A 112,263-nucleotide genomic window follows, 5' to 3' on the forward strand; every position below is an offset into this window, starting at 1 on the left:
GCGCGGCATGCCACGCGCATGACCTTCCTGCCCCAGGCGGCGATGGACCGTGGCCTGGCCGAGGAGTTGAACCTGCGCAGCCTGATCGGCGTGGCCCACGGCTGCCGCCGGGTGCGCAAGCCCGACATGGTCCACAACACTTTGCAGCCGCTGATCGAGGTCGATGCGCAGACCTACCAGGTGCGTGCCGACGGTGAACTGCTGGTCTGCGAACCGGCCCGCGAACTGCCGCTGGCCCAGCGTTACTTCCTGTTCTGAAGGAGCACCGATGATTGTCTTGACCCGCCGTATCACCGAGCCCGGCCAGCTGGGCGAAACCGGCACCGTTACCCTGGACGTGGACAGCCGCATAAAGAGCCGCCTGCGGGTGACCCTGGATGATGGTCGCGAGGCCGGGCTGATGCTCGAACGCGGCCACCTGCTGCGCGGAGGCGAACTGCTGGCCGATGCCGAGGGCACCCAGCTGATCCGTGTGCTGGCGGCGCCCGAGGCGGTGTCCACGGTGCGCTGCGCCGACCCGCACCTGCTGGCCCGCGCGGCCTATCACCTGGGCAACCGCCATGTACCGCTGCAGATCGAACCCGGCCTGCTGCGCTTCCAGCACGACCACGTGCTGGACGACATGTTGCGTGGCCTGGGCCTGACGGTAGAGGCCGAACAGGCGCCGTTCGAGCCTGAAGCGGGCGCCTACCAGAGCGCACCGCACAGCCACAGCCATAGCCATGCCCACGGCCACGATCACCCGTTCGTGCGCCTGCCTGCCCATTCCTGAACTGCCTGGAGCAACCAATGAAAAAGACTTTCGCCCTGTTTCTGCTGATGCTGGCTCTGCCTGCCTTCGCCCACCCCGGGCACGACGCCAACCCGCTGCAGGACGGCCTGCTGCACCCGCTGACCGGTCTTGACCACCTGCTGATGCTGCTGGGCACCGGTGTGCTCGCCGCGCTGACCCGGCGCAGCCTGACGCTACCCCTGGCAACCCTGGCGGCGATGTTCGGCGGCGCGGTATGCGGCCACCTGTTCGGCGATGTGCTGGGCATGGAAACCCTGATCGCCCTGTCGCTGCTGGTGGCTGCCGGTGCCGTGCTGCTGCCCAGCCGCCAGCTGCTGCTGGCAATGGCCATGCCGGTGTTCGCCCTGTTCCATGGCTGGGCCCATGGCGTGGAAGCCACGCCAAGCGCGTTCTGGCAGTTCAGCGCCGGCTTCGTCACGGTCAGCGGCCTGTTGCTGGCGGCCGGCTTTGCGGTCGGTTGCCTGTTGCGCAGGCATAGCGGCCTGCAGAAGGCCTTTGGCGGCGGCCTGCTGGCCGGCGCCGCGCTGGTACTGGCTGGTTGATGGGCAGCGACCTGGCGCTGTTGCGCCTGCTGCAGCTGGCCAGCCCTGGCTTGCCGGTGGGTGGCTTCACCTACTCGCAAGGCCTGGAGTGGGCGGTCGAGGCGGGCTGGGTACGGGACGTGGACGGTTTCGCTGCCTGGCAGCGCGAGCAGATCGACGACACCCTGGCCTGCCTCGACTGGCCGGTGCTGGCGCGCTTGTACCACGCCTGCCAGGCCGAGGACGCCGAAGCCTTCGGCCACTGGAGCCGCTTTCTGCTGGCCAACCGTGAAACCGCCGAGCTGCGTCTGGAAGAACAGCAGCGCGGCGCGGCGCTGGCACGGCTGCTGGACGGCTGGCAACTGGGCCAGGCGCCAGCCTGGCGGGCCAGCCTAGAACTCACCCAGCTGGGCGGTATGGCCTGGCTGGCTGCGCACTGGGCGATCCCACTGCGCCAGTTGGCCCTGGGCCATGGTTTTGCCTGGCTGGAGGGCGCGGTAATGGCCGGGGTCAAGCTGGTGCCGTTCGGCCAGCAGGCCGCCCAGACCTTGCTGCGCGACCTGGGGGCAGGGCTGCCCGCGGCCCTCGACCAGGCACTGGGCCTGGGCGATGACCAGCTTGGCGGCGGCCTGCCGTTGCTGGCCATTGCCTCATCGCGACACGAAACCCAATACACCCGTTTGTTCCGTTCCTGAGGACTGCCTGCATGCAAAGCTATCAACAACCACTGCGCGTCGGTGTCGGCGGCCCGGTCGGCTCCGGCAAGACGGCGCTGCTCGAAGCCCTGTGCAAGGCCATGCGCGACCATTACCAGATCGCAGTGGTCACCAACGACATTTACACCAAGGAGGACCAGCGTATCCTCACCGAAGCCGGGGCCCTCGAGCCGGAGCGCATCGTCGGTGTGGAAACCGGCGGCTGCCCGCACACGGCGATACGTGAAGATGCCTCGATGAACCTGGCGGCGGTCGAAGCCCTGGCGCGCAAGTTTGGCAACCTCGAGGTGATCTTCGTCGAAAGCGGCGGTGACAACCTGAGTGCCACTTTCAGTCCGGAGCTGGCCGACCTGACCATCTACGTGATCGACGTGGCCGAAGGCGAGAAGATCCCGCGCAAGGGTGGGCCGGGGATTACCAAGTCGGATTTCCTGGTGATCAACAAGACCGACCTGGCGCCCTATGTGGGGGCTTCGCTGGAAGTGATGGAGCGCGATACCCAGCGCATGCGCCCGCAGCGGCCATGGACCTTCAGCAACCTGAAGAAGGGCGAGGGGCTGCAGGCGGTGATCGACTTCATCGTCGAGCGCGGGATGTTGGGTGTGCGCGGCTGAAGACTATGTGCTGCACTTGAGGATGCTTGGCCGCTGCGCGGCCCCTTGTAGGAGCAGCCTTGTGCTGCGAAGAGGCCCGTACTGGCTATGCAGATCTGTTGCCTGTACCGGCCTCTTCGCAGCACAAGGCTGCTCCTACAAAGGACGTGCCAAGCGAGTGATAAGCGATATGTATTGCCTCTCGTTATTTGTGGCAGCAGTTGGGCTTGTCCGGCTGCCCTTCATAACGGTCGTGGTGCCGCACCCAGTCCATGGTCCCGGCCTCGTTGCGCCCCAGTGGCGCGATGTCGAGGAAGTTGTAGGTGTTGACCAGGATGTCCAGCCCGCGGGCATAGGTCGAGTAGGTGTGGTACACGCTGCCGTCCGGCTCGCGGTAGAACGCACTCAGCCCGGGAAGCTCGCTTTCATCGCCCTCATATGGCTCATAGTTGTACTGCCGCTGGCCCTCGCTGCCGACGCTGACGCCAAAGTCCTCGTTGAAGCCGCTGCCATGTGACGAATACCAGGGAAACTGCCAGCCCATGCGCCGGCGGAATGCCTGGAACTCGGCATACGGCGCACGCGACACCGCCACCAGCGACACGTCGTGATGGGCCAGGTGCAGGTTGGCGCCGTCAAAGTGGTCGGCCAGGAATGAGCAGCCGTGGCAACCTTCGCTCCAGCCTTCGGCGAACATGAAGTGGTAAACCAGCAGTTGGCTGCGGCCTGCGAACAGGTCGGCCAGGCTCAGTTCGCCGTCCGGCCCCTGGAAGCGATACTCGTGCTCCACCTTGACCCAGGGCAGGGCGCGACGGGCTGCGGACAGCGCGTCGCGGTGGCGGGTGAAGGCCTTTTCGTGCAGCCACAGCTGCCGGCGGGCCGCCAGCCACTGGCTGCGGGAAACCACCGGGTGCCTGCTTTCGCTCGTGCTCATGGTGTTATCTCCACATTGGGTGATTCACACACTAGTCGAGCACGGGCGGGTTAAATCGACAGGTCGCGGCGGCCCAGCGATGAGTGGTACCGTTCAGCCCGAATGGGCGATATGCCCTTCGGTCAGCTCATCCGCTGCTTCATCTTCCCCTGGCAGCGCGGTTATCACACTGAAGTCGCTGATTTCCACCTGACCACCACCATAGCCCAGCAAATGGAAGGAAAACGCTTTGCGCGCGGTCGGGTTGTCGAAGCTGAACTCCATTTCCAGCGGCTCTTCGGCGGTCACTTTCACTTCGTAAGGCAAGCCCAGCGGTACGTCCTGCTCCAGCTGTTTGGCCTTGAGCTGGATATAGGCTGCGCGCTTGGGGTCCAGCGAACGTACCTTGACCCGTACGCGGGTATGCGAACCCTCGGGCATTTCCAGGTACTGGGCGCCGATCAGGTTGTCGGCCCAGTCATCTTTGATGCGCTTGCGCAGCTGGATCGGCGATGGGCCGCCGAACTGGTAACGCAGGTTGAGCGGTGTCTGCAGCAGGGACTGGTCGAGCACCCCGGCGAGGGCACCGATCTGCTGGCCCAGCAGGCTGTCGCCCAGGCCAAGGTAACGTGCCTGGTCGGCGATGAAGCCCTCGCTGGCGTAACGCCGGCAGCGCTGCTGGAAGTCGCATTCGGTGAACACACCCCGGCCGTCGTGATAGCGCAGCATGCCGTTGGTGTAGGAGATCATTTCACGACCGCTGTCGTAATCGCGGTACAGCGAGCGACCGCCGAGCGCCATGGGGATGGGCAGCGCAAAGTAGTCGAGCAGCGAGGTGGCCAGGTCGATATGGCCGTAGGTGCCCCGCTTGATCCGTGGCAACTGCGCCTGCTCCGGCGCCAGGGTGAGGTTGAAGCCCCAGGACGAGGCCAGGCGCACACCGTCGATGCCGTGGGACTCGTCGGAAGTCACCACCACCAGGGTGTCCTTGAGTACGCCCTGGCGTTCGAGGTTGTCGAGGAATGCACCGAGCGCATCGTCCAGGTAGGCGACTGCCGCCTGTTTCGGCGTGTCGTAGCGCTCCATGTACTCGAACGGCGCCGAGTAGGGCTGGTGGGTGCCCACGGTGAGCAGGGTCAACATCCATGGCTTGTCCTGCTTTTGCAGCTGGCCGACGTAGTTCAGCGCCCCCTCGAAGAAGGAGCGATCATCCTTGCCCCAGGGGAAGTCTAGGTAGTTCTTGTTGCGGAACCACTCCTGGCCGTGCACCGAGTCAAAGCCGATGTGCGGCATGATGCGGTCCTTGGCCATGAAGCGCAGGTCGGCACCCTGCAGGTAGTGGGTAGTGAAACCGGCCTGGCGCAACTGCGCTGGCAGGCAGGCCTGGTTGCGATCGTTCTGGGTCAGCAGCTCCATGCCCTTGGGCGTGCCGTTGGCCAGCTTGTCATAGTCACCGCAGAGCATCGCGTACAGGCCACGGATGGTCTGGTGGGTATGCAGCACGTAGTCCGGGGTGTTCATGCCGCGCTCGGCCCACTGGCTGAGCTTTGGCATCAGCTCTTCGTCGAAGCGGCTGTGCAGGACCTGGCGGTTGGGCCGCAGGTAGGCCCCGGGGATGCCTTCCACGGTGATGATCAGCAGGTTGCGGGCGTTGCCTGGCCCGGCGAGCAGCCGCTGGCCATGCAGGTCGGACTGGGTCAGGCCGGTACTGGCCAGAGGGGTGAAGGTATGTGTGCGGCCCATCCAGCCTTCGACCTGGCGCTGCAGGTTGCCGGCCCCGGCCGACAGCAACTGGTGGGTGAGGTTGTATTGCCGCCATTGGTCGGCGTCGGAAGGTACCAGTTGCTGGCTGCCCCAATGGGCGCCAAACAGCAGCAGCGGAATGGCCCAGGCCTTGCGTGGCACCGGCTGGCTGCGTTGGCTACGGCTGCGCCAGGCGATGGCCAGCCAGCCCAGCAGGCCGGTGCCCATGATCAAGGGCAGCCAGGCATGGGCCAGGCCACCACCGGTCGAGTTTTCCATGAACTGCGGGTCGAGCAGGTATGTCAGGTCAGCGCTGGTGGGCAAACGGCCAACCGCGCTGACCAGTTCGGCCGAAGCCACCCAGAGGGCCGCCCAGGCCAGCAATACGGGGAGCGCCAACCACCACGGCCGACGGTGCAGCAGCAAGACCAGCAGGCTGCCGAGTGCGAGGTCGGACAGGTAACCGAGCGGGTTGGACCAACCCAGCATGGCGCGCGTACCCAGTGGGATCACCAGTACCAGGGTCGCCAGGGCGACAAGCCGGGTACGTGGGTGGTCTGACAGGTTCTTCACGAAAACATCCCTTTTGCCATTAAATCGTCATGCAACTGTGCTTGATGATAACAGGCCGTGGCATGGAAGGCGGTCCGGGACAAAGCTGGTAACCAAAACCGGGCCCTTTAGCGCGGGCCCGGCCGATGGCAAGTATCAGAAGTAGTAGGGGAATTTCAGGCTGAAGGAAAAGTCCGGTGCGTCATCGGTCAGACCAATGGACAGGTTGGGCACGATGGTCAGGTTGTCGGTGGCGGCGAAGGTCATGCCGATGTTGAAGTTGGCTGCGTTGTAGTCGCTGTTGGAGATCGACTGCCAGTCACCACCATCCGGCTTTATCTTGCTCTTGCGGGCGAACTGGTCGGACACCGAGAACGACATGCTCATCTTCTCGTTCAGGGCAAAGGCGATACCGCCGCCGATCTGCCAGGAGTCGCCCAGCTTCACGTCGCCGGGTACCTTGCTGTTGACCTGTGGGCTGATGTCGCTGAACGAGTCTTCCATGTTGTAGGTATAGGACAGGCTGCCGAAGAGCACGGCCGGGTCGAACGTCTTGACCAGCGAGATGCCCGGCGTGATCGACCAGACGCCGTTGCCGGTCGGCAGGCTTTCCGGTACCGACAGGTTGTCGTTGCCCTCGACCTGGCGCAATTTGATGCCATAGGGGTCTTTGCCGGTCGGTGCCTTTATGCGCAAGGTAGCGACGGCGTCAGGCCAGGTCTCGTCTTCGTCGAGGAACTTGTAGGCGACGCCGACGTTGACGTCGCCAATTTCCGGGTCGCGGGTTACGGTTTCGTCCGAGGTGCTCGCCCCGGCTCCCCCCGCACCGCCGGAAGAGTAGGTGGATTCGCGGTACACCACCGGGACGTTGATGTCGAACTGCCAACGCTGGGCGAGGTTGTAGCGGGCAGTCATGTCCAGGGTCCAGTTATCTGCCTTCACCCGGTCAAGGTTGATACTGCCGAGGAAGATCGAGTCCAGTGCCAGGAAGCCGTTGAGCACCAGCGCCCGAGTATCGTAGTGGGTATAGGTGACACCGGTCTCGAAGCTGAACTTGCCGCCGCCGAAGAAGCCGCTGGCCTCGTTATACAGGTTGGACACGCTCTGTGCCGGTTCGGCGTCGGCGGTCAGCGCCTGACCATAGGAGCTGCCGGTGGTGCCCGGTGCACCCGATGCCACCGTCTGTGCGCCCTTGACCCCTTCGGCCGGGGACCTGACCAGGCGTTTGGGCGGTGGTGCTGCCGGGGTTTCCTCGACCTGGCGTACGCGCTGCTCCAGCACCATCAGCGCTTGCTGCTGGGCTTCGTAGCGACGTTTCAGCTCCATCAGTTCCTGCTTGAGAGCCTCAACCTGCGGGTCGGAGGCGGCGTAGAGCAATGTGGCCGGGGCCAAGGTGGTCAAACACACAAAAACTTTGAGCGATAAAGATCGGTGCATGGAATTGCCGTCCCTGCCGACTTCTTTTGATGAGACTGAGCGTAGATCAGTATCCGAATGTGCGAAGTCCTTTGAGCTGATCGAGGCTACCGTTCAGCGAAGCGGCTGTTGGCACGCTTTCACGCATCACCACATTGAGCGTGGTGACGTTGTTCACCCTGTTGCCATTGCCCAGCAGCGTCGAGTTCTGCATCAGGCCACCCTGCGCCAGACGCTGCACGCTGCTGCCCTGGTTGTTACTGGCATTGATATTGAACTGCACCCCTACGCCGCTGGCAGACACACTCAGCGCACCCGCGCCGTTTTCGCCCGTCAGCGTCTGGCCGTTGGCCAGTGCTTGGCCCTGCGGCTGCATGGCGGGCGCCTGGTTGGCCTTGGAGACATTGATGGCGACATCGTTGTAGGCGGTGTTGTTGTCGCCAGCGGCGCGTACCACCTGGGTAACACCCTCTGTGGTGTTGAGGCCGGCACCGCCCGTGACGGTACCGGTACCTGGTGCGGTGGATCCAGCTGACGTTGTGCCGGTGCCGCTTTCGTCGATCAACGACACATAGAATTGCGGTTTGATGGTTGACTGCTGAATCTGCATCGTGCTCGTGGCACCGATCACGTCCCCTTTGGCATTCTGCCAGGTGCTGGACATGACAATACCGAAACTCACGATCCGCCCCGGCATCACGTAGCGGCCACGCAGGGTCGCCAACTCATGGTCCTTCAGCTCGATGGGCTTGAACGTTTCGGCATGGGTGGGAAGGCTGACGGCCAGGCATGCGATCGCGAGCCAGAATGGGTTCTTCATTGGGGTGCTCCCCGGAGCCTCGTGCTCCTTGTCGTTGCAAGAGTCGTTAGAAGAAGTCGCTTTTGATGAAACCGAAGTCCAGCAGCTCTGCATCCTGCACCGGGGTGAAGTTGTTCACCCGGCCCTTGGCGGTCAGCGGCAGGGGCGGGTCGAGCAGGATGTTGTGCTTGTCGTAGCCTTGGCCGATGACGGCGAAGATGATGCCGTTCCAGCCCTTGAGAAAATCATCGACCTTGTAACGCTTGTGGCCCAGTACCGGGTCACCGATATACACCCAACCCTTGTCGACCTTCTGCATGACCACGAAGTGCTTGTAGCCGCGCACGTCCATCAGCACCACGACCGGGATGCGCACGCTGTGCAGGGTCTCGGGTGCCACCCGGTAGCCGCGGGCACGCATCCCCAGGCTTTCCACGTAGCGTTTCATGTCGAGCATCGAGAAGCCTTGCGTGCGCACCAGGTCCTGGTCGGCGTGGGCCAGCATACCTTCGATGATCTGTTGCTCGTCCACATCCAGCCAGTAGGCCTGGCGCAGGATGGTGGCCAGCGCGGCGGCGCCGCAGCTGAAGTCGGTTTTCTGTTGCACCAGGTCAGCGAACTTGCGCTCGCGTACGCTCTGGATGGGCTTGAACACCACGGCGCCGCCCGGCAGGACGGACAGCGGCATTTGTGCAGCTTCGCTCATGCTGGCCAGGCACAGCAAAAACGCCAGGGCAATGATGCGCATGATCGGATGCCTTCCGGTTCTGTTGAAGAAAGGCCCCCCGAAAGGGGCCTCAAGCACAGCGATCAGAACGAGGTGTTGGAGATGGCCAGCGAGTTGCTCTGCTGGTTGCCCACACCGGCTGCCACGTTCACGCCCAGGTTGCCACTGCCGCCATTCACCGAACCACTAAGGGTTGCAGTGTTGGTAACAGGGTTTGCCCATCCGGTCGGGGTCAGCACTTGGAAGGACACGGTATTGCTCAAGTCGTAGGCACTGCTTTCGCTGTAGCTCTTCGACACGTCGTTCGACGATTGAGACGATTTCTCGCCAGACTTTTCAAACGCCGATTCCGATGCATTGGCATAGGACGACTCGTGAGCCTTCTCATACGAGGAGTCGCGAGACTTCTCGTAGCTCGATTGGCGAGCCTTGTCATACGACGAGTCGAATGCCTTCTCGAACGACTTGTCGTAAGAGCTTTCCCGCGAGTGGTCGACATCCACATTGAGCGATGCATTGAGCGAGGCATCGAAGCTGTCGGTGCGAGTGCGCTCGTGACGGCCGTAATCGGTGCTCGTGGTGCGGGTCGCATCGGCTGCCGCAGCCAGGGAGGCGCTCAGGCTGGCACTGCTGGACGAACTGGCGTTGCCGGACATCGAACCACTGGCATTCCAGCTGTTGGAGCCGCTGGCAGTGGAACTGTGCGAACCACTGGCGTTCATGCTGCTCGAACCGCTGGAGTTCCAGCCACTGGAGCCACTGGAGCTGGCACTTCGCGAGCCGGCCACGCTGAAGCTCGATGACGAGCTGCGGTCGTCGGTCGAATTGAACGTGCCCTCACGCGAGCTGGAACCGCTCTTGGTGGTGGTGATGGTCAGCGTATCCACCCGGTAGGTGCGGTCGGCGCCGTTGTTCACCGTCAGGCCTGGGCCGTTCTGGTCGGCAGAGGCGGTGGCAGTGGCATTGCCCAGCGGGGCACCGGTGTTGGCGATGGCCATGGTGTTCTTCTGCTGGTTCAGGTCGCCGCCAGCGATGTTGATGCCGACGTTACCCTCGGCACCATCGGCCGAGCCGGTCATGACTGCCGAGTTCTGGGTGGACCAGTTGTCGACACGGTTGTTGTTGCTGAACTGGCGAACGTCAGCGGTGGCTTCGGCGGTGCCGAACACGAAGCTGTTGTCCAGGCTGGACTCGGACGATGCATTGGCAATAGCCGCAGCATTGTCCTGCTGGTTGCCGTTACCGGCTGCCACGTTGACACCCACGTTGCCGCTTGCACCCGTGGCCGAGCTGCTCATTTCGGCTTCGTTGATGGTGCCTTGGTTGGTGATGGTATTACCCGTGCTGCGTTGGCTGTCCATGGCGTTGGCTGTGGCATACACAGGGATCCGGGTGGGAGGAGGGGTGTGATGCCCGTTATTGTGGTGACCATTGTGGTGCCCGCCACGCCGGTCGTTCTGATCAGCTTGTACAGCAACAGCCATGACCGCAGCAATTGCGAAAACCAGAGGCTTGATTGCCATCGAGGGTTTCATGGTGATTCTCCGTACTTTTAGGTTAAGTGTTGTTCTTAACTGGATGGGTCAATCCGCGACCCGGATGCTCAAGGTGTTGGCCATTCGGTTTCCCACCCCGGCACTCTGGTTCAACTGAATCACTCCACGGCTACCGGTGAATGCCTGGTCACTGGTGGTGACCTGGCGATGGCCAGTTGAAGTGTCAATCGGACCGGAGTTGTTGAGCAGCGCCACGTTCTGTTGCATGAGGACGCTGTCGTCGATGCTTTGCGGCTGGGCACCGAGGCTGATGCTCAGTGCGTTCGCTTGCTGGGTGTTGGCGCCGGCGCTCTGGTTGACCCCCAGGGCGCCGCTACCGTTGCTGAAGGCGTCGCCCTGTATGGTCGCGCGCGCGTCCATCGCGGAAGTTGCGGGGGCGTTCAGCCGTTGGCGGATTTGCGTGGTGGCGCCAGCCTCGGGCCCTGAGGCGAAGGCGCGCGCGTTGGCCTGTTGCTGTTGGTCGCCGGCTGCCTGGTTGACCGACAGGTTGCCCTGGTAACGGCTGCCCGAGCTGTCGATGTCGGCATTGTTGATCACGGGGACCGGGGATTGCGCGAAGGCCGATGTACTGCACAGCGTGACCAGGATCAGCAGCGTGTGCTTCATCTCACTTGCCTCCGGTCAGGATCTGCAGCGGCGCCAGGCCGCGCTGCACACTCGAGTTGACCATGTTCGAGATGCCATTTCCCGAGCCTGTACCGCGGCCACCGGCCAGGTTGGGCAGTTGGGATTGGTTATTGAGGTTGCCGCCCAGGTTGTTGGTCTGCTGGGTAATCAGGGTGCTGATGCCCGCACCGCTGCTGATGTTGGCGAAGTCGCCATCACTCAGTTCGTTGGTTTGCTTGAGGATGTGAGCGGAAGGATTGGCATTGACGGTGGTGGGGTTGGGGTCGGGTCTTAACGGCGGGACCACAGCGTTGCGTGTCTGCACATCACGGGTTATCACGATGATGCCGTTGTCGGCCTGGGCCGTCAGGCTCAACGAACCCAGCACATAGCCCATCAGCAGCAGGTGATAAAGGCGTTTGTCAGTTTTCCTCACGACGGCAACTCCTTCAATGAGCGCTGGCCCTGTTCAGCGATGTGAACGAGGGAGCAGAAGGTGTGCCGCTTTCGAGAAGCGGTTTCAGATCAAAAGGTTAAGGTAGGCACCATGACAAGCTGCGGCATATTCTGTCTCAGGGCTGAAACAGGCAGCCGCGAGTGGTGCAGGCAGAGCCAGTGTTGGCCTTGATTGGAAGGGTTTTTGCAGGAGTGTTTCAGCGCCTTGACATTACTTTCGATGCCCCGCAAGACCTCATGTTTTCAGGGGCTTCGCCCTACAAGGGTGTGTCAGTGGGTTAACACTCGGTGGGGTAGGATGGCGTATTGCTATCAATGAGCTTAGCTACTGTTTGCAGTGCCAGCAACTGGCGTTGTGGCCAATTGCCCTCAATTATTTTGTACGCCTGCTCATGCCGTTGCAGCCAGTGCAGGCTGTCGTCGAAAAAGCGCTGGCGGTCGCGCAGTTCGGGCTGGCTGCGCTGGCCATCGGCAACCCAATCCACACCTTGCGGGCTCAGCAGCAGGTGCAGGTGGTAATGCCGCGCCAGCAACGCCTGTTCCAGCCAGGCCGGGCAGTCGCCGAACAGGGCGTGGCTCCAGAGCATGTTGCTGAGCAGGTGAGTGTCGAGAATCAGTAGCGACGGTGCCTGCTCACGGGCCTGGTCTTCCCAGGCCAGCTGACCACGAGCGATGGCAGGGATATCGGCATAGCAGGTGTCGCGGCGTTCCTGATCGATGAAGTGGCGCACGTATTCGGCCACCACCACGCCGCCGAAATGCGCCTGGATCACACCGCTGAGCCAGCTCTTGCCACTGGATTCCGGGCCGCACAGCACCAGTACTTTCATGGATTGTGCCGCGCTCATGGCTGCACCAACGCCGGGTCACGGCGCCATTCCAGCCAGCCGCGCACGGCAATCAGGGTGAGCACGGCGAAGAAACCGGCGGTGAAGTACAACTGCTGGTGCAGGTACTGGCCCACGTAGACGATATCTACCACTACCCACAGCGGCCAGCACTGCAGGCGCTTCTGCGCCATCCACAGTTGTGCCACCAGGCTGAAGCCGGTCAGGGTAGCGTCCAGCCAGGGCAGGACGGCGTCGGTCCAGGTGGCCATCGCCGCGCCCAAGGTGGCGCTCAACAGCACCCCGCCGGCCAAACCGACGAGCAATGCCGGGCGCTGCAGGCGGGTGACCTGGCGGGCGTCTTCAGCATGGCCCGGGCGCTTCCATTGCCACCAGCCGTAGACCTGCAGGATGGCATAGGCCAGTTGCAGCAACATGCCGGAGTACAGCTTCACCTCGTAGAACAGCCAGCCATAGATCAGCACCATGACCAGACCGATGGGCCAGCACCAGGCATTCTGCTTGACCGTGAGCCAGACAGCGGTGACGCCGAGGACGGCGGCGATGAGTTCAAGGCCGGACATCGGCGATCCTTGGAGACTGCGGGGGAAGGGCGCGATTGTAGCGGGTCGGCCGGGGAAGGTGTAGGGCGTTGGGGTCTTTGGGGCTGCTTTGCAGCCCATCGCGACACAAGGCCGCTCCTACAGGGGGACGCGATCGTCTGTAGGAGCGGCCTTGTGTCGCGAAAGGGCGCAAAGCGCCCCCGGCATTCTCAACCTTATACCCGGAACTGCCGCAACAACTGCTCCAGCTCTTCGCTCAGCTGCCCCAGCGCCATCCCGGCATCGCTGGATTGGCGCGCTGCATCGGCGGTCTGCTGAGACAACCCGGCAGTATCCAGCACGTTGCGGTTGATTTCTTCTACCACGTGCGACTGCTGCAAGGTGGCGCTGGCGATGGAGGCATTCAACGCCGTGAGGTTGTTCAGTGATTGGTTGATGGCATCCAGGCTGGCACCGGCCTCGCGGGCCTGCTCGACCGTCTGGCGCGAGGCCTCGCTGCTAGTGTCGATGGCTTTGACCGCAGCGTCCGACTGGCTTTGCAGGTGCTCGATCATGGTATGGATCTCGGCCGTCGACTGCGCCGTGCGCTGGGCCAGCAGGCGCACCTCGTCGGCGACCACGGCAAAGCCACGGCCCTGCTCGCCGGCCCGCGCCGCCTCGATGGCCGCGTTCAGCGCCAGCAGGTTGGTCTGTTCGGCGATGGAGCGGATCACATCCAGTACACCACCGATGCGCGTGCTGTGCCCGGCCAGTTCACGGATCACCTGCACGGCCTGGTCGATGGTCAGCGACAGCCGGTCGATCTGCGCCAGGCTGCCGTGAATGGCCTCCTGGCCGTGTGCCACCTGCTGTTGCGCGGTGCGCATTTCACCAGCGGCCTGCTCGGCGGTCTTGGCCACGTCTTGCACGGCGTAAGTCACTTCGTTGACCGCAGTGGCCACCTGGTCCATCTGCAGCGACTGTTGGGCGCTGTGCTGCTGCGCGGCACCGGCGTTGTCGCCGACATGCCCGGCGGACCGGGCCAGGGCATGGGCCGCGCCTTGTAGCTGGCCGACCACGCCTTGCAGCTTGCCATTGAAGCGGTTGAAGTGCTCGCCCAGGTGGGTGATTTCGTCACGGCCGTGAGTGTCCAGGCGTCGAGTCAGGTCGCTTTCGCCGCTGGCGATGTTGCCCATGGCCTGCACTGCTTCCTGCAACGGGCGGGCGATGCTGCGCGCAATCAGCATGACCACCAGCGCCATCAGCAGGGCGATGGCCACGCCCACCAGCGAGGCGTCGCGCAACTGGCGGGTGAATTCGGCCTGCACGTCATCGACGTACACGCCTGAGCCAATGATCCAGCCCCAGGGCTTGAACAGCTGGATGTAGGACGTCTTGGCCACCGGCTCGCTGGCGCCAGGCTTGGGCCAGCGGTAGTTGACCGGCCCGGCGTCCTGCTGCCGAGCCAGGGCGACCATCTCGTTGAACACGGCAAAGCCGTCGGGGTCGCGGATGGCCGACAGGTCCTGGCCGTCGAGCTTGGGGTTGGCCGGATGCATGATCATCTTCGGCCCCAGGTCGTTGATCCAGAAGTAGTCATCGTGGTCGTAGCGCAGCGCCCGCACCACTTGCAGCGCCTGTTGCTGGGCCGCTTCACGGCTGAGCGTGCCGGCTGCCTCCAGCTCTTGGTAATAGGCCAGCACACCGGCTGCGGTCTGCACCACGTGGCGGGTTTTCTCCGCTTTGGCCTGGTACAGGTCACCGTGGATCTGGCGCAGCATCAGCAGGCCCAATACCACCAGCATGGCCACCGCCACCAAAAGGATCAGCCACAGACGGCGGCTGATAGACATCGATCTCAGGGTTTTCATACCACAGCTCCCGCATTGTTCTTTTTATTCAGGCACATCCAAGCATGCTTTGCGCGAGGCCCCCACACGACTAATGGCTAAGTGCTATCCATTCAATAGTCTGCAGCAGTTTGTACAAGGTGATTGCGAAGGCGCTCTGCTAGGATTTCGGCCGCGCAAGATGAAACCTTTAGGCGGCGTGAACTTTTCTACTGGCATTACGCCCAACAGTCGCTGTAAAACAGCCGGGCCGCGCGCGGCAATTTCAAGCAAATCAAGAACAAGGGGCCTGCAACGAGCAGTGCTCCATCGGGGGAACGATGGATTTTTGGACTGCCTTCCAGGCAATCATCTTAGGCGTGGTCGAAGGGCTGACGGAGTTTCTGCCGATCTCCAGTACCGGCCACCAGATCATCGTCGCCGACCTGATCGGGTTTGGTGGCGAACGGGCCATGGCTTTCAACATCATCATTCAGCTGGCGGCGATTCTGGCGGTGGTGTGGGAGTTTCGCGGCAAGATCTTCGACGTGGTCTTCGGCCTGACCAGCCAGCCCACGGCGCGGCGTTTCACCGGTAACCTTTTGCTGGCTTTCCTGCCGGCAGTGGTGCTGGGCGTGCTGTTCGCCGACCTGATCCACGAATATCTGTTCAACCCGATCACCGTGGCGGCTGCGCTGGTGGTGGGCGGGGTGATCATGCTCTGGGCCGAGCGCCGCGAGCACCGTGTGGAGGTAGACCACGTGGACGACATGCGCTGGAGCCACGCGCTGAAGATCGGCTTCATCCAGTGCCTGGCGATGATCCCGGGCACTTCGCGCTCCGGCTCGACCATCATCGGTGGCCTGCTGTTCGGCCTGTCGCGCAAGGCAGCGACCGAGTTCTCGTTCTTCCTGGCGATGCCGACCATGGTCGGTGCGGCAGTGTATTCGGGCTACAAGTACCGCGACCTGTTCCAGCCTGGTGACCTGCCGGTATTTGCCATTGGCTTCGTGACTTCGTTCATCTTTGCCATGATCGCCGTGCGTGGCCTGCTCAAGTTCATTGCCAACCACAGCTACGCGGCGTTCGCCTGGTATCGCATTGCCTTTGGCCTGCTGATTCTGGCGACCTGGCAGTTCGGCTGGGTTGACTGGGCGACGGCCCATGGCTGAGGCGTCACGGGGACAAAGGGTGGAGGGCGTACGTAATGTGCGCCTGAAGCTGCTGCTGTTGGGCCTGCTGTGCCTGCTGCCCGCCCTGGGCGCGGCGCGCATGGCCTGGGTCGACCAGGCCTGGTGGCCGCTGGCGTTGTACCCGGCAATGAGCCTGATCAGCCTGCTGCTGTATTGGCAGGATAAACAGCAGGCGCGTACCCAGGCCTGGCGTACGCCCGAGAAGGTGCTGCATGCCAGTGAGCTGCTGGGCGGCTGGCCGGGGGCACTGCTGGCGCAGCAGCTGTATCGACACAAGACTCGCAAGGTTTCGTACCAGCTGGTGTTCTGGGGGATTGTGCTGGTGCACCAGGTGTTCTGGGCGGACTGGCTGTTTCTTGGCGGGCGGTATCTGCCCTTCAGTTGATATGTGATTGTGCCGGGCTCTTCGCGGGCTTGCCCGCTCCCACAGGATTTTCACTGCCCTCAAGGCCTGTGGAGTACCTGTAGGAGCGGGCAAGCCCGCGAAGAGGCCGGCACAGGCTAGCTAGATTACCAACCCCACCTGCAACCGCTTCGGCAACCGCCGCACCACCAGCTGGTGCGAGCGCTGCAACAGATCACACAGCTCCTCACGCCCCATGGGGTAGGGCGATGCCATGCTGATCCACCGCGCCCGTGCCAGATACGGCGCAGGCCGCACCCCCGGGCGATCGCAATAGCCGAGAAACAGTTCGTCGGCCACTTTGAACGACAACCCCGCACCCGCCAGGTCGAGCACCGCGAACATCTTGTTGCCTGCTACGGAGAACACCCGGATGCCGCCCCATTTGTAGTCTTCCCGCGCACCCGGCAGGCTCAGGCAGAACGCTGCCACCTGGGCTTCGCTCATGTTCCGCTCAGACATACTTTTCTCCACAGGCCTCGAACGACGCCGCCAGGTGGTCGATCCATACCCGTACCGCAGGCAGCAAGCCGCGCCGGTGCGGGTACACCGCCTGCAGGTAGCCACCCGGCAGCGACCAGTCCGGCAGCAGGCGCACCAGTTCGCCACGCTCCAGTTCTTCTTCACAGAACATGCTGGGCAGCGCGGTAAACCCGAGGCCTGCCCGTACAGCAGCATTACGTACTACGAAATCATCGATGGCAAGGCGCGGTTCCAGGGCGATTTCCTGCTGTTTGCCGTGGGGGCCGAACAGCCGGAAGTGTACCAGCCGGTCCGCCTCGGCAGCGCCCAGCACCGGCAATGATGCCAGTTGGCCCGGTTCGCGGATGTGGTCGGCGAAACCGGGCGCTGCAACCAGTTGCATCTGCGCCTGGCGCAGGCGGCGGGTGACCAGGGCCGGGTCTTCATCGCCCAGGTCGCGTACGCGCAGGGCCACGTCGATACCTTCGGAAATGAGGTCTACCCGGCGGTTGAGCAGCACCATGTCCAGTTGCACCAGCGGGTACTGCGCAAGAAAGCGGCTGATCACATCCGGCAGAAAGGCGTGGGCCAATGCCACCGGGCACGACACCCGCAAGCGCCCGCGCGGTTCGCTGCTCATGCTGGCCACGGCTTCGTCGGCGGCTTCGGCTTCCAGCAGCATGGCCTGGCAGTGGTGCAGGTAGCGCTCGCCCACCGCGGTGAGCTTCAGTTGCCGTGTAGTGCGTTGCAGCAGGCGCGTGCCCAGGCGTTCTTCCAGCTCGGCGATACGCCGCGAAAGGCGCGATTTGGGGATGCCCAGCTGGCGGCCCGCTGCGGCGAAACCGCCGGCTTCGACCACGCGGGCGAAGTAGAAAAGGTCGTTGAGGTCTTGCATGGGAATGTCTCACTGTTCCACCAGTAGGACAAACTAACGCATTTTTGCTGCCTTATCAGCCATTGTTGATGTCGGTAGGATTCTCCCCATCGTGATCGCCCAATGTCGCGGTCTTCATTCACAGGAGAATCCCATGAAACTGTTGCACATCGATTCCAGCATCCTGGGCGACAATTCCGCCTCCCGCCAACTGAGCCGTGAAGTGGTCGAAGCCTGGAAAGCCGCCGACCCGAGCGTGGAAGTGGTGTACCGCGACCTGGCCGCTGACGCCATCGCCCACTTCTCCGCGGCAACCCTGGTAGCGGCTGGCACCCCGGAAGACATGCGTGACGCAGCCCAGGCCTTCGAAGCCAAGCTGAGCGCGGAAACCCTGGAAGAGTTCCTGGCTGCCGATGCCGTGGTGATTGGTGCGCCGATGTACAACTTCACCGTGCCGACCCAGCTCAAGGCCTGGATCGACCGCGTTGCCGTCGCCGGTAAGACTTTCCGTTACACCGAAGCCGGTCCGGAAGGCCTGTGCGGCAACAAGAAGGTAGTGCTGGTGTCCACCGCCGGTGGCCTGCACGCTGGCCAGCCGACTGGCGCCGGGCATGAGGACTTCCTCAAGGTATTCCTGGGTTTCATCGGCATCACCGACCTGGAAATCGTCCGCGCCCATGGCCTGGCCTATGGCCCTGAGCACCGCAGCCAGGCGATCGATGCTGCCCAGGCGCAGATTGCCAACGAGCTGTTTGCTGCTGCCTGATCGAAGGTACGCGATCGAATGTAGGAGCGGCCTTGTGTCGCGATGGGCCGCGAAGCGGCCCCAGGGTTTCAGCGTTGACGCCGAGAATTCTGGGGCCGCTTTGCGGCCCATCGCGACACAAGGCCGCTCCTACAGTGATCGCGTCGGCCTGGTGTCAGGCCACTGGAATAGCCGGGTCAGCCGCTGCCAGCGCCGCAGCACGTTCGGCCGCCGGTGGATAGATCCACACGGTATTGATCTGCGCCTTCAAAACCTTGGCTTCGGCCTTGTCCTCCGGTGGCGACACCGTGCGTTCCCACCCTTCGGTATACACCGCCCCCCAGGCCCCAAGGTCCAGGCAGGTCACGTACTTGGGCTGGCTGTAGGTCTTCGGTGCCACGCCAATCAGCTCGGCCGCCGCATTGTTGCCCGCATGACGCCCCAGCGGAATCGCATGCTGGCAGGACATCACCGCATGATTGCCAGCCTCGTCGCAGGCGGCGTAGGCCACATCACCCGCCGCGTACACGGCATCATTGCCTTTCACCTTGAGATTGCCATCGACATGCAAGCGGCCCTGGCGGTCGCGCTCGCCACTGATCTGTTCGGTGAGCGGGTTGGCCTTGAAGCCCACGGTCCAGATCACCGTGCTGGCGTCGATGCGCTGGCCGTTGTCCAGCACCACGCCGGCAGGGTCGACCGAGGCTACCGTGGCGCCACAGATCCACTCCACGCCCAGGGCCTCGGAGGCCTGCTCGATGGCGGGGCGGATGCCGTCACCCAGGGCCGCGCCAATCCTCGCCCCACGGTCGACCACCACCACGCGCAACGCTGCGTCCTCGCCGAGGATTTCGCGCAGGCGGGCCGGCAGTTCGGTGCCGGTCTCGATGCCGGTAAAACCTCCACCGGCCACCACCACGGTATTGCGCGCCGGTGTGTCGGGCAGGTTGGCCAGTGACTTCAGGTGGGTTTCCAGGCGCGCGGCGCTGTCGAGCTTGTCGACATCGAACACATGCTCGATGCCGACCATGTCGGGCCGGTTGAGCACGCTGCCGCAGGCCATGATCAGGCGGTCGTAGGGCAGGGTGCATTGGGTTCCGCTGCGGGTGCGATAGCCCACACGGCGGGCCGCTTCATCTATATGAAAGGCCGTGCCCTGCACGAAGCGGACGTTGGCGGCATCGAACAGCTCCTGCAACGGCGCGGCCATGGTATGTACGTCGGGTTCGTAGAAGCGCGGGCGCACATGCAGCTCGGCCTGGGGTGCAAGCAAGGTGACCTCGACATCCTTGCGGCCATGGAGGTCAAGCTGGCGGGCGGCGCTGAGCGCGCTCCACAGGCCGGCAAAGCCCGCGCCTATGATCAGGATCTGCTTCATGGTTGTGCTCCTCTAAAGTTCGGTTAACAAGGTAGACCCTGTTGCTGGATATTGGGGAGCGAGCATGCTTCAGAATGTTGGCGGCGTGATCACCCAGATCACCACGGCATCGACTTCACCGGGGTTGCCGTAGCGGTGCGGTTCCTGGCTCGAGAAGCTGAAACTGTCTCCTTCACCCAGCTGGAAATGCCGCTCGCCCACCCACAGCTCGAAGCTGCCGCTAAGGATGTAGCCGGCCTCTTCACCGTCGTGGCTGTAGCTCTGTTGGCTGTAGCTGCCCGGAGGGAAGCGCGAATGCAGGATTTCCAGCTGACGGTTGGGCTGGGGCGTGAGCAGTTGATCGACGATACCGTCTTCGTAATGCACGCTCAGGCGGCTGTTGCGTCGTACCACATAGCCCTGGTCTTCGGGCGCAGTGATGGCTTCGCTGGCGAAGAACCACTGGATGGTCACCCCCAGGCTGCGGGCGATGTTGAACAGCGCCGGAATCGATGGATAGGAGAGGTTGCGCTCCAGCTGGCTGATGTAGCCGGCGGTCAGCTCACTGTGCGCGGCCAGCTCCGCCAGGGTCATGCCACGGCGCTTGCGCAGGCCGCGAATGCGGCTGCCGAGAAACTGCGGCGCGGCGCCCCCGGCTTCGCTGGCGGGGGGCTGGGGGAGTTGGCTCATGCACGTCGGTCCATCGTAAAAGCCGCAGTATGTACAGCCTCAGAGCGCCCAGGCAACCGTCAGGCCATCGTGAATCGCTTCTTCGGCGGTACGCGGCGCCAGGCAGTCGCCAATGCGGCGCACCTCGACCAAGCCAGCCAGCTCCGTTGCCAGGCGGTCTTCCGGTTGATGGCCCTGGCACAGTACCAGGGTGTCGATGCCTTCGAAGATCATCGGTTCGCCGCTGGCGGTGTGCTGCAGGTACACCGTGTTGTCGTCGCAGCCATACAGGCGGGCATACGGTGTGATGGGAATACCCAGGCGATGCAGCTCGCCGGCCAGTTGGTCGCGCACGTACAGCGGCAGGCTTTCGCCGCAATGGGTGCCATTGACCGCCAGCTGCACCTGGTGGCCGTCGCGTACCAGGCGTTCGGCGATGCCGGGGCCGATCCAGTCGCAGCGCCAGTCGATCACCAGTACCGAGCGGCCCGGTTTTGCTTCACTGCGCAGTATTTGCCAGGCATCCACCACCTGTAGATCACCGGTGCGCTCGAAGGCCGGCCAGTAGGGGGTGGCACCGGTGGCGGCGATCACCAGGTCGGGGCGTTCCCGTTCGACCAGTGCGCGGTCGACCCGGGTGTTGCGCACCACTTCCACGCCCGCCAGGGCCATTTCCCGTTGCAAGTTGGTGCTGGCGCCACCGAACTCGCTGCGCCGTGGCAGCAACTGGGCCAGCAGCACCTGGCCACCGAGCTGCGGGCCAGCCTCGTACAGCGTGACCTGATGCCCGCGCGCAGCGGCCACGGCGGCGGCTTTCATGCCGGCGGGCCCGCCACCGGCCACGAGGATGCGCTTGGGGCGGGTGGTGGGTGGCAGTTGCTCGTACTGCAACTCGCGGCCAGTCTCTGGTCGCTGGATGCAGGAAATGGGCAGGCCGCGGTGGAAATGGCCGATGCAGGCCTGGTTGCAGGCGATACAGGCACGTACGTCCTCGACCTGGCCATGCTCGGTCTTGTTGGGCATCTGCGGGTCGCATATAAGCGCGCGGGTCATGCCGCAGACGTCGGCCTGGCCACGGGCCAGGATCAGTTCGGCTTCCTGGGGCTGGTTGATACGCCCGGTGACGAACAGCGGGATGCTCAGGTGTTGTTTGAAGGTGCCGGCCTCACGGGCCAGGTAGGCCGGTTGAATAGCCATCGGCGGCACGATATGCACGGCGCCGCCGAGGGACGCCGACGTCCCGGCAACGATGTGCAGGTAGTCGAGCTGGCCTTGCAAGGCAACCGCTGCGGCCAGCGATTCATCCTCGCTCAGCCCTTGGCTGTCGCGCTCGTCGGCACTGATGCGCAGGCCGATGATGAACTGTTCGTCGGTAGCCGCGCGTACGGCGGCCAGCACTTCGCGCAGGAACCGCAGGCGCTGCTCCAGCTCACCGTTGTAGCCATCCGAGCGCTGGTTTACCCGCGGGTTGAGGAACTGCGCAGGCAGGTAGCCATGGCTGGCCACCACTTCAACGCCATCCAGCCCGGCCTGGTGCAGGCGGCGGGCAGCGCTGGCATAGCCCTGGACGATCTCGTCGATCATCGCTTGGTCCAGTGCGCGCGGCATCACCCGGAAGCGTTCATTGGGTACCGCGGACGCCGAGTAGGCCACCGCCAGCAAACCGTCCGCCGACTCCATGATCTCCCGCCCGGGGTGGAACAGTTGTGACAGCACCACGGTGCCATGCTCATGGCAGGCCTCGGCAAGCTGGCGGTAGCCGTCGATGCAGGCATCGTCGGTGGCCATCAGCACATGCGAGGTGTAGCGAGCGCTGTCATGCACCCCGGCCACCTGCAGCACGATCAGGCCCACGCCACCGGCGGCGCGGGCGCGCTGGTAGGCGATGAGCTTGTCGTTGACCAGGTTGTCGGTAGGCAGGCAGGTGTCGTGGCCGGTGGACATGATGCGGTTCTTCAAGCGTTTGCCGCGGATCTGCAAGGCTTCGAACAGATGAGGGAAGGCGGTCTGCATACAGGCGGCTCCGGTGCGATGTTGTTCTTGTTTTTTTATAAAAGTGTAGCACCAGTAAAAAATCAACTTGTTTTTTTACTAGTCGGCGACTAGGTTTTTCTCACCCTCGTGGCGAGGGCGTGACCTCACAACAACAAGAAAACGGGCCCCTCGGGCACCGGCAGGAGGCAACTACGATGCAGGTATTCCCACGTGTAAGCAGCCTTTGCGCAGCGTTGCTGGCCATGGGCCTGGGCAGTGCGCAAGCGGCACCGCAGATGGTCGTGGTCGGCTATGGTGGTGCCGGCCAGAAAGCTCAGGACGAGGCGATCTTCAAACCGTTCAGTGCCCAGGATGGCAGCAAGCTGATCCAGAGTGAGTACAACGGCGAGATGGCACGGATCCAGGTAATGGCCGAGACCGGCAATGTCGACTGGGACGTGGTGCAGATAGAAGGGCCTGACCTGATGCGCGGCTGCGACGAGGGCGTCTACGAGCAGTTGGACTGGCAGCGCATGGGCCATGCGGATGAACTGATTGCCGACGCCGCACAGGCCTGCGGCTCGGCCGCGCTGGTATGGAGCGTGGCCATTGCCTATGACCGCAACAAGCTGGCACAGGCGCCTGCGTCGTGGGCCGACTTCTGGGACGTGAGCAAGTACCCGGGCAAGCGCGGCCTGCGCAAGCGTGCGGTGTACAACCTGGAGTTCGCCCTGATGGCAGATGGGGTGAAGGTCGAGGATGTGTACCAGGTCCTGGCCACCCCGGCAGGGGTCGAGCGTGCCTTTGCCAAGCTCAGCGAGCTCAAGCCGTATATCCAGTGGTGGGACGCCGGCGCCCAACCTGCCCAGTGGCTGGCGGCGGGAGACGTGGTGATGACCTCGACCTATAGCGGGCGCATCGCCGTGGCGGCCCAGCAGGGCAGCCCGCTGGCGGTGGTCTGGCCTGGCAGCCTGTATGGCATGGATTACTGGGCGATCATCAAAGGCTCGCGGCATGTCGACCAGGCCAAGCGGCTGATTGCCTACGCCAACCAGCCGGACACCCAGGTGCGTTATGTGCAGCAGATTCCCTATGGGCCGACCAACACCCAGGCGGCGGCGAAGCTAGACCCGTCCCTGGCCAGCTGGGTGCCTACTTCGCCGCAGAACCTGCAGGGGGCGTTGGCGATGAATGTGGAATTCTGGGTCGACCATGGCGAAGAGCTGGAACAGCGCTTCAATGCGTGGGCCAGCAAATAGCGTACTGCAAAGGTATAACGATGATGACCACAACGGAACAAAGCCTGCGCCAGGAGCTGGCCGCCTGCTATCGGCTGATCGCCCATTTCCGCATGAGCGACCTGATCTTCACCCATATTTCCCTGCGCCTGCCGGGGCCGGAGCACCACTTCCTGATCAATCCGTACGGCTTGCTGTTCGATGAGATCACGGCCTCCAGCCTGGTGAAGATCGACCTGCAGGGCCGGCCGGTTGAAGCGACGCCGCACCCGGTCAACCCGGCCGGTTTCGTCATCCACAGCGCCATCCATGCTGCCCGCGAGGATGCCCGCTGTGTGTTGCACACCCACACCCGGGCAGGTTGTGCGGTGGCGGCGCTGGAATGTGGGCTGCTACCGCTCAACCAGATGTCCATGGAGTTTTATGGCAAGGTGGCATACCACGCCTATGAAGGGATTGCGCTGGACATGGATGAGCAGCGAAGGCTGGTAGCCGACCTAGGCGACAAGCCGGTGATGATCCTGCGCAACCATGGCCTGCTGACCACTGGGCGCAGCGTGGCCGAAGCATTCCTGCGCATGTACTACCTGGAGAAGGCGTGCGAGATCCAGTTGGCGGCACAGAGTGCCGGGCAGGTGATTTTGCCGCCGGCCGAAGTGTGCGCGCATACCGAGCGGCAGTTCAATGAGCCTGGACGAGGGTTGAAACAGGGCGAACTGGCGGATCCGGATGCGTTGCAGCTGGCATGGGCGGCACTGTTGCGGATGCTGGAAAAGGTCGCACCTGGATACCGGAGCTGACGCTCCGCCACCTCGGCAACCCTTGCACGATAACAGTCACTGTTGCGCACCTCTGGGCCGCAACTGTGCTGGTCCCTGTCAAAGGAATAGCCTTATGCTGTAACGAAATATGTCTAGAAAGCTTGAAGAAGGATGTCGCAATGCCACTCAAGGATCTGCTCATCGCCCTGGTGGTGATTGTCGCCTGGGGAGTCAACTTCGTGGTCATCAAGGTTGGCCTCGATGGGTTGCCGCCGATGTTGCTGGGGGCATTGCGCTTCTTGCTGGTGGCATTCCCGGCGATCTTGCTGGTCAAGCGGCCGAAGTTGCCCTGGCGCTGGCTGATCGCCTACGGCGCGACCATTTCGCTGGGCCAGTTCGCTTTCCTGTTCCAGGCCATGTACAGCGGCATGCCGCCAGGGCTGGCCTCGCTGATCCTGCAATCGCAGGCGTTCTTCACCCTCGGCTTCGCCGCGTTGTTCCTCGGCGAGCGGCTGCGCCTGGCCAGCGTGCTGGGGCTGCTGGTGGCCGCCAGCGGCCTGGCGCTTATCGGCAGCGAAGACGGCGGCCATGTACCGATGTTGGCGCTGGTGCTGACCCTGTGTGCCGGCGCCATGTGGGGCATGGGCAACATCATCACCCGGCGCTTTGGCTCGGTTGACCTGGTGGCGCTGGTTATCTGGGGCGGGCTGATCCCGCCACTGCCGTTCCTTGCGTTGTCCTGGTGGCTGGAGGGGCCGGAGCGCATCGGCCACGCCATTGCCAATATCAGCTGGAGTTCGGTATTGGCCCTGGCTTACCTGGCGTTTGTCGCCACCATGCTCGGCTACAGCCTGTGGAGCAAGCTGCTGTCGCGCCACCCGGCCGGCAAGGTGGCGCCGTTCTCGCTGCTGGTGCCTGTGATTGGCCTGAGTTCCTCGGCGTTGTTGCTGGGCGAGCGTCTGACTGCGACCCAGGGCTGGGGCGCATTGCTGGTGATGGCAGGGTTGCTGGTGAACGTGTTTGGCGCAAGGCTTGGGCGCCGGTTAAGGGCTGTCAGCGCGTAGCTGACTCTGTGGGAGCGGACTTGCGTCGCGAAAGGGCCGCTCCCACAAATGCGCGTTGCAAACAGGGCGCTCTGTTAGAATCGGCCTCTTTTGCCAGGCCAATGGAGCGCACCCATGATCATTTCAACCACCAGCCAGCTCGAAGGCCGCCCGATTGCTGAATACCTGGGTGTGGTCAGCTCCGAATCGGTGCAGGGCATCAATTTCGTGCGCGATTTCTTTGCACGTTTTCGCGACTTCTTCGGCGGGCGTTCGCAAACCCTGGAAAGCGCACTGCGCCAAGCCCGGGAGCAGGCCACCGAAGAACTGAAGGCGCGGGCACGCCAGTTGCAGGCCGATGCGGTAGTGGGTGTGGATTTCGAGATCAGCATGCCGTCGGTACAGGGCGGCATGGTCGTGGTATTTGCTACCGGTACAGCGGTGCGCCTGAAGTAGAGCGTCTGCCGCTGGTCGGGTCCAAGGCTTCGGTCTGGGCGGTCCGCAAATGACCAGCTAGTCTCACTTTCACAGGTCGCGTTTGGTAGAGCAACTGTTCTGGTTGCCGACGCGTCCGCCACTGGAGGGAGACAGGGCATGAGCGAATCCTTTTTCGAAGACCTGAACGACGCGTTCCCGATCAACAGCCAGGTGCGTTGCGGCCAAGCGGCATTTCGCCTGGGCTTCGCCCACATGACGCTGGATGATTCCGAACAGCTCCAGCCTGCACATCTGCAGCGCAGCAAAAAAGGCCGCTTCATGCCGCGGGTTCCGCTCAAGAAGTGATCCCGCTCCAGCACAACCCCGCCGAATGGCGGGGTTTTTATTGCCATTTCTTGATCCGCCTCATGGCATTGCCGGGTAGCACTCGCAGGATGGCCAAGGCTGTGGTTTTCTTGCGCGGCATTCCAGCAACGGAGGATTGAATGCTCATGCGAGTCAGGGAAGAGACCTATTGGCAATGGGCCGACGCACAGCTGCACAGCCGCTGCCACGACGAAGCACTCAGTGACGGCACCACGCTGGACGTGCAGGTGCGCCTGTCGCGCCTGGGGGCGACCCAACTGTTTTTGGGGTTGTACGCCGGTGATGGGCGAGCGTTGCTGGAGGAGTATTACCCCGCACGCCCAGGCGAGACCATGACTCGCGCCCTGGTGTGGGGTGTAGACCGCGCCCGGGCGATGGCAACCGGCGCCTTGCCGCTGCCGGAGCCCCGCAGCCAGCGGCGCCAGGCATGAAAAAGCCCGGCCTGTGCGGGCCGGGCTCAGATAAAGGTGGGAACCCTCAGTTGAGCGGTTCGATCACCTTGACTGCCTGCTGCTCACGGGCAGCGGGCCATTCTTGTTGCAGGGTCTGCAGGACGCGGCCGACGAACTCGGTATCGGCGGCGGCCTTCTTGCCGACGTAGCCTTGGCCACGGCGGTAGACCTTGAAGCGGGCACGCATGCTGGGCAGGTGCTCTTCGAATTCATCTTCGACGGTGTTCGGTGGCAGGCGGTCGAGGCGCACTTCACCGGTCTGGCTTACCCACAGCAGATGGTCGTCAAGGCTGTCCTTGCGTACGGCGAACAGCTGGGCCAATTGGTCGATAGTCGGATTGTTGTTCAAGTTCATCATAAAGCCCCCATTACCCATTCGTAGGTGATTTTTCACAGTTGGCGCTACCACGGTGTAGCGCACTACCAAGGCTGCTACAGCAGCATCGCAACAGGGGCTTTCTCACGCTGCCTTTTGGACAGTTTCCCTCTCCACGGACGGCCTGCGTTACCGCGCAGGCCGTCTGGAACACCCTTGCCACCGCTCCCGATCAGGGAGACGGCTTCATCATGCCCAAGGGCGATGAACGGCGTCAACCATTTTGTAGTGAATATTTTTGCTCACTACATTGTGTCGTTTTGTTCGACAATCGCTGCCCGCACTACAGCCCGGAGAGAATGTCGAAGGCTGCGCGCACCCGGGCTTCGTTCGGGTAGTTTCGGTTGGCCAGCAACACCACGGCCAGTTGTTCGGCGGGCACGAACGCGGCGTAGGCGCCGAAGCCATTGGTCGAGCCGGTCTTGTTGTACCAGGCTGCCGGCAGCGGCGGCAGGGCTGGTTGCAAGCGTGTGGTTGCCTGCGGTTCACGGATTAGCTGCGGGCCGTTGCCATCGATCAGTGTGGCCAGCGTGACCGGGTAGGGGTAACGCTCCCAGCCCAGGCTCTGGGTCATGGCGCCGACCTGGAAGTAGCCCCGCTGGGTGATGGCCGTGGCTTGTGCCAGCGCCGGTGGCAGCCGCTCCGGCTGCATGTGCAGGCGCACATAGCGCAGCAGGTCGCTGGCGCTGGTCTTGATGCCGTAGGCTTCGTCGGCGTAAGGGCCGGGGCCGACACGCACCGGCTTGTCGGCACTGTCGTAGCCCTGGGCATACAACCCCTGGGCGCTGGCCGGGACCTGCAGATAGGTGTTTTCCAGGCCCATCTGTTTCAGCAGGCCCTCGCTCATCAGCGTGGAAAATGGCTGATGCTGCGCTCGGGCGGCCAGGTCACCGAACAAGCCCAGGCTGGGGTTCGAGTAGCAGCGCTGGGTGCCGGGTTTGGCGCGGGGTTGCCAGTGACGGAAGAAATCGACCACCTGCTGCGCCGTCTGCACCGCATCCGGGAACTGCAACGGCAGGCAGTCGGCACTATAGGCGCCCAGCTCCAGCACGCTTGCGTCGCCGATGGGGGCGCCGGCAAGGGCCGGGTGATAGCGCTTGGCCGGGGCATCGAGGTCCAGCTTGCCTTCGGCACTGGCCAGTGCGGCCAGGGTGGCGGTGTAGGTCTTGCTCAGCGAACCGATCTCGAACAGCGTGTCGCGGCTGACCGGCACATTGTCGGCCTTGCTGGCCACGCCATAGCTGAAGTAGTACGCGTGGTTGCGAGCATAGACAGCCACGGCCATGCCGGTGATGCCTTGCTCTTGCATCAGCGGGCGGATGATCTGGTCGACCTTGGCCTGCAACTGGTCGTCGGCCTGGGCGGCACTGTAGCCCAGGGTGAGAGTGATGGCGGCTGCAAGTGCAGCCAGGCGGGAGAGGGGCATGAGCGAGTCCTGTGCTGGAGCGTGTCCGTTGAGCGACACCGGTGGGGGTTCCGGCGTTAGCGGCGAAAAGCCGAAGACCTTATCGTCTGCCCTTGCACAATGACAAGACGGAAACTGTGATGAAGTATTTGCGCATGTTATTCGACAATTTCACCCTGGCCTTGCTCGGGGTGGTGCTGATTGCCACCGTGCTGCCTTGCTCGGGCGACGGCGCAGTGTATTTTGGTTGGCTGACCAACCTGGCCATCGGCCTGCTGTTCTTTCTGCACGGCGCCAAGCTGTCGCGCGAGGCGATCATTGCCGGAGCGGGGCACTGGCGCCTGCACTTGCTGGTGTTCTCCTGCACCTTCGTGCTGTTCCCGCTGCTGGGCCTGGCGTTCAAGCCACTGTTCGTGCCGCTGGTGGGCAACGAACTTTACCTGGGCGTGCTCTACCTGTGTGCCTTGCCGGCTACCGTGCAGTCGGCCATCGCCTTCACTTCGCTGGCGCGTGGTAACGTGCCGGCGGCCATTTGCAGTGCGGCGGCATCCAGCCTGCTGGGTATCTTCCTCACGCCGTTGCTGGTAATGATGTTGCTGGGGGCCAGCGGTGATACCGGTTCTGGTCTGGATGCGGTGCTGAAGATCACCCTGCAGCTGCTGGTGCCGTTCGTGGCCGGGCAGGTCGCCCGGCGCTGGATCGGTGCCTGGGTCAAGCGCAATGCGCGCTGGCTCAAGGTGGTGGACCAGGGTTCGATCCTGCTGGTGGTCTACACCGCGTTCAGCGAGGCGGTGGTCACCGGGCTGTGGCACACGGTATCGCCGCAGCACCTGGCCGGGTTGTTTGCCGTGTGCGGAATCTTGTTGGCGGTGGTGTTGTACGGTACCCGGCTGCTCGGCAAGCTGCTGGGCTTTGACCTGGAGGACCGCATTACCATCCTGTTCGCCGGTTCGAAGAAGAGCCTGGCTACCGGGGTGCCAATGGCGCAGGTGCTGTTCGTCGGCAGTGGCATTGGCGCGATGATCCTGCCGCTGATGCTGTTCCACCAGATTCAGCTGATGGTCTGTGCAGTGCTGGCGCAGCGTTATGCCAGCCGTGAGCAGGTGGCTGAAGAAGCTTCGGCGGCGTCCTGACACCTGGTTTGGCCACTGATGCGGTCGCCATGTAGGAGCGGCTCTGTGTCGCGAAAGGGCCGCAAAGCGGCCCCGGCAATATCTGCTCCAAGCTGAAATCGAGGGGCTGCTGCGCAGCCCTTTCGCGACACAAGGCCGCTCCTACACGGCGACCGCGAAATGACCAGAAATTATCTGGCCTGCCCTGAACCACGCTCGCGCAGCGCCTTGCCTACCTCGGCCTCGATCTTGTAGGCCGGCGCTTCCAGGTCGTCGTAGTTGCGCGTGTAGCGCCGGGCGAACTCTTCTACACCCAGCTGCTGATACTGCTGCACATGCTTGAGCTCATGTGCCCACAACGCCACGTTGTCCTCGGCGTCGGCGGGGCGGCGGAAGATGATCGTGTCGATCAGCGTCACGGCGTTCACATCGGGGTTCTGCAGCAGCGCATTGGCCGCGCTCATCTGCTGTTCGTCACCCACCCGGAAGCGCGCCGCGTCGAGCACGGCAAAGTCGTACCAAGGTTCGAGTTGCGCACGGATATGCAACGGGATCGGCTCGACGCCGCTGGCGGTGGCTTCGTCGCGGGCCTGCTGCAAGGCGTAGGTCAGGCTGGACGAAGCCAGTACTTCCACGTCCTTGAAAATCTGCCCGGCCTGGCCGGGGTCGATGGGCGCACAGAAACATCCCATCAGGCACACCTGGTATTGCCCTGGCGGGCAGGCCTGTTCGGCGAGTGCAGGCAAGCTCATCAGTAGCCCCAGCAGTAGACTAATCCGCTTCATGCAGGGCCTTCTCGACAAAGTGGCGGCTGGCGTCCAGTACCTGCGACTGCACGCTTTCCGTGGCCAGCATGCGCCCGACCAGCAAGGCACCGACGCACTGGCTGATCAGCACCCAGGCCAATTCGCTGTCTTCCAGGGTCGCGCTCCAGGCCTGGTGCAGCTCCACCAGCCAATGCTCGGCCACGGCGCGCACGGGTGCTTCGGCCCGGGCAATCTCCACCCCCAATGGCGGCAGCGGGCAGCCACCTTCGGCATTGTGCAGGTGGGCCAGGCTCAGGTACTGCTGCAGGCAACGGCCCAGGCGTTCGCGACTGGCGCCCTGGTTTGCCAGGCGCGCCAGCGGGCTGTTGCACAATTCCTGCCGCACTACCTCGGTGAACAGGTCGTCCTTGGACGGGAAGTGGTTGTAGAAGGCTCCGCCGGTCAGGCCGATCGCCTTCATCAGCCCGGCTACGCCGGTGCTGGAAAAGCCCCCGCGTTTGGCCAGCGCGCCGCTGCTGGCCAGCAGCCGCTCGCGGGTTTGCTGCTTGTGTTCGTTGGTGTAGCGCATTCAGTTGCCTCTGCAGGCGGGCTTGACGGTGGCGGCGATCATAACATAGCGTTCGTTTACTAAACGATCATTCACCAATGGAGGCAGGCATGACAGAACAACAAAAAGTGGTGCTCGTGATTGGCGCGGGGGATGCTACCGGCGGCGAGATCGCCAAGCGCTTTGCCCGCGAGGGCTACATTGCCTGTGTTACCCGGCGCCAGGCTGACAAGTTGCAGCCGCTGCTGGACGAAATCCGCGCTGCCGGCGGCCAGGCCCACGGGTTTGGCTCCGATGCGCGCAAGGAGGAGGAGGTGGCGGCGCTGGTCGAAACCATCGAGCGTGATATCGGCCCGATCGAAGCGTTTGTGTTCAATATCGGTGCCAATGTGCCCTGTAGCATTCTTGAGGAAACCCCGCGCAAATACTTCAAGATCTGGGAGATGGCCTGTTTTGCCGGTTTCCTTACCGCCCAGGCGGTGGCCCGGCGCATGGTCCAGCGCGAGCGTGGCACCATTCTGTTCACCGGCGCCACCGCTGGCACTCGTGGCGCGGCGGGCTTTGCGGCATTCGCCGGGGCCAAGCATGCCTTGCGCGCCCTGGCCCAGAGCATGGCGCGCGAGCTGGGGCCGCGGAACATCCATGTCGCCCACGTGGTGGTTGACGGGGCCATCGACACCGCCTTCATCCGTGACACATTCCCCGAGCGCTACGCCCTCAAGGGCCAGGATGGCATCCTCGACCCGGCCCACATCGCCGACAGCTACTGGTTCCTGCATGCCCAGCCCCGCGACGCCTGGACATTCGAGCTGGACCTGCGCCCCTGGATGGAACGTTGGTAACCCCCTTTCACCGAGCAAGGACCGTAACCATGCACAAGACTGTCGATTTCTTTTTTGACCTGGGCAGCCCGGCCAGCTATCTGGCCTGGACTCAACTGCCTGGGCTGTGTGCCCGCCAGGGTGCCACGCTGCGTTACCGGCCGATGCTGCTGGGCGGGGTTTTCCAGGCTACCGGTAATGCTTCGCCGGTGATGATCCCGGCCAAGGGCCGTTACATGTTCACCGACCTGGCGCGCTTCGCCGAGCGCTACGGGGTACCGTTCGGGTTGCCGCCGGGGTTCCCGGTCAATACCTTGACCCTGATGCGCGGGGCAATGGGCACCCAGCTGCGTTCGCCGGAGCGGTTCGAGGCGTTGCTGGCGGTGCTGTTCAATGGGCTGTTTGCGCAGCGCCGCAACCTGGGCGATAACGCCGTCCTCGACGACACGCTGAGCCAAGGCGGCTTCGACCCGCAGGCATTTCGCGCGCTGGCGGGTGATGACGAGGTGAAGGCCGCGCTCAGGCATGCGACCGAAGCTGCAGTGGAGCGCGGGGTGTTCGGCGCGCCGACCTGTTTTGTCGGTGACGAGATGTTCTTCGGGCAGGACCGCCTGGACTTTGTCGAAGAGGCCCTGCGTCAGGGGGGCGACAGCCTTACCTGAAGGCGCCTCTCCCACAGGGTTGGCGCGTTTCCTGTGGGAGCGGCTTCAGCCGCGAACACCGGCAAAGCCGGTGCCATCTCCATGCATAAAGCAGTCAGAAGTTCGCCGGGGTGTTGGCGCTGATGATTTCGGCCTCGTCCGGGCCGATGTTCTTGAAACTGTGCGGCAGGGTAGTGGGGATGTAGTAACCGTCGCCCGAGTTGAGCACGCTCACCTGGCCATCGACCCACAACTCGACGGTGCCGCGTGTGACCAGGCCACACTCCTCACCCTCGGCATGCACGATCGGCTCGCCCGAATCGGCACCCGGTGCATACAGTTCACGCAGCATGCGCATCTGCCGGCCTTCGACACTGGCGCCAACCAGCAGCATGCGCAGGCCGTTGCGGCCCAGATCTGGCTGCTCGCCGCCACGGAACACGTAGCGCTCTTCGCGCACCGGCTCGTCGAAACTGAAGAACTCCGCCAGGCTCATCGGAATGCCTTCGAGCAGTTTTTTCAGGGAGCTGACCGAAGGACTGACGCGATTCTGCTCGATCTGCGAGATCGTCGAATTGGTCAGCCCGCTGCGGCGGGCCAGTTCCCGTTGGGAGAGGTTGTTGCGTTCACGCACCAGTTTGAGTCGCGTCCCCGTGTCCATAGCCGCCTTGTAATCAGAGGTGTCAATAATAATGAGCGATGCGCATTAAAACACACTCTGCGCGCTTGCGCGCTGTGCTTGTCAGGCCCGCTGATCGCGGGGCATTGGCCATGACCCCACCAGCAGCAACAGCGCCGCCACCGCCAGGAATGGCAAGCGTGGATCGACGGCATAAACCAAGGTGCCGGCCAGCGGCCCGATCACTGCACCCATGCCCTGCGCAGCACCGATGGACCCGGCCGTCGCGCCTTGCTCGGAGGCGTGCATGGCATTGGCCGCCAGCGCCGAAAAGGCCGGGAAGACAAAGCCCATGCCAGCCGCCGCGACAAAGTAGCAAGCCCACAGCCATGGAGCCGTGGTGGCCAGCGAGCCGCAGGCAAAGCCCAGGGCCGAAACCGTGGCGCCGACCCGGATCATCTTCAACGGCGGCCATTCCAGCTGGCGCAGCAGCACCTGCGCCAGGATCAGTGCAACGCCTACCGTGGTCAGGGCGATGCCGGCAGCCTGGGCAGCCTCGGCAGGGCCCAGGTGCAGGCGGTCGAGGGCAAAGAAGCCGACGATGATCTGCGATACCGTGACGCTGAGCATGGCGCTGAACGCCACCAGCAAAGGCCGGCGCAGGCGTGGGTCGTTCAGGCGCACCGGGCTGGGAGCATGGCTGTGCGGCAGCGCCTGCGGCTTCAGGGTGAACAGCAGGACCAGAAAGGCACTGGCCGGCAGCAGCGACATGATATGGAACGGCAGGCTCAGGCTATGCCGCGCCAGCAGCGCTGCCAGCGCCGGCCCCACCACCAGGCCGACGGCGTTGGCCGCCCCCAGCGAGGCCATGGCCCGGGCCCGGCGTTGCGGTTCGACATGGTCGGCGATCAGCGCATTGCAGCCCACCGGGATGGCAGCATAGAAGGCGCCGATACAGCCGCGCGCGACCATCAGGCCGATGAAGGCCAGGGTCGCTCCCGGTAGCCAGCGCAGCGCACCTTCTACGAACAGGCACAGCAGCCAGTAGGCCAGGGTGAAGCCGGCGCTGCCCAGCAGCAGGATGCGCCGACGGCCCAGACGGTCTGCGGCGCGCCCCCAAGGCCGGGCCAGCAGCACCCAGACCACGCCCGCCACGGTCACGGCGGCACCGGCTTGCCAGGTGGCCATGCCGAGCTGGCGGGCGATCGGGCCGATCAGGGCGACGAAGGCCATCATCGACATGGTGCAGGCCATGTTGGCCAGCAGCAGGGGGCGCAAGTCCAGGGTACTGGCGGGTGCGAGTGTGGCAGGATCCTTTGCGACATTCATAGGGCAGTCCAGGGCGGTACGGCAAATAGAAAGCCGATCTTGTTGGGAATCGTTATCGGTGTCGAGCCCCCGGCCTGCCGAGCGTCATTGGCTGCGGCGCAGCGGGCCAGGCCACATGCTACGCAACACGCCATCGCGGCGCACCCACGCGTGCATCAAGGCCGCACCCACATGCACCAGCACCGTGGCGAACAGCAAGTAGCCAGCCCAGCCATGGGCCTGGCGCAGCACTGCATACAGTTGCAGGTCATGGGGGGCAATGGCCGGCAAGCCCAAGGGGCGGGGGTAGCCACCGGCCGACAGCATGGCCCAGCCCAGCAGCGGCATGGCAAGCATCAGTCCGTAGAGCACCAGGTGCGAAGCCCCGGCGGCCCAGCGTTGCAGTGCAGGCAGGTCGCGCGGCAGGGCTGGGTGGGGCAGGGCCAGGCGAACGGCGATGCGCAGCAGCACCAGCACCAGCAGGGCCAGGCCGGTTGCCTTGTGCAACCCGATCAGCACGGGGTGGCGCGGCGACAGGTCGGCGACCATGCTCACACCGATGAACAACATGGCCAGGATCAGCACGGCCATCAGCCAGTGCAACAGGCGGGCGAGGGGGTGGAAGGCGTCGGTTTTCATGGGTGGGCTCCGGTGTCGAGCGACTCGCGGCTGCGGCGGTTGAAGGATTCCGAGTAGGCGGCCGAACGGGCGGCGAGGATCGGGTCGGCAGAGGCCTGGATGCCCCGGGGTAGAATCAGCGGGTCGAAGTTGATGTCGCGGCAGGCCCCTTGCTCGGGGCCGTCGACCTGTTCCAGTACCAGCGTGCCGGCGTCCACGCTGCGCCGGTCGGCAGGCCACGGGCTGGCAGGGTCGTCCACTGCATCGCCGGGTTCCGCCAGTACCAGGCGCAGCGTCCAGCGCAGCGGGCCCTGGGCCAGCCGTTGCTGCAGGTCGTGCTGCAGGAACTGTTTGTCATCGACTTGGGCAGGCAGGGCGGCAAACGCTGTCTGCGGCTCCAGTTGCCAACGCACGGGGTGGGACGCGCCGCTTGCGTCGATCAGGCGGAAGGCGTTGATGCTGTGGTACTGCGTGCTGGCGAAGCTGTTGCTGGGCTTGTACCCCGCCGCCCATTGGCGAAACGCCGCGCTTTCCGGGTGGGCGGCGAAAAACGCCTGCAGTTTGCCCGGGTCCGGTTTGCCGGTGGCCGGGTCGGGTGCCCCCGCCAGTACCTGTTCATAGAAGGCTTGTGGCGTGCTTACCGCCAGCACCGGCGGGTTGTTCATGCCGGTACGCCAGACTTGCCCGTCGTCGGTGCTCAACTCGATGGCCAGGCTGCGCACCGGTATGCCGGTATCCGGCGCGAACGGGTTGGCGCCGCCGATGGCGAAGCGGCCGATCACTGGCACCCGCGGCTGGCTGAACGCCCGCGCCGTGGACAGGCTGACGGCCTGCCCGCTGGGCTGGAAGTAGCCGCTGACGCACAGGCCCTTGGCGTGGTTCTTACGGTAACCCGGGTAATGCCCGGCCTGGGCTTCGAAGGTGTCGATGATGCGTTGTGGGGTCAGGCGGGTATCGCCAACCCAGCCGGCGGCATAGGCAAAGGCGGCGCCCGCGCCCAGCATCACGACGCCGATGGCGGCCAGGCGCAGGGCCTTGGCCGGGCCGTGCAGGGGTGAGTTCATGGTCATTGTCCGGTTCAGTGAAGGTGCCGGTACGACGGCGCAGAGAAAAACTTATTCCCTTGCCGGGAATAGATTTTCCTCACAGGCGTCTGCCTCTTACACTGACAACCCCAGAGGCCGGGACCTTGCCATGCATGATCTGGACGACCACCAGTGGCGCGAGCTGCTGGCCCGCCTGCGCCGCTTTGCCGTGTGGCTGACCCGCGAGCCGGGCAGCGCCGACGACCTGGTACAGGCAACGGTCGAGCGGGCCTTGAGCCGGCGCGACCAGCAACGTGATGCCGATGCCCTGCGGGCCTGGCTGTTCACCATCCTTTATCGGCTGTTCCTCGATGGAAAGCGCCGCGAGCGCCTGCACGCGCGATGGCTGTCCTGGTTCGGCCGCGGCGAGCGCGATGACGAGCCGGTTGGTGGCAACCTCGAGGCCATTGTCCTGGCCCAGGCCGACCTGCAGGCTTTCGCCCGGCTCACGGCAGAACAGCGTGCGTTGTTGCTGCTGGTCAGCATTGAAGGTTTGAGCTACAAGGAGGCCGCCCAGGCCCTGGGCATCCCTATCGGCACTGTGATGTCGCGCCTGTCGCGCGCCCGCAATGCCTTGCGCGAACTGACCGAGGGCAGCCCCCAGCCCCCGGCCTTGCGGAGACTGAAATGACGCGCCTGATCCCCAGCGAAGACGAACTGCACGCTTATGTCGACGAGCGCCTGGAGCCTGCGCGCCGGGCCGAGGTGCAGGCCTGGCTGGCGGCCAACCCGCAGGCCGCGGCCAAGGTCGAGGGTTGGCGTGCCGACGCCCGCCGCCTGCGTACGGCACTGGCCGGGTTTGGCGAAGTGCCCGGGGCGGCGCAGCTGGACCTGGGGCAGTTGCGCCGGCAATTGCGCCAACGCCGCCAGCGCCGCTGGGCCACGGCGGCGGTGTTGCTGCTGGCATTGGGCGTGGGTGGCCTGGGCGGTTGGCAGGTGCGCGACGCGACCTTGGCGCGTGCCGACCTGCCGATGGCCGATGCTGTCCAGGCACACCGCTTGTTTGCCGGTAGCCAGGCGCTGGATATCCAGGCCAGCGACCCAGGCCAGTTGCGCGACTGGCTGGGGCGCCACTTCAGCCGCGTTGGCCACCTGCCGGACCTGGCGGGCTACGGCTTCAAACCGGTGGGCGCGCGCCTGCTAAGCAATGAGCAGGGGCCGGCGGCGTTGCTGGTGTTCGAGGATGGCAAGGGCCAGCGCATCAGCCTGTTCCTGCGCTCACCAGGTGATCATTATCGGCGCATGCCGGACGGGCAGCGCGTGGACGGGCAGCTGGAGGCGCGGTACTGGTCGCATGGGGCCTACAACTTTGCTCTGGTCAGCGCGGTGGACGATTTGCGTGGGGCGGGGGTGGGGGAGGCGTTGCGCTTGGGTTTGTGAGCCCGCTCTCGCCGGGATCGCACGTGGATGCTTTGGTGATCCTGTGGGAGATTGCCCAGCCCTTTGGGCTGCGCTGTCGCGCAGAGAACCAATATCGCTCGTCTGACGCGTCCTTTGTAGGAGCAGCCTTGTGCTGCGAAGAGGCCGGTACAGCCAATAGACAGGCTTTGTCAGCCCCGGCCTCTTCGCAGCACAAGGCTGCTCCTACAGGACCTCGCCGAACCAATGAGTCATGTGTTGTTCTATGAGAGCGGGCGCGCCCGCGAAGAGGCCTCGCCAGGCCACACATTCCTGCCACTTTTCCCTGTTCACTCGCCCAACCGCTGCTCACGCGACGGCGGGTAGCCAAAGTAAGCCGCATAGCATTTGCTGAAGTGCGACACCGAAACAAACCCGCAGGCCACTGCCACCTCCATCACCGACAGGTCGGAATACTGCAGTAGGCGGCGGCTTTTGGTGACGCGCAACTCCATGTAGTAACGCCGCGGCGAAGTGCCCAACTGGGCCTGGAACAGGCGGTCGATCTGTCGGCGCGAGCGCCCGCTGTAGGCGGCCAACTGGTCGAGGCTGAGGGTTTCCTCGAGGTTGTTCTCCATCAGCTCGACGATGGTGCGCAGGTGCAAACTCATGGACTTCTTCGCGCCCGGGCCGACCTGACGATAGCGGGCACCGGAGAACGACAGGATCTCCTCGACGCCTTCGGCCAGGCCGTCGCCATACAGCCGGCGCACCAGGCCGAGCATCAGCTCCATGGCACCATTGGGGCTGGCAGCGCTGAGGCGGTCGCGGTCGAGAGTGAAGCTGGCCGGGGTGATCCGCGTCTGCGGGCTGCGCTCGGACAGGCTGGCGCGCTGCTCAGGGTGGATACTGCAGCCATAGTCGTCCAGCACCCCGGCGCGGCCGAGGAACCACGCGCCGTTCCACAACCCGCCCAAGGCCATGCCGTGGGCCGCACAATCGCCCAGCAGGCGGTCAAGCTCGGGGTACTTCAATGGCGTGCGCAGGCCGCCACAGATCACCAGCAGGTCCAACTCCTTCAGGGCCTCGGCGGATAACTCGGTAGCCACCAACTCCAACCCCAGGTCGCTGAGCACGCGGTCGCCTGCAAGCGACAGTGGGGTGAATCGAAAGCTGTCGGCGCGCAGCAGGTTGGCCGTGACCAGCACGTCCATGGCCACGGTGAAGCTGGCCATGGAGAAGTGTTCGAGCAATACGAAATCGACCCGATAGGGGGCTTGGGCATTGGCGCTGGTGGACTTCAGCCGCAGCATGTTGCTGGTACTGGTCTTCTTGCTGAACTGGCGTGGCGTGGGCACTCTGGACTCCGCTTCCTGGCTGGCCTTGAGAGTGTGGCGGGTGGCCGGGGGAAAGACAATCTCCCGGGTGGCCGTGTCGTATTCCAGGTCGTGTTCAGGCAACCTGTCTGGCTTGGCCCGTTGCCGCTATGCTGATGCTCCTGTCACTGAGGATACCTTGATGAAGTACGCCGCTGCCCTGTTGCTTTGCCTGATGCCATTGCTGGCCAATGCCCTGGAGCAGGGCGACAAGCTCGCCCCGTGGACGCTGCTCGACCAGTACGACCAGGCCTATAGTCTCGCCGCCGGCACGCACATCCTGCTGGTGGCGCGCGACATGGATGGTGCAAAGCTGGTGAAGGCGGCGTTGGCCGAACAGCCCAAGGGTTACCTGGAGGCGCGCGATGCGGTGTTCGTTGCCGACATCCAGCGCATGCCGGCGCTGATCAGCAAGCTGTTCGCCATCCCCGCCATGCGCGATTACAACTACCGCGTGCTGCTCGACCGCGACGGGCGCGTGGCCAGCCGTTATCCAGGGCAGGATGGCCAGGTGCAGTGGTTGCAACTGGAGCAGGGCAAGCTGGTGAGCCAGCGGGCATTTGCCGATGCGCCGGCGTTGAAGGCGGCGTTGGAGACTGCACCACGGCATTGAGGGCCGTCACTACTCCCTGTAGGAGCGGCCTTGTGTCGCGATGGGCTGCGCAGCAGCCCCAGGATTTTTGCCCTACGAAAGACCGCAGGGGGCTGCTTTGCAGCCCATCGCGACACAAGGCCGCTCCTACAAAGGGCCGTGGTGCCATGCCGCCAGCCAAATCAATCTGAACCCTCGGCAGCCTCTGCAACCCAACCCATTACATGCCAAATGGGAGAGCGCTCATGGAAATCGGAACGATCTGGATCATCGTCGCGGCCTTTGTGATCCTGCTGGAAATCTGGGCCATCTGGCACATCATCGGCAGTGACCGGCGCGCCGAGCGCAAGATGCTGTGGATCGTCTTCGTGGTCTACGCACCGTTCCCCGGTTTGCTGTTCTGGGCCTGGCGCGGGCCTCGGGCAGTGAAGGGCAGGGCGGTACTGCAGGAAAAATGATGGCGAACGGCCTCAGGCGCGGGGACGCCTGAGGCCGTCGATGTTCACTTGGGCAGGATATCGAAGCGAATGGCTGACCCCAGCCCGTCCACCATCAGGCAACCATAGAACTTCACGGTCGACAGCACACACAGATGCTTGAGCGCTTCATGGATATAATCGTGAAGCAGCTTTTCGGCATCGCGCCTGCGGTCTGCGAGCGTGGTGCTGCTGAGAGTGATCACCCCGAGCAAGGTGGTTTCAATGTGTTCGACGGTGTCCAGGCCAATTTTTTCGCGCAGGTGCAGGCGCGCCTTTGCCGCATCGTCTTCATCTCGTGCGGTTTTGGGCTTGATGGTATAAGCCAGCTGAAAATCATATTTGCTCATCGCTTTATCCTTGGTACGTGCAGGCCTCCATGCCGGGCCTCGCAATCTAGCGCCTGGCAGCCACCGCGCATACAAACGCGTGGTTCACGCAAGCCAGTGCGCTGTGCGAAACGTCCTACGCAGACAAGCCCGTTTTACGATGCATGCTTGACCTCGAGTTAACTCAAGGTTCGATACTCCGTCCCTCTTCCAACTGATCGAGGGTTTACCGTGAGCCATTCAACCGCGTTCCAGCTGAGCAACCCCGAAGGCCTGTACGACCCCAGCGGCAATGCCTACTCTCATGTCGCCGAGGTTCATGCCGACAGCCGCCTGTTGTTCATCGCCGGCCAGGGCGGGGAGGACCGCAACGGGCAGCTGTCGCCGCTGTTCGCCGAGCAGGCGCGCCAGGCACTGGCCAACCTTGAGATTGCCCTGGCGTCGAAAGGCGCCAGCCTGGCCCAGGTGTTCAAGCTGACCCTGCTGATCGTCGAGCATTCCGAAACGCGACTGCATGAATGGGTAGCCGAGGCTGACAGGGCCTGGGGCCGTAGCATGAAACCGACCTGCACGCTGATACCGGTACCCCGGTTGGCGCTGGACGGCATGCTGGTGGAGATCGAGGCAGTGGCGGCTGTATAGGTCCGGGCGATTCGGTGGTGGCGGCAGATAAACACTATGTTGTATATCGGTGCTGGCCCAACAAGCATGGCCGCTATAACAACAATTGACCTCAAAGGTGACCACACCATGAGCACCGGCACCACCACGCTTACCGACCCCAAGGCCCGGGCCTGGGTCTGGCCGGCACTTTTCAGCCTGGTGGCCTTCGCTGCCAACTCGGTGTTCTGCCGGCTCGCGCTGAAGGATGGGGCCATCGACCCGGCATCCTTCACCGTGGTGCGCCTGGCCAGTGGTGCACTGTTCCTGCTGCTGTTGATCCGCCTGCGCAAACCCGCGCTTGCCATGGGGGGGAGCTGGCGCGGCGGCTTGGCCCTGTTCCTCTACGCATTCCTGTTTTCTGCGGCATATCTGCAACTGGGCGCAGGCGCGGGTGCGTTGCTGCTGTTTGGCGCGGTGCAGATCACCATGTTCGGCTTCGCCTGGTACAAAGGCGAACAAATCACTGCGCGAATGCTGCTGGGCATGCTGATCGCCTTCGTCGGCCTGCTGGTGCTGCTGCTGCCCGGTATTGCGGCGCCACCTTTTGCCAGTGCCTTGCTGATGGCCCTGTCTGGCGTGGCCTGGGGCGTTTACACGCTGCTGGGCAAAGGTTCACCCAGGCCGCTGGCCGACACTGCCGGCAATTTCACCCGGAGCCTGCCGTGCCTGGTGCTGCTGGCGCCGATGCTGTTGCTGGGCGCCGACTTGCACCTGAGCCCGCTCGGCGTGCTGTATGCGCTGGGTTCTGGTGTGCTGGCGTCCGGTGCTGGCTATGCCGTGTGGTACGGCGTGGTCAGGCAAGTCAGCGCGCAGCAGGCGGCGACCATGCAGCTCAGCGTCCCGGTGATCGCGGCGTTGGGCGGGGTTGGCCTGATTGGCGAGCCATTGTCGTTGCGCTTGCTGGTGGCCTGCGTGGTGGTGCTGGGCGGTATCGCCCTGGCGCTGGCGCCGCGCCGTTAAAAGAAACGGCGTTGCGCCTTGAGCGTGACCATGCTGTCGCAATAGGTGTTGATGCCCGAATACGCATCACACCCGCCACCACTGAGGTTTGAGTTGCTGTAGACCAGGTTCAGGTCGATGCCGAGCCAAGGCCGGGATAGTTCCAGCGACCAATCGGAAAAGGCATTCACCTCGCTGCCATCACCAATGGTGAATGGCGTACCCAGGCGGTGATGGGCGAGCTTGACGCTCAGGTCGACATCAAACAGCGGCAGTTGGCCGAAGTCGGCGAATAGCGTGGCGGTGCGGTTGTCGGGATTGTCGCGCAGCGCTCCACCGAAACGGCTGCCCAGCACCGAAACACCGCCGTACAGGGCATAGCTGTCGGGGCCCGCAATGTTTGGCTGACTATAATGGATCAACCCCACCTCGTAGCCCAGGCTAGTGTCGAACCGGTGCTTGTAGCCCAGGTAACTGTCCAGCCGCAGGGTGGAGTCGGGCGTCACGCCCATGCTCGGGGCGTACTGGCCAAGGTACCAGCCGCTGGGGTGGCTGAAGTCGAGGCCACCGTGGAACGCACCGATGGCGCTGGGCGATATCAGCCCCTGGGCCATACTGCGTGAGGGGGTGGTGCCGAGTGTAAAGTCGAAGTCGCCCAGTTCGCGTTTGATCTGTTGGGCCAGCAGCATGGGGCTGAACAGCAGTGCAGCACTCAGCAACAGAAGGGGCCTGGTCATGGTCTCCGTCCTGGAAGGCTTGCGGTTGAGCGGTAAAGCATACCTGTGCAGGTAACGTGAGGGAACCGCCGGCTAGCCCATTCAGCCTTTGGTCGAACGGTCGGCGTCTGCAGCTTCGGTCACTACGGGCAGGTTGCCGGCACGCTGGATTACCCGCCGTTGCTGCTCGTAGTCGTCCAGCGACAGGCCACGGCGTTGCAAGGCTTCCAGTTGCAGTTGACGGGTTTCTTCGGCGGTGTAGGGACGCAGTTCGGGGTGGCTGGCACAGCCGCTGGTGATGGCGATGGCAATGACGGCAAGGGTGGCGGACAGCAGGCGGGCCAAGGTGTTCATCAGGTAGCTCCAGGGGCCGGGGTGGTGGGCGGCGAGTCGATGGAGCTAGGTTATTCGGCCATGTCGTTCGGCAGAAATTGCCATTCTCGATAGTGACTATCGATGGTTCCTGGGAGGGTGCGATGGGGCAAGACGAGCAACCGCGAAAATGGGGCGTGCTGGAACCGATCGACCGGATCACCGGAGTCATCTTCGGCCTGTTGATGGCGATGACCTTCATCGGCTCGCTGAGCGTGGCCACGGCAGGGCGCGAAGACGCGCGGCTGATGCTGATTGCCGCGCTCGGCTGCAACCTGGCCTGGGGCCTGGCCGATGCCGTCATCTACCTGCTGCGTACCTGGACCGAACGCACCCGCAGCCGGACCTTGCTGGCCCGCCTGCAAGCCGGTGATATCAACCAGGGGCGCAGGCTGATTGCCGATACGTTGCCAGAGCGCATCGGCCTGGCACTGGATGAAGACGGGCTGGAGATGCTGCGCGGGCGCATGCTGCGTGATGCTGGCCGCCCGCTGCCGGCACGCCTGGGGCTGGATGATTTCAAGGCTGCCCTGGCCACTTTCCTGCTGGTGGTACTGGCAACTTTCCCGATGGTCATTCCGTTCCTGCTGATCGAGACCACCGGTACGGCTATCCGAGTGTCGAACCTGGTTGCCCTGGCCATGCTCTTCCTTGCGGGCTGGTTGCTGGCACGCTATTCCGGTGGCCGCACCCTGTTGACCGGCGTGGTTCTGGCAGTAGTTGGAGCGTCGCTGATCGTGGCGATCATCGCCCTGGGCGGTTGAGCACCGCCGCGGGCGTGCCCGCGAAAGGGCCGGTACAGTCAATTACAGTTCTCAGCCCAGCCCTGATATAGATTCAAAAGCAGTAACCACCGCACCCTTAGAGCGCGAAAAGTTCGCGCCCCCGTATCTGGCCAAAAGCAGCGCCATTGCTACCCTTAACCCACGCGGCCTGATCTCACGGAGAGATGCGATGCGCATGCCATTGTCAGCGGTCCTGTCGGTGATCCTGTATCTGAGTGCCACGCCCGGCCTGGTGCTGGCAGAGGATGTACCGGCCCCCGACCCGGCACCACAAACCGACACGGTCGCGGCCAAGGACCCGATGTTCACCCAGGAGCAACTGGATCAGATGCTCGCGCCCATCGCGTTGTACCCCGATGCGCTGCTGGCCCAGGTATTGATGGCCTCCACTTACCCGGGGCAGGTGAGCGAAGCGGTGACCTGGTCCAAGGCCAACCCCAAGGCCACCGGCGACGATGCTGTCAAGAAGGTGGCGAACCAGCCCTGGGACCCGAGCGTACAGGCGCTGGTGGCCTTCCCGCAGGTACTGGCGACCCTGGGGCAAGACCCGGTCTGGGTACAGCGCCTGGGTGACGCCTTCCTTGCGCAGCCCGACGATGTCATGGGCGGCGTGCAGCGCCTGCGCCATCAGGCCCAGGCCGCCGGCAACCTGCAGAGCAACCAGTACCAGAACGTGACCGTGCAGACCGCCCCGGCACCGGCCTCCAGTGGTAGCAGTACTCAGGTGGTTACGGCCAGTAGCCCGCCCACCACCATCATCATCGAGCCAGCCGACCCGCAAGTGGTGTACGTGCCCAGCTACAACCCGACCACCAGCTACGGCACCTGGGCCTACCCGGCCTCGCCGCCGGTGTATTACCCGCCACCGCCCATGTATTACCCTGGTTCTGCACTGGTGGCGGGCCTGGCCTTCGGGACCGGCGTGGCGATCGTAGCCTCGCTGTGGGGCGACTGTGACTGGGGCAACAACGACATCGACATCGACGTCAACCGCTACAACAACATCAACGCCAACAACCGCATCACCAACAACCAGAACAAATGGCAGCACAACGCCGCCAACCGCGACGGCGTGCCATACCGCGACTCTCGCAGCCGCCAGCAGTACGGTCGCCAGCTGGACGGTGCCACCCAGCGTACTGCCTTCCGCGGTGACGACGCCCAACGCGCCCAGGCGCGGGACAAGGCCCGGGCGTCGATGGACCGGGCCGGCATCGAACGTCCGGCCACCAGCAACCGCCAGGCACGCCAGCAGATGCGCGAGGCGCAGGCAGGCAATTCGGTCGGCAATCGCATGCAGCCTCGTAGCGACAACCCCAGGGCAACCGACCGTCGACAGGAAACCCGCAACACCCAGGCTCGCCAGCAGAACAGCCAGGTGAACCAGCGCAGGCAGGGCGAAGGCCAGGGGCGGCAGCTGGCACAAAATCGGCCTTCCAATACCGCTGGCCGCGCGCGTAACAATGCCTTCGACGGCGTGCGTTCACCCTCGCGCACCAGCGCGCAGGCCAGCCGTGGCCGCACCAGCCAGTCGTTCGCCCAGCGCCCGAACGCATCGCGTGCCGCCGGGCATCAGATTTCCCGGCCCAGTGCGCCCGCACGCCGCGGGGGAGGTGGCCGTCGATGAAACGTCAAACGATAGCGGCACTGGTAATCGCAGCCGGTATGACATGGTCATCCCTGGCCGCTGCGCAGGAAGCCTTCCCGACACCGGAGAAGGCCGTGGAATCCTTTGTTGCGGCGCTGGGCGAGGAGAAACCTGATGAAGCCCGCCTGGCCCGGTTGCTGGGCGATGACTGGCGTACCTACATACCGCGCGGCGGTGTGCAACGCAGTGATGTGGACACGTTCCTTGCGCAATATCGCGCGCAGCACAGCATCAACCTGTCGGGGGCAAACAAGGCCATCCTCGCGGTGGGCAGTGATCACTGGACGTTGCCTATTCCGTTGACCAAAGGCGACCAGGGTTGGCGTTTCGACCTCAAGGCCGGCAGCGCCGAAATCCGCGCGCGGCGTATTGGCCGCAACGAGCTGGGTGCCATGCAGTCGATGCTGGCCTATCACGATGCGCAAATGGAGTACGCCACCCAGGACCACAACGGCAACGGTGCGCTGGAATACGCGCAGAAGATATTCAGCGAGCCCGGCAAGCATGACGGGCTGTACTGGGACGACGACGGCGATGGCCAGGTCAGTCCGCTGGGCCCGCTGTTCGGCCAGGACCGGGTTGGCGACGACTGGTATGGCTACCACTTTCGTATCCTCGATGCACAGGGCCCATCCGCCCCTGGTGGTGCCTACAGTTACCTGATCGGCAACCAGATGAGCCGTGGCTTCGCCATGGTCGCGTGGCCGGCCAGGTACGATGACACCGGGGTGATGAGCTTCATGATCAGCCATGACGGCGAGGTGTTCGAGAAAGACCTCGGGCCGCACGGCGACAAGCTAGCCAAGGAGATGAAACGCTTCGATCCGGATGACAGTTGGAAGGTGGTGGATGTGCCGACGGGGGATTGAGCCGCTCGTATCACGCACCCCCTTTCAGGGCGCTGTTCTCGATTCCAGATCCATCTCTGACGGCCAGTTTACCTTCGGTGCCAAACGCAGGGCGAACTCACACCAGAGCACATCGTTGTGGTCTTTGGGTTCGCCTGGTGGTGGCAGGGCTGAGGGGCCTTCCTGCATGTAGGTGCAGATGTAGGCCCAGGCATGCTCATTGGCGCCCATCGTGACCAGAGGAAAACGGTCGATGACATTGTTTGTGCCTGGTGCAACGATGGAGAGTGTGACACCCCATTTGAAAATTAACCCACCGTTTGGCAGTGCGCCGGTCTGGGACCAGCGCTCGGCGCGGACTTGTGGCCAGTCATAACTGACCGGTACGACCTTGCCCTTGTCGAATGGGTTCCACCATTGATGCTTGAAGTTGTAGGCGTAGATTTTATTACGGGCCCGGTTGAATCGAATGGGCAGGTCTCGGGGCGCTGAGAGGTCTGCCCGGAACAGGACAACGGTGCACCATGCTGACAATGAGAGCATGATAATTTCCTGAAGAACACTCTCGATGTCCGTTGGGTCCGTATGCCTGATAACCCAAGGAAGGTCAACCAGGATCGAAATCAGAAAGATAAGTGCCAATATCGAAACGATCCCACGATACGCCATTGCTGAGCGACAAATCTCGAGGTAAATATCATCTTGAAAGTTCGGCGTATGGGGAGCCAAGCCAGGTTCTAGAATCGGTGCATCGAAGGGCGATGGCAAGTCTTCTTGCCAGCCAGTGCAGGGTGGGATCAGTCTTGGGCGGCTCATTGATTTTTGCTCTTGTTGGTGCGTATCTCATTCTCTATTAATACAATCTGAGCGATTGTTGTTTTGTCGTCTTTGTTAGGCCAGAAGTTTAGGGTGAATTCTATTGCCTGGATGGTGTGGTGGTCGGACAATGGCAGCGCTCCTTGAATGGTGAGGGCTTTAGTCATTGGGTCGACCTTTGTGAATGGCTGCATATCGGGTGGTCTTGAGAAGAGCTTATTGGTCGCTCTGTCTTGAGCTTGCAGTTTCAACGGCGACGAACTGTCTGCGGACAGTACAGCTAATTCACTACCTCTAGGTCCGTGGTACAGGCTTAAGCTCCACTCGTAATGCGACAGGTGCTGATTGAAGTTTGGAATGCGAATAAAGAAAATCAGGCTGACGCTTGCCGGGATCGCATTACCATCACTGGTAAATATCGTTGACGCATTTTCTTTGTGGATGGAGTGATTGATTTCGAATTGGATTTGAATCGAGACCTCCGCCTCCAAACCGAGGAGGGATGCATTGAGAGCGGCAATGGCCGCGTCCATATCGGTGTTGGTCACCCATTGGCGATGTGATTCCGGTAACCCCCACTTGGTATTTCTGGCCCAAATCTGCGTTGCTGATGATTCTTTGTGCTTGGCTGAAGTTGCAAGCAGGTAGGCTGCTATGCCCAAGGTGATGCTTATGCCTATCGGGCCAAGTAAAGCGCTGGAGCCAAATGCGGCCCAGACGCCAAATGCTGCGGCCCCGAATGAAGTGGCACTTGCGAACCGGTAGAGGCGAGCTGCAGAGCCATCTCCCACTCTCTCGGATCTAAGGTTTGCATACCTGTACTGAGCCGCATCCATGACACCAGCAAGCGCAGAAATCCCCGCGCCGAATCTGGCAATACCGGTCCCCAATGAGATCGTTGTCACCGTCCCCGGCCACGGTATCTTCGGACGCACAAGCGCAACAGCCAGTCCTGCCGCCTCCACACTCGCCCCCAACAAACCCAGGGAGGAAGACCAGATCGCCGCAAGCGCCTCCGGGTTGTCCTGATGCGTCTCTTGCAACGCTCGATAGTTCTTGCCCAGGCTGTCCTGATGGAACCACATGCTGCCCAAGGCAAATAGCAGCCCGGCACTTCCGCTACTCGCTGCAGCATCCCGCAGGCTGCGCATCGCATCGCTTGCCACGCTTTGCGCGGCCGTAGAACTGATCTTCAAACCACCCGTAACCTGCGCACGCAGCGTACCCGCACCAATCGCAACATTGCGTACCAGCGCCCCGACGCCGCCGGCTGCACCCTCGCGCAACTGCACCAGCCGCGCCTGCAGGCTCTCGGCGCTTTCGAGCGTCCAGAGCATCACCTCGATCATCTGGCTGCGGTTACCCGCTGTCGCAATATTGATCGCCCCACTCAGCACCATGGCCCGCACCTTGCGGCCCAGGGGATCACGGAACTGCTTGTCTACCTGCTGCAGAAACGCATCGGTCCGCGCTTCCAGGGCTTCATTGAGCAGGCTCATGTATTCGCCCACTGTCAGCGACACCCGCAGCGGCGTTACCTGCTGCCCGGCGAACAGTGCAAACGCCGAGCGATGCACATGACCGATCAGGGTCTTGGTCCGTTCACCCAGGTGCTGGCTGAGCGCATTCCCTGCGCTGTTGGTCGCGGCCAGCAACTGGCCAACGGCATCCTGTATCGGCTTGATCATCAGCAGTTGGCCATCGGCGGTACCGGCGATGCCCTTGATGATGTCGTACACCTTGCCGAAGTCGTCCCCGGACAGCGCCCTGGCCACCTGCTGCATCAGCTTCTGATTCTTGGCCAGCAGTGCCTGGTACAACAGGCTGCGGTCGTCTTCCAGCAGCTGCTGCCAGATATGCTGGGTGATCCCGAGCGGCTGACCCTCCTGCGGCAAGGTTTCAGTGGGCCCGCCGGCCAGGCAGGCGGCCATCATCTGGATGAAGTACTCCACCGAAACGGGGGAGGTCGCGTCATAGTCGTAGTAGCCGATCTGCTGAAAAGCCCGCTTGGCATAGTGCCGCGCATACAGATCGCCAACCTGGTCGATCATCGACTGCCAGTTTTTCAGTTCGCGGTCGTAATCGGCCTGGAACGCGGCGCGGGCGCTTTCGTCGTAACGCTCTTCCAGCCGCTCGCGGGCGTCCTGCTGCTTGCGCGCGGTGTTGCGTTCGGTCTGCGCGTCGATGTCCACCGGCGGCAGATACGCCTTGGCCGCGATCGGGCTGTCGTTCCACTGCTCGATCTGCCGGGCTTCCCGCTGCGCGTCCTCGGCACCTTGCACGGCAGCCATGGCCGCGTGCAATTCGCGGATGCCCAGTAGTGCTTGCGAGGTGAAGTATTCGAAGTGCCGCTGCGGCTGCGCCCGCCATTCCTGCAGGGCCTGCACCCAGCCAGTGCGTTGCGCGTTGAGCTCCATGACCATGCCGACCGGGTCGGGCAGTGTCAGCGCCAGCACGCCATTGGGCAGTTGTTCCTGCTGGATGACATTGCGCACATGCGTGCGGGTTTCATGCCAGCGGCCCAGGCGGCTGTAAAAGCCATGAACGCTGGTAAACCTGGCAGAGGAAAAGGTGGAAAACTCCAGCACCTGTTCCAGGCCGAAGCGGAAGCTATCGGTCATGGCGATGCCGAGGCTGGCAGGGTCGTTGCGTGCGGTGTTCAGGTCCACCTCGACGAAGCGGGCGAGGGTGCCCGGGTCACTGTCGGCGATGCCTTGCCGATAGCGGTCGAGTACCGAACGGGGCCAGGGGTCGTTGGCGAAGGCGATCCAGGCCTTGCGGTAGAGCAGGGTATCGATGTTGATGAACGAGGCAATCACATCGTGGCCTTCGGTGGCGCATACCTTGGGTAACGACCTGGGTGGCCCAAAGGGCATCTGCGACACCGGAAAGCGCTGCAAGGTACCTTCCGCCGCTACTTCGTAGGCCTGCCAGATTTCCTGGTCGAGCAGTACGTAGACATAACCTTGGCGCAGGAGGCGCAATTGGTCGGTGTGCATCGGGTGGAAGATGATTTCGCTGTCGTCTGCCAGGCGATAGGGGCGCCCTGTGTCCGGGCGTGGGGCGTAGGCCTCGCGCAGCAGTAGAATCGGCAGGCCGGAGCGTTCGCAGGCATTGCAGGTGCCGTAGGTGTTGGGGATCTCTTCCTGCATGGCGATGTGGATGGCTTTGCTGATGCTCATCAGGAGTTCCTTTCCAGTGATTTGACGCAACGGCCAAAACACTAGCGAGGAACGCTTTCGCGGGGGAGCAATGGGCTTCCTAAAACGTTGTAGGATTTTTCGCTTTAGTCCCCCTGTAGGAGCGGCCTTGTGTCGCGACGGGCTGCGCAGCAGCCCCAGGATCTTGCCGGCAATAAAAGTCTATTGCCCCAACATCTGCCGCACCAGCCACTGCCCCGCCGGCCCGAGCGCGCGTCGGCTCGACCAGGCCACGTCCATGTCAACCCGTCGTGGATACCCGGCCACCTGCAACTCCGCCAGCCCACTGCCAAACCGTGCCACCAGCGCCCTGGGCAGTTCGGCCCAGCCGAACCCGCGCACGGCGAACTCCAGCAAGGTGAGGTAGTCCGGTGCCGACCAGGCTTGGCCACGACCGTGGTGCAGGCTGGGAGCATAGGTCTTGATATACAGCTGCCGGACGTTCTCCAGGTGCTGCGTCTGCACCTGGGGCAAAGCCGCCAACGGATGCCCGCTGGTCACGTACACCCCAAACTCTGCCTGCTCGGGCAAGCGTGCCACGGCAACGTCAGCGGGGTAGCTGGGCTGGGTGGCAAGAATGCCGACGTGTGCCAGGCCCTGCTGGATCAGCTCGATCACATCGGCATCTTCCGACGGGCCGCAGCGCAGCTCGGTATGCGGGTAGTGCTGGGCGAAGCGGGCCATCACCGCGCCCTGGAAGGTCACGCTGTAGCTGTCCGACATCACCACCGAGACCAGTGCCTCGATGTTTTCCGCCAGCCGCACCGCCAGGGCATCGAGCTGGGCGCTGGCATCGAGAATCGCCTCCACATGGCTCAGCACCTGCCGCCCAGCCTCGTTCAGTGTAGGGTGGCGACCGCCACGCTCGAACAACGGGCAACCCACATCGGCCTCGAAATTGGCGATGGCAATGCTGATGGTGGACTGGCTTTTGCGCAACTTGCGCGCCGCAGCGGAGAACGAACCCAGCGATGCGGCTTCGACAAAGGCGACCAGAGCTTCGGGTGAGTAGCGCATGGTATTGATAAAACCGATGGTAGCTATGTCGTGAGTATCAGTTCTATCAAAGAAAATAGGAAGCACGACTCACGCACTGGATGGAATCTGCAATGAAAAATGTCTCTTTCAGCGAACGCCTGGTTCACGCCGTCGGCTATGAAGTGTTCGCCGTGCTGCTGTGTGCGCCGCTGTTGTCCTGGATCATGGGCAAGTCGCTGGCGACGGCGGGGGCGCTGGCGGTGACCCTCTCGGTGATCGCCATGCTGTGGAACATGGTCTACAACGCGCTGGTCGACCGCTACGTGCAGGCCGAGCGTATCCACTGGAAGGCCAGCGCACGCTTTGCACACGGCCTGGGCTTCGAAGCTGGGCTGGTGGTGTGGTGCCTGCCGGTGGCGGCGTGGATGCTGGAGATTTCGTTGCTGCAGGCGTTCATGGTGGAGTTGGGCTTCTTCGTGATCATCCTGCCCTACACCGTGCTGTACAACTGGGCCTTCGACAAAGCCCGGCACCTGCTGATGCAGCGTCGCCTTGCATGAAAACCACCAGCCTGCGCTGCGCCTCGATTTGTGCATTGCGCGGATATCCTGGGGCTGCTTCGCAGCCCTTTCGCGACACAAGGCCGCTCCTACAGGGATGGCGCAGGCTTCAGGCTTGCGCTGTACCTGTGGGAGCGGCTTTAGCCGCGAACACCGGTGCAGCCGGTGCACCCAATAAAAAGGGGCATGCCATCGCTGGCATGCCCCGTTTTTCAAACCGTTAAAGCGCCTCAGGCAACCTTGACGATCCAGCCAGCCGGTGCTTCCACGTCACCGCTCTGGATACCGGTCAGCTCGTTGTAGAGCTTCTGGGTAACCGGGCCGACCTTTTCCAGGTCGTGGAACACGTGCAGCTTGCCGTTGTACTCGATGCCGCCGATCGGGGTGATCACAGCAGCGGTACCGCAGGCGCCGGCTTCGATGAAGCGGTCCAGCTTGTTGATTTCCACATCGCCTTCGATCACGGTCAGGCCCAGGCGCGATTGCGCCAGTTCCATCAGCGACAAGCGGGTGATGCCCGGCAGCACCGAAGCCGATTTCGGGGTGACGAACTCGTTGTTGGCGGTGATGCCGAAGAAGTTGGCCGAACCGACTTCCTCGATCTTGGTGTGGGTCAGCGGGTCGAGGTAGATGGCGTCGGCGAAGTTGGCTTTCTTCGCTTCTGCACCCGGCTGCAGGCTGGCGGCGTAATTGCCACCGACCTTGGCCGCGCCAGTGCCTTGCGGGGCTGCGCGGTCGAAGCTGGAGATCTGGAAGTTGTGCGGCTTCATGCCGCCCTTGAAGTACGAGCCAACCGGGATGGCGAAGATCGAGAAGATGAACTCGGGGGCGGTGCGCACGCCAATGTTGTCACCGGTGCCGATCACGAACGGGCGCAGGTAGAGGGCGCCTTTACCATGCGGTGGCACGAACTTCTCGTTGGCCTTGACCACTTGCTTGCACGCCTCGATGAACACATCGGTCGGCACCTGCGGCATCAGCAGGCGGGCGCAGCTGCGCTGCATGCGGGCGGCGTTCTGGTCCGGGCGGAACAGGTTGATCGAACCGTCCTTGCAACGGTAGGCCTTGAGGCCCTCGAAGCACTGCTGGCCGTAGTGCAGGGCAGTGGAGCCTTCACTGATGTGCAGTACGTTGTCTTCGGTCAGGGTGCCCTTGTCCCACTCGCCATTGCGCCATACGGACAGGTAGCGTTTGTCGGTCTTGATGTAGTCGAAACCCAGCTTGTCCCAATTAATGCTTTCGTTGCTCATGACACCCTCATTGTCTTGCAAGTGCCCGATTGCTCGGGCTGCTGTTATATGCGCACCACGCCACCATAATACATCCGTGGCAGATCGGGAACGGCCAGTCACGAATTGATAGCCTGCAATGCATTTATTGCGGCACGGCGCAGGTATTGCAGTGGGGCTGCGAGGTGCTCGCCACAACATTTTCAGGGCCTGTGAGATCGAGCGCCGCCCGCGCGGCGCTCGATCTCACAGGCGCTAAAAGAATCGAGGCGAGCCAATGGTTGACCACCCGCCAGCCACTGCGTAGCCTTGCCACTTCGAGGTTCTTCGGCCAGGCCGAAGCTAAGACGGGAACGCGGTACAAGCCGCGGCTGCCCCCGCAACTGTAAGCACCGACAACGGATCGACACAGCCACTGCGCTCGCGCGCGGGAAGGCGTCATCCCGCCAGCCTGCTGCACCAGCGGGCACATGGAACGGTGCGAGCCAGGAGACCTGCCTCGTCACGTTTTCGACTTTCAACCGGGCGGGGTGATCCGGTGGCGAACAAGCCCGGCCGGCCTGGCCTGCGGCTGTCGTCCTGCATGCCCGCGCCAATCTGCCAAGGGCAATGCGACATGAAAACACTGGCCAAGCTCCCCGTCACCATCGTCACCGGCTTCCTCGGCTCGGGCAAGACTACCTTGCTGCGCCACATGCTCGACAACGCCCAGGGCCGCCGCATTGCGGTAATCGTCAACGAGTTCGGCGAGCTGGGCATCGACGGCGAAATCCTCAAGCAGTGCAGCATCGGTTGCACCGAAGAAGAAGCCACCGGCCGCGTCTACGAGCTGGCCAACGGCTGCCTGTGCTGCACCGTGCAGGAAGAGTTCTTCCCGGTGATGCGCGAGTTGGTGGCACGCCGTGGCGACCTGGACCATATCCTCATCGAAACCAGCGGCCTGGCCCTGCCCAAACCGCTGGTGCAAGCCTTCCAGTGGCCAGAAATCCGCAATGCCTGCACCGTCGACGCGGTGATCACGGTGGTCGACAGCCCTGCGGTGGCCGCCGGCACCTTCGCCGCCTACCCGGACCAGGTCGATGCCCAGCGCAAGCTCGACCCCAACCTGGACCACGAGTCGCCACTGCACGAACTGTTCGCCGACCAGTTGGCCAGCGCCGACCTGGTGGTGCTGAACAAGGCCGACCTGATCGACGCTGCAGGCCTGGCCAAGGTCCGCACCGAGGTGGCCGAAGAACTGCCTCCGGCGGTCAAGGTTGTCGAGGCCAGCAGCGGCAAGCTGCCGCTGGAGGTGCTGCTGGGTGTGGGCGCCGAGTCCGAGGCGCACATCGATGGTCGCCGTACCCACCATGATTCCCACCATGACGGTGATGACCATGACGATCATGACCACGACGCCTTCGACTCCATCTCCATCGACCTGCCCGAAGCCGACGAAAGCCTGCTGCTCGATGCCCTGACCCAGCTGGTGGTGGAGTTCGGCATCCTGCGCGCCAAAGGCTTCGCTGCCATCCCGGGCAAACCGATGCGCCTGCTGGTGCAAGGCGTGGGTACCCGTTTCGACAAGCACTTCGACCGCGCCTGGCGCGCCGACGAGCCGCGCATCACCCGCCTGGTGCTGATTGGCCAGGACCTTGACGCCGCCCAGCTGGAAGCGCGCCTACGCCAGGCACTGGGCGCCTGACCCATGCACCTGCTGCGGACCCAGCCCGGCGGCTTCGTGCCGGATGACAGCATTGCCGACCTCGGCCAGACGCCCGCCGAGCTGGTGATTCTCTGCAGCGGCGATTCGCACCTGGCATTGCTCGCCGATACCGCCGAGCAATTGCCCGAGGATTACCCCAGCCTGCGCCTGGCCAACCCGATGCAGGTACAGAACCATGCCTCGGTCGACCTGTACGTCGACCAGGTGCTGCGCCATGCCAAGGTCATCCTGGTGTCGCTGCACGGTGGTGTCGGCTACTGGCGCTATGGCGTCGAGCAGTTGGTCGAGTTGGCCGGCCGTGGCGTGCAGCTGATCCTGGTGCCGGGTGACGACCGCCCCGACCCGGAGCTGACCAGCCTGGGCAGTGTCAGCGGCGAGCAGGCCGAACGCCTTTGGCACTACTTGCGCCAGGGCGGCAAGGCCAACGCCATCAACCTGTTCAACTGCCTGGCCAGCCAGTGGCTGGGCCGCGACTATGCCTGGGACGAGCCGCAGCCGCTGCCGCGCACTGCCGTGTATCACCCGGCCAAGGGCAGCGCCACGCTGGAGGATTGGTACCCGCAGTGGCACCCCGAGCAGCCGGTGGCGCCACTGTTGTTCTACCGCTCGCACCTGCAGGCGGCCAACACCGCGTTCATCGATGTGTTCTGCCAGCACCTGCAGGCCGCCGGGCTCAACCCGTTGCCGATCGCCGTGGCCAGCCTCAAGGAAAGCGCCTGCCTGGAGCAGGTCGAAGCCTGGCTGGACGAGGTGGGGGCCGAAGTGCTGGTCAACACCACCGGCTTTGCCCTGTCCAGCCCCGAGCGCCCCAACCTGCGCCCGTTCCGTCGCGACATCCCGGTGCTGCAGGCCATCTGCGCGCAAGACAACCAGCCCGGCTGGGAAGCCAGCGAGCAGGGCCTGGGGGCGCGTGACCTGGCCATGCACATTGCCCTGCCCGAACTGGACGGGCGCATCATCACCCGCCCGGTCAGTTTCAAAGACATGGCCTGGCGCAGCGAACGCAGCCAGTCCGATGTGGTCTGCTACCGCGCCCACCCCGAGCGCATGGACTTTGTCGCCGAACTGGCCCGCCGCTGGGTCGAGCTGGCGCGCCTGCCGAATGCGCAGAAGCGCGTAGCCCTGGTGCTGGCCAACTATCCGACTCGGGACGGCCGTATTGGCAATGGCGTTGGCCTGGACACGCCAGCGGCCGCGCTGAACATACTCAAGGCCCTGCAGGCCGAAGGCTATCCGCTGGCCGACTTGCCGGGCAGCGGCACGCAGCTGATCCATCAGTTGCTCGGTGGCGTGACCAACGACCTCGACCAGCTGGACCTGCGCCCCTGCGCGCAGAGCCTGAGCCTGGCCGACTACCAGGCCGCCTTCGAGCGCCTGCCAGAGGCAAACCGCCAGGCCGTGCTGGAACGCTGGGGGCCGCCGCAGCAGGACCCGATGTACCGCAGTGGCCGGCTGATGGTGGCCGGCCTGCGCTTTGGCTTGACCTTTGTCGGCATCCAGCCGGCGCGCGGTTACCAGGTGGACCCCAGCGCGGTGTACCACGACCCGGACCTGGTACCACCCCACGGCTACCTGGCATTTCACTTCTGGCTGCGCCATGCCTTTGCCGCCGACGCGGTGATCCATGTCGGCAAGCACGGCAACCTCGAATGGCTGCCCGGCAAGGGCGTCGGGTTGTCGGCGCAGTGCTGGCCGGACGCCTTGCTCGGCCCGTTGCCGAACATCTACCCGTTCATCGTCAACGACCCGGGCGAGGGTGCCCAGGCCAAGCGCCGCACCCAGGCGGTGATCATCGACCACCTGATGCCGCCGCTGACCCGTGCCGAAACCTACGGCCCGTTGCGCCACCTGGAGCAATTGGCCGACGAGTTCTACGAAGCGCAGCTGCTCGACCCGCGGCGCGCTCGCGAGTTGCAGCGCGACATTCTCGAACTGGTCAAGGCCAATCACATTGACCGTGAACTGCAGCTGGAAGGCCAGCTGGACGATGCCGCCGTGTGGCTGCCACGCCTGGATACCTACCTGTGCGACCTGAAGGAATCGCAGATTCGCGATGGCCTGCATGTGTTCGGCCAGTCCCCGGAAGGCCGGCTGCGGCTGGATACCTTGCTGGCGCTGTTAAGGGTCGAGCGTGGCGACGGTCGCGGTGGCAATGCCAGCCTGTTGCGGGCCCTGGCCAAGGCGCTGGTGCCAGGCTTCGATCCGCTCGATTGCGAACTTGGCCAGCCGTGGCAAGGGCCACGCCCGGAACAACTGCAGGCCATGAGCAGCGAGCCTTGGCGCACCTGTGGCGATACCCGCGAACGCCTCGAACTGTTGGCGCTGCAGTTGATCGACCAGGCGCTGTGCGGCACCGTGCATTTACCTGCCCAGAGCGAATGGCAGCCTGTGCACGATGTGGTACGGACGCTGCGAGAATCGGTGGCACCCAGCCTGGACGCTTGCGGCAGCGCCGAAATGGATGGCCTGCTGGCGGCGCTGGCCGGGCGTTTCGTGCCCGCCGGCCCCAGTGGCGCACCCAGTCGTGGTCGCCTGGACGTGCTGCCCACCGGTCGCAACTTCTATACCGTGGACGTGCGCAACCTGCCCACCACCACCGCCTGGCGCCTGGGCTTCGCCTCCGCCAACCTGATCCTGGAGCGCCATCTGCAGGACCACGGCGATCACCTGCGCCAACTCGGCCTTTCGGTGTGGGGCACGGCAACCATGCGTACCGGCGGTGATGATATCGCCCAGGCCATGGCGCTGATGGGCGTGAGACCGGTGTGGGCCACCGGTAGCCAGCGGGTCGACGATTTCGAGATCCTGCCGCTCAGCCTGCTCGACCGCCCGCGGGTGGACGTGACCTTGCGCGTTTCCGGCTTTTTCCGTGATGCCTTCGGCAACCTCATCCGCCTGTTCGATGCCGCAGTGCAGGCCGTGGCCGCGCTGGATGAGCCCGACGATCTCAACCCCCTGGCCGCCCGCGTGCGTAGCGAGCGTGCCGCGCTGCAGGCGCAGGGCGTGGACGCCGAGCAGGCCGCGCGCCAGGCTGGCTGGAGGGTGTTCGGTGCCAAGCCCGGGGCCTATGGCGCCGGGGTGCAGAACGCCATCGACGGGCGCCTGTGGCACAGCCGCGACGACCTGGCCGAGGTTTACCTCAACCACGGCGGCTATGCCTACGGCGCCAGCGACGACGGAACCCCGGCCCGAGCCCAGTTCGCCCAGCGCCTGGCCAAGGTGCAGGCGGTGCTGCAGAACCAGGACAACCACGAACACGACCTGCTCGATTCCAACGACTATTACCAGTTCCAGGGTGGCATGCTGGCGGCGTCGGAAACCTTGTCCGGTGCGGCAGTTGCCAGTTATCACGGCGACCATAGCCAGGCCGACCGGCCGCGCATCCGTACCCTCAAGGAAGAGCTGAACCGGGTTATCCGCGCCCGGGCGCTGAACCCGAAATGGATCGACGGGGCCAAGCGCCACGGCTACAAGGGCGCCTTCGAGATGGCGGCGACGGTCGACAACCTGTTCGCCTTCGACGCCACCACGCAACTGATCGACGACCATCATTACCAGGCGCTGGCCGATGCCTACGTGCTCGACCCGGCGACCCGCGACTTCATGCGCGAGCACAACCCCGAGGCCCTGCGCGACCTTACCGAGCGTTTGCTGGAGGCCCAGCAGCGCGGTCTGTGGCAGGCACCGGGCGACTACCGTGAAGCCCTCGAGGAACAACTGCTCGACGGCGAGGAACAGGCTTGAAATGAGTGAACCCGTGCAATTTCCACTGGCGGCCGTGGTCGGTGCCGATGACCTGAAACTGGCGCTGTGCCTGACCGCAATCGACCCGAAGATCGGCGGCGTGTTGATCGAGGGGCCACGTGGCATGGCCAAGAGTACCCTGGCCCGTGGCTTGGCCGACCTGCTCGGTGAGGGGCCGTTCGTGACCCTGCCACTGGGCGCCAGCGAAGAGCGGTTGGTCGGCACCCTCGACCTGGATGCCGCACTGGGGCAGGGCAAGGCGCAGTTCTCCCCAGGGGTACTGGCCCAGGCCGATGGTGGCGTGCTGTATGTCGATGAGGTGAACCTGCTGCCCGACACCCTGGTCGACCTGCTGCTCGATGTGGCAGCCAGCGGCACCAACCGCATCGAGCGCGACGGCATCTCGCACCGGCACAGTGCTCGCTTCGTACTGATCGGCACCATGAACCCTGAGGAGGGCGAACTGCGCCCGCAGTTGCTCGACCGCTTTGGCCTCAACGTGGCTCTGGAAGGCTTGCCCGAACCTGAGGCGCGCCAACAGATCATTCGCCGCCGCCTGGCCTTCGACAGCGACCCGCAGGCCTTTTGCGCGCAATGGGCCGAGGCCCAGGCGCAATTGCGCGAGCGCTGCCAGGCGGCGCGTCAGGCCCTGGCCGGCATTGCCCTGGACGACCAGGCGCTGGCCTGGATCACCGAACGCTGCTATGCCGCTGGGGTCGACGGCCTGCGCGCCGACCTGGTCTGGCTGCGCGCCGCACGCGCCCACTGTGCCTGGCGCGGTTGCGAGGCCATCGAGGAGGCCGATGTCGATGCAGTGGCCGAGTTCGCCTTGCGCCATCGCCGCCGCGTTTCGCCCCAGGCCAACCCGCCTGCGGCGCCGCAGCAGCCTGAACAGCAGCCCGGTCGGCAAGGCGCGGGCAACCCTGGCGAACAGGGCGGGCAGGGCGACTGGGGCGCAATGCCGGCGCAGCCTGTGGCCAGCGGCGCGCGCCGCGAGGTGCCGAACTGGGCAAAAAAGCCCTGAGCATCCCCCAGTCACCTGCCAAAGGGGCGGATGCCAAAGCAGGCGCAGGTAAGCAATACGGTGCCAGCCGAGGCCGGGCGCGCAGTGCTGCGGCCGGTCGGGTGGCCTGGCTGCCGACCCTGCTCAAGGGCCGGCCACGCCAGCGCCAGGACCTGTGCTGGCAGCAACGCCAGGCCAGGCCCGCAGAACTGTGGCTGGTAATCGTCGATGCTTCGGCCTCGACCCGTCGCCACCAGGCGTTGGCGCAAACCAAAGGGCTGCTGGCGGCGCTGTTCGACCAAGCCTACCGCCAACGTGCCCGGTTGGCCCTGCTTACCGCCAGCGGGCGCTCACCGCAGTGGCAGCGCCACGGCCTGAAGGCCTCGGCCGCCTTGCAACCGTGGCTGCAAGCCTTGGGAGCTGGTGGTGGCACGCCGTTGATCGCTGCACTGGAGCAGGCTCGGCACTGGTTGCAGGATCGGCAACGGGCCCACCCCGAAGAAGGGTTACGCTGCCTGGTGTTCACCGATGGTCGCCTGCAACACTGGAATACCGTGCAGCCGATGCCGTGCGCCACTCTGTTGGTGGACATGGAACTGGCGCCGGTGCGCCTGGGCCGTGCGCAGCGCCTGGCGCAGCAACTTCAGGCGGATTACCAGCACCTGCAACAGTTCAGATTGGTGGATTGAAAAAGCACCGGTGCGACACTATGCCGCAATAAGAAAAAGTTGCCAGAACAGCAACCCGGAAGTTGTACAAGTGCGTGGCGACGCACGCACTTGGTTTGCTGGCCGATATTATTTCGGCATTGACCACGGCTGCAGGTCGTAACCTTTTTCGCACAGTTCGGCGCGCACTTCCTCGATCAGGCTGGCCCACTGGGCCGGGTCGGAATAGATGCGCGAAGACACTTGCTTGCTGCCGATGCGGGTGCTGGTCCGGTCGATCACTGCCAGGCTCAGTTCACCAGTACCGTTGGGTGCATCCCAGGCTACGCACTGGAAAGGTTCGAAGGCGTGGTCGGCAATCAGCAGTGCTTCGTTGACACGGAGCGGGGCATTCATGGTTCGGTCTCTCTATGGTCCCAAACATCCAGTTAAAGTCCGCGTTGCTTCGAAGTCGCCTCGGTTATCGAAGTGCAGCGCGGGGTTATGTGTACTGATGCTCGTTGTCCGGGGGCGAGTCACATATTGGTTGTAAAAAAATTTGCCAAGGTCGAATCCGTTCTTGCCCATGCCGCCATGTGATGTCGATAAAGTGCGAAAATTCCCGTCACGCATTGTAAAAAAATGATTCGGCAGACAGACGGTACTGGGAACCGTCAACTTAGTTGCTACTGTTAATCGGGCGCCACAACTTACTGTTTTATTTCAAAAAACTGAAAACTGGCGCCAAGGATTGGTCATGCAGCAGCCTGCCGCCCAACGCCGTTTGCTCATCGTCGACCCCTGCGATGACTGCCATCGTTTGTTACCCGGATTGCGCAGCGCAGGCTGGGATGTGCACAGCTGCATGCTCGACGCCGCGTTGGATTATCCCTGCGATGTGGGCCTGTTGCGCTTGCAGGCGTCGCACCTGAGGCGCCCGGACGGGGTCAAGGACTTGATCAAACGCAGCAACACCGAATGGATTGCCGTGCTCAGCGCCGAACAACTGCGCATGCCGGCCGTCGGCGATTTTGTTTGTGAATGGTTCTTTGACTTCCACACCTTGCCGTTCGACGTTTCCCGCGTTCAGGTCACGCTGGGCCGGGCCTTCGGTATGGCGCGCCTGCGCGGCAAAGGGATGGCGAGGGTGGATGAAACGAGCCACGAACTGCTCGGTGATAGCCGCCCGATCCGTGAACTGCGCAAGCTGCTGGGCAAGCTGGCGCCCACTGAATCGCCGGTGCTGATCTGTGGAGAAAGCGGCACCGGCAAGGAACTGGTGGCCCGCACCCTGCACCGCCAGTCGCAACGCAGCGAGCAACCGTTCATTGCCATCAACTGCGGGGCAATCCCCGAGCACCTGATCCAGTCGGAACTGTTCGGCCATGAAAAGGGCGCTTTCACGGGTGCTCATCAGCGCAAGGCCGGGCGCATCGAAGCGGCTCATGGTGGCACGCTGTTTCTCGACGAAATTGGCGATTTGCCGCTGGAGTTGCAGGCCAACCTGCTGCGCTTTCTGCAGGAAAAGCACATCGAGCGCGTGGGGGGCAGCCAGCCGATCCCGGTGGATGTCAGGGTGCTGGCGGCTACCCACGTGGACCTGGAAAGGGCCATCGAGCAAGGGCGCTTTCGCGAAGACCTGTATTACCGCCTGAACGTGTTGCAGGTAGTGACCGCACCACTGCGAGACCGGCATGGCGACCTGTCGATGCTGGCCAGTCATTTTGCCCATTTCTACAGTCTTGAAACCGGGCGTCGACCGCGCTCGTTCAGCGAGCATGCCCTGGCGGCCATGGGCCGGCATGACTGGCCGGGCAATGTCCGCGAGTTGGCCAACCGGGTAAGGCGCGGGCTGGTGCTCGCAGAAGGCCGGCAAATCGAGGCACAGGACCTTGGGTTGCAGCCCCTGGACCAGGTACAGCAACCGCTGGGCACCTTGGAAGAGTACAAGCACCGAGCCGAGCGTCAGGCGCTGTGCGATGTACTCAGCCGGCACAGTGACAACATGAGTGTGGCGGCCAAGGTGCTAGGTATATCGCGGCCGACTTTCTATCGGTTGCTGCACAAGCACCAGATTCGCTGAGCAGCAGCCCTCGGCTGTGCTCGAGCCTTTGGGAGCAGGCATGCCCGCGAAGCAGGCGCTACGGTGGATGGCACCGGGCTACGCCGGTATTCGCGGGTAAACCCGCTCCCACAAGAGGCCGTGTTATTCGTCCAGGTCTGCCGCTGCATGCCGCTCCGGCACCTGGCTGGCCTCATCCCCCCAGGTCCGGTTCACCCGTGCGCCACGCTGCACCGCCGGGCGCAAGGCAATCTCCTCGGCCCAGCGCTGCACATGCTTGTACTCGTCCACCGCCAGGAACTCCGCCGCGCCATACAGGTTGCCGCGTACCAGCTGGCCATACCAAGGCCACACGGCAATGTCGGCGATGCTGTATTCCTCGCCGCCCAGGTAGCGGCTTTCGGCCAGGCGCCGGTCGAGCACATCCAGCTGACGCTTGGCTTCCATGGTGAAGCGGTTGATCGCGTACTCGAACTTTTCTGGCGCATACACATAGAAGTGGCCAAAGCCGCCGCCCAGGTATGGCGCCGCGCCCATTTGCCAGAACAGCCAGTTCAGGCTTTCGGTGCGAGCAGCTGGCGCTTTCGGCAGCAAGGCACCGAACTTTTCCGCCAGGTACAGCAGGATCGAACCCGACTCGAACACCCGCACCGGCGGCTCGACGCTGCGGTCGAGCAGGGCAGGGATCTTCGAGTTGGGGTTTACCTGGACAAAGCCGCTGGAGAATTGGTCACCCTCGCCAATGCGGATCAACCAGGCATCGTACTCGGCCCCAAGGTGGCCCAGGGCAAGCAGCTCTTCGAGGGCGATGGTGACCTTCACGCCATTGGGCGTGGCCAGGGAGTACAGCTGCAGCGGGTGCTTGCCCTGCGGCAGGTCCTTGTCGTGAGTCGGGCCGGCAACCGGGCGGTTGATGCTGGCGAACTGGCCACCGGACGCGGCGTCGTTGCGCCAGACCTTGGGTGGCACGTAGGCGGGCTTGCTCATGCGTGAATCTCCTTAAATGGCGCGAAACGGTCACGTAGAAACGTGGACCTGCATCTATGCCACGGGTTCGACGAAAAGCGCAAATGCATAGGGCGCGGGCGTGAAGTGCATGACTTCGGTTTCATTCAGGTTTCATCCTGTGCAGCCCAGGGCGGTTCTATGCTGGGCTATCTCTTCGCCCTGCAAGGAACCGCCGGCCGATGACTCTTTCTCGCTGCATGCTGGCGCTGGCCCTGCTCGGTAGCCTTCTGGCCCATGCCGAGGCCGCACCCTGGGTTGTCGGCCTGCACCACATGACTCTGGCCGACCCGGTCGATGCCCGGCCCATGCAGGCGCTGGCGTTCTACCCGGCCATTGGCAAGACCCGCAGCAGCCGGATAGACGGCTACCCGGTCGACGTGAGTGAAGAGGCGCCGGTAGCATTGGGCCAGTTCCCATTGCTGGTGCTGTCCCACGGCAATACCGGCAGCCCGCTGGCCTTGCACTACCTGGCGACGTCGCTGGCGCGCCAGGGTTTTATCGTGGTGGCGGTGGTGCACCCCGGCGACAACGCCCGCGACCACAGCCGCCTGGGCACCCTGAGCAACCTGTACGGCCGGCCGCTGCAAGTGAGTGCCGCAATTACGGCCGCCCGCGATGATGCCTTGCTGGGGCCTTATCTGAACGGTGGCAAGGTTGGGGTGATCGGCTACTCGGCCGGTGGTGAAACTGCCTTGATCCTCTCAGGCGCGCGCCCAGACCTGGACCGCCTGCGCAAGTACTGCCTGGAGCGCCCTGACGACGCCGACGCCTGCAAGACCCACGGTGTACTGATTGCCGACCGCAGCGAGCTGGTGCCAGAGGCCGACCAGCGGGTGGGGGCCGTGATGCTCATGGCACCGCTCAGCCTGCTGTTCGGGCGCCATGCCCTGGCCGGGGTGCAGGTGCCGGCGCTGATCTACAGTGGCGACAGCGACCAGCTGGTGGCGGTGGACCGCAACGCCGAAGCCCTGGCCCGCAAGTTGCCGGTGACACCGGACTATCGCCTGCTGGCCGGCGCCGGGCACTTCGTGTTCATGGCCCATTGCGATGCCGAGCAGTCCGTGCGGATGCCGGCGCTGTGCAAGGACGCCGCAGGTGTGGATCGTCGGCACATCCACCATTCCCTGCAGCAGGAAGCCGCGGTGTTCTTCAGCCAGGCGTTGGGCGCGCCGGAGCCGGCCGAGCGTTCAGCCGCGAGTGGCGCGCCGCGCCAGCAACAGCGTTAGACCGACACCGGCCAGGGCGAGCAACGCGGCCACACAGAAGATCGAGGCATAGCCCAGATGTGCGGCCACTGCGCCCATCACCGGCCCGGCGATGGCCAGGGCCATGTCGAAGAACACGGCGTAGGCCCCCAGCCCTGCACCACGGCTGCTGCTGGGTACCTGCTTGATCGCTTCAACCCCCAGCGCCGGGTAGACCAGCGACAGCCCGAAACCGGTAAGCCCGGCACCGATCAGCGCCCACGGCGGCGACGGTGCCAGCCACAGCAGGCTCAGGCCGAGCACTTCGGTGGCCATGCACGCGACCGCCACGTTGTAGCCACCAAAGCGGTTGACCGCATTGACGAACAGCAGCCGGGAAATGATGAAGCACACGCCAAAGGCACTCAGGCACCAGGCTGCGCCCACCCAGCCGCGCTCCAGGTAATACAGGGTGACGAAGGTGGTCAGGGTACCGTAGCCGATAGAGGCAAGGGTCAGGCCCAGACCGCACGGTGCGACCCGGCCGAAGGCCGACCAGAAGGGCAGGCGCTCGCCGCGCACCACCACCACGTCCGGCCGCTTGCGCAGTACCAGCAGGGCAGATACCGCCAGCACCAGCAATGCCGGCCCCAGCACGCTGAAGTCCAGCCCGTCGACGGCCAGTACACCCAAGGGGGCACCAATGGCGATGGCGCCATAGGAGGCGATACCGTTCCACGAAATCACCCTGGCGGTGTGTTCGGGCCCGACCTGGCCGATGCCCCAGCTCAGCGTGGCTACGCCGATCAGCCCTTGGGCGATGCCCAGCAGCAGGCGCCCGCCGAGCAACAGCGCCAGGCTCAGCAGCGGAAGCGTCAGGGTCCAGGCCGAGAGCAGGGTCAACACCCCGCAGCCGGCAATCCCCAGCAAGCCGAAGCGAATGGCCTGCTTGCCCCCCAGGGTATCGGCCACGCGCCCGGCAAACGGGCGGCTGAGTAGCGTGGCCAGGTATTGCAGGCCAATGGTCAGCCCGGCGACCACCGCGCCAAACCCCAGTTGGTCATGCACATGGCTGGGCAGCACGGCGATCGGCAGGCCGATGCAGAGGAAGGCGATGAAGGTGTAGAAAACGATCGACAGGATCTGCAGGGTGATTTGCAGCGTGTTACTGGCGGGGGCGGGTTGTTGCGCGGTCATGGGCACGTTCGCGGGCGGGCGGTTGGGCGTGGCCCCATCATGGCCGTTGCGCGAAGGAAATGAAAGCAGGCTAACGAATTATTCGTCGGGCAGTGCCAGCCCGTGGGATCGGCGGTGAATTCTTCGCGGGCTCGCCCGCTCCCACAGGGACTGCACAGAATTCAAGGCCTGTGCAGTCCCTGTGGGAGCGGGCGTGCCCGCGAAGAGGCCGGCCCAGCCATACAAGATGGCCAGGCCGCCGCATCAATCAGACCAGCACACCCTGGCTACGCAGGTAATCGTCGTAGGTACCGCTGAAGTCCACCACGCCATCAGCCGACAGCTCGATGATGCGCGTGGCCAGCGAAGACACGAACTCACGGTCATGGCTGACGAACAGCAGGGTGCCCGGGTAGTTCTCCAGCGCCAGGTTCAGCGCTTCGATCGATTCCATGTCCAGGTGGTTGGTCGGCTCGTCCATCACCAGCACGTTCGGCTTCTGCAGGATCAGCTTGCCGAACAGCATGCGGCCTTGCTCACCACCGGAAATCACCTTCACCGACTTGAGGATCTCGTCGTTGGAGAACAGCATGCGCCCGAGGGTGCCGCGGATCACCTGCTCGCCGGAGGTCCACTGGCCCATCCAGTCGAACAGGGTCATGTCGTCTTCGAAGTCGTGAGCGTGGTCCTGGGCGTAGTAGCCCACCTCGGCGCTGTCGGTCCACTTCACTTCACCCTTGTCCGGGGTCATTTCACCGACCAGGGTGCGCAGCAGGGTGGTCTTGCCGATACCGTTGGGGCCGATGATCGCCACGCGCTCGCCAGCCTCGATGGTGAAGCCCAGGTCCTTGAACAGCACTTTGTCGTCGAAGGCCTTGGCCATTTTTTCGACGGTGACGGCCTGGCGGTGCAGCTTCTTGGTCTGTTCGAAGCGGATGAACGGGCTCACCCGGCTCGACGGCTTGACCTCGGCCAGCTGGATCTTGTCGATCTGCTTGGCCCGCGAGGTGGCCTGCTTGGCCTTCGAGGCGTTGGCCGAGAAGCGGCTGACGAAGGTCTGCAGTTCGGCGATCTGGGCTTTCTTCTTGGCGTTGTCCGACAGCAGCTGCTCGCGGGCCTGGGTGGCAGCGGTCATGTACTCGTCGTAGTTGCCCGGGAACACGCGCAGCTCGCCGTAGTCCAGGTCGGCCATGTGGGTGCAGACACTGTTGAGGAAGTGTCGGTCGTGGGAAATGATCACCATGGTGCTATTGCGCGCGGTGAGGATGTTTTCCAGCCAGCGGATGGTGTTGATGTCCAGGTGGTTGGTCGGCTCGTCGAGCAGCAGTACGTCCGGGTCCGAGAACAGCGCCTGGGCCAGCAGGACACGCAGCTTCCAGCCCGGAGCCACCTCGCTCATCGGGCCGAAGTGCTGTTCCAGCGGAATACCCAGGCCCAGCAACAGTTCACCGGCACGGGATTCGGCGGTGTAGCCGTCCATCTCGGCGAATTCGGTTTCCAGCTCGGCGACGGCCATGCCGTCTTCCTCGGTCATTTCCGGCAGCGAGTAGATGCGATCGCGCTCGGCCTTGACCTTCCACAGCTGGCCGTGGCCCATGATCACCGTGTCGATCACGGTGAATTCCTCGTAGGCGAACTGGTCCTGGCGCAGCTTGCCCAGGCGCGTGTTCGGCTCGAGCATGACCTGGCCGCCCGACGGTTCGAGGTCACCGCCGAGGATCTTCATGAAGGTCGACTTGCCGCAACCGTTGGCGCCGATCAGGCCGTAGCGGTTGCCGTTGTTGAATTTGACGGAAACGTTTTCGAACAGCGGCTTGGAGCCGAACTGCATGGTGATGTTAGCGGTGGAGATCAAGAGGCTTACCTATCAATAACTTACGTGACTACTTCGCAGCGTCGGACCCATTTCGGACCAATCAGGAGCTTTTCCAGCTGCTGCCAGTCGTTGGACGAGTTAATCCAGCGCGCATGAGTCGATAAGAGCATCTGCACGCTATGCCCGAGCTGATGGGCGATGAATGCGGGATTGAGACCAGACATTGAGCACATTGTCGCATAGGTGCGACGGCAGTTATACGGGGGCGGTATCTGATCCCCGGACCCTTGACGATCGGGCGCTACTGATGGTGCTGGTTTTACGTGCTCACCGTTCTTCCCGGGCGGGATGACCAATGGCGATTCGGCGAAATGCGCTTTGCCTTGAGCACGCCGTTTGGCGCGCGGTCCACTCAATCGTCATGGATGCTCCAGGTGTTGGCCTGATCGGGGAGGAGTCATTGGTTGAAAGGGGGTGATATGCTTCCTCCGCTTACCAAACAGGGAGATTGGTAATGGGTTTGTTGCGAAGGTTCAGGACGTTTGGCTTACGAATAAAGCCGACTAGATCTCCGACGGCAGCGTTCGTTTGCCTGGCGATGTGGATAGCGATCCTGCGATACGGGGACCCATCCGCGTCATTTATCATGTATTCGGTGCCTTTCGGCATTGCTCTGATCGCGCTGGGGCCGCTGGAGCTGCTGCCAGAACAATGGCCCAGGCTCAATTTTCTGGCGAATGCCCTGGCCAGCGGTTTCTTCTTTGTCAGCATCATGTTCGCTGGCGTGGCACTGTCTTATGAAATGCCGTTGGAGAATGGCGGAAGAACAACCTTCTGCCTTGGCTTCTGGGCTTTACAGCTGTTTATTCTGCACAAGGCTCAGCCCTGGATAAAGCAGTCACCTTTTCGTCGACTTGGCGAGTATCGCATGGCGTACTCCCCTCCGGAGGCCAGCCAAAGAGCCGAGCGGGATTGACGTTGGTGATGGGGGAATGAGCAGTCGCCCGAAAGTGGTGATTGGCCCGTGGTTTCTGTCCAAGCTGTTCAAACGGGTTCCGTACAGGTCGATTTCTGATACCAAAGCGCGCGGAAAGGATTTGCCTCCATTCATTGAAGCGGGTTTATCAGCTCGGCACCTTGGTTACGCACATTCCCCACGGCGATACCCACCCGGTACCAGTCGAAGGCTTCGGCCGGCTCACCCAGGTTGAGCACCAGTTGTTCTGCGCGCTCGCTCGGCATTGCTGCCGCGATCCACTCGTACGCCAGTTCTGGCGACAACACGACAGGCCGGCGGTCGTGAACGTCGACCATTCCGCCCTGAGCGTCGGCGGTGATGATGACGAACCCGTCGCGCTCTGTGCCGGTGAACTGGCCGATCGAGGCACAAAGGGCAGGGCGCCCATCCTGGCGGCGGATGTAGTACGGCTGCTTCTTCGGCCCACCTTCATCAACCCATTCGTACCAGCCGTCGATTGGGGTGATGGCCCGGTGTGGCCAGATCTCCCGGAAGAATGGACCATGCGCCACCTTCTCGACGCGGGCGTTGATCGGCGCAGCGCGATCATTCGCCCAGTGCGGCCGCCATCCCCACTTCACCAGGTCCGCTCGTGGGCCTGCATCATCCATCCGCAGTACTGCCACCGGCGTGGTCGGCGCGATGTTGTACCGGCCAAGCGGCTGGTCGCCGACGTTGTTCCGCCAGGCCTCTGGCAGGCTCAGGGTTTCAACGAAGTCATGTATGCCACGGTACTGGCTGAGCCTTCCGCACATACGCCCTCCTACCGAAACCTGAAGGATAGCCGTTGGCTGGTAGTAGTGCCGGCAGTCATACGGGGACGGCCAGGCACCCCGCTTGCCACGATGCATGACGAACGGATTTCAGCACCTGCCCGCAACGGGGTCAGCCTGCCGTTGCGGGCGATGGCTGCAGGCTGCCTGCCTGCTCGGGAACCCTGACGAACACGCTGTATCTGCCACCTTCCATTTCTTCGAAGGCAATCAGTTTTTTCACCAGCGGACCGCTCAGTACCTTGCCGGTATTCAATAGCAGCATGCCATTGTCGGCATTTAGGTTGCGGGCCAGTATCATGCCCTCTGCCAGTTCGTGCGTGCTCAACACCTTGATCGCCGGGTCGGTCAAGGTAATGTCGCGCATGTACGCGGCACAGACATTGACGAAGTCTTCCACCAGATCTGGGTCATACAGCTTTCCAGCATGCTTGCGTATGTAGAGCAGTGCCTCATCGCTATTGAGCTGGCGATCCAGAACCAGTCCGCGCTGCAATTCGATGAAATCCACAGCCATTTTCAACCAGCGGGCGCCCAGTGGAATTGCCACTCCCTTCAGGTGATCCGGAAAACCGCTGCCATCCCAGCGCTCCTGGTGGTGAAGTATGAGTTGTGCGGCTTCTTTTATTGGCTCCAGGGTCATGACCAGCGCTTCGCTCTGTTTCGGGTACGACCGGTACAGTTCGCGCTCTTGTGAAGGTATGAGATCGGCGGGGCAGGTGAGCATGTTGTCGGTCCAGCTCATCTTGCCGATGTTGTAGAGGGCTGCAGCCATGGTCAGGTTGCGACAGGTACCTTCGTCCAGTCCATGGCTGGTGCAATACACCCGTATCAATTCTATGACTTGCCGGTTGGTCTGCTTGGCCTTGGGCAGACGCATGTTGCCCAACTGCGAAAAGAACTCGGTGGTGGTCACGTAACTGCGCTTGAGTTCTTCATAGGCAAGGTCAAGCATGTCGGCAGTTTGCTGCAGTTCGGCGGTGCGCGCCGCTACACGCTGTTCAAGGCTTTCGTTAAGCGCCTTGAGTTGCGTGATCTGAACCTGAGTCAGCTGTTCCAGGCGTTTTCGCTCGCTTTCCGAATGTTGGTGGGCCAATGCCTGGCGCAAGGTGACCAACAGCTCTTCATCATTCCAGGGTTTGCTGATGTAACGATAGATGTGCCCATCATTGATGGCTTTTGCGATGGTGTCCGTGTCAGCGTACCCCGTAAGCAGAATGCGCAACGTGTCGGGAAAACGCTCATGTACGTGGGCCAACAGTGTTGCCCCGTCCATGTTTGGCATGCGCGCATCACTCATCACCAGATTGATCGGGCGTTGTTGGAGCAGTTGCAGGGCGTCGGCACCGCTTTCGGCAAGGAGGAGTTCGTAGGGTTGGTTGCGAAGTAGACGACGAAGGCTGCTGAGAATCGAGGGCTCGTCGTCAACCAGAAGTATCACCGGCTTGTCTGCTGCGCCATCGGTAACGGGTAGCTCCATGGGTCCCTCCCTGCCGGTCTCGGCCAGACTACTCCCTGGCCACAGCCTAGATGATATTTGCCCCCGCCGTTAGCTTTTGTCTGTTGGCCTCACTATGCTCGGAGGCAGGTGCATCTCGCCAGGGAGGGTTGTGCTGTGCCGACTTGTCTGCAGGTTCGCATCGTTGTCTCGATGCTTGTGGTTTTGCCGGCATGGGTGCTGGCCCAGAGCATTGGTGGGCCGCTCACGCCATTGCCGGCGGTGCCTGAGCTTGACCCTGCCCGGGTGGAACTGGGGCGCAAACTGTTCAATGACTCGCGATTGTCCCTCGATAACAGCCAGTCCTGTGCTGATTGCCATCGCCTGGATCGTGGTGGCGCGGACGGGCAGGCGCGCTCGCCTGGTGCAGATGGCAAACCCTTGCCAGTTCACACACCCAGCGTCTTCAACGCCAGCCTGAACTTCCTGCAGTTCTGGGATGGGCGCGCGCAATCGTTTGACGGCCTGGTGCACCTGGCAACCGGTAATACGGACGGCAAAGAAGATGGCTGGGCTACCGTGGTCCAACGAATTGCTGACGATCCGGCTTACCAGACGGGGTTCGCCGAAGCCTATGGCAAACCAGTGACCGCCATCGATGTCAAAGATGCCCTGGTTACGTACCAGCGTACCCTGCTGACACCCGATTCACGCTTCGATCGCTATCTGAAAGGAGATACCAGCAGCCTCAGCCTGGAAGAGAAGCATGGCTATCAGCGCTTCCAGGAGTACGGTTGTATAGCCTGCCACCAGGGTGTGAATATCGGCGGCAACATGCTGCAGAAGTTCGGTGTTTTCGATGATTATTTCACCAACCGTGGCAGTGTTACCTTGGCAGATCAGGGGCTCTACAACGTGACAGGTGATCCGGACGATCTCCACCTGTTCAAAGTTCCAAGCCTGCGAAACGTGGAGGTGACTGCCCCTTACTTTCATGATGGTTCGGCGCCCACCTTGGAAGCAGCCGTCGATGCCATGTTTCATTATCAGTTGGGACGTACGCCGAGCGACGATGATAAAGCGCTGATCATCAAGTTTCTCCAGACCCTCACCGGCCAATGGGAGGGTAAACCGCTATGAGGTTGAACGCTCGGCGCAGTCTGCTGCTGTTGGCTGCGTGCGCCATGTCGCTGGCTTCCGTGCTGGTCTACCTGTACTGGATGTCCAGGTCCGATGAGAGTGGCAACTACGCCCAGGCGCGCGATCTGATTCGCCAGATCAAGCAGTACGATGCACAGTGGGAGGGGGCAGTGCTCAAGGCGCGCACCACCACCAATTACAACTACGACCCGCTGGTGCTGCCGTTGATTGAAATGAAGCGCCTATGGCGGGAGTTCGGCACGCTGGAAGGGCGTCATCAAAAAACAGAAATGCTCGCTTGGCAAAAGGCTTTTCGCGATTACCAACAGGCCTTTGACGACAAGGTCCTGCTGGTCTCGCGCTTCAAGACGCACAATGCGATCCTGCGAAATTCCCTGGCTTTTCTCCCGGCTGCGGCCGATGTGATACAGGTGCACCTTCGTCGATTGGTTGATGCCGATACAGTGCGTCTGCGCAGAATCACCAGCGATACCTACGACCTGATGCTGAGCAGCCTTGAGTTTGCCCATGCCACAACAGATGAAAAAGCTGCCGACATCCTTGTCGGACTGAACAACCTTTCGGTCAACAAGGAGCGCTTGCCTGTCAATTTTCAGGTGCCCATCGATACCATCAGCAAACACATTGAGTTGATTCTTCGTGAGCAACCCAAGGTCGATCAACTACTTGAAGCGATCGAGGCGGTTCCGATCGCCGAGAGTCTGGACGCCATTGCGCTGATGCTGGACCGTGACGAGCAAGCAGCAGCGCTGACGGCTCAGCGATACCATTTCTACCTGTTGGTGTTTTCCACCCTGCTGGTATTGCTATTGCTGTACATGGGGATGTGGCTGATGCGTAGCTACGCCGAAATAAAACCGTGTAAACCGAGCGCTGGTGAGTGCCAACGACGAATTGGAACAGCGGGTCGAACGGCGTACCCAGGCACTTACCCAAGCCAGCGCAGCACTGCAGCGCGAGGTGGATGAACGCCGATTGCTCGAGAACCAGTTGGTCCAGTCCGAAAAGCTCGCCTCGCTCGGTCAACTGGCAGCCGGCGTAGCCCATGAAGTCAACAACCCGATTGGGTTTGTCTCTTCCAACCTCGGTGCACTGGACGACTATTTCGGCCGTTTGCAGGACATGCTGAAGGCATATGCTGACGCGGAAAATACCCTGGTTCCGAACGCGCTCGGCGCGGAGCTGGCGAAGTTGCGCACGGAAATCGAGCTGGATTACTTGCTGGAGGATATTCCGGCGCTGATCCGCGAATCCAAGGACGGTATCAGCCGCGTTGCGCGGATCGTCAAGGACCTCAAGGACTTTTCGCGAGTAGAGACCAGCCATGACTGGCAAGTGTCAGACTTGCATCAAGGCATAGAGTCAACGCTGAACATCGTTGCCAGCGAACTCAGGCACAAGGCGGACCTTGTCAAGGATTACAGCCCATTGCCGCCGGTCGAATGCCTGCCTTCACAGATCAATCAGGTAATCATGAATCTGCTGGTCAATGCCACCCAGGCGATGGGGGCCGAGCGTGGCAGAATTACCCTGCGAACCGGTGCCAGTGACAAGTGGGTATGGATCGAAGTCGCAGACAATGGTTGTGGCATTCCTGGCGAAAGCCTGCAAAAGATCTTCGATCCGTTCTACACGACGAAGCCCATCGGCCAGGGCACCGGGCTGGGATTGTCACTTTCGTACGGAATCATCAAGCGTCATGGTGGCGAGATCCGCGTAGACAGCGAGGTGGGAGTCGGTACGACATTCAGGGTCGAACTGCCCATCCATCAGGCCCGGTTGGCCTGAGAGCACCAGGGAAGTGGAATGCAAATTGCTGCGACCCTGGGGCATCGATCATGCGGAGTACGCAGAAATGACTCAGAATGACCGCTACTACATGATCTTCGTTGTGGTTGCTGTGCTGGTCCTGGATCTGGCGGCGACATTTGTGTTTCTCAAGGCCATCGCCTGACCCCCATTTGTGGGCCTGGTTGTACCCGAAATCGGGGTCATCTGCAGAGACTACCCGGTTTTGGGACAAATTTTGTCCGCCCACTGTCTGGTTCATGGCCACATGGCGCTGCACGTCCTTTGAGTCGACCGCCAGCTGAACTCTTGCCCGCAAGATCACCAGCGGCGTACCTCTGCCTGAACATCCCACCTTTGTGCGGTCCAACGTAAGCAAGGCCTGGTTTCACCTGGCCGGAGGTACGCACATGAAACGCAAGACTGTATGGGTCGTAGTGTTGTCAGGGTTGCTGCTGCTCGGTGGTTGCTGGCCATATTGGCACCACGGTGGGCATCACGGCGGCGGCCATCACCGGCATTTCAACGACGGCTACCATGGTGGTCAGGACTACCGCCGCTATTGATGCACCCAGTAATCCCTTCCGCTTGCGGCCACGCCTGTGCGAACACACTGCAAGACAACGCATGCTCGCCCAGGCTGGCTTGCCTGCAACTTGCCCGCTGATCCATGAACGAAGTTTAACTTCGCGGGTAAAGCCCGCCCTGGAGCCGATATAGCAAACAGGCATATTGCCCGGCTAAAATTGAGCAGTAACATGGTCAAACTAAAACAAAAAAAGGGGCATGCAGTTCGGCAACACTTCCCAAGTTACTCGATGGGGTGGCAGGAGCGTGTCGCGTGAAAAGTTCAAGATCGGTAGCAGGTGCAATATTGATGTCCACCTTCGCCACACTGTTCATGACAGGCTGTGCGCATGACCCCGATGTGCGTCAAGGCCATGGGTATGCAGCCGGGGCCACGGAAAGAAGTACGCCGGCGTACCTGGGGTGCGTCAAAAGCGAGCTTCAAGGGAATGTGAAAACCTACCAGGTCGATGGCGATAACTCGGTCAGGCTGTTTGTCGATAGCACCGACCCCGACACGGCGGGTGGCCTGGTCGAGGTGCGGGGCACGGGAGCCCGGCGCCAGTTCGCGGCCTATCAACGTGATGCCTGGTACGACCATGGCAGGCTGCTGGACGCCGCGCTGATGTGTTCGAAAGCATGATCATCTGACCCTTGATGCAAAAGGCCCGCCCTCGAGAGCGGGCTTTTTGCATTTGCCGCCCCCAGCCGCAATAATCCGCTCATTTGAACGGAGAACACCAAGTTGGAAACCAGAAGCGTTGTTGCTGAGATGTTCATTGGGATGCCCACGCATTTCTGGGTGTTGCCCGTTGCCGGGCTGATCGCCTGGTTCGGCCTGAAATGGGCCGAACAGTCCGATAGCCACGCCAGCATGCTGCGGGCCGTGACCTACCTGCTGCTCATTGCGTTGGCGGTGTTGCCCAACGGTTTCTATGCGCTGTTTCCCCCTTCGCCCGACATGCCCGAACTGTTGTTGAATCGTGAGCCGCTGCCCAACTACGAAGGGCGCTTCTACCTGGATGCGTTCTACGTGTTCAGTGGGTGGGCACTGAGCAAGGTGGCCAAGCTCAAGTTCAACTAGAGCAAATACTGAACAAGCCGCTCGATGAGTGGTGCATGCCGGTATCTCGTCTCGGGGCGGCTCGGTTTCCAAGTCGTTCATCGCGATTTCCTCATCTCCATTGCCGGCGAGTTTACATGCCCATGTTCAATTGGATGGGGCGGCAGTGGAGTGTCATCCAATCGCATCTATCAAAATGGGGGGTTACTCTCCATTCGTATTAATCCAAACAAGCTTCTACTTTCGATCAAGAAATCAATTGCGACTGGCGTTCTCGTCAAAGTTGGGAGGGCTCGCGAGTTATTTGTAATAAACCGGCTGGCGTTTTATGAGCAGCGTGCTATTTCTGGAGATATGAGCGCGACCGCTCAGTCGTGCTGTAGACAAAAGGACTGTCAGGTATGTCGATTCAGGCCAAGGTATCTCCCCTCGCTCAAAGTGTTACTTCTGCCGCCCCCATCGCAATCCCCAACAACGGAATCCTGACTCTTACCCAGAGCAGTAACATTGTTCTGGACATTGCTCCGGAAGGTGTGTCGGGCTACACGAAGAGCGGTGCCGATCTGATCGTACAGCTGAAGAGTGGCGAAAGCCTGCGCATTGCCAACTTCTATGTCGAGGGGCAGCCTGCAAGCCAGTTGTACCTGGTAGACCGGGACAAGCTGCTGGCCGTCGACCTGCCGCCGGTCGCTGCCGATGGGCCGCTGGTGGCGGGTTATGTACCCCAGGAAACGCCGGCCGGGTTCGAGTCACTCACTGGCGCCGACAGCACCATTGGCGGGCTCAGCCCCGGTGCTGCACTTCTGGCTGGCGCTGCGATCATTGGTGGCGGCGTCGCGATCGCCAACAGCAATGGCGGTGGTGGCGGTGGTGGTGGCGGTGACAGCAGTGTGCCGCCCGATACTTCGGCCCCGGCGCCGGCCAGCGGGTTGCAAATTGCCCCGGATGGCAGCAGCATCAGCGGCACGGCCGAGCCGGGCGCCACCGTGGGCATCGACAGCAATGGCGATGGAGAAACCGACGTCAGCGTGGTCGTCGGCCCCGACGGCAAATTCCAGATTCCGCTGAATCCGCCACTGACCAACGGCGAAACGGTTTCCGTGGTGGTGACCGATCCGTCCGGCAATAGCAGCCCGCCCGCTACCGTGCAGGCCCCTGACTTCCCTGATGCGCCGCACATCAACCCGAGCAACGGCTCCAGCCTCAGCGGTACCGCCGAGCCGGGCAGCACCGTGCTGCTTACCGACGGCAACGGCAACCCCATCGGCCAGACTACCGCCGACGGCAACGGCAACTGGTCGTACACACCCGATAGCCCACTGCCCGATGGCACGGTGGTCAAAGCGGTGGTCGTGGATGCCGCCGGTAACAGCGGCCCGCCCGCCAGCACCATTATTGATGGTGTGGCGCCAGCGGCACCCGTGATCAATCCGAGCAACGGTACCGAGCTTAGCGGTACCGCCGAGCCGAACAGCGCCGTGACCATCACCGATGGCAGCGGTAACCCGATCGGCCAGGTGACTGCCGATGGCAACGGCAACTGGAGCTACACCCCGGCGACACCGCTGCCAGACGGTACCGTGGTGAACGCCACCGCGACCGATGCGGCCGGTAATACCAGCGGGCAGGGCAGCACCACCGTGGATAGCGTGGCGCCGGGTGCGCCCACCATCAACCTGAGCGACGGTAGCAGCCTCAGCGGTACAGCCGAGCCAGGCAGTACCGTGGTCCTCACCGACGGCAACGGCAACCCAATCGGCCACGCTACAGCCGATGGCAATGGCAACTGGTCATATCCCACGGATACCCAACTGCCTGATGGAACAGTGGTTAATGCGGTGGTCACGGATGCCGCCGGCAACAGCAGCCCGCCCGCCAGCACCGTGATCGATGGCGTGGCACCTTCGGCACCCACGATCAATCCGAGCAACGGCACCGTGATCAACGGTACTGCCGAGCCGAACAGCACCGTGACCCTCACCGACGGCAGCGGTAATCCGATCGGCCAGGTAGTAGCCGATGGCAGTGGCAACTGGAGCTATGTCCCGACCACGCCGCTGGCAAACGGCACTGTGGTCAACGTGGTGGCGCGGGACGCAGCCGGCAACACCAGTGCTCCATCGACCACCACAGTGGATTCGGTAGCCCCGGCGGCTCCAGTGGTCGAGCCCAGCAACGGCAGCGAAATCAGCGGCACCGCCGAGCCGGGCAGTACCATCACCCTGACCGATGGCAGCGGCAACCCCATCGGCCAAACCACCGCCGACGGCAGCGGCAACTGGAGCTACAGCCCTGGTACGCCGCTGGCCGACGGTACCGTGGTCAACGCCACGGCGACCGACCCGGCTGGCAATACCAGCGGGCAGGGCAGCACCACCGTAGACGGCGTGGCGCCGGGTACACCCACCATCAATCTCAGCAACGGCAGCAGCCTCAGCGGTACTGCCGAGCCGAACAGCACCGTGACCCTCACTGACGGCAGTGGTAACCCGATTGGCGAAGCCACTGCCGACGGTAGCGGCAACTGGACGTTCACCCCAGCCACACCACTGCCCAATGGCACCGTGGTCAATGCGACGGCGAGCGACCCGGCTGGCAACACCAGCCCGGCAGCGACGGTCACGGTCGACTCCAGCGCGCCGGCTGCACCGGTAATCGATCCTAGTAACGGGACGACTATCAGCGGTACTGCCGAAGCGGGTGCTACCGTCACACTCACCAATGGCGGCGGCAACCCGATCGGCCAGGTCACCGCTGACGGCAGCGGCAACTGGAGCTTCACCCCCGGCTCGCCGCTGGCCAACGGCACCGTGATCATCGCCACGGCAACCGACCCGACCGGCAACACCGGTCCGCAGGCCGCCACCACGGTGGACTCGGTAGCCCCGGCGGCTCCAGTGGTCGAACCGAGCAACGGCAGCGAAATCAGCGGCACCGCCGAGCCGGGCAGTACCATCACCCTGACCGATGGCAGCGGCAACCCCATCGGCCAAACCACCGCCGACGGCAGCGGCAACTGGAGCTACAGCCCTGGTACGCCGCTGGCCGACGGTACCGTGGTCAACGCCACGGCGACCGACCCGGCTGGCAATACCAGCGGGCAGGGCAGCACCACCGTAGACGGCGTGGCGCCGGGTACACCCACCATCAATCTCAGCAACGGCAGCAGCCTCAGCGGTACTGCCGAGCCGAACAGCACCGTGACCCTCACTGACGGCAGTGGTAACCCGATTGGCGAAGCCACTGCCGACGGTAGCGGCAACTGGACGTTCACCCCAGCCACACCACTGCCCAATGGCACCGTGGTCAATGCGACGGCGAGCGACCCGGCTGGCAACACCAGCCCGGCAGCGACGGTCACGGTCGACTCCAGCGCGCCGGCTGCACCGGTAATCGATCCTAGTAACGGGACGACCATCAGCGGGACTGCCGAAGCGGGTGCTACCGTCACACTCACCAATGGCAGCGGCAACCCGATCGGCCAGGTCACCGCTGACGGCAGCGGCAACTGGAGCTTCACCCCCGGCTCGCCGCTGGCCAACGGCACCGTGATCATCGCCACGGCAACCGACCCGACCGGCAACACCGGTCCGCAGGCCTCCACCACGGTGGACTCGGTAGCCCCGGCGGCTCCAGTGGTCGAACCGAGCAACGGCAGCGAAATCAGCGGCACCGCCGAACCGGGCAGTACCATCACCCTGACCGATGGCAGCGGCAACCCCATCGGCCAAACCACCGCCGACGGCAGCGGCAACTGGAGCTACAGCCCTGGTACGCCGCTGGCCGACGGTACCGTGGTCAACGCCACGGCGACCGACCCGGCTGGCAATACCAGCGGGCAGGGCAGCACCACCGTAGACGGCGTGGTGCCGGGTACACCCACCATCAATCTCAGCAACGGCAGCAGCCTCAGCGGTACCGCCGAGCCGAACAGCACCGTGACCCTCACTGACGGCAGTGGTAACCCGATTGGCGAAGCCACTGCCGACGGTAGCGGCAACTGGACGTTCACCCCAGCCACACCACTGCCCAATGGCACCGTGGTCAATGCGACGGCGAGCGACCCGGCTGGCAACACCAGCCCGGCAGCGACGGTCACGGTCGACTCCAGCGCGCCGGCTGCACCGGTAATCGATCCTAGTAACGGGACGACCATCAGCGGTACTGCCGAAGCGGGTGCTACCGTCACACTCACCAATGGCAGCGGCAACCCGATCGGCCAGGTCACCGCTGACGGCAGCGGCAACTGGAGCTTCACCCCTGGCTCGCCGCTGGCCAACGGCACCGTAATCATCGCCACGGCAACCGACCCGACCGGCAACACCGGTCCGCAGGCCGCCACCACGGTGGACTCGGTAGCCCCGGCGGCTCCAGTGGTCGAGCCCAGCAACGGCAGCGAAATCAGCGGCACCGCCGAGCCGGGCAGTACCATCACCCTGACCGATGGTAGCGGCAACCCCATCGGCCAAACCACCGCCGACGGCAGCGGCAACTGGAGCTACAGCCCTGGTACGCCGCTGGCCAACGGCACAGTGGTCAACGCCACGGCGACCGACCCGGCTGGGAACACCGGCCCACAGGGCACCACCACCGTGGATTCGATCGCACCTGCCGCGCCGGTGGTCAATCCGAGCAACGGCAACGTGATCAACGGTACTGCCGAGCCGAACAGCACCGTGACCCTCACCGACGGCAACGGTAATCCCATTGGCGAGGTCACCGCTGACGGTAGCGGTAACTGGACGTTCATACCCAGCACGCAACTGCCCAACGGCACCGTGGTCAACGCTACGGCGACTGATGCCGCCGGTAATACTGGTGCCCCCGGTAGCACTACCGTGGACTCGTCGCTGCCGTCGATTCCGCAGGTCGATCCGAGCAACGGCTCGGTGATCAGCGGTACCGCGGATGCGGGTAACACCATTACCCTCACCGACGGCAACGGCAACCCGATCGGCCAGGTCACCGCCGACGGCAGCGGCAACTGGTCGTTCACGCCCGGTATACCGCTGCCGGATGGCACTGTGGTCAACGCTGTGGCACGTAACCCCGGTGGGACCGATAGTGCGCCAGCGGTCATTACCGTGGACGGCGTTGCGCCGGCCGCACCGGTGGTCGAACCGAGCAACGGCACGGAAATCAGCGGTACCGCCGAAGCCGGGGCCAAGGTGATCCTCACCGACGGCAGCGGCAACCCGATCGGCGAGACTACCGCCGATGGCAGTGGTAACTGGTCGTTCACACCTGGCACGCCGCTGGCCAACGGCACGGTGATCAACGCCGTGGCCCAAGACCCGGCCGGCAATACCAGCGGGCCGGCCAGCGTCACCGTTGACGCAATCGCCCCGGCTGCACCGATCATCAACCCGAGCAACGGGGTGGTGATCAGTGGTACCGCCGAAATAGGGGCCAAGGTGATTCTCACTGACGGTAGCGGCAACCCGATTGGCGAGACGACGGCCGACGGCAGTGGCAACTGGGCCTTCACGCCTACAGTTCCGCTGGCGAACGGCACGGTGATCAATGCCGTGACCCAGGACCCGTCCGGCAATACCAGCGGGCCGACCAGCGCCACCGTTGATGCCATCGCCCCGGCCGCACCGATCATCAACCCGAGCAACGGGGTAGTGATCACTGGTACCGCTGAAGCCGGGGCCAAGGTGATCCTCACCGACGGCAGCGACAACCCCATCGGCCAGACTACCGCCGATGGCAGCGGTAACTGGACTTTCACACCTGCAACTCCGCTTGCCAACGGCACGGTGATCAATGCCGTGGCTCAGGATGCCGCCGGCAACACCAGCACTCCACAGGTCAGCACCACGGTTGATGCCGTAGCCCCAGGCCAGCCGACGATCGAGCCGAGCAATGGCACCGAGATCAGTGGTACCGCCGAAGCCGGAGCCAAGGTGATCCTCACCGATGGCAACGGCAACCCGATCGGCGAGACGACCGCCGATGGTAGCGGCAACTGGTCGTTCACACCCGGCACACCGCTGGCCAACGGCACGGTGATCAACGCCGTGGCCCAGGACCCGGCCGGCAATACCAGCGGGCCGGCCAGCGTCACCGTTGACGCAATTGCCCCGGCCGCGCCGATCGTCAATCCAAGCAACGGGGTGGTGATCACTGGTACCGCCGAAGTAGGGGTCAAGGTGATTCTCACTGACGGTAGCGGTAATCCGATCGGCGAGACGACCGCCGACGGCAGTGGCAATTGGACCTTCACGCCTGCGACTCCGCTGGCCAACGGTACAGTGATCATCGCCGTTGCCCAGGACGTGGCCGGCAATACCAGCCTGCAGGGCACCACCACGGTGGATTCAGTCGCACCTGGCCAGCCGACGATCGACCCGAGCAACGGGGCCGTGATCACTGGTAGTGCTGAGGCCGGGGCCAAGGTGATCCTCACCGACGGCAACGGCAACCCGATCGGCGAGACGACCGCCGATGGCAGTGGCAACTGGACCTTTACGCCTGGTGCGCCTCTGGCCAACGGCACGGTGATCAACGCCGTGGCTCAGGACGCCGCCGGCAACACCAGCACCCCACAGGTCAGCACCACGGTTGATGCCGTAGCCCCAGGCCAGCCGACGATCGAGCCGAGCAATGGCACCGAGATCAGTGGTACCGCCGAAGCCGGAGCCAAGGTGATCCTCACCGACGGCAACGGCAACCCGATCGGCGAGACGACCGCCGACGGCAGTGGCAACTGGACCTTTACGCCTGCAACCCCGCTGGCCAACGGCACAGTGGTCAACGCCGTGGCCCAGGACCCGGCCGGCAATGCCAGCGGGCCGAGCAGCGTCACCGTTGACGCTATCGCCCCGGGCGCGCCGACCATCGAGCCGAGCAATGGTGTGGTCCTCACGGGTACCGCTGAGCCCGGCGCCACCGTCATCCTCACCGATGGTGGCGGCAACCCGATCGTCGAGACGACCGCCGACGGCAGTGGCGACTGGAGCTTCACCCCAACCACGCCGCTGGCCAATGGCACGGTGGTCACCGCGGTGGCCCAGGACGCCGCCGGCAACAGCAGTGGCCCGGCCAGTACCACGGTCGACACGGTGGCGCCGTCGGCGCCGCTGCTGAGCATCAGTGCCGACGGTGCGCTGCTGACCGGTACCGCCGAGCCGAACAGCCAGGTGCGCCTCGTGATCGACGGCGATACCGCCAACCCGATCACGGTGAATGTCGACGGCGCCGGTAACTTCAGCCTGCCGTTGGCACCACCGCTGATCACCGGCGAGCTGATCAGCGGGGTCACCGCCGACGCTGCCGGCAACCTCAGCGGCCCGGCAACGATCAACGCGCCGGACCTGGCTCCGCCGACCATCAGCGTACCGGAGGCAGCCGATACCTGGATCAACGCTGCCGAGATCAGCGACGGCATCCAGGTCGACGTGACGATCCGCCCGACCATGCAGGTCGGCCAGGTGATCACCGTCGCGTTCGCCGGGCAGAACGGTTATGAGACGCAGGTAACGCACACCATCACTGCCGGCGACATCCTGGCCGGCAGCGTCACCGTGACCATACCCCCTGGCGATGGCATGGGGCCGTTCCCGGAGGGCGCCTCGACCGTCACCGCCGATATCAATGGCGGTATCGCGTCGAACCCGGTGCCGTTCACCGTCGACACCATTCCGCCTTCAACACCGGTGCTGTCGCTGGTGGGCAGCATCCTGACCATCTCCACCGATCCGGGCACCGAACTGACGGTCACCGTGGACGTCGGCGGGGTCACTGCCACCGCCACGGTAACTGCCGACAACAGCGGGCTGGCTTCGCTGAACCTGCTCACCGACCTGGACATAGACCTTACCCTGGACCAACTGCTCAATGCCCAAGTCTCCGTGACCGGTGAGGACCCTGCCGGCAACCCGAGCAATGTGGCGACCATCGGCGTCGGCAGCAGCATCGAGCAGCCAGTGACCATCGGTAACTTCGGCGTCGATGTCAGCCTCAACCCACTGAACCCGCGGTTCGGTTTCAGCGGCACCACCGAGCCGGACTCCAGCGTGGTGATCCGTGTCATCACCCCGGCGCTGAACGTCGAGCTGCTGCCGATCCAGGCGGACAGTTCCGGCAACTTCTCGCTGAACCTGCTGAGCCCGACCGTCCTCACCCAGTTGGGGTTGAACATCACCGATATCCTCAACCTCGGTTCGCAGATCTCGTTCAACATCGTCGCCACCGACACCAACGGCAACGACAGCTCGGCCTACGGCATCACCCTGGCCCCTAACGGGCTGTCGCTGAATATCGGCCAGATCGACGTCAACGGCACCTCGGGGGACGATGTCATGTCCGGGGCGGACGGCAGTTCGGAGCACATCAATGGAGGCGATGGCAGCGACCTGATCTTCAACGTGGGGACCGGCGATCAGGTAGTGGCAGGCGATGGCAACGACGCCATCCAGATCACCGCGACCGACTTCACCAGCATCGACGGCGGTGCGGGCTTCGACACCCTGATCCTGGCCGACGGCATCGACCTCGACTACAACGCCGTCGGCGTCGGCACGCTCTCGAACATCGAGCGTATCGACCTCGGCAAGGGCGACTCGGGGAGCGTGCTGACATTGACTGCGGCGGAGGTCGACGCCATCACCGATGGCAACAACATCCTGCAGATCACTGGCGAGAGCAACGACACCCTCAACGTGGTGGGTGCCGTGAACACAGGAACCACCCAGCAGGTCAACGGCATTACCTACGATGTCTACAACTTTGGCAGCAGTACCCTGCTGATCGAGGACAACACGGTACAGGTCGTGGTCTGATGCGCGGCCTGTCCGTGCTCAAGGGAAAGCGCCGTGGCGCGGGAGCCCTTTGGCTCCTGTGCTTCGGGCTGCCGCTGTCCGCGCCGGCCATTCCTCTCGACCAAGCGGTGCGGGCGGGGTTGGCGATCCACCCGCAGGTGCGTTCGGCGATGGCCGAAGCGGACCGTGCGGGTACCGAGGTAGAGATCGCCAAGGGTGGTTACTACCCCTCCGTCACCATGTCCGGGGGGCCGCAGGAGTTCGACGTTGGCGAGGTCGTCTACGACGTCACCGTATCGCAGATGCTGTATGACTGGGGAAGGGTGACGAGCAAGGTCGACAGCGCCAGCGCCACCCGGCGCAAACTGTCCGAGGCGGTGCTGGTGGCGCGCGACGATGCTGCGCTGGATATCGTCGAGACCTACCTCGACGTGCTTGCCTCGGAGCGCCGGGTGGAAACGGTGCGCCAGCACATCCAGCGTCTGGACGGCATCCGCGAGATGACCCAGGCGCGCGGCAGCGATGGTTACGCCGACCGCAGCGAACTGGACCGCGCCAACCTCGAACTGTCGCGTGCCCAGGAACAGCTGTCGCTGGAGAAGGGCAACCTGCAGGACGCGCGCAACCAGTACGCGATCCTGGTTGGCCAGGACCCCTCCGAGCTGGTGGAGCCAGAGCCGATGTCGCTGCAGCGCTACCTGGCTGCCAGCGACGTGGCGCGGGTGATCCGTGAGTCGCCGTTGCAGCGCAAGGCGCTGGAGGACGCCAATGTCGCCGAGGCGCAAGTGCGCGAGGCCAAGGCTTCGTTGCTGCCGCAGTTGAACCTGGAGGCCTCAGCGTTGCGCCGGGAGATCGGCGGTCGTCCGGAAAGCGACTCGGTGATGTCGCTGCGCTTTCGCATGGATACCTTCCAGGGGCTTTCCAACTTCCGTCGGCCGACTGCTGCGCAACAGCGTCTGGAGTCGGCGCAATGGACGGCCGATGCGATGCAGCGTGACATCCGCCGGCAGTTGCAGACGCTGTTCGACAACGGTGACACGCTACGGTGGCGGGAACCCTGAGCCAGCAGGTGACGGAGTCGGAGCAGGTTGGCGAGCTGTACCGCGAGCAATTCGAGGTCGGCCGACGCGACGTGATCGACTTGCTCAACGTGCAGCGCGAACGCTTCGAGGCCGAGCGGCAGTTGATCAATCTGCACATAGAGCGCAAGCGTATCGAGTATCGAGCGGCCGCGCAGGTCGGGTTGTTGGGGGCATTACTGGAGAATCGGTTGAATCATGGAAGTTGAACAATCCCCGGATAATGTCGTGACCCTGAACCACGACGACCCGCTGCGCCAGGGCCTGCTGCTGCTGTGCCGGCAACTGGGCCGGCCGTTGGGCGACGCCGAACTGGTCGACGGCCTGGCACTGGAGCACGGACGCCTGCCGCTGCGCCTGGTAGCCCGCGCCCTGCGTCGCGCCGACATAACTGCCAGGGTCGCGGAGCTGCCGTTGCGGCAGATGGACGCCTACCTGCTGCCGGCCCTGCTGTTGCTCGACGATGGCCGCAGCCTGCTGCTGGTTGGCATCGAGGGTGAGCAGTACGAGGTGCTGGTGCCGCAGAGCGACGGCGGCCGTGAGTGCATGGCGCGGCCCGCTCTGGAGGCGCTTTACAGCGGCACGGCGGTGTTCGCCAAGTGCCGCTACCGCCCCGATGGGCGGGTGGGCGACTACGCCAGCGGCCTGCCGGAGCACTGGTTCTTCGGGCCGCTCAAGCGGCTCTGGCGCTCTTATGCGGAAGTCACGGCGGCGGCCCTGGTGGCCAACGTCCTGGCCGTCGCCTCGGCGCTGTTCGCCATGCAGGTTTACGACCGCGTGGTGCCCAACGCAGCCTTCGATACCCTGTGGATACTCGCCAGCGGCGTGGCCTTGGCGATCATCGTCGACGGGGTATTGCGGATCCTTCGCGGGCACCTGCTGAACGTTCTCGGCAAGCGCCTGGACCTGCAGTTGTCGAGCCTGCTGTTCGCGCGCGTGCTGAGTACCCGGATCGCCGCCAAACCGGCGTCGATGGGCGCGTTCAGCACCCAGGTGCGTGAGTTCGAGTCGGTCCGCGAGTTCTTCACTTCGTCCAGCGCCGCACTGATCAGCGACCTGCCGTTCGTGGCGATCTTCCTGTTGATCATTGCCGTGATCGGCGGCCATGTGGTCTGGGTGCCGCTGGTGGCTTGTGTGCTGATGCTGCTGCCAGGGCTGCTGACCCAGCGCCTGCTGGGGCACCTGTCGCGGCAGAACCTGCGCGAGGGGGCGCTGAAGAACAGCGTGCTGCTGGAAGCCTTCGAACACCTGGAGACGGTCAAGGCCGCGCGTGCCGAAGGCCGCTGCCAACAGCAGTGGGAGACGCTCACCGGGGAACTGGCCGGTACTGCAATGAAGACCCATGCGTTGGCCTCGACCCTCAGCTATTCGGCGAGTATCGTTCAGCAGCTGTGCTATGTCGGGGTGGTGGTGTTCGGCGTCTACCGGATAAGCGACGGCGCGATGACCGTCGGTGCCCTGGTGGCCTGTTCGATCCTGGCCTCGCGGGCCATCGCACCACTGTCCCAGGCTGCCGCCATCCTTGGCCGCTGGCAACATACCAAGGTGGCGCTGGAGGGGCTCGACCAGCTGATGTCCGCCGAGCAGGAGAGGCCCGCCGGCAAGCGCTTCGTGCACCGCGACCGGCTCCACGGGCATTACCGCCTGGAGGCGCTGCGCCTGGCCCACGGCGACAGCCCACCGGTGGTCGACGTGCAGGCGCTGAACATCCAGGCCGGCGAGCGGGTAGCGCTGCTCGGTGGCAACGGCGCCGGCAAGTCGACCCTGCTGCGGCTGCTCAGCGGCCTGCTCAACGCGCAATCCGGCCGGCTGCTGCTGGACGACATCGCCCTGAGCCAGCTCGACCCGGCCGACCGCCAGCGCGGCATCGGCTACTTGCCGCAGGATGTGGCGCTGTTCCACGGCAGCCTGCGGGAAAACCTCAACCTGGCCAACGCCGCGCTGGGCGACGAGGAATTGCTGGAAGCCCTCGATGGCGTAGGGCTGGGTACTTTCGTGCGCGCCCACCCGTTGGGCCTGGACATGCCGATCCAGGGCAATGCCAGCCTCTCCGGCGGCCAGCGCCAGGCGGTGGGGTTGGCCCGCGTACTGTTGCAGGACCCGCCGATCCTGCTGCTTGACGAGCCGACCGCGGCCTTCGACCAGAACAGCGAGAAACAGGTCATCGACTACCTGCAGAAATGGCTGGGCCGGCGCACCCTGATCATCACCACCCACAAGAAAAGCGTATTGGCGCTGGTGGACCGTGCAGTGGTGCTGCGCAACGGCCAGGTGATCATGGACGGCCCGCTGAACCAGGTGGTGCTGGGCAACCAGGTGCAGGCGCCGCAGGTCGCCGAAGGAGTCGGCCATGGCAGCTGAAAAAAGTTCTGTAGTGCTGCGCCGGCAACTGGCCGACCCCTTGCTGGCGACCACTCACCCGGTCTATCGCCCGCTGCTCTGGACCCTGCTCGGCAGCGTCTTGCTGTTCGTTGCCTGGGCTGCCTGGGCGGAGCTCGATGAAGTGACGCGCGGCGATGGGCGTGTGGTGCCGTTCAGCCGCATCCAGAAGATCCAGAGCCTGGAAGGGGGCATTCTCGACCGCCTGCTGGTGCAGGAGGGCGACCTGGTGGAGGTCGGCCAGCCGCTGCTGCGCCTGGACGAGACGCGCTTTCTCACCAACTTCCAGGAGTCGGCCAACCAGGCCGGCGTGCTGCGCGCGGCCATCGCCCGGCTGGACGCCGAGGTGCTGGGCAAGGCGGCGATAGAGTTCCCGCCGGACATCGACCCGCAAGGGCCGCTGGCGCGTTCCGAGCGCGAGCTGTTCAAGTCGCGGCGGGACAAGCTGCTCGAAGGCAGCCAGGCGATCCAGAGGCAGATCAGCCTGGCCCAGAGCCAGCTCGACCTGGTCCGCCCGCTGGTGGCCAAGCGTGCGGTGAGCCAGATGGAGGCGCTGCGGCTGAGCCAGGACATCGCTACCCTCAACGGTAAGCTGACCGAGCTGAAGAGTAGCTACTTCCAGGATGCCTATACCGAACGCTCACAGCGCAAGGCCGACCTCAGTGCCCTGGAGCCGATCGTCCAGCAGCGCCAGGACCAACTGCGCCGTACCGGGATCGTTTCGCCGGTGCGTGGGCGGGTGAACACCGTGCTGATCAACACCCGTGGCGGGGTGATCCAGCCCGGCGAAGCGATCATGGAAGTGATCCCGGTGGAGGACCGCCTGCTGGTCGAGGCCAGGATCAAGCCGCGCGACGTGGCCTTCCTGGTACCGGGCATGCCGGCCAAGGTGAAGATCACTGCCTACGACTTCAGCATCTATGGTGACCTCAAGGGCACCCTGGAGCAGATCAGTGCCGACACCATTGAGGAGGACACGCCCCATGGCAAGGAGTCGTACTACCAGGTGCTGATCCGCACTGACGGCAGCCAGCTCAAGCGCGGCGAGGAGGTGCTGCCGATCATCCCCGGCATGGTTGCCGAGGTGGATATCCTCAGCGGCAAGCGCAGCGTGCTCAATTATTTGCTGCGCCCGCTGATCAAGGCCCGTCTGTACTGAGCTGGAGCGTCAGGGCATCAGTACGGATGCCAGCAGCTTGATTGCCGACGTGCGGTGATGGCCGGCACTGTAGGCCAGCACTATGTCGCGGCAGTACCTTGGTTCTTCGCTCAGAATCCGGGCGTTTGGCGATTGCTCCAGCAATGACGGCCATTGCGGTACCAAGGAAACGCCTTGCCCCAGCGACACCAGCAGGCTGATGGCTTCGAGCGCATCCAGGTCGCAAGCCACGCTTGGCGCGAGACCCAGATCGTCCAGATAGCGCTGGGTTATCAGGCCTCCCCAGGAATCGACGGCATATCGGATATAGGGCCCGGTGGCCAGCATTGCCTGCGCTTCAGCCCGGGAGGCCGCGGCAGGTGCCAACAAGTACAGCGGTTCGCTGCGCAATGTGAGCGTTCTCAACGATTTTGCTGTCTTGAAGGGTGGCGCCACCAGAATTGCCGCATCCAGCTCCTGATTGATCAGCTTGTCATGAAGCAGTTTCGAGTCACCGGGTGTGATGGTGAGCTTGAGGTCGGGCGCGGAGGATGACAAATGCTCGAGTGCTGGCGGTACAAGGCCGGTGAGGGCGGTTGATATGGCGCCAATGCGCAGTTCCCCGGTCAGCGTGTCGGCGTTGAGGTCGTTCCTGAGCTGATTGGCATGCTCGACGATGCAACGTATGCGTGGAATCAATGCCAGCAGCTTTTCTGTCGGCCTTATCGCGTGTGCTTCTCTATTGAAGAGAGTGCAGCCCAAGTGTTTCTCCAGATTTCGAATGCGCAAACTTATTGCAGCGGCTGAAACATTTGCTTTCTTTGCCGCACCCGCAATGGAGCCGCATTCAACAACAGATATGAGGCTTTCCAGATTTTGAATGTCCATAAGTAATGCTTATGCTCAGACCAAGTGTCAGTTGGTGTACATGAATGCCGGGCGGTGTGAGGATAGTGGCTCCGTTCGAGGAGTACCATCATGTTGACACCCTTTCATGTTGCTTATCATGTCAAAGATCTGGATGAAGCAAGAAAATTCTATAAAGAGGTTCTTGGCTGTGTCGAGGGGCGTAGCACTGATACGTGGGTAGACTTCGAGTTCTTTGGTCACCAGATATCTCTGCATGTGGGCAAGCCCTTTCAAACCAGCCGCACTGGCAAGGTCGGCCCGCACCTTGTACTGATGCCTCATATCGGGGTGATATTGCCTCTGGATCGCTGGCAAGCCTTGGCTGAACGCCTTGAAGTTCTGGGTGTGCAGTTCGAAATTCCACCGGTTGTACGTTTCGAGGGTGAGCCTGGCGAGCAGAGGACAATGTTTTTCCTGGACCCAAGTGGTAATCCGATCGAAATCAAGGGGTTCAAGAACTTGAGTGCAATCTTTGCCTCCTAGTATTTTATAAAAGCAGAGATCAGTCCTGTGAGAATAAAAATAAATTTAATCACGCAAATTGCAATTGGTCTGGCTGTCGGTATATGCGTTGGCCTGCTATTGAATCATTTTCCCGATTACAAGGGTTGGTGGACCGAGCAAGTGCTACAGCCGGCGGGCGATGCGTTCATAAAACTGATGAAAATGATCATCGTGCCGCTGGTGTTTTCCTGCATGGTGGTAGGCATAGCCGGCTCCGGCAAGCGCGCCCTGGGGCGGTTGGGAACAAAGAGCCTTGTCTATTTCTTTGCCGTGACCGGGGTCGCAATCATTTTCGGCCTGCTGGTCGGTAACGTGCTCCAGCCAGGCGCTGGTGCGGGCTTCGCCGTTTCATCGGCGAGTGAAGCAGTGCCACCGGTGCAAAATGGTTCGGCAGGGCTCGGCAAGGTACTGTTGGGCATCATTCCTGACAATGTAGTGGCGGCAATGGCAGAGGCGAAGCTGTTGTCGGTACTGTTCTTCGCCATCTTGTTCGGGGTGGCACTGTCTACGCTGGATGAACCCAGGAAACAGCCGTTGGTTGCCGTGCTGCAGACGGTGGTGGAGACCATGTTCAAGGTCACTCATATGGTCATGGCCTACTCACCGATCGGCATCTTTGCCCTGATAGCTGTTACCGTGTCGACCTTCGGGATTGATTCACTGATGCCGCTGGCAAAACTGATAGCCATTACTTATGTGGCGGTACTGTTCTTCGCGATTGCCGTGCTGGGCCTTGTTGCCAGGGCTGTTGGCGAAAATATCTTCGAGATCATCAAGGCCTTCAAGGATGAACTGATACTGGCCTTCAGCAGCGCGAGTTCCGCCACCGTCATGCCGCAATTGATGGCCAAGACCGAAGCACGGGGTGTGCCGCGAGCTATCACGTCGCTGGTGATCCCGTTGGGTTATTCATTCAATCTGGATGGCGCGTCGCTGTTTGCGGGCCTGGGTACGCTGTTTATCGCGCAGGCTTACAATATTGAACTGGCCTTGGCAGACCAGGTAATGCTGGTATTCATCATGGTATTGACGTCCAAAGGCGCTGCCGGAGTGCCCGGGTTTATGTTTGTGATTCTCACTGCAACCCTGACGGCGGCAGGTTTGCCTTTGGAAGGCGTGGCCTTGATTGCAGGGGTATATCGATTGATGGACATGCCCGTTACGGCACTGAATGTGCTCGGCAATGCGCTGGCGCCGATCGTGATTGCAAAATGGGAAAGCCGCGCTGGAACATTACCGGCTGATGTCGTGGTTACGGAGCAATCATCTCGATAGCAGATGGGCAGGCTCGTTCAGCGAGGTGTTTGGAACGGGAATTGCTGCATCCCTGAAAACCTGCCCATTCGGGGATACGGCCATGCTTCCAGAAAATCTTTATTTCATGTTTCTCTTCGCCATTGGCGTGCTGGCCCTTGATGTGGCAGCCATCATGCTCTATCGGAGTGCCAAGCCCTGACCCGGGTTTGGGGACTTCCACCCTGAACCGGGTTTTGGTCTACAGTGCTGGGACGTCTCTGGTGTAAGGAAACAGCTATGGCAAAGCGTCGATGGGCAGTTATCGCTACCTCGATCGCGCTGGCAGTGGGGCCGGCGCTCACTTATGCCGACCCGGGTAATGGTAAAGGGCAGGGCCACGGCAAGGACAAGGGCCAGCATGGTCAAGGTCACGGGGGCTCGTATGGTGGCCCGTCGATAAACCATGGCGATGTGCTTGGCATTCTTGACGGGCACCGTGGCTACTGGAGCGCAGGGCCGGCGCTGCCCCCCGGCATTCAGAAGAACCTGGCCCGTGGCAAACCTCTACCGCCAGGTATCGCCAAGAAGCTGGATGGCAGGCTGCTGGGGCAACTCCCTCATTATGATGGCTATGAGTGGATGCAGGCGGGGGCGGACCTGATCCTGGTGGCAGTCGCTACGGGGATCATCTACGAGGTGTTGAACGGCGCACTGGATTGAAGCCTGGCGCTGGTGTCAGCCAGCGCCTTCATCTTTGTCGATCCTTGCCGCTACTATTTTCCAGAACGTTAAGTACTGAGCCTTTGTCGTCCGTCACCAGCAATTCGCTCGAGTGCGTGCCCTCTGTTTGTAGTTCGGCCAGTGGCATATCTGCATTACGAAAAATGCTGCGACCTTGTTCACCAACACTCAAGGTGATGAGTTTTCCATTCTGATAAAAGAAGTGCGTGCGGTTGGTGTTCTTTTGCATGGTGCGTGCTCCGAAGGCTATTGGCAGGGTTCACTTTCCCAGCCTTCACGCACCCAGGCTACTGGCAGAAATATCAGGTGGGCCTGTGCTGCGAGACTTTGGTTGATTGGTAAGCCAATACAACCCCCGTTAGAATGCAGCGTATCCTTGATGGCTAATTGCAAATGTCTATGTTTCGTATCTTTCTCTTCGCTGTGGTGGTCACCGGTGTTGCCGGCTGCGCAACCCCAGGCAAACCCACTGCCAGCAAACTGACTCACAAATCGCCACAGCAATACGCCGCTTGCGTACTACCCAAATGGCAAGCACTGGCGCCTCAAGCCACGCAGAAATCGATCGCCCACGGCTATCGGCTGACGGCACCCAGCCCCGTGGCATCCGATGATGTGCTGGACGTAGTCGATTCCCACGAGGGCAGCCGCGCGACTTTCTACAAGGGCAGCTTCCTGTCTGGCGACAAATTGCGCCAGGCAGCCAGGGAATGCCTGGACTGACTCAGTAACCCGATCCGCTAGAGCCGCCCATGCTGGGCAGGCGGGCCCTGCGCTGAGCATTGCTCCACTCGGCGCAGGTCATGAACGCGGTATTGTCCACTTTGCCTGTGCCGTCGAAACTTACGCTGTAGGGCTGCCGGTTGTCGGCCTTGGTCAGCATGTAGTCGAAACAGGTGCCGGGCACCACGGTGCGTTCGGTCTCCGCAGCGGGCTTGCCGCCTACCTGCATGACCTGGTCTCTGCTCATGCCGTTGGTGACTTTCGCCACCAGCGGCTGGTCGTGGTACAGCGCGGAGTTGGACGAGCAGGCAGAAAGCGCTGCCAGTGCAAGGATCAGCGCGTGAAAGGGTTTGTTCATGGCAGTGCTCCGGTAGAGGATGCCGATGAAGGCAGTGCTCCCAGCGCGAATGTGCGACGCCTGGCTCTGCGATCACACCATCAATCCGCTCGGCTTTTCATCATACGCCTGTACTGCCGCACCCGCAGTAACGTGCAGCCTTGCTCCAGCAACAAGGCGCGCAAGGGCGACGCATGCGCCTTGGGCCGGCTGCCGGCCGCCAGGCGGCGCATCTGCAATTTCACCAGGGCCATGTAGGCCAGTGCGGCAAAGGCCTTGCGCTTCCAGCGAATGGGCTCCAGTTCGGCGGTTGCCGTCGGCTCGCCGTTCTGCCAGCGCCGGGGCAGGGCAGGCTCGACTGCCAACGCCGTGGCAATCCCAGCCATGGCCACACCGCTGGCCAGCACCTGCTCGACCACCGGCAACCGCCGGATACCGCCGGTGACCATCACCGGCATCTTCGCGATAGCGGCGATTTCCCGGGCAAACTCCAGGAAGTAGGCCTCGCGAGCCAGGGTGCGCCCATCGCGGGCATCACCCTGCATCGCCGGTGCCTCATAGCTGCCGCCCGACAGCTCCACCAGGTCCACCGACAATTCATTCAGCCACAGCACTACCTGGCGCGCATCCGCCGGTTCGAAACCGCCGCGCTGGAAATCCGCCGAATTCAGTTTCACTGCCACGGCGAAACCGGGCGAAACCACCTCGCGCACGGCCTTGACCACTTCCAGCAGCAACCGCGCGCGATTTTCCAGGCTGCCACCCCAGCGATCCTGGCGCTGGTTGCTCAGTGGCGAAAGAAACTGGCTCAGCAGGTAACCGTGGGCAGCGTGGATCTGTACGCCACTGAAACCAGCTTCTTCAGCCAGCGCCGCAGTGCGGGCGAAGCGCTGGATCAACGCGCCGATCTCGGCTTCGTCCAGTGCCTTGGGCAGGGGGAACAGCTTTGACAAATCGCCCATGTCCAGGGCAATGGCCGAAGGCGCTACGGTGGGCTGGCCGAGGTTGGCCTGCATCTGCCGGCCCGGGTGGTTGATCTGCATCCAGAACTGCGCGCCGTGGGCGCGGCCGATGCGCGCCCAGTCGCGAAAACGTTGCAGTGGCTGGCTGGCATCGAGCATCACGCCACCTGGGCCGGTCATGGCGCCAGGGTCGACCATCACGTTACCGGTCAGCAACAGCCCGGCACCGCCCTTGGCCCAAGCCTGGTAAAGGCGCAGCAGCTGGTCGGAAGGGGTCTGGTCCGGGTTGGCCAGGTTTTCCTCCATCGCCGCCTTGGCGATGCGGTTGGGGATGACACTGCCATTGGGCAGGTGCAGGGGCTGGAACGGCGTCATGGCGATCTCCGGAAAGGGTTGCCACGCATCGGTTTTTGCGCACGTGGGCTAGGTTCGGGAAAAGGCTAAGGTTAAAGTCAGCTTTAAGGTCAAGAGGGGAATGCTGCCGCAATGAAAATTGGTGAACTGGCGCGACGCACGGGGCTTAGTGCATCGCGTATCCGCTTTTACGAAGCCAGCGGACTGATTGCTGCGCGGCGCCTGGGCAATGGTTACCGCGATTACCCGGAGCAGGTGGTGCGGGCGCTGGAGATCATCACCTGCGGCCAGCAGGCCGGGTTCAGCCTGGAAGAAATGCGCAAACTCACCGATGCCTCCGGGGCTGCGGCGGGTGGGCATGATTTATTGCTGGGCAGCCTCAAGCGCAAGGTGGCGGAGATCGAAGCGATGCAGCAGCGGCTGGCGCACAACCGCGCGCAGTTGCTGGCGGTTATTGCAGGCATGGAAGACAAGCCGCAGGGGATGGATTGCGAGGAGAATGCCCAGCGCCTGATTGCCGGTTGGCAGCAGGGCGAGGCCACGAACACGGGACCCCTGTAGGAGCGGCCTTGTGTCGCGATGGGCTGCGTAGCAGCCCCGGCAATCTGTGCATCAACGCAAGAGCCGGGGGCTGCTGCGCAGCCCATCGCGACACAAGGCCGCTCCTACAGGGATCGCACAGGCGTCTGGATTCTGGGTAAGACAGTTGCGCTCGCGATCAGCCTACATCACCGCGCTTGTTCAGCTGCTCGCACTGCACCTGCGCATCCGACCTGCTTGGATAGCTGGGCTTGAGCCGCTCCTTCGCTTGGTTGTCGTAAATGTCGAACCCCCCACAAACGGTAGCGGCGTAATAGCGGCTACCCACGCGGAACGACTCCTTTTCGATCGGCACAGCGGGAACGATAACGAATCTTGGTTGCATTTTTCGTGCCTCCCCAGGCAGAGACTTAAGTATTAGTCTGGCCATGGATAACCATCAAGGATACTCATGAATAAAACCTCGTTTTGTTGAACGGCAGGTCGACGCCCGTCCTGTCATCAAATGAAAACCCGCTGTCGTCCGATGCGAAGCACCCCGCACATCAAGGGCATACAGTCCAATCACCCAGAACTGACGCCATGCGTCCAGATCGATGATTGGAGAGACAAGCATGTCCAAAGTCGTACGTTTCCATCAGACCGGTGGCCCCGAGGTGCTGCGCTACGAGGACGCCGAGGTCGGCGAGCCCGGCCCGGGGCAGGTGCGCTTGCGCCAGGTGGCGGTGGGCCTGAACTACGCCGATACCTATTTCCGCAACGGCACCTACCCGATTCCGCTGCCCAACGGCATTGGCGTGGAAGCGGCCGGCGTGGTCGAGGCGGTGGGCGAGGGCGTGACCCAGGTGGCAGTCGGTGACCGGGTCACCTACACCGGCTTCCTCAACACCCTGGGCGCCTATTGCACCGAGCGCCTGATCCCTGCTGCCGCGCTGATCAAGCTGCCGGATACCATCGCCTTCGAAACCGCCGCCGCGATGACCATGCGCGGCCTGACCTCGGCCTATCTGCTGCGTCGGCTGCATGACTTCAAACCCGGCGACAGCGTGCTGCTGCATGCCGCTGCTGGCGGGGTCGGCCTGATCGTCGCGCAGTGGGCGCAGCTGCTGGGGCTTAACGTGATCGGCACGGTGTCCACCGAGGCCAAGGCCGAAGTGGCGCGCGCCCATGGCTGCAACCACGTCATCAACTACAGCGTCGAGGACGTTGCCACGCGCGTGCGTGAGCTGACCGACGGGGTAGGGGTGAACGTGGTGTTCGACAGCGTTGGCAAGAACACCTTCATGGGCTCGCTCGATTCGCTCAAGCGCCGCGGCCTGATGGTGTGCGTCGGCACGGCGTCAGGCACGATCCCGCCGTTCGACCCGCAGTTGCTGGCGATCAAGGGCTCGCTGCAGCTCACCCGCCCGGCACTGGCCGACTTCATCGCCGACCCGGCGGAAAAGGCCGACCTGGCCGGTGAGCTGTTCGATCACGTCGGCAGCGGGCGCATCCGTATCGAGATCAATCAGCACTACGCACTGCAGGATGCCGTCCAGGCCCACCGTGACCTGGAAGCGCGCAAGACCACCGGCTCGTCGATCTTCGTCATCTGAAGAGGGCAACAGCATGCACATCGAACAACTGACCTGCGCGATCGGTGCCGAGGTAAGTGGGGTCAACCTGGCCGACGCGATCCACGACGACGACCTGTTCGCCCAGCTTCGCGCGCAGTTGCTCCGGCACCGTGTGCTGTTCCTGCGCGACCAGCACTTCAGCCGCGCCGAACACGTGGCGTTCGCCCGCCGCTTCGGCGACCTGGAGGACCACCCGGTGGCCGGCAGCGACCCGGAGCATCCGGGCCTGGTACAGATCTACAAGCGCCCGGACCAGCCCAACGACCGCTATGAAAATGCCTGGCACACCGACGCCACCTGGCGCGAGGCCCCGCCGATGGGCTGTGTGCTGCGCTGCATCGAATGCCCGCCCGTGGGCGGCGACACGATGTGGGCGAACATGGTGCTGGCCTATGAAAACCTGCCAGGCGATGTGAAGGCCAAGATCGAAGGCCTGCGCGCCCGCCACAGCATCGAGGCGAGCTTTGGCGCCGCCATGCCGCTGGAAAAGCGCCTGGCGCTGAAGGCGCAGTTCCCCGATGCCGAGCACCCGGTTGTGCGCACCCACCCGGAAACCGGCGAGCAGGTGCTGTTCGTCAACGCCTTCACCACCCATTTCAGCAACTACCACACCCCGCAGCGGGTGCGCTTCGGCCAGGACGCCAACCCCGGCGCCAGCGACCTGCTGCGCTACCTCATCAGCCAGGCCTACCTGCCGGAGTACCAGGTGCGCTGGCGCTGGAAGCCCAACAGCGTGGCGATCTGGGACAACCGCAGCACACAGCATTACGCCGTCATGGACTACCCGCCGTGCCATCGCAAGATGGAGCGCGCCGGGATCAAGGGCAGCCCCACGTTCTGAGTTCGTCGCCGTCGCTGGCGGCAACCGCACAATAACAATAGCGAGGACTACAGCATGCAATTCTTCGACGATTCGTTGCACCCGGAAAACATGGAAAAGGTGGTGATCACCGTGGCCCCCTATGGGCCGGAGTGGATGCCCGAAGACTTCCCTGAAGACATTCCCCTGACCATGGACGAGCAGGTGCAGAAGGCTGTCGACTGCTACGAGGCAGGTGCCACCGTACTGCACCTGCACGTGCGCGAGCTGGACGGCAAAGGCTCCAAGCGCCTGTCCAAGTTCAACGAGCTGATCGCCGGGGTGCGCGAAGCGGTGCCGGACATGATCATCCAGGTTGGCGGATCGATTTCCTTCGCCCCGGAAAGCGAGGGCGAGGCGGCCAAGTGGCTGTCGGACGACACCCGGCACATGCTCGCCGAGCTGACGCCGCGCCCCGACCAGGTGACCGTGGCCATCAACACCACGCAGATGAACATCATGGAGTTGCTGTACCCCGAGTACCTGGAAGGCACCTCGCTGGCCAGCCCGGCGATTCATGCCGCCTACAGCGAAATGACCGTGCCGGCCGGCCCGGCCTGGGTCCGCGAGCACCTGCGCCGCCTGCAGGCCAGCAACATCCAGCCGCATTTCCAGCTGACCGGCATGCATGCCCTGGAGACGCTCGAGCGCATCGTCCGCCGTGGTGACTACATGGGCCCGCTGAACCTGACCTGGATCGGCATTGGCGGCGGTTTCGACGGCCCCAACCCGTTCAACTTCTTCAACTTCATCCACCGCGCGCCGGACGGCTGCACCCTGACCGCCGAATCGTTGCTGAAGAACGTGCTGCCGTTCAACACCATGGCCCTGGCCATGGGCTTGCACCCACGCTGCGGTAACGAAGACACCATCATCGACCAGCATGGCAAGCGCTTCACCTCGGTGCAGCAGATCCAGCAGACCGTGCGTGTGGCCCATGAGCTGGGCCGCGAGATTGCCAGCGGCAAGGAAGCACGCGCCATCTACCGCATCGGGCAGCAGTACGACAGCATCGAGCAGACCCTCGAGGCCAACGGCATGGCGCCGAATCGCCAGCCGGGTGTGAAGGGCGTGCCGCAGCGCTGACTTCACTGGCCTGCGCCGGCCTTTGTAGGAGCGGCCTTGTGTCGCGACAGGGCTGCACAGCAGCCCCGGCAATAGTTGAGTTGACGCTTCAATCGGGGGCCGCTTTGCGGCCCATCGCGACACAAGGCCGCTCCTACAGGGGGCGTGCCAATACATAAGAACAAGAAAAACCCACATCACCCCAAGGAGGCAACATGGCCACCTATCTCGCCAGTGCCGAAGATTCCGGCACCGACACCGCCCACAGCGTCCCCCGGCGCTATGCCTGGGTGGTCTTCGCCCTGACCTTTGGGCTGTTGATCTCCGACTACATGTCGCGCCAGGTGCTCAATGCGGTTTTCCCGCTGCTCAAGGGCGAATGGGCATTGAGCGACAGCCAGCTCGGCCTGCTCAGCGGTATCGTCGCGCTGATGGTCGGCCTGCTGACCTTCCCGCTGTCGCTGCTGGCCGACCGCTTCGGCCGGGTGCGCAGCCTGGTGCTGATGGCAGTACTGTGGAGCCTGGCCACCCTCGGCTGCGCCCTGGCGGAAAACTATCCGCAAATGTTCGTCGCGCGGTTTCTGGTCGGGGTAGGCGAGGCTGCCTACGGCAGTGTCGGCATCGCCGTGGTGGTCGCCGTGTTCCCCCGCGACATGCGCTCGACCCTGGCCGGGGCGTTCATGGCCGGTGGCATGTTCGGCTCGGTGCTGGGCATGGCCCTGGGCGGTGTACTGGCCCAGCACCTGGGCTGGCGCTGGGCATTCGCCGGCATGGCGCTGTTCGGCCTGGTGCTGGCGATGCTGTACCCGCTGATCGTCAAGGAGGCACGTATTGCGCCTCGGTGCGCGCAGCAGTCGCAAGGCAGGGCCGTTCGTCCGCTGCGCACTCTGTACAGCAGCCGTTCGGTCATCGCGGCCTACGTCGGCAGCGGGCTGCAGCTGTTCGTCGGCGGCACCGTGATCGTCTGGATGCCCAGCTACCTGAACCGCTATTACGCCATGGGCACCGACCGCGCCGGGGCAATTGCCGCAGTCATCGTGCTGTGCAGCGGTATCGGCATGATCCTCTGCGCCATGCTCTGCGACCGCCTCGGGCGGCAGCGCCCGGACCGCAAGATCAGCCTTGCCATCGCCTACTGCCTGGGCAGTTGCGCGCTGTTGTCCATCGCCTTCGCACTACCGGCCGGCACCGCCCAACTGGTACTGATCTGCCTGGGCATGATGATCGCCGCCGGCACCAACGGCCCGTCCAGTGCCATGGTCGCCAACCTCACCCACGCCTCGGTGCACGGCACAGCGTTTGCCACCCTGACCCTGGCCAACAACCTGTTGGGCCTGGCGACCGGGCCGCTGATCACCGGGCGCGTTTCCGACCTGATCGGCTTGCATGCCGCCTTCCAGCTGGTACCGCTGATGAGCATCGGCGCGGCGGCAGTGTTTTTCCTTGCCAAACGTCATTACCACCGCGACATGGAGCGTCTGCATGCACCGGCAGGCGACGCTGCCGCACCCCGGGAGTTGAAACCGTGAAACAGCTGTTGTCCGTCGAAGTGTTCTTCGATTTCGTCTGCCCCTGGTGCCTGATTGGCCAGCGACACCTGCAGGCCGCGCTCTTGCACTTGCAGCGTGAACAACCGCAAGTGCAGGTACAACTGCAATGGCGAGGTGTGCAGTTGTTGCCTGGCTTGCCAGCCAGTGGCGTGCCGTTCCATGCCTTTTATCTGCAACGCCTGGGCAGCGAGGAGGCGGTACGCGAGCGCCAGGCCCAGGTGCGCGCCGCTGCCCGCGTGGTGGGCGAGGACATCGACTTCTCGCGTATTCGCCGCATGCCCAACACCGGCAATGCCCATCGGTTGCTGCAACGGGCTGCTCAGTTGCTCCAGGCAACGCAGCTGGAAGCCTTGCTGGCACAGCTGTTCATCGCCTATTTCCACCAGGGCCGCGACCTGGGGGATAGTCGCACCTTGCTCGACATCGCCCAATGTTGCGGGCTGGATGCCGCGCAGGTGGTCGACTGCCTGCGTGACGACGGCAGCCCCTTCCTCGATGGGGCCGGGCGCGCTGGCAGTGCCGTGCCGCGTTTCCGTTTCAATCACGGGCCGCTCGTTGCGGGTGCGCAGCCTGCCGAGGTGCTGTATGCGGCCATGACCGAAGCGCTGCAAGAGGTTGAAAGGGCATGACCCGGCGCATCGCATTGGCCCCCCATCAGGTGCCGGAACGTGACGGCCGTGTGCTGTTGGCCTGTGAAGGGCGCAGCGTGGCACTGTTCAATGTTGCCGACTCGCTCTATGCCATCGAAGACAGCTGCCCGCACCAGGGCGCGTCGTTGTGTGGCGGCCGGCTGGAAGGCCGTGTCATCCAGTGCTGCGCGCATGGCCTGCGCTTTGACCTGGCCAGCGGCTACCTGGTCAATTCCAGGGCCTTGAAGGTTGCCAGCTACCCGGTCGAGCAGCAGGGCGGGCAGGTTTACATCGTGTTTGACTGTGAGGAAGCGGGGCAATGAATACACTGGCACTTGGCGCTACCCATCAGCGTATCCGCACCCTCGCCCCTGGGGTGGTGGTCAGCCTTATCGTCGGTGCGGCCGCCAGTTTCCTCAGTGAGCATTACGCAGCGCCGGTCATGCTGTTTGCCTTGTTACTGGGGATGGCGCTGAACTTTCTCGCGGTCGATGGCCCCTGCAAAGCCGGTATCGAATTTACCGCCCGCACGGTACTGCGCCTGGGCGTGGCGTTACTTGGCATGCGCATCACCCTGGACCAGATTGCCAGCCTGGGCTGGAAGCCCGTGGCCCTGGTCGTGACCCTGGTGGTGGTGACCATCCTGGTTTCGGTGGTGGTGGCCAAGGCGCTGGGGTTTTCACGGCTGTTCGGCATGCTCACCGGCGGTGCCACGGCCATTTGCGGTGCCTCGGCGGCGCTGGCGCTGGCAGCTGCCTTGCCCCAGCACCCGCGCAAGGAGCATGCAACGCTGTTCACCGTGATCGGCGTGTCGGCGCTGTCGACCCTGGCGATGATCCTGTACCCAATGATTGCCCAGTGGCTGCACCTGTCCCCAGCGCAGGCCGGGGTGTTCCTCGGTGCGACCATCCACGACGTGGCGCAGGTGGTGGGCGCGGGCTACAGCATGTCTACCGAGACCGGCGACATTGCCACCGTGGTCAAGCTTATGCGAGTGGCCATGCTGTTGCCGGTCATTGTCTGCGCGGCCATGATCACCCGGCGCCAGGGCCTCGAGGCCGGTGGCCAGCGGCCGCCCTTGCTGCCTTGGTTCGCGGTCGGCTTCCTGCTGCTGGCGTGCGTCAACAGCACAGGCTGGGTACCCGCCGCGGTGCAGGGCGGTATCAACGACCTGTCGCGCGGCTGCCTGGTGGTGGCGATCAGTGCCCTGGGCATGAAAACCCAACTCAAGGCGCTGGCCTCGGTCGGGGTGAAACCCATTGCGCTGATGGTGGGGGAGAGCGTGTTTCTTGTGCTTTTGGTGCTGGCGTTGATGCACTGGGGCCTTTAGAAAGTGACCGTGGGTGACAACACTCCGCGGCGCCTGCTTCGCGGGCAGGCCCGCTCCCACAGGGCCCGCGCTGGGTCGAGGGTTTGTACCATACCTGTTCTGGCCTCATCGCCGGCAAGCCAGCTCCCACAGGGATAGCGCATGGCGTGAGGTCAATACGGTCGAGGTGGGAGCTGGCTTGCCGGCGATGGGCTGCATGGCAGCCCCAATGGGCCAGCCCGCTGTGCCCGCCAACTGGCCGGCGGCATGCCGAACTGGGCGATGAACCAGCGGGTGAACGAACTGGGCATCGAATAACCCAGCATGTCGGCGATACGCCCCAGCGAATAGCCGGGGTTCTCCAGGTAGCGCATCACCAGGTCACGGCGCACGCTGTTGATCAGGTCCTTGAAGGTCAACCCGCTTTCCTCCAGGCGACGCTGCAGGGTGCGTACGTTCATGCCCTGGGTCTGTGCCACCTGTTCGATGGTGGCGCGGCCCATGGGCAGCAGCAGGTAGATGGTCTTGCGCAACTCCAGCTCCAGGGACGGCGTGCCGCCCGCCGGCAGGCTGTCCAGATAGCGCTGCGCCAGGCGCGCCATGGCCTCGTTGGCCTGCGGGCTGGCGCTGTCGAGGTCGGCGGCCGGGCAGACAATACCGTTGAATTCGCTGCCGAACACCAGCGTGCAGCCGAAAATGCGCCGGTGGGTGGCCAGGTCGGCGGGAGGCGCGTGGGTGAAGTTGGCGCTGATCGGGTGCCAGTGCGCACCCAGCAGCGCGGCGCACAGGCGCATCATCACGCCGATGGCCAGCTCGGTGGCCTGGCGGCTGCAGGGCGCGCGTTCGTTGATCACCTCCTCACGGATGACCACGGTCTTGCCGGCTTCCTCGATATGAATGGCCAGGGCGTCATTGAGCAGGTGACGGTACTGCACGATCACCTGCAGTGCATCACGCAGGGTGCGTTGGTGGCTGAGCAACAGGCTTATCTCGCCGAAGTCCGACAATTGCCGCAACTCGGCCATGCGCAGGCCGAAGCTTTCGCAGCGGGTGGCGCTGGCGGATGCTTCCAGCAAAGCGATGACGCTGGCAACCGGAATACGCCGATTGGGGTCTTCGAGCAACGCGGCGCTGAGGCCAACCTGTGCCAACAGCGCATGGGGATTGAGGCCCAGGTGGCGGGACACCTCAAGGTAATTGGTCAAGCTGGCGGCACGGACTAGGGCAGGCATTTTTTGTTGTTATCCATGTTTTCCAGGCTAACTGCTGCTTTTTTTGTAGGAGCAGCCTTGTGCTGCGAAGAGGCCGTAAAGGCCATAACAGTGATGTTCGTCGTACCGGCCTCTTCGCAGCACAAGGCTGCTCCTACAAAAAGTGAGCGGCTGATTGGTTTTATAGCCTGCGTGTCATGAATTGAAAAGCAAAGCCCCGTCATGGCCATTGTCATCAAATGAAAAGCCCCTGACGCCCAATGTGAAGCACCCGGTGGGTGGGCTGTTTACTGTGAACCTCAAGAGCTACACCGCACACGAGGTTCACCGTGGAAAAACTGCAAACCACCGCCACCGTGCTGATCGTCCCCGGCCTGCGCGACCATGTTGCCGAACACTGGCAGACCCTGCTCGCAGGCCGCCTGGCCAAGGTGCGCAGCGTGCCGCCGCTGCAGGTCGACGGCCTGAGCTGCACAGCCCGGGTCGAGGCGATCCAGCGCGAGCTGGACCAGATCCATGGTGAAGTGATTCTGGTGGCGCACAGCGCTGGCGTGCTGATGGTCGCCCACTGGGCGGCGCGCTACCGGCGGCCGATCAAGGGTGCATTGCTGGCGGCGCCGCCCGACCTGAACGCGCAATGGCCGGCCCACTACCCGAGCCCGGCCAGCCTGGCCGAGCATGGCTGGTCGCCATTGCCCCAGCAGTTGCTGCCGTTCCCCAGCATTGTCGCGGCCAGCAGCAACGACCACCTGGCCAGCTTTGCCGCAGCCAGCGCCCTGGCCCATGGCTGGGGTAGCGAACTGGTCGCACTGGGGGCCGTCGGCCACCTCAACCCGGCCTCCGGCTTCGGCCCCTGGCCGCAGGCCGAGGCCTTCATCCAGCGACTGGACCAGCCCAACCTGCAATAGCGCATGGACGCCCCAGCCACGCTCGCAAAAGACGGGCGGCGAAAAAACAATAACAATACGTGGAGCCATCGTAATGCCAGAACACCGCATTTACCGCGCTGTGAAACCACAGCGCTGCCTGCTTGCCTGCGCCATCGGCCTGCTCACGCTGCCCGCCGCCCAGGCGTTCGAAGTCGATACCGGTAATGAAAACTGGGCCGTGCGCTTCGACAACACCGTCAAGTACAACTACGGCGTACGCACCGAAAGCGCCGACAAGCGCATGCTGGGCACGCCCAACAGCAACGACGGTGACTACAACTTCCGCAAGGCCGGCACCAACATCACCAACCGGGTCGACCTGCTGACCGAACTGGATGTGGTCTACCAAGGCAACACCGGCTTCCGCGTCAGCACCGCCAGCTGGTACGACAAGGCCTATGACAACACCGGCTCCAACAGCAACCCGTTCGTCAACGGCAACGGTGACCAGTCCGGCATCAACCCCAGCCTCAATGGCCTGCCTGGCACTGGTGTGCCGCTGGGCAGCCCGCACCTGAGCAACTACGCCCAGCGTTACTACAGCGGCCCGTCCGGTGAAGTGCTGGATGCCTTCGTGTTCTTCAGCCGTGAAGTTGGCGAGGCCTCGCAGGTCAGCGCCAAGCTGGGCCAGCACAACCTGTTCTGGGGTGAAACCCTGCTCAACCCGGTGCACTCGTTGAGCTACGGCCAGTCGGGCCTCGACCTGGCCAAGCTGGCCGCCTCGCCGGGCACCGAGGCCAAGGAGCTGTTCGTGCCGCGCAACCAGCTGTCGACCTCGTTCCTGGTCAACTCCGAACTGACCCTGGGGGCCCAGTACTTCTTCGACTGGGACGCCGCCCGCCTGCCCGAAGCCGGTACCTACTATGGCGGCTCGGATGTGGTAGGCGAGGGCGCCCAAAGCTTCCTGCTCGGCCACACCGGCACCCCGGGGCTGATCCCGGTGCGCGGCGCGCTGACCACCATCCGCCGTGGCCATGACCTCAAACCGGGCAAGAGCGGCGACTGGGGCATCATGGCCAAGTGGTCGCCGGAGTGGCTGGGCGGCACCCTCGGTTTCTACTACCGCAAGACCTCCGAGATCCTCCCGCAGGCCTGGCTCGACGCGCGCGGCATGACCGTCGCCAACGGCCCGTTCGGCAACCCGCCGGGCAGCCGCCAAGGTGCAGTCGGCAACCTGTACAACTCGCTGCAAAGCACTACCTACCAGTTCGCCTATTCCGACGACATCGACATCTATGGCCTGAGCCTGTCCAAGGATGTGGGTGGCATCAGTGTCGGCAGCGACCTGAACATCCGCCACAACATGCCGCTGGCGAGCATCCCGGCAATCGTCAGTGCCCCCGGCCAGGGTGGCCTGGGCGGCGGCTTCGGCCTGCTTCCGACACGCCTGCCCAGCAGCGGGGTGATCTACGACGTACCCAAGGATGGCGACGGCCTGAGCGCCACCGGCGACACCTTGCACTGGACCTTGAACGGTCTGATGACCATTGGCGATACGCCGCTGTTCGATTCGGCAACCCTGCTTGGCGAGCTGTTCTACAGCAACCTGCTGAAACTCGATAGCCACAACGAGGCCTTGTACAAGGGCAAGAGCAGCTACCGCGGCATCGACAAGGCCACCCGCGACAACTGGGGCATCGCCGTCAACTTCACCCCTACCTGGTACCAGGTGCTGCCGGGCATGGACCTGAGCATGCCGCTGTCGGTCAACGTCGGCCTCGACGGCGTGTCGCCGGTGCAAGGCGGCGGCGCCGAGAACACTGGCAACTATGCGGTGGGTGTGAGCGCCGCGATCTACAACCAGTACTTCGTCGACCTCAAGTACGTCGACAGTTTCGGTGAGACCAAGGCCTGCAAGGACGGCCAGACCGACGGCAGCACCCCCAACGCCCTGGACGGCGAACAGGATTACACCTGCTACGGCGGCGGCTACGCCTCCTTCTCCGGCGGTGGTGCCACCACCGAGGACCGTGGCGCCCTGTACCTGACCGTCAAGACGACCTTCTGAGTCATGTTTCCTACAGCCTACACAGGAAGACAACCATCATGAATTTCGTACGTACCCTGCTGGCCTCGTGCCTGTCGCTGGCCGCCCTGAATGCTGCCCAGGCCGCCGTTTCCACTGACCAGGCCGCGCGCCTGGGCACCAGCCTGACCGCCATCGGCGCGGAAAAGGCCGGCAATGCCGATGGCTCCATCCCGGCCTACCAGGGCGGCCTGCTGACGCCGCCAGCCAGCTACCAGAGCGGCGCCAGCATGCGCCCCGACCCGTTCGCCAGCGACAAGCCGCTGCTGGTGATCGATGGCAAGAACGCCGAGCAGTACAAGGACCAACTGACCGCCACCACCCTGGAACTGCTCAAGCGCTACCCCAGCTACCGCGTCGATGTGTACCCGACCCACCGTAGCGTGGCGCTGCCGCAAGCGGTACTCGACAACACCCGCAAGAACGCCACTGCCGCCAACAGCAAGGAGGGCGGTACGGCGGTGGACAACGTGCTGCCGGGCATCCCGTTCCCCATTCCGCAGAACGGCGCCGAGGCCATGTGGAACTTCCTGCTGCGCTATCAGGGCGTGAGCATGACTGCCAAGTACGACTCGTGGAACGTCGACGCTGCTGGCAAGCCATCGCTGTCGACCACCGGCCAGGCCAATATCAGCTACCCGATCTACGAAGACATGACCAAGCTGATCGGTGCCAAGGACACCTACTACCAGATGAAACTGGTGTACACCGGGCCCGCACGCCGTGCCGGCGAAGCGATGATGCTGCGCGATGCCGCCAACCCGCTGGTGCAGCCACGCAGTGCCTGGCAGTACCTGCCGGGCCAGCGCCGGGTCAAGCTGGCGCCGAACCTGGCCTACGACACGCCCAACCCGGGCACCTCCGGTTCGGGTACCTACGATGACGTGTTCGTCTTCAACGGTGCGCTGGACCGCTACGACTGGACCTTGGTCGGCAAGCAGGAAATGTACGTGCCGTACAACACCTACCAGCTGACCTACAACACCGACGTCAAGCAGGTGATCACCCCCAATCACCTGGCGCCGCAGTTCGTGCGCTGGGAGAAGCACCGGGTGTGGGTGGTGGAAGGCAAGCTCAAGGACGGTGCGCGCCATATCTACCACAAGCGCCGCTTCTACCTCGACGAAGACAGCTGGATCGCCCTGGCCTCGGACCAGTACGACGCCCGTGGTCAGCTGTACCGCGGCTCGTTCGCCTTCCTCACCCAGAGCTACGACAAGCAGACCCCGGACGCCACGCCGTTCATGATCTACGACCTGATCGGCGGCACCTACAACCTCAATGGCGTGGTCGGTGCCTACGGCGGCATCCGCTACATCGACCCGCTGTCGAAAACCCAGTGGTCGCCTGAGTCGTTGGCCGGCAACGGCATTCGCTGAACGCACGGAGCAGAGGTGGCAATGTCTGTCTTCAAACGATGCAGCGCGGTAGTTCTGGCTTTGGCCGCGCTGCAGGGCGCGGCCCAGGCTGCGCCCTTCACCGATGTGCTGGACCTGCCCGCCATGCCCAGCGCCCTGGTCGCCAGCAGCGCCTTGCGCGATGTAACCCTGGCCGGCCAGCGCCTGGTCGCGGTGGGCCCGCGCGGGCACATCCTGTACTCCGATGACCACGGCGCGCACTGGCAGCAGGCCCAGGTACCGGTCAGCGCCGACCTTAATGCCGTGAGCTTCGCCACGCCCGAGCTGGGCTGGGCGGTTGGCCACGATGGCGTGGTGCTGCACAGCCGCGATGGCGGCGCGCACTGGCAGAAGCAGCTGGATGGCCGGGCGCTGGCCGAACAACTGCCGGGCACAGGTAGCGACAATGCCTTGCTCGACGTTTGGTTCGGCGATGCCCGCAATGGCTATGCGGTCGGCGTGTTCAACTTGCTGTTGCGCACCGTTGACGGCGGCGAGCACTGGCAGCCCTGGCTCGACCACAGCGACAACCCGCAAGGCCTGCACCTGACCAGCCTGGCCGCGGTGGGTGACGAGCTGTACATCACCGGCGAGCAAGGCCTGCTGCTGAAGCAGGACGGTGAGCGCTTCAGCCGTGTCGAGACACCCTACGCCGGCACACTGTTCGGTGCTGTCGGCAAGCCTGGCGTACTGCTGGTCTACGGCCTGCGTGGGCATGCCTACCGCAGCACCGATGGCGGCCGGCAGTGGCAACCGGTCAGCACGGGTGTGAACACCAGCCTCACCGCCGCCGGTGTCGACCGTGACGGCCAGCTATGGCTGGCCAGCCAGGCTGGCGACCTGCTGCTCAGCCGGGATGATGGCGCCAGCTTCAGCCCGGTGCCGCAAAGCGCCCGTGGCCCGGTGACCGCGCTCGCCACCGATACCGGCAACGGCCTGGTACTGGTGGGCGAGCGGGGCGTGCGCAACCAGCCCGGTAACCCCACGCTGCACCCATAACAAGAGAAGACCCTGATGGCCGCTACCCGCCAAGACACCCTGCCGGTAATCCGCAACCTCGACGATTTCGACCCACGCTCGGGCAATTGCCTGGAGCGCCTGGTGTTCAACCATCGCCTGCCGTTCCTGCTGTGCATGCTATTGGCGACCCTGGTGCTGGGCTACATGGCGCTGACCCGCCTGGAGCTGCGCCCCAGTTTCGACAAGATGCTGCCGCAGAGCCACCCCTACATCCAGAACTACCTGGAAAACCGCCCATCACTGCGTGGTCTGGGCAACGCGGTGCGGGTGGTGGTGGAGAACACCCAGGGCGACATCTTCGACCCGGGCTACCTGCAGACCCTGCGCCACATCAACGACGAGCTGTTCCTCAGCCAGGGCGTGGACCGGGCCTGGGTGAAATCGCTGTGGAGCCCGGCAGTGCGCTGGACCGAGGTGACCGAGGAGGGCTTCCAGGGTGGCCCGGTGATGCCCGACGGCTACCAGGGCGCTGCGGGTGACATCGAGCAGCTGCGGCAGAACATCGAGCGCGCCAACATTGTCGGCAGCCTGGTGGCGCGCGACTTCAAGTCGAGCATGCTGGTCGTGCCGCTGCTCGACCAGGATTCGGCTACCGGCAAAGGCCTCGACTACCACGCCTTCTCGCAGAAGCTCGAACAACTGCGCAGCCAGTACCAGGCCAGCGGCCAGTACCGCATCCATGTGATCGGCTTCGCCAAGCTGATGGGCGACCTGATCGACGGGCTGATCCAGGTGATGGCGTTCTTCGCCCTGGCGGTGCTGACCAGCCTGCTGATCATCTACTGCTACACCCGTTGCGTGCGCAGCACCCTGCTGGTGGTGCTGTGTTCGCTGACTGCGGTGGTGTGGCAGCTGGGCATCGTCGCCTGGCTGGGCTACGCCATCGATCCGTATTCGATCCTGGTGCCATTCCTGATCTTTGCCATCGGCGTATCCCACGCGGCGCAGAAGATGAACGGCATCCTTCAGGACATCGGCCGTGGCACTCACCGCCAGGTGGCAGCGCGCTATACCTTCCGCCGCCTGTTCGTGGCCGGGGTGACTGCGTTGCTGGCGGATGCGGTGGGCTTTGCCGTGCTGATGCTGATCGACATCCCGGTGATCCAGGACCTGGCGATCACCGCCAGCATCGGCGTGGCGGTGCTTATCTTCACCTCGCTGCTGCTGATGCCGGTGGCGCTGTCTTATGTTGGTGTTGGCCGCAAGGCTGCCGAGCGGGCCCTGCATATCGACGCCCGCGCAGCCCAGCACCGAGGTTTCGGCCGGCTGTGGGACCTGCTCGACCGCTTCACCGAACGCAAATGGGCCAGCGTCGCAGTGCTGGTGGCGCTGGCCCTGGGCGCCCTTGGCATCTGGGGCAGCCTGCAACTGAAAATCGGCGACCTCGACAGCGGTGCCCCCGAACTGCGCGCCGACTCCCGCTACAACCTCGACAACGCCTACATCACCCAGCACTACGCGCTGTCCAGCGACACCTTCGCGGTCATGGTCAAGACCGCGCCGGAAGGCTGCCTGCAATACCAGACGCTGGTGCTTGCCGACCGCCTGGCCTGGGAGCTGCAGCAATTGCCGGGTGTGCAGACCACCGTGTCGCTGGCCAATGCCGTGCGCCAGATCACCGCTGGCACCTATGAAGGCAACCCGCGCCTGAACAGCCTGCAGCGCAACCAGGACGTGCTCAACTACGCCGCCCAGCAGGCCTCGGTCAACGCCCCCGAGTTGTTCAACAACGACTGCTCGCTGATGCCGGTAATCGCCTACCTCAAGGACCATCGTGCCGATACCTTGGCCCAGGTTGCCGCCGTGGCCGAGCGTTTTGCCCAGGCCAACAGCAGCGCCGAACAGCAGTTCCTGCTGGCCGCCGGCAGCGCCGGCATCGAGGCTGCCACCAACGTGGTGGTCCGCGAGGCCAACCACCACATGCTGTTGCTGGTGTACCTGGCGGTCACGCTGTTCTGTCTGTTCACCTTCCGTAGCTGGCGCGCGACGCTGGTGGCGATCCTGCCGCTGATGCTCACCTCGGTGCTGTGCGAAGCGCTGATGGTAGCCATGGGCATTGGCGTCAAGGTCGCCACCTTGCCGGTGATCGCCCTGGGCGTAGGTATTGGCGTGGACTACGCGCTGTACCTGCTCAGCGTGCAATTGCACTACCAGCGCGCCGGGTTGAGCCTGGCCCAGGCCTACCAGAAAGCCGTGGCCTTCACCGGCCGGGTGGTCGGGCTGGTCGGCATTACCCTGGCGGCCGGTGTGGTCGGCTGGGCCTGGTCGCCGATCAAGTTCCAGGCCGACATGGGCCTGCTGCTGACCTTCATGTTCCTGTGGAACATGCTCGGTGCGCTGGTGTTGATCCCCGCGTTGTCGCATTTCCTCCTGCGTGGCCAGGCCGCCCCGGCGCCTGCCGAGGCCCCGGCCACGTCGCTTCCGCAAACCCAAGAAACCGAGTGTTCGCCTCATGTCTGATTACCTTCCGCCACTGCGCGACATGGATTTTCTGTTCAACGAAGTGTTCGACATCCCGGCCTGGTGGGCGCAAACGCCCGCGCTGGCCGAGCAGGTCGATGGCGACACAGCCCGGGCCGTGCTCGAACAGGCCGGCAGGCTGATTGCCGAGGTGGTAGCGCCGCTCAACCGCAGTGGCGACGAGCAGGGTTGCCGCTGGGAGGCGGGCCAGGTACACACCCCCGATGGCTTCGCAGATGCCTACCGGGCATTTGCCGCGGATGGCTGGGTGGGTGTGGCCGGTGCCCCGGAATATGGGGGCATGGGCATGCCGAAAGTGATCGGTGCCCAGCTCGAAGAAATGCTCAATGCCGCCAACCTGTCGTTCGGCCTGTACCCGATGCTCACCGCCGGGGCCTGCCTGGCGCTGCTCAACCATGCCAGCGAGCCGTTGAAGGCGCTGTACCTGCCGCCCATGTACCAAGGGCGCTGGACCGGTTCGATGTGCCTGACCGAGCCGCACGCTGGCACCGACCTGGGCCTGATTCGCACCCGCGCCGAGCCGGTTGCCGATGGCCGCTACCGCATCAGCGGGACCAAGATCTTCATCACTGGCGGTGAGCAGGACCTGACCGAGAACATCATCCACCTGGTGCTGGCGCGGCTGCCGGATGCGCCCGCCGGGCCCAAGGGCATCTCGCTGTTCCTGGTGCCCAAGGTGCTGGTTGACGCCGACGGCGTGCTGGGCGAGGCCAATGCGGTGAGTTGCGGCTCGATCGAGCACAAGATGGGCATCAAGGCCTCAGCCACCTGTGTGATGAACTTCGACGGCGCAGTCGGCTATCTGGTCGGCGAGCCGAACAAGGGCCTCAACGCGATGTTCACCATGATGAACTACGAGCGCCTTGGTGTAGGAATCCAGGGCCTGGCCCTGGGCGAACGCTCCTACCAGGGCGCCATTGCCTATGCCCGTGATCGCCAGCAGGGCCGTGCGCCGACGGGTGCCGAAGCGCCGGGGCAAGCCGCTGACCCGATCGTCGTCCACCCGGATGTGCGGCGCATGCTGCTGACCATGAAAGCGCTGAACGAAGGCGGGCGGGCCTTCTCCACCTATGTGGCACTGCAGCTGGACCTGGCCAAATACAGCGAGGCTCCGGTCGCACGCGCCCAGGCCGAGGCCAAGGTGGCAATGCTCACGCCAGTGGCCAAGGCCTTCCTCACCGACATGGGGCTGGAAACCACCGTGCACGGCCAGCAGGTGCTGGGCGGTCATGGCTATATCCGCGAATGGGGCCAGGAGCAGTTGATCCGCGACTGCCGCATCACCCAGATCTACGAAGGCACCAATGGCATCCAGGCCCTCGACCTGGTGGGGCGTAAACTGTTTGCCGATGGCGGCCAGGCCTATCGCAGCGTGTCCGACGAAATTACTGCCTTTGTCGAGACGCTGCCCGCGGCGTGCGCGGAGTTCGGCGCGCCGCTGCTGGCTGCCGTGCGCAACCTCGACGAGCTGACCGCCTGGTTGCTCGATCGGGCCCAGGGCAACCCGCGTGAGCTGGGCGCGGCGGCGGTGGAGTACCTGCAGGTGTTTGGCTACACCTTCTACGCCTACCTGTGGGCACGCATGGCCGTGGTTTGCCAGTGTCATGCAGCTCCCGAGCCGTT

Annotated in this window: 105 protein-coding genes, 2 pseudogenes and 1 riboswitch (2 of these 108 only partly in view); of the genes and pseudogenes, 62 read left to right on the forward strand and 45 right to left on the reverse strand. The window is 63.5% G+C overall.

The window, feature by feature from the left end; genetic code table 11:
• The 5 genes in view from ureC to ureG are tightly spaced (at most 17 nt apart) and all read left to right on the forward strand, a layout consistent with a single transcriptional unit that may run on beyond the window.
• Positions 1-258 carry the end of an urease subunit alpha gene (gene ureC / locus GEV38_RS13415; protein ID WP_013972449.1) on the forward strand. The gene continues 1,446 nt to the left of window position 1, outside the view, so the window shows 258 of its 1,704 coding nt (coding positions 1,447-1,704); the start codon falls outside the window, past its left edge; the stop codon is at positions 256-258.
• A 10-nt stretch (positions 259-268) separates the two neighbouring features.
• Entirely contained in the window at positions 269-772 is a 504-nt protein-coding gene (ureE, locus tag GEV38_RS13420; protein WP_015270156.1) for an urease accessory protein UreE, read from the forward strand.
• A 17-nt stretch (positions 773-789) separates the two neighbouring features.
• Positions 790-1,335 carry a HupE/UreJ family protein gene (locus GEV38_RS13425; protein ID WP_013972451.1) on the forward strand — a complete coding sequence of 182 codons (546 nt, stop codon included), beginning with the start codon at positions 790-792 and terminating at the stop codon, positions 1,333-1,335.
• Complete coding sequence (locus GEV38_RS13430; protein ID WP_015270157.1) at positions 1,335-2,009, forward strand: urease accessory protein UreF; 675 nt, start codon at positions 1,335-1,337, stop codon at positions 2,007-2,009. Before GEV38_RS13425 ends, GEV38_RS13430 begins: the two co-directional genes overlap by 1 nt.
• Before the next feature lie 11 nt (positions 2,010-2,020).
• Positions 2,021-2,644: an urease accessory protein UreG gene (ureG, locus tag GEV38_RS13435; RefSeq protein WP_010953755.1), complete on the forward strand. Its 624-nt coding sequence runs from the start codon at positions 2,021-2,023 to the stop codon at positions 2,642-2,644.
• A 184-nt stretch (positions 2,645-2,828) separates the two neighbouring features.
• Here the strand turns inward: ureG and GEV38_RS13440 are convergent, their stop codons facing one another.
• The 11 genes from GEV38_RS13440 to mcpP form a co-directional block, all read right to left on the reverse strand.
• Positions 2,829-3,557: a thioredoxin family protein gene (locus tag GEV38_RS13440; protein ID WP_015270158.1), complete on the reverse strand. Its 729-nt coding sequence runs from the start codon at positions 3,555-3,557 to the stop codon at positions 2,829-2,831.
• 93 nt (positions 3,558-3,650) lie between these two features.
• A complete protein-coding gene (locus GEV38_RS13445) occupies positions 3,651-5,852 on the reverse strand; it encodes an LTA synthase family protein (RefSeq protein ID WP_173895847.1) in 2,202 nt (733 codons plus the stop codon).
• Between the two features lie 135 nt (positions 5,853-5,987).
• Entirely contained in the window at positions 5,988-7,268 is a 1,281-nt protein-coding gene (locus tag GEV38_RS13450) for a hypothetical protein (RefSeq protein WP_173895849.1), read from the reverse strand.
• 46 nt (positions 7,269-7,314) lie between these two features.
• Positions 7,315-8,067 (reverse strand): hypothetical protein, encoded by a 753-nt coding sequence (locus tag GEV38_RS13455; RefSeq protein WP_054572457.1) that lies wholly within the window; start codon positions 8,065-8,067, stop codon positions 7,315-7,317.
• A gap of 46 nt (positions 8,068-8,113) precedes the next feature.
• On the reverse strand, positions 8,114-8,794 hold the full coding sequence (locus GEV38_RS13460) for a C39 family peptidase (protein ID WP_015270162.1): 681 nt from the start codon (positions 8,792-8,794) through the stop codon (positions 8,114-8,116).
• A gap of 62 nt (positions 8,795-8,856) precedes the next feature.
• The gene (locus GEV38_RS13465; RefSeq protein WP_039612960.1) at positions 8,857-10,308 is read right to left on the reverse strand and encodes a hypothetical protein; all 1,452 of its coding nucleotides are present in this window, start codon (positions 10,306-10,308) and stop codon (positions 8,857-8,859) included.
• Positions 10,309-10,356: 48 nt separating this feature from the next.
• Positions 10,357-10,935 (reverse strand): hypothetical protein, encoded by a 579-nt coding sequence (locus GEV38_RS13470; RefSeq protein ID WP_054572458.1) that lies wholly within the window; start codon positions 10,933-10,935, stop codon positions 10,357-10,359.
• Between the two features lies 1 nt (position 10,936).
• Positions 10,937-11,371, reverse strand: a complete 435-nt coding sequence (locus GEV38_RS13475; protein ID WP_015270165.1) for a hypothetical protein — start codon at positions 11,369-11,371, stop codon at positions 10,937-10,939.
• Positions 11,372-11,669: 298 nt separating this feature from the next.
• Complete coding sequence (locus GEV38_RS13480; RefSeq protein ID WP_054572459.1) at positions 11,670-12,239, reverse strand: AAA family ATPase; 570 nt, start codon at positions 12,237-12,239, stop codon at positions 11,670-11,672.
• Positions 12,236-12,802 carry a nicotinamide riboside transporter PnuC gene (pnuC, locus tag GEV38_RS13485; protein WP_015270167.1) on the reverse strand — a complete coding sequence of 189 codons (567 nt, stop codon included), beginning with the start codon at positions 12,800-12,802 and terminating at the stop codon, positions 12,236-12,238. Before pnuC ends, GEV38_RS13480 begins: the two co-directional genes overlap by 4 nt.
• A 194-nt stretch (positions 12,803-12,996) precedes the next feature.
• Positions 12,997-14,631, reverse strand: a complete 1,635-nt coding sequence (gene mcpP, locus GEV38_RS13490) for a methyl-accepting chemotaxis protein McpP (RefSeq protein WP_015270168.1) — start codon at positions 14,629-14,631, stop codon at positions 12,997-12,999.
• A gap of 299 nt (positions 14,632-14,930) precedes the next feature.
• On the opposite strand from mcpP, the gene GEV38_RS13495 reads away from it, so the two are divergent.
• Positions 14,931-15,761, forward strand: a complete 831-nt coding sequence (locus GEV38_RS13495; protein WP_003258998.1) for an undecaprenyl-diphosphate phosphatase — start codon at positions 14,931-14,933, stop codon at positions 15,759-15,761.
• A complete protein-coding gene (locus GEV38_RS13500) occupies positions 15,754-16,167 on the forward strand; it encodes a DUF1294 domain-containing protein (RefSeq protein ID WP_043935580.1) in 414 nt (137 codons plus the stop codon). Before GEV38_RS13495 ends, GEV38_RS13500 begins: the two co-directional genes overlap by 8 nt.
• 120 nt (positions 16,168-16,287) lie before the next feature.
• Here GEV38_RS13500 and GEV38_RS13505 read toward each other — a convergent pair whose 3' ends face one another.
• Together GEV38_RS13505 and GEV38_RS13510 are read right to left on the reverse strand one after the other, a co-directional pair.
• The gene (locus GEV38_RS13505; RefSeq protein WP_043935581.1) at positions 16,288-16,647 is read right to left on the reverse strand and encodes an MmcQ/YjbR family DNA-binding protein; all 360 of its coding nucleotides are present in this window, start codon (positions 16,645-16,647) and stop codon (positions 16,288-16,290) included.
• Positions 16,640-17,542: a LysR substrate-binding domain-containing protein gene (locus GEV38_RS13510; RefSeq protein ID WP_015270172.1), complete on the reverse strand. Its 903-nt coding sequence runs from the start codon at positions 17,540-17,542 to the stop codon at positions 16,640-16,642. Before GEV38_RS13510 ends, GEV38_RS13505 begins: the two co-directional genes overlap by 8 nt.
• Positions 17,543-17,675: 133 nt before the next feature.
• Between GEV38_RS13510 and GEV38_RS13515 the strand changes: the two genes are divergently transcribed.
• On the forward strand, positions 17,676-18,287 hold the full coding sequence (locus GEV38_RS13515) for an FMN-dependent NADH-azoreductase (protein ID WP_003258995.1): 612 nt from the start codon (positions 17,676-17,678) through the stop codon (positions 18,285-18,287).
• A 154-nt stretch (positions 18,288-18,441) separates the two neighbouring features.
• Here GEV38_RS13515 and GEV38_RS13520 read toward each other — a convergent pair whose 3' ends face one another.
• The 3 genes from GEV38_RS13520 to GEV38_RS13530 all read right to left on the reverse strand — a co-directional run bounded on the left by GEV38_RS13520 (position 18,442) and on the right by GEV38_RS13530 (position 22,305).
• Positions 18,442-19,644: an NAD(P)/FAD-dependent oxidoreductase gene (locus GEV38_RS13520; RefSeq protein ID WP_054573110.1), complete on the reverse strand. Its 1,203-nt coding sequence runs from the start codon at positions 19,642-19,644 to the stop codon at positions 18,442-18,444.
• Between the two features lie 69 nt (positions 19,645-19,713).
• Complete coding sequence (locus GEV38_RS13525; protein WP_015270174.1) at positions 19,714-20,313, reverse strand: helix-turn-helix domain-containing protein; 600 nt, start codon at positions 20,311-20,313, stop codon at positions 19,714-19,716.
• Positions 20,314-20,352: 39 nt separating this feature from the next.
• Positions 20,353-22,305: an FAD-dependent oxidoreductase gene (locus tag GEV38_RS13530; RefSeq protein ID WP_054573111.1), complete on the reverse strand. Its 1,953-nt coding sequence runs from the start codon at positions 22,303-22,305 to the stop codon at positions 20,353-20,355.
• A gap of 176 nt (positions 22,306-22,481) precedes the next feature.
• On the opposite strand from GEV38_RS13530, the gene GEV38_RS13535 reads away from it, so the two are divergent.
• The 6 genes from GEV38_RS13535 to GEV38_RS13560 all read left to right on the forward strand — a co-directional run bounded on the left by GEV38_RS13535 (position 22,482) and on the right by GEV38_RS13560 (position 26,543).
• Positions 22,482-23,525 carry an ABC transporter substrate-binding protein gene (locus tag GEV38_RS13535; protein WP_054573112.1) on the forward strand — a complete coding sequence of 348 codons (1,044 nt, stop codon included), beginning with the start codon at positions 22,482-22,484 and terminating at the stop codon, positions 23,523-23,525.
• Between the two features lie 23 nt (positions 23,526-23,548).
• Positions 23,549-24,304: a class II aldolase/adducin family protein gene (locus tag GEV38_RS13540; RefSeq protein ID WP_054573126.1), complete on the forward strand. Its 756-nt coding sequence runs from the start codon at positions 23,549-23,551 to the stop codon at positions 24,302-24,304.
• A 140-nt stretch (positions 24,305-24,444) separates the two neighbouring features.
• Positions 24,445-25,329 (forward strand): EamA family transporter, encoded by an 885-nt coding sequence (locus GEV38_RS13545; RefSeq protein ID WP_023663280.1) that lies wholly within the window; start codon positions 24,445-24,447, stop codon positions 25,327-25,329.
• 114 nt (positions 25,330-25,443) lie between these two features.
• Positions 25,444-25,764: a YbjQ family protein gene (locus tag GEV38_RS13550; protein ID WP_015270179.1), complete on the forward strand. Its 321-nt coding sequence runs from the start codon at positions 25,444-25,446 to the stop codon at positions 25,762-25,764.
• A gap of 138 nt (positions 25,765-25,902) precedes the next feature.
• A complete protein-coding gene (locus GEV38_RS13555; RefSeq protein ID WP_003253897.1) occupies positions 25,903-26,091 on the forward strand; it encodes a hypothetical protein in 189 nt (62 codons plus the stop codon).
• A gap of 140 nt (positions 26,092-26,231) precedes the next feature.
• Entirely contained in the window at positions 26,232-26,543 is a 312-nt protein-coding gene (locus tag GEV38_RS13560) for a hypothetical protein (RefSeq protein WP_023663278.1), read from the forward strand.
• A 46-nt stretch (positions 26,544-26,589) separates the two neighbouring features.
• On the opposite strand, the gene GEV38_RS13565 is transcribed toward GEV38_RS13560, so the two are convergent.
• Together GEV38_RS13565 and ampC are read right to left on the reverse strand one after the other, a co-directional pair.
• Positions 26,590-26,922, reverse strand: coding sequence for a hypothetical protein (locus GEV38_RS13565; protein ID WP_003253895.1), 333 nt, complete (start codon positions 26,920-26,922; stop codon positions 26,590-26,592).
• A 301-nt stretch (positions 26,923-27,223) separates the two neighbouring features.
• The gene (ampC, locus tag GEV38_RS13570; protein ID WP_054573114.1) at positions 27,224-28,366 is read right to left on the reverse strand and encodes a class C beta-lactamase; all 1,143 of its coding nucleotides are present in this window, start codon (positions 28,364-28,366) and stop codon (positions 27,224-27,226) included.
• Between the two features lie 119 nt (positions 28,367-28,485).
• On the opposite strand from ampC, the gene GEV38_RS13575 reads away from it, so the two are divergent.
• Positions 28,486-29,478, forward strand: a complete 993-nt coding sequence (locus GEV38_RS13575) for a bile acid:sodium symporter family protein (RefSeq protein WP_015270181.1) — start codon at positions 28,486-28,488, stop codon at positions 29,476-29,478.
• A gap of 170 nt (positions 29,479-29,648) precedes the next feature.
• Here GEV38_RS13575 and GEV38_RS13580 read toward each other — a convergent pair whose 3' ends face one another.
• Together GEV38_RS13580 and GEV38_RS13585 are read right to left on the reverse strand one after the other, a co-directional pair.
• Positions 29,649-30,242 carry a DUF4157 domain-containing protein gene (locus GEV38_RS13580; protein WP_024087033.1) on the reverse strand — a complete coding sequence of 198 codons (594 nt, stop codon included), beginning with the start codon at positions 30,240-30,242 and terminating at the stop codon, positions 29,649-29,651.
• On the reverse strand, positions 30,229-30,792 hold the full coding sequence (locus GEV38_RS13585) for a TetR/AcrR family transcriptional regulator (protein WP_054573115.1): 564 nt from the start codon (positions 30,790-30,792) through the stop codon (positions 30,229-30,231). The genes GEV38_RS13580 and GEV38_RS13585 overlap by 14 nt, the downstream gene beginning before the upstream one ends.
• An 89-nt stretch (positions 30,793-30,881) precedes the next feature.
• Here GEV38_RS13585 and GEV38_RS13590 point away from each other — a divergent pair, with 89 nt between their 5' ends.
• Together GEV38_RS13590 and GEV38_RS13595 are read left to right on the forward strand one after the other, a co-directional pair.
• The gene (locus tag GEV38_RS13590) at positions 30,882-31,613 is read left to right on the forward strand and encodes an SDR family oxidoreductase (RefSeq protein WP_015270184.1); all 732 of its coding nucleotides are present in this window, start codon (positions 30,882-30,884) and stop codon (positions 31,611-31,613) included.
• A gap of 29 nt (positions 31,614-31,642) precedes the next feature.
• Complete coding sequence (locus GEV38_RS13595) at positions 31,643-32,254, forward strand: 2-hydroxychromene-2-carboxylate isomerase (protein ID WP_054573116.1); 612 nt, start codon at positions 31,643-31,645, stop codon at positions 32,252-32,254.
• A gap of 94 nt (positions 32,255-32,348) precedes the next feature.
• Here GEV38_RS13595 and GEV38_RS13600 read toward each other — a convergent pair whose 3' ends face one another.
• The 4 genes from GEV38_RS13600 to GEV38_RS13615 all read right to left on the reverse strand — a co-directional run bounded on the left by GEV38_RS13600 (position 32,349) and on the right by GEV38_RS13615 (position 35,848).
• Positions 32,349-32,894: a cupin domain-containing protein gene (locus tag GEV38_RS13600; protein WP_003248033.1), complete on the reverse strand. Its 546-nt coding sequence runs from the start codon at positions 32,892-32,894 to the stop codon at positions 32,349-32,351.
• A gap of 81 nt (positions 32,895-32,975) precedes the next feature.
• Positions 32,976-34,181, reverse strand: a complete 1,206-nt coding sequence (locus GEV38_RS13605) for an MFS transporter (RefSeq protein ID WP_054573117.1) — start codon at positions 34,179-34,181, stop codon at positions 32,976-32,978.
• 84 nt (positions 34,182-34,265) lie between these two features.
• Entirely contained in the window at positions 34,266-34,799 is a 534-nt protein-coding gene (locus GEV38_RS13610) for a cytochrome b (protein WP_015270187.1), read from the reverse strand.
• Positions 34,796-35,848, reverse strand: coding sequence for a catalase family peroxidase (locus GEV38_RS13615; protein ID WP_041506053.1), 1,053 nt, complete (start codon positions 35,846-35,848; stop codon positions 34,796-34,798). Before GEV38_RS13615 ends, GEV38_RS13610 begins: the two co-directional genes overlap by 4 nt.
• A gap of 124 nt (positions 35,849-35,972) precedes the next feature.
• Between GEV38_RS13615 and GEV38_RS13620 the strand changes: the two genes are divergently transcribed.
• Both GEV38_RS13620 and GEV38_RS13625 read left to right on the forward strand, forming a co-directional pair.
• Positions 35,973-36,494 (forward strand): sigma-70 family RNA polymerase sigma factor, encoded by a 522-nt coding sequence (locus GEV38_RS13620; RefSeq protein ID WP_013972484.1) that lies wholly within the window; start codon positions 35,973-35,975, stop codon positions 36,492-36,494.
• Entirely contained in the window at positions 36,491-37,243 is a 753-nt protein-coding gene (locus GEV38_RS13625) for an anti-sigma factor (RefSeq protein WP_015270190.1), read from the forward strand. The genes GEV38_RS13620 and GEV38_RS13625 overlap by 4 nt, the downstream gene beginning before the upstream one ends.
• A gap of 308 nt (positions 37,244-37,551) precedes the next feature.
• Here GEV38_RS13625 and GEV38_RS13630 read toward each other — a convergent pair whose 3' ends face one another.
• Positions 37,552-38,559, reverse strand: coding sequence for a GlxA family transcriptional regulator (locus tag GEV38_RS13630; RefSeq protein ID WP_013972486.1), 1,008 nt, complete (start codon positions 38,557-38,559; stop codon positions 37,552-37,554).
• Positions 38,560-38,719: 160 nt separating this feature from the next.
• Between GEV38_RS13630 and GEV38_RS13635 the strand changes: the two genes are divergently transcribed.
• Together GEV38_RS13635 and GEV38_RS13640 are read left to right on the forward strand one after the other, a co-directional pair.
• Complete coding sequence (locus GEV38_RS13635; RefSeq protein WP_054573118.1) at positions 38,720-39,190, forward strand: hypothetical protein; 471 nt, start codon at positions 38,720-38,722, stop codon at positions 39,188-39,190.
• 224 nt (positions 39,191-39,414) lie between these two features.
• A complete protein-coding gene (locus GEV38_RS13640) occupies positions 39,415-39,627 on the forward strand; it encodes a PLDc N-terminal domain-containing protein (protein ID WP_013972488.1) in 213 nt (70 codons plus the stop codon).
• Positions 39,628-39,671: 44 nt separating this feature from the next.
• Here the strand turns inward: GEV38_RS13640 and GEV38_RS13645 are convergent, their stop codons facing one another.
• Entirely contained in the window at positions 39,672-39,995 is a 324-nt protein-coding gene (locus GEV38_RS13645) for a hypothetical protein (protein WP_015270192.1), read from the reverse strand.
• 210 nt (positions 39,996-40,205) lie between these two features.
• Here GEV38_RS13645 and GEV38_RS13650 point away from each other — a divergent pair, with 210 nt between their 5' ends.
• Both GEV38_RS13650 and GEV38_RS13655 read left to right on the forward strand, forming a co-directional pair.
• Positions 40,206-40,616, forward strand: coding sequence for a RidA family protein (locus tag GEV38_RS13650; RefSeq protein ID WP_054573119.1), 411 nt, complete (start codon positions 40,206-40,208; stop codon positions 40,614-40,616).
• A gap of 108 nt (positions 40,617-40,724) precedes the next feature.
• Positions 40,725-41,597: a DMT family transporter gene (locus GEV38_RS13655; RefSeq protein ID WP_054573120.1), complete on the forward strand. Its 873-nt coding sequence runs from the start codon at positions 40,725-40,727 to the stop codon at positions 41,595-41,597.
• Here GEV38_RS13655 and GEV38_RS13660 read toward each other — a convergent pair.
• Both GEV38_RS13660 and GEV38_RS13665 read right to left on the reverse strand, forming a co-directional pair.
• Complete coding sequence (locus GEV38_RS13660) at positions 41,594-42,313, reverse strand: TorF family putative porin (protein ID WP_054573121.1); 720 nt, start codon at positions 42,311-42,313, stop codon at positions 41,594-41,596. The two genes, GEV38_RS13655 and GEV38_RS13660, sit on opposite strands and share 4 nt — an antisense overlap.
• 81 nt (positions 42,314-42,394) lie before the next feature.
• Entirely contained in the window at positions 42,395-42,646 is a 252-nt protein-coding gene (locus GEV38_RS13665; RefSeq protein ID WP_015270196.1) for a hypothetical protein, read from the reverse strand.
• Positions 42,647-42,768: 122 nt separating this feature from the next.
• Here GEV38_RS13665 and GEV38_RS13670 point away from each other — a divergent pair, with 122 nt between their 5' ends.
• The 3 genes from GEV38_RS13670 to GEV38_RS13680 all read left to right on the forward strand — a co-directional run bounded on the left by GEV38_RS13670 (position 42,769) and on the right by GEV38_RS13680 (position 45,966).
• Positions 42,769-43,428, forward strand: coding sequence for a VIT1/CCC1 transporter family protein (locus tag GEV38_RS13670; RefSeq protein WP_054573122.1), 660 nt, complete (start codon positions 42,769-42,771; stop codon positions 43,426-43,428).
• 190 nt (positions 43,429-43,618) lie between these two features.
• Positions 43,619-45,076, forward strand: coding sequence for a DUF3300 domain-containing protein (locus GEV38_RS13675; RefSeq protein ID WP_054573123.1), 1,458 nt, complete (start codon positions 43,619-43,621; stop codon positions 45,074-45,076).
• On the forward strand, positions 45,073-45,966 hold the full coding sequence (locus GEV38_RS13680; RefSeq protein ID WP_054573124.1) for a DUF2950 domain-containing protein: 894 nt from the start codon (positions 45,073-45,075) through the stop codon (positions 45,964-45,966). The genes GEV38_RS13675 and GEV38_RS13680 overlap by 4 nt, the downstream gene beginning before the upstream one ends.
• A 24-nt stretch (positions 45,967-45,990) precedes the next feature.
• Here GEV38_RS13680 and GEV38_RS27730 read toward each other — a convergent pair whose 3' ends face one another.
• The 3 genes from GEV38_RS27730 to GEV38_RS13695 all read right to left on the reverse strand — a co-directional run bounded on the left by GEV38_RS27730 (position 45,991) and on the right by GEV38_RS13695 (position 50,978).
• Entirely contained in the window at positions 45,991-46,761 is a 771-nt protein-coding gene (locus GEV38_RS27730; protein WP_236222421.1) for a DUF6708 domain-containing protein, read from the reverse strand.
• Positions 46,758-49,943, reverse strand: coding sequence for a T6SS effector BTH_I2691 family protein (locus GEV38_RS13690; RefSeq protein WP_173895851.1), 3,186 nt, complete (start codon positions 49,941-49,943; stop codon positions 46,758-46,760). The genes GEV38_RS27730 and GEV38_RS13690 overlap by 4 nt, the downstream gene beginning before the upstream one ends.
• Before the next feature lie 180 nt (positions 49,944-50,123).
• Entirely contained in the window at positions 50,124-50,978 is an 855-nt protein-coding gene (locus GEV38_RS13695; protein ID WP_054572549.1) for a LysR family transcriptional regulator, read from the reverse strand.
• 92 nt (positions 50,979-51,070) lie between these two features.
• On the opposite strand from GEV38_RS13695, the gene GEV38_RS13700 reads away from it, so the two are divergent.
• The gene (locus tag GEV38_RS13700) at positions 51,071-51,499 is read left to right on the forward strand and encodes a multidrug/biocide efflux PACE transporter (protein WP_054572550.1); all 429 of its coding nucleotides are present in this window, start codon (positions 51,071-51,073) and stop codon (positions 51,497-51,499) included.
• 230 nt (positions 51,500-51,729) lie between these two features.
• Here GEV38_RS13700 and GEV38_RS13705 read toward each other — a convergent pair whose 3' ends face one another.
• Positions 51,730-52,749: a branched-chain amino acid aminotransferase gene (locus tag GEV38_RS13705; RefSeq protein ID WP_013972500.1), complete on the reverse strand. Its 1,020-nt coding sequence runs from the start codon at positions 52,747-52,749 to the stop codon at positions 51,730-51,732.
• 282 nt (positions 52,750-53,031) lie between these two features.
• A riboswitch (cobalamin riboswitch) is annotated at positions 53,032-53,245 on the forward strand.
• 99 nt (positions 53,246-53,344) lie between these two features.
• On the opposite strand from GEV38_RS13705, the gene cobW reads away from it, so the two are divergent.
• The 4 genes from cobW to GEV38_RS13725 all read left to right on the forward strand — a co-directional run bounded on the left by cobW (position 53,345) and on the right by GEV38_RS13725 (position 59,869).
• Complete coding sequence (gene cobW, locus GEV38_RS13710) at positions 53,345-54,412, forward strand: cobalamin biosynthesis protein CobW (protein WP_015270204.1); 1,068 nt, start codon at positions 53,345-53,347, stop codon at positions 54,410-54,412.
• A gap of 3 nt (positions 54,413-54,415) precedes the next feature.
• On the forward strand, positions 54,416-58,177 hold the full coding sequence (gene cobN / locus GEV38_RS13715; protein WP_054572552.1) for a cobaltochelatase subunit CobN: 3,762 nt from the start codon (positions 54,416-54,418) through the stop codon (positions 58,175-58,177).
• Position 58,178: 1 nt separating this feature from the next.
• Positions 58,179-59,201, forward strand: a complete 1,023-nt coding sequence (locus tag GEV38_RS13720; RefSeq protein ID WP_054572553.1) for an ATP-binding protein — start codon at positions 58,179-58,181, stop codon at positions 59,199-59,201.
• Positions 59,202-59,302: 101 nt separating this feature from the next.
• A complete protein-coding gene (locus GEV38_RS13725) occupies positions 59,303-59,869 on the forward strand; it encodes a VWA domain-containing protein (protein ID WP_015270207.1) in 567 nt (188 codons plus the stop codon).
• A 108-nt stretch (positions 59,870-59,977) separates the two neighbouring features.
• Here the strand turns inward: GEV38_RS13725 and GEV38_RS13730 are convergent, their stop codons facing one another.
• Positions 59,978-60,244, reverse strand: a complete 267-nt coding sequence (locus GEV38_RS13730; protein ID WP_013972506.1) for a hypothetical protein — start codon at positions 60,242-60,244, stop codon at positions 59,978-59,980.
• Between the two features lie 340 nt (positions 60,245-60,584).
• Between GEV38_RS13730 and GEV38_RS13735 the strand changes: the two genes are divergently transcribed.
• Complete coding sequence (locus GEV38_RS13735; RefSeq protein WP_054572554.1) at positions 60,585-61,910, forward strand: sigma-54 dependent transcriptional regulator; 1,326 nt, start codon at positions 60,585-60,587, stop codon at positions 61,908-61,910.
• 123 nt (positions 61,911-62,033) lie between these two features.
• On the opposite strand, the gene yghU is transcribed toward GEV38_RS13735, so the two are convergent.
• Positions 62,034-62,876 carry a glutathione-dependent disulfide-bond oxidoreductase gene (yghU, locus tag GEV38_RS13740; protein WP_054572555.1) on the reverse strand — a complete coding sequence of 281 codons (843 nt, stop codon included), beginning with the start codon at positions 62,874-62,876 and terminating at the stop codon, positions 62,034-62,036.
• 200 nt (positions 62,877-63,076) lie between these two features.
• On the opposite strand from yghU, the gene GEV38_RS13745 reads away from it, so the two are divergent.
• Positions 63,077-64,123 (forward strand): hypothetical protein, encoded by a 1,047-nt coding sequence (locus tag GEV38_RS13745; RefSeq protein WP_015270209.1) that lies wholly within the window; start codon positions 63,077-63,079, stop codon positions 64,121-64,123.
• On the opposite strand, the gene GEV38_RS13750 is transcribed toward GEV38_RS13745, so the two are convergent.
• Both GEV38_RS13750 and GEV38_RS13755 read right to left on the reverse strand, forming a co-directional pair.
• Positions 64,085-65,278 carry an MFS transporter gene (locus GEV38_RS13750; RefSeq protein WP_054572557.1) on the reverse strand — a complete coding sequence of 398 codons (1,194 nt, stop codon included), beginning with the start codon at positions 65,276-65,278 and terminating at the stop codon, positions 64,085-64,087. The genes GEV38_RS13745 and GEV38_RS13750 overlap by 39 nt on opposite strands.
• 247 nt (positions 65,279-65,525) lie before the next feature.
• A complete protein-coding gene (locus GEV38_RS13755) occupies positions 65,526-67,112 on the reverse strand; it encodes an ABC-F family ATPase (RefSeq protein ID WP_013972511.1) in 1,587 nt (528 codons plus the stop codon).
• Positions 67,113-67,719: 607 nt separating this feature from the next.
• Between GEV38_RS13755 and GEV38_RS13760 the strand changes: the two genes are divergently transcribed.
• Entirely contained in the window at positions 67,720-68,049 is a 330-nt protein-coding gene (locus tag GEV38_RS13760; protein ID WP_224765924.1) for a hypothetical protein, read from the forward strand.
• Positions 68,050-68,180: 131 nt separating this feature from the next.
• Here GEV38_RS13760 and GEV38_RS13765 read toward each other — a convergent pair whose 3' ends face one another.
• Entirely contained in the window at positions 68,181-68,846 is a 666-nt protein-coding gene (locus tag GEV38_RS13765; RefSeq protein ID WP_015270213.1) for an SOS response-associated peptidase, read from the reverse strand.
• Positions 68,847-68,976: 130 nt separating this feature from the next.
• Positions 68,977-70,344, reverse strand: a complete 1,368-nt coding sequence (locus GEV38_RS13770) for an HD domain-containing phosphohydrolase (RefSeq protein WP_015270214.1) — start codon at positions 70,342-70,344, stop codon at positions 68,977-68,979.
• A 171-nt stretch (positions 70,345-70,515) separates the two neighbouring features.
• Here GEV38_RS13770 and GEV38_RS13775 point away from each other — a divergent pair, with 171 nt between their 5' ends.
• From GEV38_RS13775 to GEV38_RS13815, 10 genes and pseudogenes are all read left to right on the forward strand, one after another.
• A complete protein-coding gene (locus tag GEV38_RS13775) occupies positions 70,516-71,442 on the forward strand; it encodes a cytochrome-c peroxidase (protein WP_015270215.1) in 927 nt (308 codons plus the stop codon).
• A gap of 80 nt (positions 71,443-71,522) precedes the next feature.
• Positions 71,523-72,431 (forward strand): DAHL domain-containing protein, encoded by a 909-nt coding sequence (locus tag GEV38_RS27735; RefSeq protein ID WP_239688274.1) that lies wholly within the window; start codon positions 71,523-71,525, stop codon positions 72,429-72,431.
• A pseudogene (locus tag GEV38_RS27740) lies at positions 72,355-73,251 on the forward strand (sensor histidine kinase); the annotation flags it as partial. The gene GEV38_RS27735 and the pseudogene GEV38_RS27740, both read left to right, overlap by 77 nt.
• 410 nt (positions 73,252-73,661) lie before the next feature.
• The gene (locus GEV38_RS13785; RefSeq protein ID WP_158239717.1) at positions 73,662-73,817 is read left to right on the forward strand and encodes a hypothetical protein; all 156 of its coding nucleotides are present in this window, start codon (positions 73,662-73,664) and stop codon (positions 73,815-73,817) included.
• A gap of 311 nt (positions 73,818-74,128) precedes the next feature.
• Positions 74,129-74,461 (forward strand): hypothetical protein, encoded by a 333-nt coding sequence (locus tag GEV38_RS13790; RefSeq protein ID WP_015270217.1) that lies wholly within the window; start codon positions 74,129-74,131, stop codon positions 74,459-74,461.
• A gap of 129 nt (positions 74,462-74,590) precedes the next feature.
• Complete coding sequence (locus GEV38_RS13795; RefSeq protein ID WP_039614856.1) at positions 74,591-74,902, forward strand: hypothetical protein; 312 nt, start codon at positions 74,591-74,593, stop codon at positions 74,900-74,902.
• A 380-nt stretch (positions 74,903-75,282) separates the two neighbouring features.
• Complete coding sequence (locus GEV38_RS13800) at positions 75,283-83,667, forward strand: Ig-like domain-containing protein (RefSeq protein ID WP_173895858.1); 8,385 nt, start codon at positions 75,283-75,285, stop codon at positions 83,665-83,667.
• Positions 83,667-84,934: pseudogene (locus tag GEV38_RS13805) on the forward strand (TolC family protein). The gene GEV38_RS13800 and the pseudogene GEV38_RS13805 overlap by 1 nt, the downstream one beginning before the upstream one ends.
• Positions 84,924-87,086 carry a type I secretion system permease/ATPase gene (locus GEV38_RS13810; protein ID WP_054571980.1) on the forward strand — a complete coding sequence of 721 codons (2,163 nt, stop codon included), beginning with the start codon at positions 84,924-84,926 and terminating at the stop codon, positions 87,084-87,086. Before GEV38_RS13805 ends, GEV38_RS13810 begins: the two are co-directional and overlap by 11 nt.
• Positions 87,076-88,263 (forward strand): HlyD family efflux transporter periplasmic adaptor subunit, encoded by a 1,188-nt coding sequence (locus GEV38_RS13815; protein WP_061302352.1) that lies wholly within the window; start codon positions 87,076-87,078, stop codon positions 88,261-88,263. The genes GEV38_RS13810 and GEV38_RS13815 overlap by 11 nt, the downstream gene beginning before the upstream one ends.
• Positions 88,264-88,272: 9 nt before the next feature.
• Here the strand turns inward: GEV38_RS13815 and GEV38_RS13820 are convergent, their stop codons facing one another.
• Positions 88,273-89,130 carry a LysR family transcriptional regulator gene (locus tag GEV38_RS13820; protein WP_054571978.1) on the reverse strand — a complete coding sequence of 286 codons (858 nt, stop codon included), beginning with the start codon at positions 89,128-89,130 and terminating at the stop codon, positions 88,273-88,275.
• Between the two features lie 90 nt (positions 89,131-89,220).
• On the opposite strand from GEV38_RS13820, the gene GEV38_RS13825 reads away from it, so the two are divergent.
• The 3 genes from GEV38_RS13825 to GEV38_RS13835 all read left to right on the forward strand — a co-directional run bounded on the left by GEV38_RS13825 (position 89,221) and on the right by GEV38_RS13835 (position 91,611).
• Positions 89,221-89,634, forward strand: coding sequence for a VOC family protein (locus GEV38_RS13825; RefSeq protein WP_054571977.1), 414 nt, complete (start codon positions 89,221-89,223; stop codon positions 89,632-89,634).
• A gap of 27 nt (positions 89,635-89,661) precedes the next feature.
• Positions 89,662-90,930, forward strand: a complete 1,269-nt coding sequence (locus GEV38_RS13830) for a cation:dicarboxylate symporter family transporter (RefSeq protein WP_054571976.1) — start codon at positions 89,662-89,664, stop codon at positions 90,928-90,930.
• 258 nt (positions 90,931-91,188) lie between these two features.
• Positions 91,189-91,611: an anti-virulence regulator CigR family protein gene (locus GEV38_RS13835; protein WP_054571975.1), complete on the forward strand. Its 423-nt coding sequence runs from the start codon at positions 91,189-91,191 to the stop codon at positions 91,609-91,611.
• A 28-nt stretch (positions 91,612-91,639) separates the two neighbouring features.
• On the opposite strand, the gene GEV38_RS13840 is transcribed toward GEV38_RS13835, so the two are convergent.
• Positions 91,640-91,861: a hypothetical protein gene (locus GEV38_RS13840; RefSeq protein ID WP_081013905.1), complete on the reverse strand. Its 222-nt coding sequence runs from the start codon at positions 91,859-91,861 to the stop codon at positions 91,640-91,642.
• Positions 91,862-92,025: 164 nt separating this feature from the next.
• Between GEV38_RS13840 and GEV38_RS13845 the strand changes: the two genes are divergently transcribed.
• Positions 92,026-92,355 carry a hypothetical protein gene (locus GEV38_RS13845; RefSeq protein ID WP_015270223.1) on the forward strand — a complete coding sequence of 110 codons (330 nt, stop codon included), beginning with the start codon at positions 92,026-92,028 and terminating at the stop codon, positions 92,353-92,355.
• Between the two features lies 1 nt (position 92,356).
• On the opposite strand, the gene osmE is transcribed toward GEV38_RS13845, so the two are convergent.
• Together osmE and GEV38_RS13855 are read right to left on the reverse strand one after the other, a co-directional pair.
• Positions 92,357-92,713 carry an osmotically-inducible lipoprotein OsmE gene (gene osmE, locus GEV38_RS13850; protein WP_015270224.1) on the reverse strand — a complete coding sequence of 119 codons (357 nt, stop codon included), beginning with the start codon at positions 92,711-92,713 and terminating at the stop codon, positions 92,357-92,359.
• 80 nt (positions 92,714-92,793) lie between these two features.
• Positions 92,794-94,029 carry an NADH:flavin oxidoreductase/NADH oxidase family protein gene (locus GEV38_RS13855; protein WP_054571974.1) on the reverse strand — a complete coding sequence of 412 codons (1,236 nt, stop codon included), beginning with the start codon at positions 94,027-94,029 and terminating at the stop codon, positions 92,794-92,796.
• A 111-nt stretch (positions 94,030-94,140) separates the two neighbouring features.
• Between GEV38_RS13855 and GEV38_RS13860 the strand changes: the two genes are divergently transcribed.
• A complete protein-coding gene (locus tag GEV38_RS13860; protein WP_054571973.1) occupies positions 94,141-94,569 on the forward strand; it encodes a MerR family transcriptional regulator in 429 nt (142 codons plus the stop codon).
• Between the two features lie 157 nt (positions 94,570-94,726).
• On the opposite strand, the gene GEV38_RS13865 is transcribed toward GEV38_RS13860, so the two are convergent.
• Positions 94,727-94,933, reverse strand: coding sequence for a hypothetical protein (locus GEV38_RS13865; RefSeq protein ID WP_015270227.1), 207 nt, complete (start codon positions 94,931-94,933; stop codon positions 94,727-94,729).
• Between the two features lie 229 nt (positions 94,934-95,162).
• Here GEV38_RS13865 and GEV38_RS13870 point away from each other — a divergent pair, with 229 nt between their 5' ends.
• From GEV38_RS13870 to GEV38_RS13900, 7 genes are all read left to right on the forward strand, one after another.
• On the forward strand, positions 95,163-96,143 hold the full coding sequence (locus GEV38_RS13870; protein WP_015270228.1) for a quinone oxidoreductase: 981 nt from the start codon (positions 95,163-95,165) through the stop codon (positions 96,141-96,143).
• Positions 96,144-96,156: 13 nt separating this feature from the next.
• Positions 96,157-97,005, forward strand: coding sequence for a TauD/TfdA family dioxygenase (locus tag GEV38_RS13875; RefSeq protein WP_013972530.1), 849 nt, complete (start codon positions 96,157-96,159; stop codon positions 97,003-97,005).
• 54 nt (positions 97,006-97,059) lie between these two features.
• On the forward strand, positions 97,060-98,109 hold the full coding sequence (locus GEV38_RS13880) for a 3-keto-5-aminohexanoate cleavage protein (protein WP_015270229.1): 1,050 nt from the start codon (positions 97,060-97,062) through the stop codon (positions 98,107-98,109).
• Between the two features lie 194 nt (positions 98,110-98,303).
• Entirely contained in the window at positions 98,304-99,617 is a 1,314-nt protein-coding gene (locus GEV38_RS13885; protein WP_054571972.1) for an MFS transporter, read from the forward strand.
• Entirely contained in the window at positions 99,614-100,267 is a 654-nt protein-coding gene (locus GEV38_RS13890; protein ID WP_054571971.1) for a DsbA family oxidoreductase, read from the forward strand. Before GEV38_RS13885 ends, GEV38_RS13890 begins: the two co-directional genes overlap by 4 nt.
• A complete protein-coding gene (locus tag GEV38_RS13895; protein WP_054571970.1) occupies positions 100,264-100,590 on the forward strand; it encodes a Rieske 2Fe-2S domain-containing protein in 327 nt (108 codons plus the stop codon). The genes GEV38_RS13890 and GEV38_RS13895 overlap by 4 nt, the downstream gene beginning before the upstream one ends.
• Positions 100,587-101,597: a YeiH family protein gene (locus GEV38_RS13900; protein WP_023660908.1), complete on the forward strand. Its 1,011-nt coding sequence runs from the start codon at positions 100,587-100,589 to the stop codon at positions 101,595-101,597. The genes GEV38_RS13895 and GEV38_RS13900 overlap by 4 nt, the downstream gene beginning before the upstream one ends.
• A gap of 152 nt (positions 101,598-101,749) precedes the next feature.
• Here the strand turns inward: GEV38_RS13900 and GEV38_RS13905 are convergent, their stop codons facing one another.
• Both GEV38_RS13905 and GEV38_RS13910 read right to left on the reverse strand, forming a co-directional pair.
• Positions 101,750-102,808 (reverse strand): AraC family transcriptional regulator, encoded by a 1,059-nt coding sequence (locus tag GEV38_RS13905; protein ID WP_015270234.1) that lies wholly within the window; start codon positions 102,806-102,808, stop codon positions 101,750-101,752.
• Positions 102,796-103,023, reverse strand: coding sequence for a hypothetical protein (locus GEV38_RS13910; RefSeq protein ID WP_152976787.1), 228 nt, complete (start codon positions 103,021-103,023; stop codon positions 102,796-102,798). The genes GEV38_RS13905 and GEV38_RS13910 overlap by 13 nt, the downstream gene beginning before the upstream one ends.
• A gap of 93 nt (positions 103,024-103,116) precedes the next feature.
• Between GEV38_RS13910 and GEV38_RS13915 the strand changes: the two genes are divergently transcribed.
• The 6 genes from GEV38_RS13915 to GEV38_RS13940 all read left to right on the forward strand — a co-directional run.
• Positions 103,117-103,695, forward strand: coding sequence for an alpha/beta hydrolase (locus GEV38_RS13915; protein ID WP_015270235.1), 579 nt, complete (start codon positions 103,117-103,119; stop codon positions 103,693-103,695).
• Positions 103,696-103,768: 73 nt separating this feature from the next.
• On the forward strand, positions 103,769-105,724 hold the full coding sequence (locus GEV38_RS13920; RefSeq protein ID WP_054571969.1) for a DUF1302 domain-containing protein: 1,956 nt from the start codon (positions 103,769-103,771) through the stop codon (positions 105,722-105,724).
• Between the two features lie 38 nt (positions 105,725-105,762).
• On the forward strand, positions 105,763-107,121 hold the full coding sequence (locus GEV38_RS13925; protein WP_054571968.1) for a DUF1329 domain-containing protein: 1,359 nt from the start codon (positions 105,763-105,765) through the stop codon (positions 107,119-107,121).
• A 21-nt stretch (positions 107,122-107,142) separates the two neighbouring features.
• Positions 107,143-108,138, forward strand: coding sequence for a YCF48-related protein (locus tag GEV38_RS13930; protein WP_054571967.1), 996 nt, complete (start codon positions 107,143-107,145; stop codon positions 108,136-108,138).
• A 15-nt stretch (positions 108,139-108,153) separates the two neighbouring features.
• On the forward strand, positions 108,154-110,619 hold the full coding sequence (locus GEV38_RS13935; protein WP_054571966.1) for an RND family transporter: 2,466 nt from the start codon (positions 108,154-108,156) through the stop codon (positions 110,617-110,619).
• A protein-coding gene (locus tag GEV38_RS13940) for an acyl-CoA dehydrogenase C-terminal domain-containing protein (RefSeq protein ID WP_054571965.1) crosses the window boundary here: on the forward strand, positions 110,612-112,263 show its 5' portion. 127 nt of this gene lie beyond the right edge of the window; the window shows 1,652 of its 1,779 coding nt (coding positions 1-1,652); the start codon lies at positions 110,612-110,614; the stop codon falls past the right edge of the window. Before GEV38_RS13935 ends, GEV38_RS13940 begins: the two co-directional genes overlap by 8 nt.

It is taken from the genome of Pseudomonas sp. 13159349, assembly GCF_013305685.1.
Classification (GTDB): domain Bacteria; phylum Pseudomonadota; class Gammaproteobacteria; order Pseudomonadales; family Pseudomonadaceae; genus Aquipseudomonas; species Aquipseudomonas asiatica.

Excerpts from the sequence above, each read along its gene's own strand:
- ureE (WP_015270156.1), top strand. The coding sequence starts at position 269 with ATGATTGTCTTGACCCGCCGTATCACCGAGCCCGGCCAGCTGGGCGAA.
- GEV38_RS13425 (WP_013972451.1), top strand. The coding sequence starts at position 790 with ATGAAAAAGACTTTCGCCCTGTTTCTGCTGATGCTGGCTCTGCCTGCC.
- GEV38_RS13430 (WP_015270157.1), top strand. The coding sequence starts at position 1,335 with ATGGGCAGCGACCTGGCGCTGTTGCGCCTGCTGCAGCTGGCCAGCCCT.
- ureG (WP_010953755.1), top strand. The coding sequence starts at position 2,021 with ATGCAAAGCTATCAACAACCACTGCGCGTCGGTGTCGGCGGCCCGGTC.
- GEV38_RS13440 (WP_015270158.1), bottom strand. The coding sequence starts at position 3,557 with ATGAGCACGAGCGAAAGCAGGCACCCGGTGGTTTCCCGCAGCCAGTGG.
- GEV38_RS13450 (WP_173895849.1), bottom strand. The coding sequence starts at position 7,268 with ATGCACCGATCTTTATCGCTCAAAGTTTTTGTGTGTTTGACCACCTTG.
- GEV38_RS13455 (WP_054572457.1), bottom strand. The coding sequence starts at position 8,067 with ATGAAGAACCCATTCTGGCTCGCGATCGCATGCCTGGCCGTCAGCCTT.
- GEV38_RS13460 (WP_015270162.1), bottom strand. The coding sequence starts at position 8,794 with ATGCGCATCATTGCCCTGGCGTTTTTGCTGTGCCTGGCCAGCATGAGC.
- GEV38_RS13465 (WP_039612960.1), bottom strand. The coding sequence starts at position 10,308 with ATGAAACCCTCGATGGCAATCAAGCCTCTGGTTTTCGCAATTGCTGCG.
- GEV38_RS13470 (WP_054572458.1), bottom strand. The coding sequence starts at position 10,935 with ATGAAGCACACGCTGCTGATCCTGGTCACGCTGTGCAGTACATCGGCC.
- GEV38_RS13480 (WP_054572459.1), bottom strand. The coding sequence starts at position 12,239 with ATGAGCGCGGCACAATCCATGAAAGTACTGGTGCTGTGCGGCCCGGAA.
- pnuC (WP_015270167.1), bottom strand. The coding sequence starts at position 12,802 with ATGTCCGGCCTTGAACTCATCGCCGCCGTCCTCGGCGTCACCGCTGTC.
- mcpP (WP_015270168.1), bottom strand. The coding sequence starts at position 14,631 with ATGAAAACCCTGAGATCGATGTCTATCAGCCGCCGTCTGTGGCTGATC.
- GEV38_RS13495 (WP_003258998.1), top strand. The coding sequence starts at position 14,931 with ATGGATTTTTGGACTGCCTTCCAGGCAATCATCTTAGGCGTGGTCGAA.
- GEV38_RS13500 (WP_043935580.1), top strand. The coding sequence starts at position 15,754 with ATGGCTGAGGCGTCACGGGGACAAAGGGTGGAGGGCGTACGTAATGTG.
- GEV38_RS13505 (WP_043935581.1), bottom strand. The coding sequence starts at position 16,647 with ATGTCTGAGCGGAACATGAGCGAAGCCCAGGTGGCAGCGTTCTGCCTG.
- GEV38_RS13510 (WP_015270172.1), bottom strand. The coding sequence starts at position 17,542 with ATGCAAGACCTCAACGACCTTTTCTACTTCGCCCGCGTGGTCGAAGCC.
- GEV38_RS13515 (WP_003258995.1), top strand. The coding sequence starts at position 17,676 with ATGAAACTGTTGCACATCGATTCCAGCATCCTGGGCGACAATTCCGCC.
- GEV38_RS13520 (WP_054573110.1), bottom strand. The coding sequence starts at position 19,644 with ATGAAGCAGATCCTGATCATAGGCGCGGGCTTTGCCGGCCTGTGGAGC.
- GEV38_RS13525 (WP_015270174.1), bottom strand. The coding sequence starts at position 20,313 with ATGAGCCAACTCCCCCAGCCCCCCGCCAGCGAAGCCGGGGGCGCCGCG.
- GEV38_RS13530 (WP_054573111.1), bottom strand. The coding sequence starts at position 22,305 with ATGCAGACCGCCTTCCCTCATCTGTTCGAAGCCTTGCAGATCCGCGGC.
- GEV38_RS13535 (WP_054573112.1), top strand. The coding sequence starts at position 22,482 with ATGCAGGTATTCCCACGTGTAAGCAGCCTTTGCGCAGCGTTGCTGGCC.
- GEV38_RS13540 (WP_054573126.1), top strand. The coding sequence starts at position 23,549 with ATGACCACAACGGAACAAAGCCTGCGCCAGGAGCTGGCCGCCTGCTAT.
- GEV38_RS13545 (WP_023663280.1), top strand. The coding sequence starts at position 24,445 with ATGCCACTCAAGGATCTGCTCATCGCCCTGGTGGTGATTGTCGCCTGG.
- GEV38_RS13550 (WP_015270179.1), top strand. The coding sequence starts at position 25,444 with ATGATCATTTCAACCACCAGCCAGCTCGAAGGCCGCCCGATTGCTGAA.
- GEV38_RS13555 (WP_003253897.1), top strand. The coding sequence starts at position 25,903 with ATGAGCGAATCCTTTTTCGAAGACCTGAACGACGCGTTCCCGATCAAC.
- GEV38_RS13560 (WP_023663278.1), top strand. The coding sequence starts at position 26,232 with ATGCTCATGCGAGTCAGGGAAGAGACCTATTGGCAATGGGCCGACGCA.
- GEV38_RS13565 (WP_003253895.1), bottom strand. The coding sequence starts at position 26,922 with ATGATGAACTTGAACAACAATCCGACTATCGACCAATTGGCCCAGCTG.
- ampC (WP_054573114.1), bottom strand. The coding sequence starts at position 28,366 with ATGCCCCTCTCCCGCCTGGCTGCACTTGCAGCCGCCATCACTCTCACC.
- GEV38_RS13575 (WP_015270181.1), top strand. The coding sequence starts at position 28,486 with ATGAAGTATTTGCGCATGTTATTCGACAATTTCACCCTGGCCTTGCTC.
- GEV38_RS13580 (WP_024087033.1), bottom strand. The coding sequence starts at position 30,242 with ATGAAGCGGATTAGTCTACTGCTGGGGCTACTGATGAGCTTGCCTGCA.
- GEV38_RS13585 (WP_054573115.1), bottom strand. The coding sequence starts at position 30,792 with ATGCGCTACACCAACGAACACAAGCAGCAAACCCGCGAGCGGCTGCTG.
- GEV38_RS13590 (WP_015270184.1), top strand. The coding sequence starts at position 30,882 with ATGACAGAACAACAAAAAGTGGTGCTCGTGATTGGCGCGGGGGATGCT.
- GEV38_RS13595 (WP_054573116.1), top strand. The coding sequence starts at position 31,643 with ATGCACAAGACTGTCGATTTCTTTTTTGACCTGGGCAGCCCGGCCAGC.
- GEV38_RS13600 (WP_003248033.1), bottom strand. The coding sequence starts at position 32,894 with ATGGACACGGGGACGCGACTCAAACTGGTGCGTGAACGCAACAACCTC.
- GEV38_RS13605 (WP_054573117.1), bottom strand. The coding sequence starts at position 34,181 with ATGAATGTCGCAAAGGATCCTGCCACACTCGCACCCGCCAGTACCCTG.
- GEV38_RS13610 (WP_015270187.1), bottom strand. The coding sequence starts at position 34,799 with ATGAAAACCGACGCCTTCCACCCCCTCGCCCGCCTGTTGCACTGGCTG.
- GEV38_RS13615 (WP_041506053.1), bottom strand. The coding sequence starts at position 35,848 with ATGACCATGAACTCACCCCTGCACGGCCCGGCCAAGGCCCTGCGCCTG.
- GEV38_RS13620 (WP_013972484.1), top strand. The coding sequence starts at position 35,973 with ATGCATGATCTGGACGACCACCAGTGGCGCGAGCTGCTGGCCCGCCTG.
- GEV38_RS13625 (WP_015270190.1), top strand. The coding sequence starts at position 36,491 with ATGACGCGCCTGATCCCCAGCGAAGACGAACTGCACGCTTATGTCGAC.
- GEV38_RS13635 (WP_054573118.1), top strand. The coding sequence starts at position 38,720 with ATGAAGTACGCCGCTGCCCTGTTGCTTTGCCTGATGCCATTGCTGGCC.
- GEV38_RS13640 (WP_013972488.1), top strand. The coding sequence starts at position 39,415 with ATGGAAATCGGAACGATCTGGATCATCGTCGCGGCCTTTGTGATCCTG.
- GEV38_RS13645 (WP_015270192.1), bottom strand. The coding sequence starts at position 39,995 with ATGAGCAAATATGATTTTCAGCTGGCTTATACCATCAAGCCCAAAACC.
- GEV38_RS13655 (WP_054573120.1), top strand. The coding sequence starts at position 40,725 with ATGAGCACCGGCACCACCACGCTTACCGACCCCAAGGCCCGGGCCTGG.
- GEV38_RS13660 (WP_054573121.1), bottom strand. The coding sequence starts at position 42,313 with ATGACCAGGCCCCTTCTGTTGCTGAGTGCTGCACTGCTGTTCAGCCCC.
- GEV38_RS13665 (WP_015270196.1), bottom strand. The coding sequence starts at position 42,646 with ATGAACACCTTGGCCCGCCTGCTGTCCGCCACCCTTGCCGTCATTGCC.
- GEV38_RS13670 (WP_054573122.1), top strand. The coding sequence starts at position 42,769 with ATGGGGCAAGACGAGCAACCGCGAAAATGGGGCGTGCTGGAACCGATC.
- GEV38_RS13675 (WP_054573123.1), top strand. The coding sequence starts at position 43,619 with ATGCGCATGCCATTGTCAGCGGTCCTGTCGGTGATCCTGTATCTGAGT.
- GEV38_RS13680 (WP_054573124.1), top strand. The coding sequence starts at position 45,073 with ATGAAACGTCAAACGATAGCGGCACTGGTAATCGCAGCCGGTATGACA.
- GEV38_RS27730 (WP_236222421.1), bottom strand. The coding sequence starts at position 46,761 with ATGAGCCGCCCAAGACTGATCCCACCCTGCACTGGCTGGCAAGAAGAC.
- GEV38_RS13690 (WP_173895851.1), bottom strand. The coding sequence starts at position 49,943 with ATGAGCATCAGCAAAGCCATCCACATCGCCATGCAGGAAGAGATCCCC.
- GEV38_RS13695 (WP_054572549.1), bottom strand. The coding sequence starts at position 50,978 with ATGCGCTACTCACCCGAAGCTCTGGTCGCCTTTGTCGAAGCCGCATCG.
- GEV38_RS13700 (WP_054572550.1), top strand. The coding sequence starts at position 51,071 with ATGAAAAATGTCTCTTTCAGCGAACGCCTGGTTCACGCCGTCGGCTAT.
- GEV38_RS13705 (WP_013972500.1), bottom strand. The coding sequence starts at position 52,749 with ATGAGCAACGAAAGCATTAATTGGGACAAGCTGGGTTTCGACTACATC.
- cobW (WP_015270204.1), top strand. The coding sequence starts at position 53,345 with ATGAAAACACTGGCCAAGCTCCCCGTCACCATCGTCACCGGCTTCCTC.
- cobN (WP_054572552.1), top strand. The coding sequence starts at position 54,416 with ATGCACCTGCTGCGGACCCAGCCCGGCGGCTTCGTGCCGGATGACAGC.
- GEV38_RS13720 (WP_054572553.1), top strand. The coding sequence starts at position 58,179 with ATGAGTGAACCCGTGCAATTTCCACTGGCGGCCGTGGTCGGTGCCGAT.
- GEV38_RS13730 (WP_013972506.1), bottom strand. The coding sequence starts at position 60,244 with ATGAATGCCCCGCTCCGTGTCAACGAAGCACTGCTGATTGCCGACCAC.
- GEV38_RS13735 (WP_054572554.1), top strand. The coding sequence starts at position 60,585 with ATGCAGCAGCCTGCCGCCCAACGCCGTTTGCTCATCGTCGACCCCTGC.
- yghU (WP_054572555.1), bottom strand. The coding sequence starts at position 62,876 with ATGAGCAAGCCCGCCTACGTGCCACCCAAGGTCTGGCGCAACGACGCC.
- GEV38_RS13745 (WP_015270209.1), top strand. The coding sequence starts at position 63,077 with ATGACTCTTTCTCGCTGCATGCTGGCGCTGGCCCTGCTCGGTAGCCTT.
- GEV38_RS13750 (WP_054572557.1), bottom strand. The coding sequence starts at position 65,278 with ATGACCGCGCAACAACCCGCCCCCGCCAGTAACACGCTGCAAATCACC.
- GEV38_RS13760 (WP_224765924.1), top strand. The coding sequence starts at position 67,720 with ATGTATTCGGTGCCTTTCGGCATTGCTCTGATCGCGCTGGGGCCGCTG.
- GEV38_RS13765 (WP_015270213.1), bottom strand. The coding sequence starts at position 68,846 with ATGTGCGGAAGGCTCAGCCAGTACCGTGGCATACATGACTTCGTTGAA.
- GEV38_RS13770 (WP_015270214.1), bottom strand. The coding sequence starts at position 70,344 with ATGGAGCTACCCGTTACCGATGGCGCAGCAGACAAGCCGGTGATACTT.
- GEV38_RS13775 (WP_015270215.1), top strand. The coding sequence starts at position 70,516 with ATGCTTGTGGTTTTGCCGGCATGGGTGCTGGCCCAGAGCATTGGTGGG.
- GEV38_RS27735 (WP_239688274.1), top strand. The coding sequence starts at position 71,523 with ATGTCCAGGTCCGATGAGAGTGGCAACTACGCCCAGGCGCGCGATCTG.
- GEV38_RS13785 (WP_158239717.1), top strand. The coding sequence starts at position 73,662 with ATGAAACGCAAGACTGTATGGGTCGTAGTGTTGTCAGGGTTGCTGCTG.
- GEV38_RS13790 (WP_015270217.1), top strand. The coding sequence starts at position 74,129 with ATGTCCACCTTCGCCACACTGTTCATGACAGGCTGTGCGCATGACCCC.
- GEV38_RS13795 (WP_039614856.1), top strand. The coding sequence starts at position 74,591 with ATGTTCATTGGGATGCCCACGCATTTCTGGGTGTTGCCCGTTGCCGGG.
- GEV38_RS13800 (WP_173895858.1), top strand. The coding sequence starts at position 75,283 with ATGTCGATTCAGGCCAAGGTATCTCCCCTCGCTCAAAGTGTTACTTCT.
- GEV38_RS13810 (WP_054571980.1), top strand. The coding sequence starts at position 84,924 with ATGGAAGTTGAACAATCCCCGGATAATGTCGTGACCCTGAACCACGAC.
- GEV38_RS13815 (WP_061302352.1), top strand. The coding sequence starts at position 87,076 with ATGGCAGCTGAAAAAAGTTCTGTAGTGCTGCGCCGGCAACTGGCCGAC.
- GEV38_RS13820 (WP_054571978.1), bottom strand. The coding sequence starts at position 89,130 with ATGGACATTCAAAATCTGGAAAGCCTCATATCTGTTGTTGAATGCGGC.
- GEV38_RS13825 (WP_054571977.1), top strand. The coding sequence starts at position 89,221 with ATGTTGACACCCTTTCATGTTGCTTATCATGTCAAAGATCTGGATGAA.
- GEV38_RS13835 (WP_054571975.1), top strand. The coding sequence starts at position 91,189 with ATGGCAAAGCGTCGATGGGCAGTTATCGCTACCTCGATCGCGCTGGCA.
- GEV38_RS13840 (WP_081013905.1), bottom strand. The coding sequence starts at position 91,861 with ATGCAAAAGAACACCAACCGCACGCACTTCTTTTATCAGAATGGAAAA.
- GEV38_RS13845 (WP_015270223.1), top strand. The coding sequence starts at position 92,026 with ATGTCTATGTTTCGTATCTTTCTCTTCGCTGTGGTGGTCACCGGTGTT.
- osmE (WP_015270224.1), bottom strand. The coding sequence starts at position 92,713 with ATGAACAAACCCTTTCACGCGCTGATCCTTGCACTGGCAGCGCTTTCT.
- GEV38_RS13855 (WP_054571974.1), bottom strand. The coding sequence starts at position 94,029 with ATGACGCCGTTCCAGCCCCTGCACCTGCCCAATGGCAGTGTCATCCCC.
- GEV38_RS13860 (WP_054571973.1), top strand. The coding sequence starts at position 94,141 with ATGAAAATTGGTGAACTGGCGCGACGCACGGGGCTTAGTGCATCGCGT.
- GEV38_RS13865 (WP_015270227.1), bottom strand. The coding sequence starts at position 94,933 with ATGCAACCAAGATTCGTTATCGTTCCCGCTGTGCCGATCGAAAAGGAG.
- GEV38_RS13870 (WP_015270228.1), top strand. The coding sequence starts at position 95,163 with ATGTCCAAAGTCGTACGTTTCCATCAGACCGGTGGCCCCGAGGTGCTG.
- GEV38_RS13875 (WP_013972530.1), top strand. The coding sequence starts at position 96,157 with ATGCACATCGAACAACTGACCTGCGCGATCGGTGCCGAGGTAAGTGGG.
- GEV38_RS13880 (WP_015270229.1), top strand. The coding sequence starts at position 97,060 with ATGCAATTCTTCGACGATTCGTTGCACCCGGAAAACATGGAAAAGGTG.
- GEV38_RS13885 (WP_054571972.1), top strand. The coding sequence starts at position 98,304 with ATGGCCACCTATCTCGCCAGTGCCGAAGATTCCGGCACCGACACCGCC.
- GEV38_RS13895 (WP_054571970.1), top strand. The coding sequence starts at position 100,264 with ATGACCCGGCGCATCGCATTGGCCCCCCATCAGGTGCCGGAACGTGAC.
- GEV38_RS13900 (WP_023660908.1), top strand. The coding sequence starts at position 100,587 with ATGAATACACTGGCACTTGGCGCTACCCATCAGCGTATCCGCACCCTC.
- GEV38_RS13905 (WP_015270234.1), bottom strand. The coding sequence starts at position 102,808 with ATGCCTGCCCTAGTCCGTGCCGCCAGCTTGACCAATTACCTTGAGGTG.
- GEV38_RS13910 (WP_152976787.1), bottom strand. The coding sequence starts at position 103,023 with ATGACAATGGCCATGACGGGGCTTTGCTTTTCAATTCATGACACGCAG.
- GEV38_RS13920 (WP_054571969.1), top strand. The coding sequence starts at position 103,769 with ATGCCAGAACACCGCATTTACCGCGCTGTGAAACCACAGCGCTGCCTG.
- GEV38_RS13925 (WP_054571968.1), top strand. The coding sequence starts at position 105,763 with ATGAATTTCGTACGTACCCTGCTGGCCTCGTGCCTGTCGCTGGCCGCC.
- GEV38_RS13930 (WP_054571967.1), top strand. The coding sequence starts at position 107,143 with ATGTCTGTCTTCAAACGATGCAGCGCGGTAGTTCTGGCTTTGGCCGCG.
- GEV38_RS13935 (WP_054571966.1), top strand. The coding sequence starts at position 108,154 with ATGGCCGCTACCCGCCAAGACACCCTGCCGGTAATCCGCAACCTCGAC.